This is a genomic window from Vibrio sp. 10N.261.55.F4 (genome assembly GCF_041470465.1).
Lineage (GTDB): Bacteria > Pseudomonadota > Gammaproteobacteria > Enterobacterales > Vibrionaceae > Vibrio > Vibrio crassostreae_C.
Window position 1 is genome coordinate 1 of record NZ_JBFRMM010000002.1, and the last position, 115,343, is coordinate 115,343.

The following is a 115,343-nucleotide window of genomic DNA, read 5'->3' on the forward strand; positions in this document are numbered from 1 at the left end:
CGCCATAGTCGTTTGTTATAACCGTGTTTATTGCTTGGCAGGTTGTTCAATTTGAGGCTCAGCTTTCGAAACATTACTATCACTTGGGTTCAAAAGCATACCGGCGCCTAGACCTAGCAAGAATATAAACAAACGAACTAACGTAGGGCGAATAAACCATTCTCTAAATTTTGTTGGCTTGTTTCTCGCTAAGTGCTCCAAAGCCACAACCGTTGGTTTAAGGTGTGTTGACTGCGAATCATAAATCTCGCCATAGTACTCGATCAAAAACTCAGAAGCTTTCTTATGATCTTGCTTAGTAATATTCGGATTTAATGCCATTTTCAAATGTTCTTTAACACTTTCATTGGTAAATTTTGCCAACAATATTCTCCTTTTTCTTCGAAGGTTATAACAGCTATTAGACCGAAAAATTCTGCATTTAAATACAGAATCATTCTATCTAGTTTCATATGCATATTAATTTACCACGATTAATCACAGCAATTCAGTGACTTAAAACATAGATAGACTCATTGAATGACAAAATGCAGAATATTTCTATATAGTATGAATTTCGCAAAAACCCCGCTCTACTAGATATAAAAACAGTACCTCTGCGCATACCCCAAAACACAAAAAAGCCTGCCATCTATGCGAACATAAATGGCAGGCTTTATACGTTAGTTAAGCTTGTGTGTGGCTAGCTTACGCGGCTTCGAATGCGAGGGCTTTCTTCTCTACCTGACGGAAGATCAGCGTTAGTATGCCGTTTACTGCTAAGTAGAATGCGCCAGCAATGCCGAACACGGTTAGCGTGTCGTAGGTTTGGCCGTTGATACGCTGAGCGTAGCCCATCAAGTCCATGATGGTGATGGTGCTTGCCAGTGACGTACCTTTGAAGACTAGAATCACTTCGTTCGAGTAAGCTGGAACGGCGCGGCGTAGTGCATATGGCAGTAACACTTTAAGCGTTGCTACTTTGTCCATACCTAGTGCACGACACGCTTCCCACTGCCCTGCTGGAATGGCGTTGAATGCGCCTCTGAACAGTAGCGTGCTGTATGCCGCCGTGTTCAAAGCTAATGCTAACATGGCACAGAACCAAGGTTGGCTTAACCAAGTCCACATGAAGCTTTCACGAATCCAATCGAACTGACCCGGGCCGTAATACACCAAGAAGATTTGAACCAACAATGGTGTGCCAGTGAACAGCGTGATGATGCCACGAGTGAACCAGTGAATCGCCGGTATTCTTAGAATTAGCGTTACCGTCATCAGCAGTGACAAGATACAACCAACAAGCAATGAAGCGCCTGTGAGTTGAAGACTGGTCACTAAGCCTTCAAGCATTTGAGAGAGGTATTGTTGATTCATGCCATTGCCCCTTTGTTACCCAAACCTTGAATAGAGAACTTACCATCAATCACTTTTACCAATCTTTGTGTGATTAAAGTGATGACCAAGTAGATTGCTGCTGCTGTCGCGTACCAAGTAAATGCTTCGTGCGTTGCAGCGGATGTTAGTTGTGCTTGTTTCAACAAATCCGTTACGCCAATCAGCGATACTAATGCAGTGTCTTTTAGTAACACTAACCATTGGTTGGTTAACCCTGGTAGTGCGTGTCTTACCGCTTGAGGTAAAACTATACGAAAGAATGAACGTGATTGAGTGATACCAAGCGCGCTTGCTGCTTCTCTCTGCCCTTTGCTTACTGCTTTCAAAGCACCACGCAAGGTTTGCGAAGCGTAAGAAGCAAAGATAAGTGACAGTGCAACAACACCAGATAAGAACGGGCTCACTTCTATGAAGTCGCCAGTGATCATGAACAGAACTTGTGTCGAACCAAAGTAGATAAACAGTACGACCAGAATTTCTGGTAAACCACGAACAATCGTCACAAATGCAGTCGTTGGCCATTTGATTGCAATACGACGAGACATCTCACCACTTGCAAACAAAACTGCTAGAACCAATCCAACCAATAGGCTTACGAATGCAAGCTGAACTGTCATCCAGCTTGCTTCGACGAGCCCTAAAGAGTAACCCGTTAATTCCATAAATTACTTACCGAAGTACTTGTTGAAGATCTTGTCGTATTCGCCGTTCGCTTTTACTGCTGCAAGTGCAACGTTAAGCTGGTCTACAAGTTCTTGGTTGCTCTTGTTTACTGCGATGCCAAAGCCGTTACCGAAGTACTCTTGGTTTGTTACTTGGTCGCCAACGTACGTTAGGTTGTCTTCTTTCTTGAACCATTCTGCTACAACGGCTGTGTCACCGAATACAGAATCGATACGACCGTTTTTCATGTCGATGAATGCATCTTGGTAGCTTGAGTAAGGTACCGCTGTTACGCCAGTCATTTGCTCAAGTAGGAAGCTCTGGTGAGTAGAACCGTTTTGAACGCCAACACGCTTACCTTCTAGTGCTGCTTGGTCTGCTACTTTGCCTTCGAAAGAAATGAATGCTGCAGAGTTATCGTAGTATGCGTTAGAGAAGTTCACTTGTTTAAGACGCGCTTCTGTGATGTCCATTGCCGAGATAGCCGCATCGTAACGTTTGAATTTAAGTGCAGGGATCAAGCTATCGAATGCTTGGTTGTGGAAAGTACACGTTGCTTTCAGCTCTTCACAAAGTAGGTTTGCTAAGTCTACGTCAAAACCCTGAATTTGGTTGTTCTCATCCATGTATTCGAATGGTGCGTACGTTGCTTCCATCGCGAATTTGATTTCTTCTTGAGCTGCTGCGTTAAAAGAAGCAAGGCCGATAAGTGAAGCTAGTAGAATCTTTTTCATTTTGTTACTCCGAATACTGTGTAATAGCGGCCTGTGGCCATTCTTATAATTTGATTGTTTTAATTGATGTTGTGTTTAGCTAGATCTAGTGAGTCAACTTTCTTTTAATAAGTGACTTACTTAATGAGTCAGATACTCGGCAAACTCAGGTGTCTGCGGATTAACGAATGAATCGCTGGTGCCGTGTTCAACGATGTACCCTTTTTCTAGGTACAGAACGTGGCTAGCAATCTTCTTCGCGAAATCGACTTCATGCGTCACGACCACTTGGGTAATGCCCGTTCCGCTCAATTCTTTAATAATGCTCACGACTTGGTTGGTGATCTCAGGATCAAGCGCCGCTGTTGGTTCATCAAACAACAACACATCCGGTTTCATCATCAGCGCACGTGCAATCGCAACACGCTGTTGTTGACCGCCAGACAGTTGAAGTGGCCAAGCGTCTGCTTTGTCGGCAAGTTGAAGTGTCTTTAGGACTTCTTGCGCTTGCTTAATCGCTTCTTGCTTATCCAAACCCGCCACTTTGGTTGGTGCTTCAATCAAGTTTTCCATCACCGTCATGTGTGGCCATAAGTTGTATTGCTGGAACACCATGCCGACTTTACGACGAAGTTTAAGCCCCTGCTTCTCTTGGATTTGGCTTGAAAAATCGAATTGCTCATTCGCAATGTCTAATTCGCCGTTGTCCGCGATTTCAAGCAGGTTCAATACACGCAGTAATGAACTCTTGCCCGCGCCGCTTGGGCCAAGCAATACCAAGGTTTCGCCACTCTCACAGTCGAAACTGATGTCGTGAAGAACTTGGGTATCACCGTATGATTTGTTGATGCTCTTTACTTGAATACTCATGCCACAATACTGCATTAATTGTCATTTGTTGGTTATTCTATTCAATCCGAGTTTTTATGCAAGAAAAATGTATAAAAAACTACTTTGTTGAATTTTTGTAACAAATATTGCACAAAAAACAGTCGCTATAACTGGTCTTACAACCAAAACTTACAAGTCATTGATAAAGCTAATATCGAGATAAATAGCAAACGTTTTGCTATCAATTTATAAATCATCGCACGGTTGCTTGTTTATGTGTGCACTCTCCTATCAACGCTAATTTACTTGCATAAAAATTAGGGTTAAATAGCTTGGTTTCCTATCCAACTGACTGGATCAAAATGCTTAGTTTTCCTTTAAGGTCGTTTCGAATTATTCACTTAGTGTTGATGAAATATTGGAAATTGAGTTTCCTAGGGAGCGTCACAGCGCAATAAATGCTTTAATGGGTTCGATTCTCAACAACAATTACTGCCCAGCGAACAACGCGCAGTACAGGCAATAAGTCATAAAGCAATTAGCCATAAGCAACAAGCAACAAGCAACAAGCCATCTATTTTTAAAGCGACAACACATTAAGGCAGTCATATGCAAAACGATGTCTCTTCTACGCTCGACTCGAACCAGCGACAGACTCAGCGCTCTACTCAAAAAGTGCCAGACCCCAAACCTGAGAAAAAAAGCCTCAGTATTTTGTTTGAGCTGAGTAAATTCATTCAGCCTTATAAAGGTTGTGTTATTGCTGCGTTGATCGCGTTGATCTTCACGGCGAGCTTAACCCTTTCAGTCGGACACGGTATTCGTCTTCTTATCGACCAAGGCTTTAGCCAACAATCACTCTCAGATTTAGGCAGCGCGATTCAGTTCATCATGGTCGTGGTCGTGCTGATCTCGATTGGTACTTTCTTCCGCTTCTATTTGGTTTCTTCTGTTGGGGAGCGCGTGAGTGCGGACATTCGTTTGTCGGTTTTCAATCATGTCGTGACGCTGCATCCGAGTTACTTCGAAACCAATGGCAGTGGCGACATCATGTCGCGAATCACCACGGATACCACTCTGCTTCAAAGCATCATAGGTTCGTCGTTCTCGATGGCGATGCGCAGCGCGTTGATGTGTATTGGTGCAATCATCATGCTGTTTGCGACCAATATTAAGCTGACGTTGATTGTATTGGCCTCGGTGCCATTTATCTTGATTCCGATCCTTGTCTATGGGCGTCGTGTAAGAGCTTTATCTCGCCAAAGCCAAGACTCCATGTCTGATGTGGGTTCTTACGCAGGTGAGGCAATTGAGCACATTAAAACGGTGCAAAGCTACAGCCGAGAAGAGCAAGAGAAAGCATCATTCGCGGTAGAAGTGGAAAAGGCGTATGAGATTGGTCGCCAGCGTGTAAAACAGCGCGCGATTCTTATTTCTGGCGTTATCGTGATTGTATTTAGTGCTATTGCAGGCATGCTTTGGGTTGGCGGCAGTGATGTTATCAACAGCACTATGTCGGCTGGTGACTTAGCGGCGTTTGTGTTCTACGCAATTATGGTTGCTTCATCGTTAGGTACGATTTCTGAAGTGATGGGTGAACTGCAACGCGCGGCAGGTGCGACCGAGCGATTAATCGAGATCCTACAAGTTGAAAGCCATATTGTTGCGCCAGTTGCGAATCCAACTTCGCTTGCTAACGTAACGCCAGAAGTTGCATTTGATGATGTGACCTTCTGTTATCCATCAAGACCGGACCAACCCGCAACAAGCAACCTCACGCTTACTGCCCATGAAGGCAAAGTGTTGGCACTGGTTGGCCCGTCTGGCGCAGGTAAAACTACCCTGTTCGAACTGCTGCAACGTTTCTACGACCCACAAGTGGGTAAGGTCACATTAGGCGGTGTTGAACTGAATCAGTTTGATCCTAACGAGCTAAGAAAGCAGATGGCATTGGTACCGCAACAACCTGCTCTGTTCAGTAACGATGTGTTCCATAACATTCGCTATGGCAACCCGCAGGCAACAGACGAGCAAGTGATCGAAGCGGCGAAGAAAGCGCACGCACACGAGTTCATTCAAAACCTACCTGATGGCTACAACAGCTTTCTTGGTGAACGTGGTGTAAGGCTTTCTGGTGGGCAGAGACAACGTATTGCTATCGCACGTGCCATCTTGAAAGATCCAAATATTCTATTGTTGGATGAAGCAACCAGCGCACTAGACAGTGAAAGTGAGCATCACGTACAACAAGCGTTAGAAGAGTTAATGCGTGGCAGAACGACGATCATTATCGCCCATCGATTATCAACAATTAAACACGCCGACCAAATTGCGGTGCTCGATAAAGGACAACTAGTAGACATCGGCGACCACCAGTCTCTCATCAATAGCTGCGAATTGTACCAACGCTTGGTTGAGCTGCAATTCAAACACCTTAGTGCCTAACTATTGAGTGGATGTGCAACTAAGTCACTGACATTGTGTGGTTTCAAGCTTCAAAAACTTAAATCACGCGTGTTGCAGTTTTGTTAATTTAGCGGTAGGGTTTTTATTCCAATAACAACTTATCCCTACATAACAATAAGAGAGTTCGCATGGAAGCACTATTATCTGACTACCCGGTAGTAACAGAAATCCCTGTCGCTTGGGGAGAAATGGACGCACTCAATCACGTTAACAACGCTGTATATTTTCGCTATTTCGAAACCGCTCGCTTAGATTTTTTCAAGCACGTCGAGCTGATGGAAGAGATGGCGATTACCAAAGTTGGTCCTGTTCTTGGTGACACTTACTGTAAGTATTTCCGCCCAGTCACGTATCCAGATACCTTGATGGTCGGCTCACGTGTTACCGATATTCAAGATGACCGATTCACCATGGAATACGCGATTGTCAGTAAGGCTCAACAGAAACTGACGACCGTTGGCACTGCGACTATCGTGATGTTTGATTTTGCTTCGAACCAGAAAGCCCTGCTCTCGCTGCGCTTAACCAATGAAATCGAAAAGATGAACACGTTGAAAAGCCCATGCTTCAAACAAGAAGCCGTGACAGAATAACGTATTCGTTGGTTGAGAAAGATTCAGAAAGTTTCAGACATTAAAAAGGCCACTCGATTGAGTGGCCTTTTGTTTATTGGTTCAGAGTGCTTATAAGCGGTTGAGCGTTATAAACCTTGAACGCTCTTTGCGTTAGAAGCTATAAGCCTTACAGCCCATAGACATTGAACCCTATAAACCTTGTACGCTATAGACCTTGCACGTACTGAGCATTAGTTCGAACTTCAACCATCTGCTCTAGGTTCTGTTGTGAACCTTCAACGCCGTTCAGTAGCGCTTCGAAATGCTTGATAAGCTCAACTTTGTCTTTCACTTCTTTAGAACCTGCACCGATGTTGGTTAGGTCAATGAAGAACTCGTCGAACAGACCAGAGAAGTCAGTTACTGCGTCGTGGTTCAAGAACTGCTCGTGGTTGTAAATGCTTGGGTAGCCACCCTTCTGTTTATCAACCGCAAAAGAGATGCCTTTCACGTTGGTAATCGTGGTCGCTTTCTCACACTTCAACATACAACCTGCTTCGATGCTTGGCTTGTTACAACCCACGGTTCTTTGGAAGAAACACTGACGGCTGGTCATCATCAAGATTGGGTGGTAAATGCTGTAGAACAGTTTGAAGTTCTCTGGGCGACGAATATGACGAATCTGACCTTTGTTGATCTCGTTCGAAATGAATGCGCCTGCACAGTTCAGCTCTTCTTTCAGAGTAACCAGTGCGTGAGAGTTGGTCGTGTTCATGAACGGGCCTGCAACCCACTCAATACCCATCTCGTAAGCTTTGTAAGCAATACCCGTGTTGTTGGTTACGATGCGAGCTGGCTTGATCTCTTCAAGAATACGAACCGCTTCGTCGTAATCTTTACCGATCAATACCGCTGGGAACCAAGGAATCAAACGTGGGTTTGCAGCCAAGATGTCGATGTACTTGTTACAACGCTTCTTGAAGCTTTCTGGAAGTTTGAAGTAAACATCCGCGTCAGTCACGTCACACAGGTGTAAGTCTTCTACATCGGCGATAAGCATCGACATAGTCGGCTTCTCGTTCACTTTAGGGTGCTGAGGCAGTGCTGGCACTTCAACGTGCTTAATCACTTCCACAGAGCCGTTCAGAATGAAGTCGATCTCGTCTTTTAGGTCTGAAACTTCTTTTAGAGGAATCAACAAGCCTGCATCCACTTCACTGAAGTCGTGGCTTTCTAGCGTGTGAACTGCACTCTTCACGTTTTTGAAGCGCTTCTCAAGTAGCTCTTGAGTAATCGCCTTCTCTTCAACCGCTTTCAATAGCGATTTAGATTGAAGAGTAAAGTTCTCTTTTGGCGTGTTCACAGTCACCGTAAATGGTTGACCCACTTTTGCGCTGAACGACAGTGCTACTGGTGTCTTGCGAATATCAAGGAACTCGATCTTGTCACGCATTTCGTTACCAAGAACGTCTTTCGCTTGGTGAAGTTCGTTGGTCACTTCTTGAATCTGTACAACTGAGATTTCGTTGTTCTGCTCCGTCGCTTTTTCAACAGCGTAGTTCATGCTGTTGTCGCGCGGGTTATCGATGAACATGTCTTTCGTTAGGTTGCCCTTTAGGAAAGAGTTGGTGAAATCACGGTTGAATACTTTGTGTAGGTTCGAATCGTCTTCGATCAACAAACCACTTTCTACAAAGCTATCAATCTGTTTACGCCATGTGTCTACCACAGTGTAAACGTAGTGTGCGCCTTTAATACGGCCTTCTACTTTCAATGAGTCGACTTTCGCATCAACCAATTCAGGTAGGTCGTAGTAAGCTGAGTTATCTTTCAGGTTAAGTGGGAACTTGTTGCCCGCGTTGGTGATTTCGTACTCATCACGACACGCTTGGCTACAACGACCACGGTTACCTGAGTTACCCACACTTACTGAGCTTGAGTAACATTGACCAGAGAATGCGATACACAGAGCGCCGTGTACGAACACTTCGGTTAATACGTCGTGATCGTGTGCCACTTCCGTCAGCATCTTGATTTCAGACAGGTTCAACTCACGAGACAAGTTAACGCGCGTCGCGCCAATCTTAGACAAGAACTTAATCTGACCTTCGTTGTGCGTAGTTAACTGAGTCGACGCGTGAACGTCTAACGATGGGAAATGCTTCTTAACCAGGTTGAATAAACCCAAGTCTTGAACAATGATGCCGTCCACTTTGGTGTTCACAAGCTGGTTCAGCAGTTTGGTGATGCTCTTAGTCTCGTGCTCCAGTAGCACAACGTTAAGAGTCAGGAACACTTCACAGCCGTATTCATGAGCAAGGCGAATCACACCATTCAATTCGTCTAACGACAGGTTAGAGGCTCTGTTACGAGCGTTGAATGTGTCTAAACCACAATAAACTGCATTAGCACCCGCTACGATGGCGGCTTTTATCGCTTCTACATCGCCACCTGGGGCTAATAACTCAATTTTTCTGCTCATTTTTGAAGTCGCTCACTTACTTATAATTTTTAAGCCGCGTATTCTACCCACATCACGATCTCTTTACCACCGTACAACACTTTTCAAACTAAATGACCTCAATAATGCCGAACGAATCCGATCTACCTATCCTTTATTCTTTACGCCGTTGCCCTTATGCAATGCGCGGACGAATGGGCATCGCACTATCACAGCAAAAAGTGTTACTTCGAGAAATCGTTACCAAAGACAAGCCTAGCGAACTATTGGCCAGTTCGCCAAAAGGAACAGTGCCTGTATTGGTGTTACCCAATGGACAAGTCATTGAACAGAGCTTGGATGTGATGAACTGGTCACTTCAACAAAACGATCCTCAAGATCTTCTGCGTTCAAGCAATCCAACGCTTAGCGAACAAGTTCAGCAGCTCATTAAAACCAACGATGAAGAATTTATTGGTCACTTAGAAAGGTATCGTGCATCGGTTCGTTACCGAAACATCGATGTTGAACAACGCCGACAAGCCTGCGAAACCTTCATTAAGCAGTTAGAAGCGCGACTTACCGATCAGCCCTACTTTTTTGGAGAAAGCCCAAGCTTGGCCGATTTTGCGGTGATGCCTTTCGTCAGTCAGTTTGTGCGAGTCGAAAAGAAGTGGTTTGTGAAATCGGAATATCAAAACGTAGGACGTTGGTTAAGAGCGCACCTTGAAAGTAAGCTCTACACCCAAGTCATGAAGCAATACCCTTTGTGGAATGAAACCAAGCAAGATTGTCTTTTTGGTGGATAATGGTAATTCAAAGATAGAGAAAGCGTAGTAATCAAGGTAAGTACGTGACACTGTATCTTCTTTGTAATGAGCAGATATTCAAAGGCTTAACTGGGTTTCCGTTGTCTCTTTACCGGTAACTACTGTCTCTTAACTGGCAAACACAGTCTAAGCTAAGCCTTTTGTTCATTTTAAACCAATCACTTAATCGCAATCGAAATCTCGACTTCAGTTTCACCTTTGTAGAATTCGAAATCTGTTGTGTAAGCTCGAACATGTGGGCAGTCTGCTGCGTTGAAATACGCCCACACTTCACCCCATAGGTCGATCACAGCTTGCGGTAATTCACCCTCAGCAGAAAACGTTAAGTACTTGCCTGCTTCGATATTGGTTTCAACTAGATTATCTAAACTATTATCGGTAAGCGCATTGGTACACGCGATAACATCAAACTCGCCCGTAAAATCTGACTCGTAGTTGGTGTAAACGCCGTATACCTTTGAGTCTGGGGTCAGCTTAGGAAAAGCTTGTTCGAAAAAGCCTTGCCACAATTGCCCAATTTGCGCCTTAGCCGGATCAACCTCATCGGTATTGTTGGTTCTTACCGAGAAACCATATGCTTTTACCGCTTCTAATATTTGTTCTTTCACTCTTCTATTTCCTAAGCCATTTTCTTAAACCAGAAGGTTCAGTACGCGTTGAATCGAATTCTAATCTTGAATCTCTTTGTGTCCACATTTTTCACAGACAAGGTGACGAGAAAACTCATCCATTGACGCGACAAACGGGCCAAGGAACCAACCTTTTATCATGCCTGCCCAAAACTCACTTCGCTTTTGGTTAGGTTTGTCTGCAAACGCACTCGTCTTTCTGACCAACACAACAACATGTTGTGTCTCTTCTCTGCACGCGGTGCAATAGCATTGTTCTATGGTTCTATTCATTTGAAAGCCTATGACGTTTTGAATGAAACATGCTGAAAGTGAGGGTTGTCGACACAGACATCCAATGTCGCTATTTGAGTTAATACGACAAGTTGTTGCTCGCCTTGAGTACTGACTTTAATGCACTCTTCACGGCTGTCATTGCGCTGGGTATCTAACCCGACACATTCAATCTGCTCGCCAGACTTCAGCGTTAACTTGATTGGGTATCGGTGCATACACACAATTTCAATATAATCGTAATCGTTGCAACTAATCATAATACCCCTCCAATTCATCCACCACGCTAATGCGACACGCCATACTATGCAATATGCATATAATCAATAAGTTACTCGTATCACAATCGCATTGCCATAATCAGATTATTGAGTAATTTGTTAAATTTAATCTCGTTCTCACCATTCACATTTCATCTGGGAACGACAATTTAAGGCTTCAAGAATCCTTTCCAATAATGGTACAAACCACCAATGTCTGAAGAACACATTAGCGACATTGCGCCTTTGATTTGTTCTTCGCTCCATTCCCACCATTTCATTTCTAGCAACTGAGCGATTTCAGTCTCATTGAAACGATAACGGATATGGCGTGCTGGGTTTGAACCGACAATCGAGTATGGCGCGACATCTTTAGTCACAACCGCTCGACTTGCGATGATGGCTCCGTCACCAACCTTAACACCACTCATGATCATGGCTTCTGTACCAATCCACACATCGTTACCAATCACGGTATCACCAGAGCGTTCAAAGCCGTCTATCGCACCTTCAAACTTCTCATCGTCTTGATAGAAAAACGGGAAGGTACTCCCCCACTGGTTTTGGTGGCCTTGGTTGCCCGCCATCATAAACACGGCGCCAGAACCAATCGAGCAGTAACTGCCAATGATCAGCTTATCGATGTCGGTTCTATCCGGTAATAGGTAACGCGCACAGTCATCAAAGCTGTGGTTATGGTAGTAACCCGAGTAATAGCTGTGCTCGCCCACGATGATGTTCGGGTTGGTCACTTGTTCTTTGAGTGACTTTCCAACAAACGGGCTTTCAAAATAGTTTTTCATGGTTGTACTCTTAGTTTCGTTCTTTTAGTTAGGTACTTTTGTTGCGTGTTGATGGTTGTAACTTGTTTATATTAGTGTAAAGGCAAACGTGCCCTATCGACCGCCTGCAATATCAATAAACGAGCCGGTGACATACGAAGCTTCGTCTGATAATAACCACGCGATAGAGTTCGCGACTTCTTCTGGTGTGCCACCTCGTTGTAACGGTAACTGCGAAGCTAGTCTGTCTAGGCGATCTGGCTCTCCGCCGTCTGCATGCATCTCAGTATAAATACAACCTGGCCTTACGCCATTCACTCGGATATTGCGTGAAGCTAATTCAAGCGATAAGCCTTTGGTGAGTGAATCCATCGCACCTTTCGATGCTGCGTAATCCACATACTCAAACGGTGCGCCAGTACGAGAAGCGGCAGACGATACATTCACAATCGAACCCGCGCCATCGGCTTGTTTGATAAAGGCTTTACTGCACAGAAAGCAGCTTGATACGTTGGACTTCATCACCTTTTCAAAGCGATCCAATTCAATATCAACCAATGGTGACTGGGTAAACAAGATCCCGGCATTATTAACCAAGTGAGTCACTGGACCTAGCTTGTTACGAGCAATCTCGAATAAGGATTTCACGTCCGATTCAACAGACACATCCGCACGCACACTAATCGCGGTTCCGCCTTGTTCGCGAATCTCATTCACTAGATCTTCAGCTCGCGACTCATTGTGTATGAAGTTAACGCATACAGCATAGCCTTGACTGGCCAACAATTTAGACGTCGCTGCGCCAATACCTCGGCTTCCGCCGGTTACAATCACTACCTTGCTCAATGAAACCTCCTAATGTTTACTTATTCTGTGCAACCTGATTATTCGATACGACCTAGTTGTTCGTGACAAACTGATCGTATCGATACAAACTAATTTTTCGATACGATCTGAACCCACTGCGATCGCCACGCCGGCGCTTCGAATGGGTCTGGCCAAAACTCAGTTTGCTTTTGAATTAAACCGTCAACCACCGTGTGAAAGGTGATCACTCGGCCTTTCAACACACTGTCAGTGACCGAAACGTCCGTGACTACCGTATCACCTTCACAGACAATCGAATTGAGCGTGAATTCCCAAACACCATTGGCTGGGTATTCAGTATTGATTGCAGTGAAGTTGTCGCGCCCTAACGTCAATTCAGACGACTGCGGCCAATAGCCTTCAAAATTTGCGGCTAGCCATTCGCTTGCCTTGGCAAAATCATTACTGCGCATTGCATCCCAAAAACCTAATACCACTTGTTTTGGTGTCATTATTCTTCCTTAAAGTCATTCAGGTGTGGTGATTTTTAAATGTCTGCTTCGTTATGCGTACTTGCTAATGATCGTTAAAAGATCATCGACACTGTTAGCAATGTAATCGGGCTTGGTTTGCCAATTTTCAGGTTTCGATCGGCTATAACCTGCTGCAACGGCAATCACTTTTGCGTTTTTACCCAGCGCGGCTTCAATATTGCGAGCAAACTGTGTGTCCGCTTCATGGTCACCGATGTACATCAAACAAGGCTCGTTAGTCGGATCGGCGCCAAATATGTTCTCGACACATTTCACACCACCAAATGGATGGGGTTTTTGGTTGCCGTTCGAAACATCGTCATAACCCACTACCGATTTAAACAAATCGCCGATGCCATAACTGTCGAGCACACCACGAATATTCAATTGAGAGTTTTGAGAGCAGATCCCATGAGGAAGATGAGCAAACTGATTAACCACGGTTTCCATTCCTTCAAACAAGGCGACGGCTGTTTGGTTTTTCTCTTGATGCTCTGCCCACATTCCACCAGCGATCAACATTTCATCGTGTGATAAGCCGTAATAGTCGATATATAAGGCTTGCCAGTTTTTAGCCCCGTGGTTGGCTTCATGATAAAGCGTTTCGCTCAGCAGATATTTAGGTAAGTTCTCACCTGATAAGTGTGGCGCGACCACAGAGATAATATCTTTAGTAATTGCGATATTCTTTGGAACTGAATTCACTAAGGTTCCATCGTAATCCCACAGGATGGCATCTAACTTCATGGGGTATCTCGTTGTTTAAATTGACGATTTCAATTTATCACTTGAAGGCCTGTTAAGGGAAATCTTATTGTCTTGAGTTTCAAAGTTAGTCTAATTAGAACAAAGCTATAAAACAAATAATTGCTGGCAAACAAAAACCAACAATCTTTGCTCACATCACTGCTTTATCAATTGCAATATATGCGTATAATCCCCGCTCCATTGCGCTATCGCCGTTAAAAATAGCGCCATTCAACATTTTTAATGAGTACCCAATGTCGAAACTATTTTTCAAAGGCCGTATCGAAACAAGACAGAACCACGTTCTTGCTGGCTACAACGTAAACCGCGATGTAAAAGCGGGTACCGAAGAATCTCCAATCGCAGTAATGGTTCAAACTGAAGCGCGCAAAGCAGAAGTTGAAGCACTAGCCGCTGAAAATACTATCTTCGTTACTGTTACAGTCGACGCAGACAAAGAAGAGAACACCATCGAGCTTGATACTCTACTGAACAAGCCAAAAACGATGACGTTTGAAAAGACCCCTAACCGTAACGATCCGTGTTCTTGCGGCAGCGGTAAAAAATACAAGAAGTGTTGTGCATAAGGCTTCTCACTCAAACTGCCAATAGCACGATGAGTTAAGTAATATCTAACGGGAAGATCATTGAGGTCTTCCCGTTTTTATTTGCCTAAGCCAAACTCACAAACTCAGTCGAGGTTGTCTGGTGTATTCAGATATGTTCCACATTGGGTACATTTGTAATCACCTGTCGCGCCCGAACCTGTAACACCAAAAGATAGAAACTCCGATAAAATTCGTTGGAGTAAGCTCGGTTCTTTATCTTCAGCTTGTGGTGCCTTTTGCACTTGGCTACTGAACATCGTGTACCTATGCAGTGTAAGTTCCTTACAGTTACAGCAGAACGCTCTCGTCTTCTCACTTCCATACATAATATCTATAGCCTTAATTCAAAGCACAAATTCAACACATGGCAAATATGCCACATGTTGAGTTAAATCTATATATTTTCATGAAGTTATGAGCAAATTAAAGCGTTTCAAAGAAAGGTAAGCTCTCGACTGTTAAGTGACGTGTTGATGAACAAAGTTATTCAATTCAGTCACGCTTCTGATGATGTAAACCTCTTTCTCTTTAGCGCGCAATTCTAACTGCGCTTTAAAGTCGTCATTCCAAAATTTAGGACACAGTTTTAGTGTCTTATAACTTTGTATCGTGCCTTTTATAACTGAACTTCCATCAGGCCAGCCTTCAGGTTTAACGAATAGACCTTTGAGCATTCGCTTGGTTACAAACCAGTAGCTAATTGAATAAGGAAGGTCGATATAAACCAAGGTATCAGCTGCATCTAAACGTGTGTTGAACGAGCCTAGAGGGCCAAAACCATCGATGATCCAGCTTTCTGACTTAAGTATGCTCTCATGAGCCTGCTCGAATACTTCACGTTCAACAAACTCTCCGTTGGCCTTATAAACAATAGAATCTAACTGGTGAAGCTCTATCCCTGTAGCTAGTGCTAACGCCTTGCTGATTGTGGATTTTCCACTCCCAGGCTTGCCAAAAACCGCGATCTTTTTCATATGACTTCCTCTATTCAGATAAAACCCATAAGACAGCGACAAAAAACCCACCTTACGGGTGGGTTCGATAAACAAAGCGCATCAACAATCCCACCATTCCTATGGAATGATGATAATTCGTTGGTTAGATTGCGCTAAATTCAGTTTCATAAAACTACTTTTATATACTGTTGCTTAGTTGTCAACACAATGACTAATGGGCGATATCATCGTCATATCGCACCCATTAATAGTCTTAATGAGTGCTTATTGATCTTGGTTATTTTGCTTTCTTTTTCGCCACTGTCGCTTCTGATAGCTTGCTTAGTACACCCGATACTTTCTTAACGACCTCGTCACAGCCATTGATCGCGTGACGCTCTACCAAGTAATTAGGATCGTTGTAAGACAACCATACTTTCTTATTAGAATCCTCAGTGACTAACACCTTCTGCGGTAAATCTATCGCGACTTCTTGAGCACATTGCATTAATGGTGTCCCTACTTTCGGGTTACCAAAGATGATGACTTCCGTTGGTCTCAATTCAAGATCGACCTTACTCGCGTTTTTCTGATGGTCGATTCTCGCAAACAAGGTCAAACCTTTGCTCTTGGCGATTTCTTCAAAGCGGTCAGCGGTCTCTTTCACTGAATAATTACTTTGGTATTTAATCAAACCATCAGAAGCCGCAGCTGAAAATGATGCCGAGAGTAAAATGGCGCATAGTGGTAGTAATTTTTTCATCGTCACCTCTGAGATTTAACCTAATCAAACTTACATTCATAGCGCCACTTCCAAATTCAGCGACGTAACCCATGTCAGTATAGACGCGATTCCATTCTCAGTTTGCAGAGAGGATCACTTTTCTAATGCGTCTTATTATCATCAGTTTAGGTGGGGATTTTTTCAAAAGTTAAACACACGATCAGTGCCACGATTTGGTTCCACATTTCTCACATTGGTATTCGTAATCACTGTCTACATAAAAACCGGGAACATTATGGTCACCTCTAAACAATAACGTCACCAGGTACTCCATCAACACGCCTAACTTCCATTGTTTCTTTTCAGATTCAGCGTCCGCTTTAGATTCAGCATCGGAAGCGCTAACAGCAAGGTGCGGGGTAAGTGCGTCGCACTGCTCACAGTGATAAGGGTGTTTAATATACTTATTATCAAGCATTTATATAAGCCAACTGATATTTATAAATTTGATACATACTAACAACTTATCACTCGGTTCTCGAACTTATTGTTGTCCACTAGAGTTTTATTAGAAAGAAATGAGACACAAGGTAAGTGCCATGCATCTTGAATCAGTTACCATCGAGATCTCCCTCATTGAGCCGCTAAAGCTATACTTACGCTAAGGTATGAAATTAGCTTTTACTTTAATAACCCTTTGTCTGCAGCGCCTTCAAGTTGTACTTCTAGTTCTTTCCATAGAGCACGACTGCCTTTAGAAATACGCTCGCCATTGAAGGTCAGTACTTTGTCTTTAGATACGTTGTGCTTCTTCCAGCTGTGACCACCACCATGGATGTTATGAAGCAAAGGCGGCACTCTATCGATCGCCTTACCAAATCTGGCTTCTGGTGACTCACCTGCTTCGAACTCAAGCCATAAATCCAAATACTCGCTTCTTGAATGGCTCGGTAATGATTTCAGCAAGCGCTCAACGCAGTTTCTCTCTTTGAGCTTGTTTTCTGCGGTTTCACTGGCATAAATGATGGTGTCTCCGGCATCGATTTCCCCAAGATCATGAATCAGCAGCATCTTCATTACTCGCGTAATATCGATTTCTTCATTGGCATAGTCTTTCAACATGAGTGCGCTCAAACAGACGTGCCAACTGTGCTCAGCGGAGTTTTCATATCGATCCAATCCAACCGGTTTTGTCTGTCGATGAACATCCTTTAATTGTTCAATCTCGACCATGAATTGCAGAATGCCTTTGATTTCTTCCACGATGAGCTTCCTTAACTTAAGTTGATGATTTAGCGGTGCGGAGGGTTAACCTAACGAAAGAGAAGCGTTACTCCCAATGAACCGACATTTTGTAATACGCAACACCCGATTTTTCAAATTCAGAGCCTTCTACAGCCATCCCAAACTTTTGATAAAAACCTAAAGCCGTTGTGCGCGCATCGCACCAAAAATATTGGATGTTTAAATCTTTGAGGTTAGAGATTGCATGATCAATCACGTTTGAACCGATTCCCTGCCCTTGGAATTCAGGCAGCGTGGCAAACTTTCTCAGCCTCGCTTCATTGCCTTGGATATAGATAGACGCGACACAAACCAACTGCTCACCAATAAACGCGCCGTAATGCGTTGCTTGTTCGTCATCTGGCACCATACAAAACGACATCGGTTTATCAGGCCAAAGCACTTGATGCCTAACCGGAAGTACCTCCATCGCTGACAGCTGTTTTATTTCCATATTATCTCCAATGTTCAGAAACCTACGTAAGTATGCAAGCTTGAAATGAAGCAAATCCTTTTCAACATTAATTTACTATTGAGTAGTCTTGGCATACATTTCACAAACGACTTCGACGTTTAGAAAATTACTTGTGCGCCAAAAAGGCTGGCGTTCAAAACCTCGAGTTGCATTTCTATGTTTGTAGCCATCCGGATTGCGACCAAAATAAGATGTTAACCTTGCCGTCATATCATTTTCGAGCGAAATTCCGCTAATCGAAATATCGTAACCGCCCTGACATGGAGATACCCATACCCTCCCATTAGCCCCACTCAAACTAATATTCTTTGTTGTTATTTGTTGCTGATGTAGAACCAAAGAAACTGGCAAACGTTTATTTAAATCAGACACTATTCTATTCATTAGGGCATAAAGAACTTCAACTTGATTCATTCGGGACCTCTAGTAACGACTAAACATTGAAACAGAATTGGATGACGCTACCATTTGAAATTATCTATTGCACCGTAAACAAAGAACTCAAATTTGATTTTTCAATACTTAGAGCTAAGTTGTAGCTCACATCCTAACTTTAGATATCAGCTATCTGTATTCCATTAAATGATAACGCTCTAATCCCTCTCCTTTTGTGAATGAGATAACAAAACCTTGCGACTGGTAAAAGCCAATAGCATGTTCATTGGCAGTCAAACACTTCAAAGTCAGATCAGTGTAATGTTGTTTGCAGGTATTGAGTAAAGCAGAGCCTACTCCAGAACGTAGCGTTCGCGGGCACACATAGAGGTGATGGATGAAACTCTCAGGTTCCCAAACAGAGGAAAAACCTAAAACCTTGTCGCCAGAAACAGCCACCCATATTTGCTCACCTTCTGTATCTAAATCGAAATCGGATAACTTAAAAGCGTCGGCATCAGCCCAATGAAAGGTGTTCTGTCTTGATTCTAGATAGATCGCCTGTAAAGCGGTTAAATACTTGGGGTGGTACCTTGTGACTTCCATGTCGCTCCTGCCAATCCGTATGACTAGAATTAGGGTTGTTGACTAAGCTTACCTACGTGTTAGCCATAGGGTTTTCAGGGTTTAACTGAAGCAGATCCCACAAGTTACCGTAAAGATCTTCAAACACAGCAACGGTACCGTAGCCTTGCTCTTTAGGCTCTCGGACAAAGTTAATGCCCAAAGACGTCATTCGTTCGTAATCACGCCAGAAATCATCGGTGTTTAAGAATAGGAATACGCGTCCGCCAGCTTGGTTGCCGATGAAGTCAAGTTGCTCTGGCTTGGAAGCTCTAGCAAGCAACAGGCTCACACCGGTTGAATTTGGTGGGGCAACAACAACCCAGCGTTTATCTTCTTCTGGCAGATACGTGTCTTCGATGAGATCAAACTTAAGCTTGTTTACATAGAAATCAAGCGCTTCATCGTAGTCTTTTACCACGAGTGCAATGTGGACAATATTCTGTTTCATAACATACCTTGTTGGGGTTTTAGCTGCGTGGAATGATGCCATGAAGCTGGCAAAGACACTAGGTGTCGCATCATAAATCGTAGTATCTCGTCCTTCAAAATCTAAAAGCTATGTACCACCTATAACTCCCAGAATCCGAGTTCGACGCCACCTTGAATGACAATGGCACACATCCCGTGACGTGGTAACTCCATTGGCGGCACCGCAACTTCGGCGCCTAGTTTCTCGGCTGCAGTTACTGCAGACTGAATATCCTCAACCAACGTGTAATGACGAACAGTTGGTTCTTCAGTTTCACGAAGCGGTGCTCGAATGCCAATTACCCCGCCATTAGATAGCTTTGCAGTGCGCGCCCCACCAAGGTTCACATCTGCACCACTGAATTTCACGTTGTAGAGCTGAGCGTATGTTGCACAAACGACATCGACCTCTGGGGTAACCACTTCAAGATATTGAACCTTCATCAAATTTCCTTCTCGTGTTCTTTAAGACTCTCAACCTGCATACAGCTGTGCAGGTGTTTCTCATCAATAATTTATTACTAAGCAATTCGACCGCGCATGATAAATTGCGGGCCTGCTGCGCCACCTAAATACTGTTGATTGATATCTTCGAAGCCGCCTTTCTTATAACAGTTGAATGCTGCCGGATTTTTGCAATTCACAGTTAAGTAAATCGACTCATACGCTGAGTAATTCGCTTTTAAATACGGAAACAAAGCCTTCACCGTGCCTGTTCCTAAACCTTTACCTTGCTGGTTTTTATCAAGCACAAAAGCTCTCAAGCCAATGCTTCCTTCAGGGCAGAATTCGTAGTGCTCTGCGTAAGCGATATCCAGCTTAAAGAAACCCACAACTTCGTTATCAGACTTAATCACGTGCAAGTGCGTCGTTTCACTGCCGTCTAATAAAAACTCTGCAGCTGTACCAGCGAACTTAACCTGTTCATCGGCGAGTTGGATGGCCTGAACTAACGCCACATGTGAATCTTCAAGCCTTTCGATAGTTATCATTGTTGTTCCTTCTGTATAACACGCACGAAAAACCGACTAGAGCTCATCGCTAGTGTCTCGAGAACCGTAGTTTGGGAAATGCAACCTTAGTACTCAGTTAATACGTTTAGTCCATCCAATAATTTAGAGCAAAGACCAGCATTTGGTATCCAACCAAAAGGTCATGACTTAATGAATATCTTGGCAGAGCCTAAAGAGATAACCGTCAGGAGTTTGAACGATGAACTGCTTCTGAGTCGCGATCGAATCCCCACATTGATAAGACTTTGACTCTAACGCTAAGTAAATAGAATCAGCGGCGCTTTCGTTAACTCTCTGATAAAGTGGTTCGATATCGATAACATCCCATTGGAAGTTAACACCACGCCCTAACGGAAACTCCAGATCACCTGAAAGCCATTTTCGACTTTTGCCCGCAATCCCTTCAAGCATCACATCAACACCGTCAAGCGTTAGATAAACAAACTCTTCATCTGAGCGCTCGTATTTCACTTCAAACCCCAACACATCGACAAAGAAGGATTTGCTCACATTAATATCGAAACAATAAAGCTCTGGAACTACTCGTAATGTCATGATTTACCTATTCACTAAATAGCGAGAGATTAGTAAGAATCTAATCAGGATTTCCACTCTAATATAGAGTTAATTAATCTGTGTACTTTAGCTAGCTTTATAAAGCCTTTCGTTAATCTCCCAAAGCGCGTTTCTGTTTGAGTCATATGTTAGAAGTTCAATAGCTTCTTGGTAGTCGCACCAACGGTAATCTGTGTGTTCACTTGATAGTTCAGGATCTTCTGTGACTTTAACTGAGAAGGAATGCTCAGGAATGACGAATGGATGCTCAGTCCAATTGTAATTCCCTGCATAAAAGACTTTTGGAAGCATGCACATTGAATCAAGCTGCTGCCAGTTATCACCGACTAACTGAGTTTCTTCAGAAAGCTCTCGTTTTGCTGCTTCAAGAATTGATTCATCATTTTCGCCACCACCGGATATTGCCTGCCATACACTATTGTCACTTCTGCGTACGATTAAAAACCGAGGTTTGGTGTCGACTATTTGATAGGGAAAGACTAAAACTTGAAAAGGTGCTCTCATTGATATGCCCTCCAATCGTTCACGTTTACGGCGCTAACTTCCCAAGGATGACCGGGTCGCTCAACAGATTCGTCAGAGGAAGAAACAATGGCTCAGGTAACTCATCTAGCTTAAACCATTTCCATTGCTTACATTTATCAGGCTCTGTCACCTGTGGTTTGCCGCTAGCATCAGAAGCCACAACAAACAGCGTTATATAGTGCTTGTTCTCTTTCTCAAAAATATCATTGGTAAAAGAGAGCTTTTCAAATCCACTAACAACGAGGCCAGTCTCTTCGAGTGTTTCGCGTTTGGCACACTCTTCAATGCTCTCACCCCATTCAAGGTGTCCGCCCGGCGTTGCCCACGTATGAGCTCCGTGAGAACCAATTCGCTCTCCAAGTAACACTCGCCCTTCACGTAGAATAACCGCAGCGATACCTACTCTTACTTCCTGACTCACTTAAAACTCCTTAATTCTTACCAAAAGACAAACGAACAGCTAAGTGACTAACAATGCCGAGATTACGCTCAAACTTACCACTAGCGCTAAGCCGAGTTAAATACCAAATGTAGAGAATGATCTCGTAAAGCTCTATCGATCACACCCAAGGAAACACTTTTACTTGCTGCCATCTAGCCTTATAACCAGCGGTCATTTTGTTGTAGTTCGCTTCTGTCATTGCTCGCTTATTCGGTTTAATCAGCATATCAAACGCGTCCTCTACACCGTATGGTGCAAACAACTTGATATCGCCTGAATCATCCAGAGTAAACCCGATAGCAAGCGCAGAAAGCCAAGACTTGATACCTTGTTCAACACGATCGTATGGTTGAATCAAGCAACCGAACTTCTTAGCGTAACGCTCATGGATGGTCGCTTGGTTCTTTACATCCACGTCGACACGATGACTTAACCGCGAACGAATGCGGTTTTTGAATTCGTCCTCAGTGAGGGCTGATGCATTATTGAAATAGACAATATCTAAGTCTTTAACTTGGTCTAGAAGCGGTTTGTTTTCGATATCATTCCAGATTATTTGAGTGATGGCGCCGCCTGCAATATAGAAGTTTGGCAAACCCACCTCACGACATACGTTGGCTGTTTCGATTAGCTCAGGAACTTGTTGAATGAGGTTCTTTAGTTTTTGTTTATTCATCATTCCCTTTTTATCTAATCACGAATCGTACATTGCCCAACGGAAATAAGGTCTTTGACCATCCATTCGCTCAACCTTTGCACCCAACCTTTTGTAGAAATCATGCGCTTTCTTATTGTGCGGACTTGCCGTCCATGAGATGTGAGAGGCGGATGATGACTTCGCTTGTTAACAGACAAGAATGCCACGCATTACAAATCAACTTGCTGCACCAATTAAGTTTTTTGTTTCGCAGACGTTATTGCTTGGGCTATTTTAGCCCTATGACTCGTTTCCCACTCAGCGAGTGTTAATGAAGCTTCGTCACTTGCTTTCTTTGAAGCCATTAGAAACACTTCATCTTTTCTTGATTTAGGAATAACGACAATACCCTCTACATCAGCAACAATGATATCTCCCGTATACACCTTTGCTCCCCCGCAAGTGATTGGAGCACCCAATTCAGAATAGACCTCTTTCTTTCCCGGTACTGGATGAACACCTTTCGCAAAAACTGGAAAATTCATATCTGAAATTTCATTCAAATCTCGAATGACACCATCAATAATAAAACCTTTGATACCTCGACTCTTAGCGACTGCGCATACATTACCGCCGGCTACTGCATATTCGCTATCAACTCCATCCACTACAATGATGGAACCTTTTGGTGCTTCGTATATGGCTGAATGAAGCATTAAATTATCACCAGACGTTAACTGGACAGTAAACGCTTCTCCAAAAATTGGCGGCATTCCCTGCCAAAGAGGACCAATACTAAAGTCAATAAAGTGCTCGTTACTTAGTATGTTTCCGTAATCGGTTGTCGCTAATTTAGAAAAATCTCGCTTCATATTTACTCTCCACTTTCAAAGTGGGCAAATACCTCTGCACCAGTCATATTATGTGTTTCATTTTTAAATTCGTAGTATTCGGGCTTTTCATCGATGAATATCTGATGAGTTAACTTGTAGCCATCCCCAGACATCAATAAACCGACAGGAAGGTGATACTGATTATTTGGCACTAAAAAGTAAAACAAGTGAGTACCACATTTACCGCAGAACCCTCTCTCAGCCCAATCGGATGACTTATATCTCACTACATTTGATTCACCTGATATTTTGACGGAATCAGAGCAATCAATGACTAACATCGGACCGCCAGACCAATTTCTACACATACTACAATGACAAGCCCCCAATTCATTACTGGCGTACTCTACTTCCAACTCAACCGAGCCACATAGGCACTTTCCTTTACCTTTCATGAATCCTCCAATCTTTGCAATGTGTGTAAATGAATAGCAGATCACGCTTTTTATACCGATGACTTAATTAGAAAGGCTATTTTGTGTTCCCCTTCTCCGACAGATACGCGGCATACTTTTTAGAGATCCATTTATGAATATGAAGCCCTGTTTTACGAACAAGATACCAATCTATCGCAACTAGAATCACCAAACCGATTACAGTTCCCATTACAAAACCCCCATGCTCATTGAAATGCCACTCTACCAAATAGTTAAGAAAGGCACCGTGAAACTAAACTAGATATGGATAGTTACTTTAACTCAGGAAGAATGACGAGGCATAACGCTTAGCTACGCTGTAAGTGGATGTATGCCATGTCTGAGCGAAGCGAGTTCGGCACGCGTTTACGAATCAGATTTAGGCGCCTTGTTATATGTTTTACTTACTAATATGCCAAGCCATTACACCACTAGCAATAAGTAAAAATATACCAATCAATCCGACATTAACTGCAAAACTTACTTTATTCGTTTCGTCTTGAAAGTCATTGGTTCGGGACACAAGTTCACGATGAATCATTAACGATAAAAAGTCTTGATTAGCTGGATTGTTACCATCAAATGTAATGCCAGCCAATACAACAAGTAAAACCCCGGCATATGCAATGTAGTCAACCAAGTCTATTGTGGATAGGTAATCAAAAAAATTGCGAGAAATTAGCAGAGCTACCGAGATCACAACAAGATAAGCTAAAATCCCTTTGAGAAAACCCTTCATTGAAACTCCCTGTACATATAACAGCTATCAAACAGAAAAATTCTGCACTTAACTCCAGAATAATTTTGTCTAGTTTCTAAGATAGATAAGTAATATACAACTAAGCCATTGCATAACAATGACTTATGTCACAGCTAATTTCAGGCGTGTGAAAAGTCGCTTACTTTAATTCATCGGGAATGCGACGATCTTTGTGGTAATACTCTCGGTCGCGTTCGTTGATTTCGCGTACCACTTTGCATGGGTTGCCGACTGCGACGACATTGGCTGGGATGTCTTTGGTGACGATGCTCCCTGCCCCTATTACTGAGTTTTCACCAATAGTGACACCGGGAAGTACGACGGTGTGTGCGCCAAGCCATACGTTGTTGCCAATACGAACGGGGATATTGAACTGCGCTGCTTTTAGCCTGAGTTCTGGGCTGATGGGATGTGTGCCAGTGGCGATGGTCACGTTAGGCGCAATCATCACGTTGTCGCCGATGAATACGTCTGTGTCGTCGACCAGAGTTAAATTGAAGTTCACGTATACGTTGTTGCCTAGGTGCGTGTGACGCCCCCAGTTCGCATGTAGTGGTGGTTCAATGTAGCAGCCCTCACCGACTTCGGCGAACAACTGCTTCATGATCTGTTGTCGTTTATCACCTTCGCTCGGGCGAGTGTGGTTGAAATCGTATAGCACTTCTAAGCATTGAGTTTGCTCAGCAACCAAATCAACGTCGTCACAGTAGTAAACGTCTTGGCTGTGCATTTTAGCCTTTATATCCATGTTTGAACCTATTTGATCATTGCCTTATGTCGGCAGAAATAAAGAAACAGACGGATAATTTGAAGTTTTCACTGGCCTCAATGCAAGTTGGATGCATTAACGCGGCCTGATGTTTTCAGCCACACGCCACAGCACACCACTTGGGTCAGTGATACAAAACTCAAGCATTCCCCAAGGCTGTTCAACAACCTCGGAAACGGTAACTTCAAAATCCGACACTACATTAGAGTTTTGGATGTTTTGATACCAACTTTTTACGTCTTCAACCAGCAAGTGCATCATGTAATTTTGACAGTGCGCAGGTTCATAAAAGTTTTGCAGAAGGAACGCACAACTGCCGTGTCGTAGGTAGGCGATATCGTGAAATTCAGACATCACTTCGAAGCCGATTGACTGGTAAAAACGCTTAGATAAATCGAAGTCTTTCGCGGGCACGAAAGACTTAATTTCTGAGACTTTGAGGTTTTCCATCCTACATCCTTATAGTGCTGATATTCTGGTCCTGACACGCTTAACGCTTTAAGTGGTTACAGCGTTTATTCAGAGTCTTGCTGAAATGAGTCGACTTCGGCTTTAGTTAGATAACGCCACTGGCCTGCTTCAACATCTAAACGAACATCACCAATCTGTTCACGGTGAAGGCCAACAACTCGGTTTCCTACCGCAGCAAACATTCGTTTTACTTGATGAAACTTACCTTCTGTAATGGTCAACAGCACTTCTTTACTGGTAATCACTTCGAGTTCTGCCGGACGCGTCAGATTTTGTTCGCCCTGCAATTTAACGCCCGCTTTGAACTTGTCAGCGACATCATCTTTGATATCTCGTGACAATGTCACGCGATACACCTTCTTACATGACTTGGTTGGCAGAGTGATGTTGAATGACCATCGCCCATCATCGGTAATCAAGACTAAGCCTGTGGTGTCTACATCTAAGCGTCCTGCGATGTGCAGTTCTGATGCTTTGTCTATCTCGATGTAGTTGAACAGTGAAGGATAAACTTCATCGATATTAGAGCAGATAGTATCCGCAGGCTTGTGCATTAGGAGGTATCGAAATTCTCGCAACTTAAGCGGAGTGCCATTTAACAAGATGGTGTTGCTTTCATGAACCTGAGTCGATTCATCGGTGACCGTCTCACTGTTTACGTTCACCTCGCCATTATGGATGCGTTCAATTGCTTCAGGCTTGGTTAGTTCAGTGCTTTTACATAGGTATTTATCAAGGCGCATTAATCGTCAGCACCACATTTTGCGCATGGCTTATAAGTACGTTCGCCTTGAGCAATCACCACATAGTCTCGAACGCAGTTATCACATAGCGCCAATTTTGGGTAAGCGTCTTTCTGTTTCTTTGCGTTGATGTCGCCTTCGGTGGTGTATACGGTTCTCATTTTTATGCCTTGTTTTAATAACTTGCTAGGCGCAAATTGTATCACTGTTTACAGCCTTGTTTGGAGTGGTGGTGCATAGATAAATTGATTTTAAGCACCGCCATTCCAAGATCCCTCCCCGTAACGGCTTAACCATGAACAACAAAGTCAACGTGCCACGGCTATCAGTGGTAAAATGATAAAAGCTCACCAACTTATGAAGTCGATAATGAAAGATTGTAATCAATGCGGAAAATGCTGTATCAAATACGGAGATGGCGACCTTGCCGCGACTCAAGAAGAGATCGATTTGTGGGAGCTGTTCAACCCAGACATCTTTGAATATGTTCGAGGAAGCGAGATATGGTTTGACCCTGAATCTGGCGAACGTTTAACTCGCTGCCCTTTTCTGGAGCTAGTTCCGACGAAAGACACCAAGGCTCAAGCCAAGTACACATGCAGCATCTACTTAGACCGACCAGAAGATTGCAGACACTATCCAAGTCTGATTAATGAGATGGTACGAGATGAGTGTGAAATGATTGAGGTGGTGGATTTACAAAACACGAAGAAAGCTCAAAGGAAACTCGACCTATTGATGAAAGACAGCCGCCCTTCAAGCTATTCGTAAGCGATGATCTTTTGAAGATCAATCTTCAGTATTAGCTAGTAGCCGCTAAAACCTTAAGCCAAATACTGGTTCGCTTCTAACCAATCAAGCGCAACCAGTGCCGCCAATGAGCATACCGCTCTGTCGTTGCCATCCACAAACTTAAGCTCTTCAATTTCGGCATCCGGAGACAGTTCCCCAGTATAATCAGCAAGATAGCAAGTCAATTGCACCGATACGCCTTCCGCTTTGCCATCAGCTTGGCCTGTAAACGTCTCGACGTATTTGATGGAGTCAGGCACTAAATCAACTGAGATCTCTTCTTTGATTTCGCGAACCAGTGCTTGCTCATCACTTTCGCCAGCTTCACGCTTACCACCCGGTAGATAGAACAGTTCTTTGCCTTTTGATCTGACCATCAACAACTCGCCGTCTTTGATGAATATCCAAGCCAGCTTATCAATTACCTTATGCATGTCGTTAGACCTTATTTCTGTTTTAGTTCTCGTTCTTACTGAATCAAGCCACACCATTAGTCGCGACCAAACAAAGCCTGGGTATGTTACACGCTGGAAGGAATATACTCTATTGAATCGAATAGGAAATATCATCGCCAAAACGAAAAATGACAGCGTTCGAGACAATTCTCGTCAACTGTCATCGGCGATGTTTACGAACTGCTCTCTAGCTGCCCGCGAATAGTATCAATCGACTAGCCACTTAAGCGCAGAGTCATGGTCTTCGAATGACTTAATCTCACCGGACACAAACCAACTGCCGACTTTTGATGCCATTTCTTGCCAGCTTTTATCACCATATATCGCGATTTTGTCTATCTTCGAATTGAGCTCTAATCCAAGTTTAAAATCGTCCCAAGCAGCACGTAACTCCCAACCCGTTAAGGTGGAGATGTCGACCAGCATCTTGAGTTCAGATGAATCGAGTTCTTCTAGCGTGGTATTTAGAATTGGAATCATTGCTTGATAGTCATCGTGTGTAAGCTTGCCTTTCGCTTTAAACACAACGATGGTTTCACCGCTAACACGTTCAATTCCAACCGATATTCCGTGACGTTCGATACTCATAGTCTTGCCCTTATAGTGGAAATTAGACTTAGCTTAGAGGATTAGACAGCAAAGAGATGAGAGATTGGCGTCAAAACAGACAAGCATCCGAACGGGTTTTAGTTACTGACATTTTAACGGCGTTTAATCGCAACGACCGAGTATGTGTGCCAATGCTTCACCCTACCCAGCGACGTGAGTGCTTGTTCGTCTCGCTCATGGAATCGTACTATCTCAAAGTCGTTGAATAAGCTGAGTACTTTGGCTTCCGTTAACGGCGTTGTTGGAGTTCGATAGCCATGTGCCCAACTGTCATCGACGCCCATGAAATCACCTGCAAATACGCCACCTACTTCAAGACAGTATTCAATATTGTGCCAAACCCCGTCAAAACGCGTTGGGTCAGCAAAAAACAGACTCGAATTGGCAATCACTACGCCAGATTTTGGGTAATCATAGTGTTCAAATCCACTTTCAGATATCTCGACCAAAGATTTGCGACCAAAACGATCCCGACATATAGCAATCGAATCAGGATTAACGTCGAAGCCATACACTTGATACGCTTGTTGTTCTAAAAAAGCGATGTCACTACCTGTTCCACAACCACAATCAATCGCAACATTTAAGCCTGACTCATTCAGTTTGATTGCGAATTCAGTTCTCTTTAAATGAGGTTTGCTTAGTGCTTTTTGGTAATACTGACGCCAGATCTCTGAATGTTCATCCATGGCGTTTATCCAACAGTTCGCTTAGGGATTGAACTTGTACGATACGTGGATGCTGTGACTTAAGCTCAACTCCTTCCGTGTTCAACCACACCGCGTGCAAACCCGCTTCAAGTGCTGGGTAAATGTCTTTCTCTAGAGTGTCGCCAACCATGGTGATGTCTGGTGGTGCAACACCGAGCTTAGAAATAATGGCAGGATAGAACCCCGACTCGAACTTAGAAAAGCCAATGCTCGCCTTACAAAAGTAACCCAAGATATATTGAGACAGGCCAACGCGCTCAAAGGCACGAACGATGTCGTCTTTACTGGAATCACCAGCATTGGTGGCAACGTAGACTTGATGATTTTTGGAGAGTTCAGCCAGTAATGCACGAGCACCACTCACTTCTTGTACCGTTTCCCAGTCACACATCTTCCCTTGTGCGTCTGGGAAATCGACCATCAGCGTATTGCCCCAGTCGAATAAGACTATTTCTGTTAATTCGATTAGCTTTGTCATCTTGCCTCCTGCATACGATGAATTATCTAATGTTTAAGCGAGCCTATAAAAACTTCTCGATAAGGATCTCGTCAAAGTACTGATCGCCAATCTTACCGTGTTTCTTAGCCGTTCCGACGATTTCAAAACCTTGCTTAAGGTATACCGCTAACGCGCGCTCGTTGTCTGCTCTTACATAGGCGAACAGCTTTTCGTAACCTTTCGCTTTGGCTGCCTTAAATGTGTAATCAAACAACTGTTTTGCAACGCCCTGCCCACGGCTATTTGCATCAACATAAGTGCCAATAATACCAACATGGTCAAAGGCCTTAGTGTAAGTAGCAAATGGTTCGACATTCTGAAAACCAAGTAACTGGTTGGTCGTTTCGTTGACTGCAACGCTAAACACACCACGTTTTGGAAACGACTCAATGAATGCCTTTTCTTCATCAACAGTAAAAGTCTGATCCAAGATCGTATAGCGCGCTTCGATAATGATTGGATTTAATACATCAATAATGCCTTGTGCATCTTCTACCGCGACTTCTCTGATTGTTAAGCTCATACTTCTCTACCTTTTTATTGCTTTGGGCAGATTCTATCGCTATATGCCATCTCTTTGATAGGACAGAATGTTGTCGAAAGCGATATCGAAGTAGAGTTCGTAGCTATTTTGTTCAACATAGCCCAAATGTGGAGTCGCTGTGACGTTTGGTAAGGACAATAGCGGTTCGGTGTCTATTGTTACTGGCTCACAATCGAACACATCAATAGCGGCTGTTTTGGTCGGTACCTCACGTAGTCCATGATACAGAGCCATCGGTTCCACTAACTCAGCACGACTGATGTTCACAAACAGCGAGTTCGGCTTCATCAAGCTGAGGTCGTGTGCCGTAACACATCCTCTGGTGACATCATTCAAACGCAAATGCAAAGAAAGCACATCAACTTCTCGAAAGAAATCTTGTTTGGTTGTTGCTGCTTTGAAGCCATCTGTTTGTGCTCGATCGCGTGAAACTTGGCTCCCCCACACTACGACAGACATCCCAAATGCTTGGGCATATTGTGCAATGCATTTGCCGATCTTGCCGTAGCCCCAAATACCAAGCTTCAAGCCCTTCAAAGTTCGACCTAGCCCTAACGAGCCAGAATCCTGCCACTGGTTTTGTTTAAGGTTTGACGCGTAAGTAGGAATGTTGCGCGATGCAGCCATAATCAGCGCCCAGCATAGCTCGGAAGGCGCAACAGGCGAGCCTCGGCCTTCTAACACAGTAACACCAAATCGTTCGCACATTTGTGGGTCGATATGATTACTCACTTTGCCCGTCTGGCTAATGAGCTTGAGGTTTGGGAGCTGCGATAACAAAGATTCGGTGATCTCGGTTCTTTCACGAATGAGTACAATGGTTTCAAACGAGATCAACTTAGCGACAAGATCTTGCTCTGAATAAGTCTCGGTAAATACAGTGACATCGTGTTGTTCGAGTTTGTTGAAGCAATCGAGGTCTTTAACGACGTTCTGATAGTCATCCAATATCGCTATTTTCACATCACTCTCCTTGTGATTGTTAGTTATCTTGTATTGGTCAAATGAAGATCAAAGTGCCATGCCTTGAGATTCAACACGGCACTCACTGGGGCTTCACTGTTGATAAACCACTTTGAAACGCTCCAACATAAGTAACATGTCTTCACTTGGTGAGATCTTGAGTTCTTCACATTCACGTGAGAAGAAGTTCCAGTGAGCTTTTCTCCACCATTCTAGTGTTTTGTCACCCTCGCCTTCTGCAGCAGCAAACTCCGCACTCACTTCGTTGTATTTGCACGACGACACCGACGTGATCTCAACAATACAGACGGGCTCACCATCCCAATCGGTGACGACTTGCAAGTGACCAACTATGGGTCTCGTCTCGCCTTCATGGGTATACCAGTGTTCAAGGCCGCAGGACGCCTGTTTTTCACCTTTTAAAATCAACTGCGCGCAGAGGTTGGCGTTGTATTCATCAGCACAGTAATAATCAGCACTAAAGGAGGTATATTGCGAAGCAACGTCTACTGGCAATGTGTTGAGGTAGCTATCGAGATAAGCTTTGCTTCTTTCTTCCATGATCTTTCCAAATTCAATATTAGGTTGAGCCGATAAATACTTATAGATTAAGCATCTGGCTGCATTGGGAGTAACCTATCAAGTCAGGTTATTGCTGTAAACCGAGTGAATATCAAAATGTGGGCTGAGAAAGAAGAGTATGAGTAGGATTTCGAGGCCAGTACAAGAAGAGCCAAAAAGTAAAAAGAGCTAAAAGCGCCTTTAGGCTGTGCTTTTAGCTCTTCGTATCTCGTTACTAGTACCTCGTAACTGAGAAGGAAATTAACGTTTTAAGAAGTCGACCGCTTTGTCCGGGAAGTCGGTAAACACACCATCGACTTTTACTTGATTGTAAAAGACATCCAACATGCCATCAAAATTATCGGCATAAGCTGGGATTCTTCCTGGATCAGCACGGAACGTGTACGGGTGAACGTCTAAGCCAGCGTATTTTGCTGACTTCATCAATGGTTTAATAATGATGTTATCTTTGGTCGATGCATCGTCCACCAGCATAGGTTTCCATGGGCCAATACCATCAGCATAGCTAGCGACTTTTGCCATTCCGCCCTTCTCAAACATCCAGTCATAACTGTACGGCGTTGCTTTGTCACCTTGGTACGTCATGGTTTCATTCCAATCTGTATAAGCCATCAACTGAACGAGCTTAAGATCCATTTCCATCGCTGGCATAAGTTCATCATTGATGCGTTGAAGTTCATTGGCGTCGAAGCACTGCAAATACACTTTGTCGTCTTTCGATAAATACCCATATTGTTGCAAGGTCGCAAGCACAGCTTTAGAGATGTCTTTGCCTTCGTGACGATGGAACCAAGGTGCTTTAATCTCTGGATAGATACCCACGTCATAACCTAAGGTCTTATTTAAGCCTTGGATCAGCTCAATCTCTTCTGCAAAGGTAGCGACACGGAAATCAGACTGCCACATTGGGAAGCGTGCTGGGAACCCAGCCACTCGATTACCTTGGTCATCTAGGTTAAAGCCTTCAGTCACTTTTAATGATTTGATCTCGGCAAGCGTAAAATCAATCGCGTAATAGCGGCCATCTGCGCGAGCGCGTGTTGGAAAGCGATCCGCGACATCGGTGACGCGGTCTAGATAATGATCATGCAAAACCACTAATTGGTCGTCTTTGGTCATCACGACATCTTGTTCGATGTAGTCGGGTTTCATTGCGTAAGCGAGCGCTTTAGCCGGTAATGTATGCTCGGGTAAATAACCAGAAGCGCCGCGATGCGCAATCACTAAAGGATCTGCTAATGCATTTGCAGATAAGCTTAGTGCTAATAAGGTCAGAGACAGTGACGTTGTTTTCATTATTGTTTCCCTTGATAAAACAGAAGCAGGATATACCTGCCTCTGTTGTTATTTATAGATGTGATTCAGTAAATACACTACTGAGCTAGCGCTTCTCTCTCTCGTTCGAGATCTTTTTGTTTATGGTGCGCACGCTCACCTAAGAAGGCGTAAAGCAGACAGATGATTGAAGCCACACAAGCGCCGACCAAAATAATGAAGCCGCCATCCCAGCCGTAATGGTCAACCATAAAGCCGAGTATTGCGTTCGCAGCAACCGCGCCACCTAAGTAACCAAACAAACCTGTTAGACCAGCCGCTGTACCTGCAGCTTTCTTAGGTGCAAGTTCCAGTGCATACAAACCGATCAGCATTACAGGACCATAGATAAGGAAACCAATCGCAACCAGTGCCAACATATCAACCGTTGGGTTACCCGCAGGGTTCAGCCAATATACCAACACAGCGACTGTCACTAGAACCATGAACAAGATACCTGCAGGTGCTCGTCGACCTTTGAATAGCTTATCTGAAATCCAACCACACAATAAGGTGCCAGGGATACCTGCCCACTCATACAGGAAGTAAGCCCAAGATGATTTATCGACAGAGAAGTCTTTTGCTTCTTTTAAGTAAACCGGAGCCCAGTCGAGTACGCCATAACGGATAAGGTAAACAAACGCGTTAGCAATCGCGATTGACCACAACAGTTTGTTAGAGAAAACGTACTTAAAGAAGATCTCTTTCGCCGTCATTTCTTTCTCATGAGACGTATCGTAGTCGTCTGGGTAATCGTCTTTATGTTCTTCAATCGGTGGTAAGCCGCAAGATTGAGGTGTATCTCTTACAGTAAACCAAACAAAGACAGCAACGAGAGTGGCAAAAAATGCAGGAACATAAAAAGCGGTTCGCCAATCGTCGTTAAAAGCCCACAGCCCCAACAAGAACATTGGGCCAATCAAACCGCCACCCACGTTGTGAGCAACGTTCCATACTGACACTATCTCACCACGTTCTTTTCGTGACCACCAGTGGACCATGGTTCGTCCACAAGCTGGCCAACCCATACCTTGGAACCAACCATTCAAGAACAGCAGGATAAACATCGCAGTGATGCTGCCTGTTGCCCAAGGCATAAAGCCAAAGCAGAACATCACCAGTGCCGACATTAACAAGCCACCGCTGAGGAAGTAACGAGGGTTAGAACGGTCAGAAACACTGCCCATTAAGAACTTAGATAAGCCGTAAGCGATAGATACCGCCGCTAATGCAACCCCTAGTTCTCCACGGCTAAAACCTTGTTCAATGAGATAAGGCATCGCCAAACTAAAGTTTTTACGGACTAAGTAGTACCCCGCATAGCCAACGAAGATGCCAAGAAACAGCTGCCATCGTAGTCGTGTGTAGGTGCTATCGATCTTATCTGATGACAAGCGATCGATATGCGCCATAGGTTTGAATATTCCAAACATAGGAACCTCATAATTATTGGGCGAAGGAAGAATTTAAATGCTCGAACGAAAAAATTTAGCGCTCATTCGAAATCAAGGGAATTGTATGTGCTTCAGGATTAATTTCTGTGATAGAGGTAGTTATTAACAAAAAATAACTTTAAATACAGCATATTAGTTTCATTTAATTAGACTGCGCTTCATATTTTTGTTTGTATCTGTTTAATTAAACATCAGAACTTTCGAGTACGAATAAATCCAAAAAGAGCGAGCGAACATAAATCAACCAACAACAACTTTGTTATTACTGCGAATGCATAGTGAATAACAACAATTTTGGTTGAATCTGTGGAGTTATGAAGGTGGTTTGGGCTATTGGTTAAAGAAGTTCGCTAAAATCAATGCAAACAAAAAGGGTCTAGATTTCTCTAGACCCTTTTAGGTAATAACGCTTGGTGGCTTGATGTTGGCTAATTAAGCAAACATTAGCTAATTACTCGAAGTATTAGCTAGCCACACGACGTGACTATGCGTCGATGTAAAAAGCTTCTACAGTGCCTTTTAGAGTAATAAGCATTGGCTGACCAAAACGATCTAGCGCTTTTGGAGAAGGGATCTTAACCCAACCTTCGCTGATGCAGTATTCTTCAACATCAGTACGCTCTTTACCATTTAGACGAATGCCGATTGGGTATTCGAAACACTCAGCAACGTGGTGTGGGCTGCGTGGGTTGCCTGCAAGATGATCTGGTAAAGCTGGTCTTGAATTAGTATCGCTCATGTTCATTACCTGTATGTACGTAAATAAAAAAAGTGCGTCATTCTAGTCAATATAGGCTTTGTGCTCAACAACTGCTGCAATAAATCGTCTTGATCGTTTTAATCAACAGCTAGTTGTTTGATTTAAAGGCGATATCGGCATGAGTTTCAACGAAAATTTAACAGGTTTATGCATTATGGATGAAAGGGAGAAATTCATTACTCGAACGGCAGATAAACTAATATCAGGCTTTTATTCCGAGCTTATCGATTAAGCTCAATACTCATCACTTTATGGTTCGGTTCTGATTCGATATTTACGATTGACCAACCTAGCCCTTGGTAGAGACCCATGATATTGGTGTACGCGTAGAGTTGAGTTTGCACTGCAGAAGAAACCTGTCTGACACCACGATTAATCAGTTCACTGGCAATGCCTTGACCGCGCCATTGAGGGTCGACAAACACAGCGTTGATCCACACTACATCACGAACTTGGTGAGGTTCTTGAAAATAGGAATACGCCAAGCCACCAATGACCACATTATCGCGAAGTACTGTTATTACTGGAGGGAGTTGTACGTTTTCTTTATATGTATCTTTAAACTTGAAATCAGACCATTCACTTTGAAATAAGCCCTCTAACTCATGCCAATAAGGTGAGTTTTCATCGCAATTTCTAAAGATTACTTTCTGCATTTTTCCGTCCTTTTAAAGAGAGTAATTCGGCTATCCTAGCCTTGTTTAATCTAAGTGTAGGTAAAGCTACTCTTCTTCGTCGTAATCGTCTGCTGGGTCTTGATTAATTTCTTCGCCGCATCCTAGGCATTCACCTTGCAGATCCGTAGGCATCACAATAATCAAACCACAATGAGGGCAAAGATCGCCTTGTTGAAACATCCTGTATTCCTTCTACTTCATGGTTATTGATTGGGATGGCTATTGCTTAGGATATTTTTGCTTACTCGCTTCTAGCCAGTCGTGAATTACTTGGCGAGCGGATTCCGACGGAGGTGCATTTCGTTTTCCGCAGATTTGGTCTATTTCAAAAGGAAATGCTTTGCTCGGGACGCGGCGTAAACCTATGGTTAAACGCTGAGGCTTGAGCATGCGGAACACCACATAACGATCGCTCATGATTCGGTTGTGATACACGCCAATACAGTGCTTCTGCTCGATGCCTTCGTGTTCAAGGTCGTAATAATCCGTGAGCGGATGAATGTTGTCATTGCCAAGTAAAGGAACGGGATAAGGGATGTCTTTATCCATTGGGCAGTTACCCTCCAAGCGTCGTAATTGGCGTTGCTCCGTCCAGCGGTCATGCAGTTGCTCAAACATCGCAAAAGAGTTCTGACTGGTAATCGCACGCAGTGGATCATCCATCTCCAAATCTTGCCCTAACAATATCGCATCTTGGAACATCGCCATCTTCGACGGTGCATTAAGTCTACCCTCTTCCACCATTGCAATCCCTAGCCTGCTACCAGTTAGAAATGGATGAACTTGGTCCAAACGCAGGGCTGTGTATCCAACTTTTGAGTAATGCTTAAACTTAAGAACTCGTCTTTGCAGTGGCTCGAGAATGCGAACAATGTGGTCGAGTTCATCACCAACATTGTAATGAAGCTCTAGCTTGTCGATGAATTTGAGTGTCGCCTTGCTGCCGTCTAAGCCCAACTTGGTAAGGATCTTCTTCTGCCCTAAGCGACTTAGTGCCAGTGCTTTCTTGTTGTCGACACTGTATTTCATGCAGATCAAAGCCAAAATAACAGGCCTTAATTCAAGCAATTGCGCGGCTTCATAAGTATTCGCAGCAAGCCACAACATCTGGTATTGGTATTCTGGAAAGTCGTCGGTGATTTCACGATAACGCGCAGGTAATGAATTTAGCCAACGACCATTCACGTCAAACTGTTCAACAAGGTTGAGGCTCAGCCCAATGCCTCCATCAAGCGGTCGTCTACCATCTTCAAACACATGAAAGCCGACGAGCTTTTGAGACCAGTCTCGGATCTCAATATCGTAGTCGAAACCTAATGTTCGAGTGGGAATGGTTAGTAGTGCTGTCATTGATGCCTCTTCGTTATTGGCGCATTGAACTATCAAGCCTATCTAACAGCATAAGCTAGCGCTTCAACCACTATATCAACCTTTTGTAAATTTCTTATCAATCAAAGCGATATAAATACGATAGTGCTTAGAAGAACATTGAATGATGATTTTACGGAATATGAGATCTCTTCGATATCATTTGCGTCAACAGAAACTATGCTTGTTACATAACTCACAACAAGAGGCTTTAATTATGGATTACCGACATATTCTGGTCGCACTTGAACTGTCTGACGACACCAAGATTCTCATTGATAGAGCGACCTTCTTCGCTGATAAACTGGAGGCTGGCATTTCATTTGTTTATATCGATGGTACGCATGGAGAAATTTATCCAGAGCTCGTTGATATTCAGGGAAATGACGGTGATTTACCCATCAATGAAGATGCCGTTAAGCATTTGAAAGAGTTTGAAGCCTACGCCAAGCACCCAATCAAGCACATTTTCGTGGGAACGGGTGATTTGAACGATAAGCTCAAAAATGCCATCGAAGCCAACGGCGTTGACCTATTGCTATGCGGCCATCACCATGATTTTTGGCATAAGCTCATCTCCCATTCTAAACAGATCATCGATACTTCCCCTATCGATATTCTCGTTGTTCCAATGGAATAGAAGCTCCAGTTCGACACTCAAAAATAACCGGCATTGCCAACCTCTATCGGTATTATTGGTTGGCTTGATATCCTCTTCAACACACTCATCCTGATCGAAATCTCCTATTTCCCACTTAGAGTAGTCATTTGTGATCTTGTCAGCCTATCAACTCGTAAGCGTCTAATAATTAACAAATCACGTCATTTCGATTTGAATCAACGTACTGAAATGTACGACCCAGACCATGCCTTCATCAATCAATGGACAGGCGGTAACGCAGTCACAACAAGCCTCACAAACCAGGACGCATTATGAAATTTAAAACGGTACGACTTGTATTAGGTGACCAACTCAACATTGAGCATTCATGGTTTAGACAGGTTAACGATGACGTTATTTACATCATTGCTGAGCTAAAACAAGAAACAGATTATGTTGCCTCTCACGTTCAAAAAGTGGCCGCGTTTTTCTGTGCGATGGGTTACTTCGCTAACGAACTCAAAGAACAAGGTCATCAAGTACTCCACCTTACTCTTGACGACACAACGCAATTTGAAAACCTAGACACACTTTTAAAGCACTATGTACACGAATTCGGCGCAGAGAAATTCGAATATCAAAGGCCAGATGAATATCGCCTCTTAGAGCAGATGAACAAGCTCAAGCTGACCAATGCGACCAAAGGTTGTTGTGATACAGAACACTTCCTCTTTCCATTCGAGGAGATAGAACAACAGTTTCCAAAAGACAAACACATCATGATGGAACACTTCTATCGCCGAATGAGAAAACGTTTCGACATTTTGCTAGAAGACGGAAAGCCCGTTGGCGGAAAATGGAATTACGACGCGAACAATCGAAATAAGCTCAAGAAACAAGACATCGAAAACCTACCTCAGCCGCTGATGTTTACCAATGATATAACCGACATTTTGCAACGTATCGAACGTCACCAAGTACAAACCATTGGTCAAGTCGGTAACCAGTTACTATGGCCGGTGAACCGCGCACAAAGCTTGTCTCTACTCGCTCATTTCTGCCAAGTCTGCTTGCCGTTATTTGGGCAGTTTCAAGATGCGATGACGACAGAGCACGACTCTAAATGGAGCTTGTATCATAGCCGTATATCGTTCTCGCTGAACAGTAAACTGCTGAGCCCTAAAGAAGTGATTGATGCAGCACTGTCGGCCTACCAAGCATCCTGTCTTCGAGACAGCTCACCAGATAAGCCAAGCATCGATATTGCACAGGTCGAAGGATTTGTACGCCAAATACTGGGGTGGCGAGAGTACATACGCGCCGTCTATTGGGCAAACATACCTGCTTACGCCAACAAAAACCATTACTCAGCACATAATAACCTGCCCCATTACTTTTGGGACGGACAAACCAAGATGAACTGCATGAAGCATGCGATTGACCAGTCTCTTGAGTTTGCTTACGCGCACCACATCCAAAGGTTAATGATCACTGGCAACTTCTGTTTAATCACGGGTATAGACCCTGACCAAGTCGATAGTTGGTACCTCGGTATTTACGTCGATGCGATTGAGTGGGTCGAAATGCCAAATACGCGAGGTATGGCACTGTTTGCTGATGGCGGGATCGTCGGAACCAAACCATACTCTGCCAGCGGTTCTTACATCAACCGTATGAGTGACTACTGCAAAGGTTGTCACTACAAGATAAAAGAACGCAGCGGAGAGCAATCATGCCCTTTCAATAGCTTGTACTGGCGCTTTATGAACCAGCACCGCGATGCGTTAAACCGTAACCCACGCATGGGCATGTTATATCGCTCTTGGGACAATATGGATGAACAAGACCAACAAGCGATACTCGAGACCGCAGAACAACGAATCACAAACTTGGAGAATTTATAATGGTTGAGCAACTCAGATTACACATACTAGTTGTCGGTGGGAGTGGCGGTATTGGTTTCGCTGTGGTTAAACACCTATTATCTGAGCTGTCTCGGTTTGATTTTCTCGATGTCCATGTCGACGCGACTTACCACTCTCAACAGCCAGAACTAGAAAACAGTCGTTTGAACTGGCACAAAGTCGACGCCACCGACGAGGCTGATATCAAGCGCTTGAGTTCTGAGTTTGAACAACTTGATTGGTTGATCAACTGCGTGGGTATGCTCCACACTCCAGATCTTGGACCGGAGAAAAACTTGTCGTCCATCGACCCTGAGTTTTTCCTGAAAAACATTTCGGTGAATACCCTACCCAGCTTATTACTGGCAAAGCACTTCACACCGGTTCTTAGAACGAGCGACAATCCAAAGTTTGCTGTAGTTTCCGCAAAGGTAGGTAGCATTTCAGACAACCGATTAGGAGGTTGGTATAGCTATCGGTCATCGAAAGCGGCACTCAACATGTTCATCAAAACCATGTCGATTGAATGGCAACGCACCATAAAGAAAGGCACCGTGTTGGCTCTGCACCCGGGCACGACAGACACAGCTCTGTCGAAGCCTTTTCAGACCAATGTCCCTGAAGGTAAGTTGTTTGAGTCGAGCTATGTCGCCCATCAATTGGTGGACATCATTCGCACTGCTATACCGGATAACAGTGGGCACTTCTACGCTTACGATGGTGAGCAGTTAAGTTGGTAATTAATACCAGTGGCCGTCTTCCATGAGTGCTAAAAAAGAAAACCCAACAGAGTTGAGGCTCCATTGGGTTATTTTTTGAAAGAACGTCTTAGTTTTTTAAGGCGTTATGACTGACATTTAACGAAAGATCAAAAACGATGATCACGACTACTCAGCCCAATTGAACTTGCTGTCGTCCACACCTTCTTTTTCTTCTTTAACACGCTCGCGTCGGTGTTGTTCTTCAATTCGCGCAGCGTCTATCTCTTGCATAATAGCTTCGATATCAGCCAAATCGTCAGTTTCCGTAAACTCGCCCGTCAGTTTGCTGTCTGGCTTTAAGTCGCCTTTCTCGTACAGCGCCCACATTTCCTTGGCATACTCGGTTTTTGCCAGTTCAGGAGCAAACTGAGCGTAATAATCACGGATGTTATTGATGTCACGAGCCAACATCCACTCAGCGTTGTTATTAGCCGAAGCGTCGACAGCTTGTGGTAGATCGATAATCACCGGGCCGTATTCATCAACCAATACGTTAAACTCAGACAAGTCACCATGGATCAAACCAACGCAAAGCATTTTAACCACGTAAGTCATCATCACCGCATGATCTTCAATCGCTTGTTCTGGCGGCATTACAACATCGTTCAATCTTGGAGCAACATAACCGTCATCATCAGTGACTAGCTCCATAAGCAGCACGCCATCAAAACAGCCATAAGGCACAGGCACACGTACGCCCGCTTCTGCCAGTTTATACAAGGCATCCACTTCAGCGCTTTGCCACACTTTTTCTTGCTGTTCTCGACCAAAACCAGAGCCTTTTTCCATCGCTCTGGCACGGCGACTATTACGTACTTTTCGGCCTTCACGATACGCCGTTGCTTTTTTAAAGCTGCGCTGGCTTATTTCCTTATATACCTTGGCACAACGGATCGTATCGCCGCAGCGTACTATGTACACTGATGCTTCTTTGCCACTCATTAATTGGCTTGTCACCTCGTCGACTAAACCATCGTCAACTAAGGGCTGTATTCTTTTAGGTATCTTCATGCCGCCTTTATACATTAGTTGTCTTACAGATAGAAATATTAACTTAAGAAATGAATGACGAAACTATTAACGTGTTCTAAAAACGAACAGAAATTACGCCAAAGTTGTCTTATGACGACGGCAACGTTCAGAACAGTAAATCACGTCATCCCAACAACGTTGCCACTTTTTACGCCATGAGAAAGACTTTTGGCAAATAGGACATGTCTTAGTTGGTAAATGGGGCTTCTTGTGCATGGCCGTTTCCTTTTTGATGAGTCCACTTCCTGCGTTTGCCAGAGAATCCTTATTACGCTCGATTCTCGTTTCAGGGAATGACGAAGGTAAGACGACCAAGCCCAGATTCCCTATTACGCTCGTGCCTCGCTTTAGGGAATGACGGCTGCCTTTTATTCGATCCTGACATTAAGGGATGACGGCGAAGTGATTAATGACAACTTCCGACTCCGTCATCCTCGAGAAGGAGGAACGACTGAGTCGGGGATCTGCTTCATCTAGCTCGATTTCTATTTCTATTTCTATTTCTATTTCTGCACTGATGAATAATATGACAAGAAGCTAAGCGACAACCTTGTACTGCTTTTCCATCTCACTCACACCTAAGCCAGAGTGTTTTGTTACTTTAAGCTGAACTGGAACGCGCTCTTTCAATGCTTCGACGTGACTAATGACGCCAATCATCTTGCCTGACGCGTTCAAGTTATCGAGCGCGTTTAGGGCAATGTCCAATGTGTCACTATCGAGCGTGCCGAAACCTTCATCTAAGAACAGAGAATCAATACTGGTTTTGTAGCTCACAAGATCAGAAAGCGCTAATGCCAACGCCAAGCTCACCAAGAAGCTTTCGCCACCTGATAACGTCTTGGTATCACGCATCACATCGCCCTGCCATGTGTCGAGCACTTGCAGTTCTAAACCATCGTCGGCTTTGCGTTTAAGCTCGTAACGACCATGCAAACGCTGTAGCTGCTTGTTCGCAAGGTACACCAAGTTTTCCAACGTTAAACCTTGGGCAAACTTACGGAATTTATCGCCGTTCTTAGAGCCGATAAGTGAGTTCAGACGTGAAATATCATCAAACTCGACTTGTTGCTCGTCGATCTGCTTAAACAGATCTTGCTGATTGCTGCGGTTCTGGCTATCCGTTTCAAGATTGGCAGAAATTGCGCCGATCTTGGTTGCATGGCTTTGTTGTGCGTTTTGACACTCAGTCGTCGCTTCTTCAACTTGCTGTTGGTTTTGCTCTTGCCATGCTTTCGCATTTTCGTGATTTAGTAGCTCCACTTTCGTCGTTTTGGCGGTGTTCAACCTTGCTTGCGCACTGACAATCGATTCGTCTAAAGACTTCTTCAGGCTTTGAAGTTGAGTTCTAACCTCTTCATCCAACAACGCCGCTTCAAAATTCACCTCATCTTCGAATGGGCTAGCTTTCAGTGCATCTAACCAAGCATTCAACGCTTGTGTGTGACTGAACTGCTTGCTGACTAGCTCGTCCGAGAAACCAGTGTGTTTGGTTTGCTCGGTTCGATGTTCAAGTTCGCTGCGGTTAAGCACTAACTGCGCGGCATCAAATGCATTTACTGCTTCAGTGACTCTTTGCTTCATCGCATTGCTGGTGGCTTGAATGTCTTTGTCACCAAACAACTCTGTTCTTTCAGCCGTTACACGAGTGAGTTCTGACACTAAAGACTCACTCTCTTGCGTCAGTGTCGCGAGCTCTTTCTCAACACTGCTTAGCTTGTCGTCTAACGTTTTCAATTCGGCATTTTGAGTAATCAGTTGCTTCTCAATATCGGCCTGTTGCTGTTTGGTTTGCTGCCATGTGCTTGATGCTTGCGATTTCGCAGTAAACCAATCATCGATATGCTCAAGTTCAGGTGCTTCGATAGAAGTTTGAACAATGCTCTCTTTCAAAGCGTTCCATTGCTGGCCTTTCGCTTGAGCTATTTGAGTCACTTGCTCGTTTGCGACTTGGTTTTGCTTATTCAAATCAGCTAAGCGTTGCTCGGCCAACTCGAGATTAGACTGCGCCTTGTCAGCCATAACACTTACAGACAGGCGTTGTTTCTCAGCTTCAGCGTAATGCGCTTTAGCATCACCCAACGCTTTGAGTTGCTGCGCGCTCTGACTTAGTTGAAGTTCACACTGCTGAGCAAAGGTCGCGACTGTAGCTTCATTGCCTAAATCGTTAATCGTTAGCAGTGCCAGTTCAGGAGCCGTGCCAACGAAATCCGATAAGCTCTGTTGAAGCTTGCCGACAACGCCTTGCCAATTCAGCTGAGCTTGTTGAATATCCGCTTGCGCACGTTGAATGTCATCGTTAAGCGCCACAATCACAAGGGTAAGAGAATCTAACTGCTGACGATGCTCTTGGCCTTCTTTTTTGATAGCCGCTAGCTCTAGGTTTTCCCTATCTTTTTGAGCAACCAAATTTGCAATATCTTGCGACTGCTCAATCGAATGGTCTGTTGAACCACACAGTGGGCACTCAGATCCAGATTCCAGAGCTGCACGGTATTTTGCTAATTCGCCCTCTTGATCAATCAAACGCGTTAATCGCTCAAGCGAAGTCTCTTTCTCTTTATATCGCTCCACCAGCACTTCACGTTCTTTCGAAAGCTTGTCGACCAACTGAATGTTAGTTTGATGTGCCTGTGTTTTTGCATGCAGCTGTTGCTGGGCATTTAGGAAACCACGGTTGATCTCAAGTAATGAGTGCGTATTGCGATTCCAGTACTCCAACAGATCTTTTTGCGCATTCAATACTTGTTCGCTGATGTTGCCTTGCAATGCTTCCCACTGTTGCTTTGCACTACTCTCTAGCACAACCAATTCACTTAAAGTTTTGTCTTGCGTTGCTTTAGCTTCTTGCGCAGATTTGATGATCGTTTGCTGTGCATCAACCGCACACAAAGCTTGCTTCGCTGAGTTTAGTTGTTCTGCATGTTGACGCTCTAAAGTACGAACTTGCTCAACTTTGGCTTGCCATTGACCTAGGTATTTTTCCAGATGTTGGTCAGCTTGATGTGTATTTAAATACTCAGTGCTGAGTTGATCTTGTTGCTTCAGTGCATCTGTTTTTTGGACTAAAACGACTTGTTGATTACGCTGCTGCGTATGTTGCTCGTTTAGCGTATTTGCTGCATTAACGGCCGCAGTTTGCTTATCTTTGAGTACGGCAATTTGGTTATCTAGCGGACGGACAAGATCGATGATCTTCTCTTGTTCTTGTTGCTCGGTTTTAACCTGTTCGACAATTGCACTGCTTTGAGTCAGTTTAGTTTGCGCGTCTTTCTTCTCTGCATCACGAACAGCAAGTAACTTGGTGCTGTTATCTAAGTGAGCTTGAGTGGTGTTCACCTCTTGTTCGCAACGCTTTAAATCTTTGTGCATTGGGCGCAGCTTTTCAGCTGGTGCACTGTTTGCCAAACGCTCTAGTGCAGGTTGGTTTCGGTCTAGTTCATCTTGAGCTGTTTTAAGATCGTGATCACTGGCCGCAATAGTTTGCTCAGCTTTGGTCACGTCTTTCCACCAGCTTAGATGCGCTTGCCACTCTTTTAATTGCTCGGCTAAACGCTTCTGCTCGGCTTCTAGCGTTTCACGCTCTGCGGTCAGCGCTTGGATTTGCTCTTCAGACAGTAAGCTCACACCTTCTGCTTTCGCTTTAAGGTGATTAAGCGACTCTTCACTCGACTTGAAATGATCGTAGATGCGCTCAGAGATCAGGCTATAGACTTCTGTGCCCGTCAGCTCTTCAAGTAGCTCGGCACGGTCGTTTGCATTGGCATTTAAGAACGCTGCAAATTCACCCTGAGACAACATGATGGATTTAGTGAAGCGTGAGAAATCGAGCCCTGTAACCTGCTCCACCAGCTTGGTCTTCTTGGTCAACATGGTCTCTAAGACTTTGTCGGTGTCCGCATCGGCAAACTCGCACGTTGGCGTTTGCAATGCGCCATCGTGTTTTCCACGCGCTCGCTTTTGGTGGAAATTAGATCGGTACGTTTTACCTTGAACTTCAAATTCCAGTTCAGCAAAACACTCGCCCGTACCACGAGTCATTAATTCATTATTACCTTTAGCAATGCTTTTCAAACGCGGTGTGCGATGGAAAAGTGCCAAGCAAATCGCATCAAGAATGGTGGTTTTACCCGCCCCAGTTGGACCAGTAATTGCGAACAGACCGTTTTCTGCAAACGGCGATTGGGTAAAATCGAGCTTCCAGCGCCCTTTCAAAGAGTTCAGGTTTTCAAATTCTAGGCTTAAAATCTTCATACGATTACTCTTCTACTTTATTGGGCGCTTGAGCGCTTTCAGACACTTCGACCATCACTTGTTTGAACTTCACCGTCATGCGCTCTAAACGCGCTTTTTCAGAATCGGTTTCAAACTCTTCTAAGGCAATACGCTTCGTAAACACGTCCATCGGGCTCAGTTCAGATAAGGTCTCTGCCGACTCTTGCTCTAATGCTTGATTACGACGCTCTCTTGCTCGGCGCAGTTGAAGTACTTCCACATTCAATCCTTCGGTCAGTGCGCGCATACGTTCTTGTAGATCCGACAAGTAATCTTGCGCTTGCACTTCTATCGATAACCATACGCTTTGGTCGCTATCTAAACCTATGTATTGGTTAAGCTGAGATTCGATCTCGCTCAAGTCGCCTTTGATTTCAGCTAGAGGTTGGAATGTGGGAACAGGCAGTTGAGAAATGGTGCGCTCACCTTCAACAAACTCAACCACACACACTTGTTTTTGAGACTTAAGTTCATCAAAACTTAGTGGGATTGGAGAGCCTGAATAACGAATGTATTCACGCTTTGCCACCACTTGTGGACGGTGGATATGACCAAGTGCAATATAGTCTGCGTCTGGGAAGCCATCAGCGGCAAAACCATCAAGGTTGCCGACATAGATGTCGCGTACCGAATCCGATTGTTGAACACCCATCGCCGTTAAATGACCCGTAGCGATAATCGGCATGTGCTCGCTGTTTTCAAACTCCGCACGTTTTTCTACAGCGGCATCATAAACACTTTGGTAGTGCTGTTTGATTGCATCTCCGAGTTGCTTCTGACGCTCAACGCCTGTGACGCCCGCCTGGCTGGTCAACACATCGCGAGGGCGAATAAAAGGAATAGCACAAACCAGCGCTTCTACATCGCCGTTCTTGCCTTTTAGTTCGACAACCTGAGTCGCATGATCTTCATTGGTATTAGGAATCACGTCTGCGCCCATGTATTTGAGCAGCTGTTGTGTCTCTTTTAGCACAGACACCGAATCGTGATTTCCACCTAACAACACCAGTTGACAGTCGATCTTGTTCGAGTCGACCACGAACTTGTTATACATCTCACGAGCGTAACTCGGCGGTGTGCTGGTATCGAAAATATCGCCAGCAACAATGATCGCGTCGATGTCGTGCTCTGTAACTTGCTCAAGTAACCATTGTAAGAACCGTTCATGTTCATTCTTACGGCTTTTATTGTAGAAGTTTTGGCCAAGGTGCCAATCGGACGTGTGAAGAATCTTCATTGCTGCTCACTGGAAGTCTGTAATACCTTTAATCTACCAAAATAGTCGAGATAATTCCCTTTTATAAGCTTGTGAAAACCAACTAATTTCAGGCTTTGGACCAACTCCGCCCATAGCGTGACCAATCGTTATTTTTGACATAAAAAAACCGCTCAACGTTAGAGCGGTTATAGGTGTCCATGACATTAGCTGTAAGTTATTTCACAGAGGTCATTAAAAATTGTATGAAGCACCCAGTGTTACTGTGCTAAATGCGACATCTTTGCTGCTTAGACGAACTTTATTGCCATTGATATAAGCGTAGTTTTCTATGTTCACAGCATCTGCTTGCGAGATCAGGCGAAGTGTTAAGTTCTCCACTGGGTTGTATTCCACACCAACACCAAAATGGAAACCAGCACCAGAATCGTCACCGTAAAAAGCACTGTTGCTAGAGTTCAAATCTACGTAGCTCAGACCTGCGGTTACAAACGGACGAATTGAATTATCAAATGTGTAACCTACGTTTGCTGCAACAGAAAGAGAAGTTGGTGAAAGCAGCTTAGTACCAAACTTTTCGTAGTCAGCGTAATCCTTGTAACCAAGTTCAATACCAACAATGCGGTTAAATTGGTAACCACCGTAAAGGCTGTACCCCATGCTTTCAGCATCTAAATCGCCGCCGCCATCAGTGTCTGAATCTTGATACACACCAAGGCCGGCGCCAATGTATGGACCGCCCTCGATACCAGCAGCAAATGTAGGAAGTGAAACTAAGCCAACTAGGCCCAATAGAAATGATGATTTAAGCATGAAAATACCCTTTTTTTGTCTGTCCTACAGCAACGTTGACCAACAGCCAATAGTTTCCGACACTATTCCGCCTGTTGCGTTACTGTTTAAAATAAATTAAATAACCAGCTCCTAATGAATAATAAAACACTGTTCATTTACGGAGCGAATGAGAAAGTACCACAAGATTTTTAGGTCATCAAACGAAAAATCATAGATATTTAGTTAAGTCTTATTTATGAGATAGATGTATTTCCTGAGAAGTAACGAGTACTAAAATACGTATAAACCTGATAGTAAACCTGAGCATTATCAATATTAAGTTCATTATAATCATGCCGTTACCGTACTAACTAAATTGTTACTCGTTCTCAAAAACAACCTGAATCTTCACGCCTAAACATAAAAGCCCATCCTACTCCTCTCTTTTTCCAATAAAAGATATAAAGAGAAGAATGAGTTTAATTTTGGGAGGGTATTTATTTAGAACAGCCTGCTATTAAAATATATTTCAATTTAATTCATATTATTAACGAGCTTCAGCGAGACTAGCCAAATAGTTATTCGTTAAATAAAAGCCGCTGAACTTCTCAATAAAGTCCGCAGGAACGGTTTTATCGGTCAAGCCAGATTCAATCAGCGCCACTTGCCACTTCTGTACTTTCGGGAAGCCTTCAAGCATATCAAAACCAGAGCCCTCTTTAATTACTGACGCTCGGTGCAACAGTGGTAGCCAAGCGATGTCGACGTTAGAGATGTAATCGCCTTTGAAGAAGTCGCTGTCACCCAGCTTGTTCTCGGCCTTTTGGAAGGATTTTTGAAGATTCGCTAAACGTGTCTCAAAGGTTTCTTTGTCTTTACTGCCCATCGTTCCACATTGCGGCATGTAATGTTTGCTTGCCTGATAAGACCAAGCGCGATCTAGTGCTTTTTGCTCTGCAGACACCTCTTCTATCGGCGAATATTTATCGTCTAAGTATTCAACAATTGCATCTGACTCAAACAGAACTGTGTCATTTTCTGTAATCAATACTGGCACTTGTCCGTTTGGCGAAATATCTAGGAACCATTGAGGTTTATTATTTAGCTCAATGTATTCAATTTCAAATGGGACATTTTTCATTACTAAAGCACCCATTACACGTTGAACAAATGGGCAGTTTTTAAAGCTAACAAGTTTAATCATGGTTGACTCCGAATTAGGTCATTAATTTGTATTTGTACCCCTAAGACGAACGCCAAAACCGAAAGACGAAAAATAATTCTATTTTTTTGGAAATAATTAAATGCGGAGATAATTAAAGGCAGTCACTTTAAGTCGTCACTTTCGGTAGGAACTTTAGATAATATGTTTGAATGCCTAATTACGAGCGGCTAAACGATCAAAGATATTGCAATAGACGCCATGATCATGCCTACGACAAATTCCAACACCTTCCACGCTCTCGGGTTCTTAAACATTGGAGCCAAGAAGCGTGCGCCATATCCAAGTGAAAAGAAGAACACAAACGACGCCGATACTGCACCAGCGCCAAACAACATTTGATTAGGTTGATATTGCGTTGAGATAGAACCCAGCAATACCACAGTATCCAAATACACATGCGGATTAAGCCAAGTAAACGCCAAACACATCGCAATCGCTTTGGTTAACGAGTCTTTGGTTTCAGCAGTGGCTTCTAAGGCGTGTGTTTCAGTAAATGCTGAACGGAAGCTTAAGAATGAGTAGACACCCAAAAAGATAGCGCCGCCATAACGAGCGAGCTGCTCAATTTGTGGGAACTGTTTAACGATTGCGCCAAAGCCTGTAACGCCGAAGCTAATTAGTAAGGCATCAGAAATGGCACATACAGCACAAACTGCCAATACGTGTTGATTCTTAAGCCCTTGCTTTAAAACAAACGCATTTTGAGAGCCAATCGCAAGAATCAGCGAAAGGCCAAGGGAGAAACCTGCAAAGTAAGTCGACATCTAAGGCTAGTCTCTTAACGCAACTCAATACTCATAAACTGGCTGTGCGGGTCTAACACATAATCAGCAAAGGGTTCACAGTATCCGAAGCCAAACTTTTCATACAGGTTACGCGCAGCCTTAAAGTAGTCTTCTGAGCCGGTCTCTAAACTGATTGTTTGATACTGGCGGGCGGTTGCTGTATCCAATACGTGCTGTAAAAGTTGGCTCGCAACACCTGACTTTCGAGCAAACTGTGAGGTTCTCATCGATTTGAGTTCAGCGTGTTGGGTATTTAGCTCTTTAATGGCAACACACCCAAGTAGTTGGCTGTCTTTCCAAGCACTGAAAAAAGTAATCTCTGGTGACTTGAGCCCATCTAGATCCAGTGCATGAACGCTTTCGGCTGGCGAAGTGGCGTACATATCAGCGAGGTGCTCTTCAAGTAATTCAATGACTTCCCCACCCGACAAGTCATCCACCTTAATTTCTATTGAAGCACTGCTTTCCAATGCTGTTCTATTTTCCATTGAACCCTGTGCATTTATTGCTGATGTCATTGTTTCAACTCTCCTTGTTTAGTTCGCTTATTTAGCTTGAGTGATTTGGTTTTTATCAACAGCCCACTTTCCTGAATTGTTTCCTTTTCAAGAACTCGGTTTGAATCAGTAAAATTACTGATTAATCATAAAATTATAAATGTCACACTGGGTTTACCTAGATACCATATTTTTCCTATCTCGTCTCGTGATAAAAGCGTTCCGCAAAGCCCGTATGGTCGCTGCATTGAGGGAGCAACACCTGTTTTAGTTAACGAATAAGTAGTCAGGGCAAAGTGAATAGCGATGACACGCGTACTGATGTTGTTGGCAGCTTAAACATCCCTTTAAACGGTCTCATTTAAAACGACCATAAGTTAGAAAATAAAACGCTTTCATTGATCGAATATTTGATTGCGATTTTCCAATTTCGGTATATGATGCGCCACCCTAATTTTTCAGCTTATGCTGCAGGCAAATATGTCCGCCAACGCACTCTATACCGACCTATCCGGTTACTATGATTTAATGTGTGTAGATATTGACTACCAAGCGCAAAGTAACTGCGTACGTAGACTCCATCAAATCTTTGGAAATGAAGGAAAAACACACCTCGACTTAGCTTGTGGCACTGGCCCACACGTTCGTCATTTTATTGATTTCGGTTACCAAAGCGGTGGCCTAGATCTTAACAAGCCGATGTTAGATATCGCAGAAGTTCGCTGCCCGGAAGCCAAGTTCTCAGTACAAAACATGAGTAACTTTGAGGTCACGGAACCACTCGATCTTATCACTTGCTTCCTGTATTCCATCCATTACAACGATGGCCTTGAGAAGCTTAAAGAGTGTATTGAAAGTGTGCATCGTGCGTTAAAGCCAGAAGGTATTTTCTGTTTTAACGTGGTTGATAAAGACAAGATCAGCAACGACCTGTTTGTTAGACACACAACAAACCAAGACAAAGACGATTTCACGTTCCGTTCTGGTTGGTATTACTCTGGTCAGGGTGATAAGCAAGCGCTAAAGCTTAGCATCGAAAAGACGACTGCTGGTGAAACTCAAGTGTGGAATGATGAACACCCAATGGTGGCATTCTCGTTTAAAGAGTTAATCGAGATATTGAAGCCCTACTTCGAGGTTAATATCTTCGAGCACGATTACGACAAGCTGATTCCTTGGGATACTCAGTCCGGTAATGCGCTGATCACATGTGTCAAAATCTAGATTAATAGATAAACGGCAAATTAAACCAAATCTATAGATCAAAAAAGAACCCACACTCGCCATTCTCCTTTTAGAGCATCAGCCAGTGTGGGTTCTTTTGTATCAAGCTATCAGTTACTGAACTCTAAATTAGAAGTCCGCTGTCATACCTACGTAGTAAGTACGTGGCTCTTCAACATAGCCCATGCTCTCTAGCTCTTGTGATACAGCTTCGTCAGTTAAGTTCGTGATACCTGCACGTAGTCGTACTGAAGCATTCACGTTGTAGACAGCACCTAGGTTCAGCGTTGTGTAAGCGTCTTGAGTTAGATCGCTTTCGATCTGACGTTCACCACGGTAACGCGCACTCACGAAAGTACTTAGATCGTAAGTTGGGCTCCAGTTCAGTTTAACTAAACCCGAATGCTTGTAACGCTCAAGTAATTCGTCACCAGTAGACTTATCTTCAGTGTCTAAGAATGTGTAATTACCAGACACACCCCATTCATCAGTAATTTGGAATTGGCCTGTAAGCTCAGCACCTTGAACTACAGCCTCTGATACGTTTGTATAAGTACGCTTACCATTCACATAGCCAGTTGAGCTTGAACTATCAGCGCAACCTTTACCCGATTCAAACACTCCGCCGTTCTCACAATAGGTTTCATCACGATCAATTAGGTCGTTGATTTCATTTCGGAATAAGGCACCTTCAACATTCCAACGAGGTTGGCTATAAATCGCAGCGATCTCATAGTTCAAGCTGGTTTCGGGCTTAAGATCTTCATTACCATGTAAATCACATACGCCTTTACAGCTATTAACTGTGTAGTTTGTCTGATTTTGAGTCAATGTTGGTGCTTTAAATGCTTTACCCACACCACCCTTGATGATCAGGTCATTCGTTGTTTGATGAACCAAGTACACACGTGGGCTGAACTCTTCACCGTACAGTTCATGCTTATCTAAACGACCACCAATGGTTGCCGTTAGTTGATCCGTCATTAACCATTGGTCTTGAACAAATAACGCACCTTGATAAGCTTCAGATGTACCATTGACTAAGTTTTCTTTGTTGGTTAATTCACTCAACTGGTAGTCCATACCAAACGTTACGGTGTGACTATCACCAAGATACGTGGTCGCCGAAGCTTCAACAATTTGAGTCAGCTCTTCGATGTCACTGCTATAGTTAGTATCTGAGTCCGCAGCATCATTATCTGTCACATTTTCACGTGAATAACGTACTTGCGTGTCACCCCAGCTCCAAAAACCACTATGTGTGATCGCTTGGCTCTGACGTACAACACGTGTGTCAGACTCAATCACAGATGATACGTTTTCCGCAGATGACTCACGTTCGTCGTCACTGTAACCAAAATCGAAATCAATGGTTTGGTTGTCTGTCGCATTCCATGTCAGGCTCGCGAGTAAGCTTAATGTCTCTCTTTCTTCTAACGCAGTAATGTCTGAACGATCGTAACCAGAGCTATGCGTACCAGAATAGGGTTGCCAAGCATCACGGCTAGTTTGGTTAACAGATAGGCGAGCAAACAACTCGTCTTCAATCAACGCACCAGATGTCGTGAAGCCCATCGAATACTCTTCCCCTCCATCACCATCAAGTGGAGATGAAGTGTCCATGCTCAGTGTAGAGCTCCAATCGTTTTCTGGAGCCTTAGTGATGATGTTGATTGTACCGCCCATACCATCTGAACCGTAAAGTGCAGACATTGGGCCACGGATTATTTCAACACGTTCGATCGAATCAGCAGGAATCGTTGATAGGTCAAAGTCGTTACCACGGATGATGGCACTTGCAGAGCTTAAACGACGACCGTTCACCATGATAAGAGTGTAATCTGAATCCATACCACGAATAGAGATCATCTGACGGCCAGCACGTGTGCTATCAAAATCAGACTCTACACTCGTTGATTCTGCAACGATGTCCGCCAAGGTAATATCAGGGCTGTCTTCAATGTCTTGCGCGGTGATAACCGACATTGAAGCTGGCGCTTGTTTTAGTGCCATCTCGGTACGAGTTGCCGTAACAACCATTTGCTCATCTGTTGCTTGCGCTTCTTCTTGCGCCAACACGTTAGCTGAAAGTGAGGTACAAATAACAGCGACTGCGATCGAAAGGGGTTTACGAACCAAAAGAGGTTTGCGAATCAAAAGAGATCTCTCAGACATGATATTCATTCTTATATGTGATTGGTAATGATAATGGTTTGCATTAAACAACCAACTACCACTCTTATCAACGAAAGTTTCATACCAAAAATCGATTCTCGTTATTCACCATTCAAATAATGAAAGAGATCTATATCCAACTTGATAGGTATTCGTAATTTTCATTCACCCTGCAGATGGATTATGTATAAAGCTCTTTGAATATATTGCGAACCCAGCGACACATCGGGTCGTTATGAAAGCGCTTATGCCAGTATAAGTAGACGTCTTCTGATGGGTGGCGCAACGCTTTAGGCACGCGTTTACAAACAAGATCTCTTTGCGTAGCGGCTTGTTGAGCAAAAGGTGTCGGTAAATGAAAGATGATGTCGGTTGCTTCTGCCATATCCGGCGCAACGTTAAAATTGGAAAGCTGAATTGGAATGGACAGCTGGCGCTGCTTATCAATCAAGCCAAGATCTTTAAATCGACTTTCGATCGAGAGCTTCTTATCCCCTTGCAGTGAGATTTGACCAAGTTGGCTATTCAACAAGTCATCAACCGTGATCTCTTTGTCCGCCAAAGGATGTTTTTTACTCATCAGCAAACGGTAATCGCGGCTAATCACGAACATTCGATACAAATTTTGCTCTGAACTTAACGGCTCGTGGGTCGACAACACAAAGTGCGCATCACCGGATAACAGAGGCTCAAAGTGTCGTTTAGGAATCGAGTCGATATCAACAGTCATGTTTGGCGCTTGTTGACGTATCTCCGCAACTACCTTGGGCAGCAAGTGCGCGACATTAGGCACTAAACCAAAGAAGCGAACCGTACTGTCACTGCTTTGCGGTTCGAATACATCGCCATGTACCAGCTTTTCTAAACGTGTCAGTACCGAATTGAGATCTTGCTTAATGGCTTCTGCTTTTGGCGTTAACTCATAGCCATAAGCCGCTCGCACCAATAGATCATCATTGAAAACGGTACGCAGTTTTTGCAGAGATCGGCTCACCGTAGGTTGGCTCATATCCAGCGCCAATGCCGTGTTGGAAACGTGCTTCTCTTCAAGAAGGTGTTTAAGAATAACGAGTAGATTGAGGTCGACTTGAGCAAGATTCATTATGCAAATATTAACAATATATAAAATTCAATGTGCGCATAGTGCTATTTCTTAACATGTAATACAATTGATAATCACTCCTATTTTGATCTAGAGCAATATGCAGAGCAGAGTTTAAGGTTAAGTGGGTTTTAAAGCTCTAAGTCAGAACTGTTTAAACATAAAAAAGAGAGGCACAATGGCCTCTCTTTGATCGTCTACTTTATATTGCTAGCGTTGAGCTATCAGACTACAGCTTTGTCCAAGCATCTTGCCAGTATTGGCTATCTGCTGGAGCGTAAGACGCGCTTGCACACCATGCCGTGTATGGCCAAGGCTTACATTCGTACAAGCCATTATCGCTGCCGACCACAATGTCACCCGCTGCGTAGTTTGTGCCCGCTTCATATGGAGGGTAATCACCTGGAGGAGGTGTTGTTCCGCCACCGTCTTTAACAGCGAACGAATCGTTTACCATCACCATTTCACCGTCAGATGCTTTACCGACTACTTCAAGTGCATATTGCCCTTCCGCTACATCGTATAAGTCGATGGTAATAGCACGGCTGTCCGTTACGTTAACCTTAGTTTGCTCAACCACAGTACCTGCACTGTTGATCACCATAGCGGTAACATCTAATGCTTCATTTGATGTCAGTGTCAGATCTAAACGCACGTTGCCGTTATCTGGCGCATATTGTGATTGAAGTCCTGAAACCGAAAGCTCTAAGTCATCGCCCGGATCTGGGTTACCACCACATGAAGAGTCTGAAACTTTTCTCCAAACGCCCCACTCACCTGTTGTTCCTGGCTCTTCGCCGCGAGTGTACCAACCTGCTCCCCACGTTGAACCGTCATGAGATACTTGGTCACCTTCAACATAAACGGTGTCGGCATCCCATGCAGCAGCACAGTTAGAACCATCAGTTACAGACACTTTACGGTCAACGGTTACGGTTTGGTTCGCGCTGTCTGTCACGCTATACACAAGTGTGTAGTTGCCGATTTCATTTACATCGACACTGCCAGTGTGTGTAATAGTGCTTGTCAGGTCGCCATCTTCAGCATCATTCGCCGTCACGCCTGCCATAGCATCAAATGCAGTACCCAACACAACTGTTGTGTCAGATACGCCATTAAATACTGGCTTCTGGCTGTAAACCTCTACCGTTCTCGCTTTAGTGGTTTCGTTGTTATCGCTGTCTTTCACTCGGTAAGTCAAAACGTAAGTGCCAATAACACTGGTTTCAACGTAACCTTCAACATCGATTGATGACGTTAGATCGCCGTCTTCTTTGTCTGTTGCCGTCACGCCATCCATAGGATCAAACGTTGTGCCGTGAAGAACACGCGTATTTTCGACACCTTTAAGAACGGGCTCGCCCTCGACTGGTGGTGGCGTTACCTGACCGTGTACAAACGGGCCGTAGTCTTTAATGAACTGCTCGTTGTATTGTTGGCCGTTTTTGTTGGTGCCCATGTCCCAGTTGATAGACCAAGTCATCACACCACGTAGCGGTTGACCTTGCGCCGTTAGGCTATCAAATGCGTCGTATAAATCTTGTGGCTCTTGTACAAAACCGGTTGCTGCAGCATCGATGCTTGAAGGAATACCAAACACGAGCTTGTCATGTGGGATCTTGTGGAAACCACGCGTTCCGTTGATAAGAGAATCAGAAATGTAGTAGATGAACTCTTCTTTTAACGCATCGTTGTTTTGAGCAATCCAACCCACGCCTTCAACCCAGATACCATCGCCACCTTGGTTGTAGAATTGTGGGTTAATCCAGTCGTAATAGCCTTCTAGATTATCGATATAAGGAACGTACTTACCGCCTGTCGTGAGATACGGGAACTCAGGCGCCATAGTAATAAGGAAGTTTTTACCTTCAGCACGGTAGTGGTCTTTTACCAACTTAAGAGCATCAGGAATCACGGTTTGATTGTTTGCTGCGGTTACGGCTGCTTGTTCAAGGTCGATATCTAGGCCATCGAAACCGTAACGCTCAGTTAGACGGATAATCTCATCAGCAAAGGCTCTTTCATCACCGGTTTCTAGCTCTACGTGTGCATCCGCACCACCTAAAGCCAACAGCACAGAGCGACCTTGCTTGTTGAGTTCCGAGATTTGGTCAATAAATTGTTCTTCTGAAAGCCCAATGGTTGGGTCCAGTTTAAAAGTTGGGATTCGACCATCAGCCACATCGTAGACCTTCATGAATGACACATTCACGATGTTGTACATTGGGTTCACTTCATCCAGCGTCACACATGGCGCATTACCACCTTGGTAGCCGCCACCGTCACACCAGTTATGCCAATAGCCAACCACCACGCCAGAGTCTGGATTCGTCATATCTGAACCATTCGCATAAACAGCGCCAGACATTGCCGCCATGCCGAGCGATACTGCTAATTGTAGAGCTTTACGTTTCAACATTAGTCCCACTTCCTTACTTAACAGCTGTGCCAATCACAACCGAACCAATTCATTGTAATCATGAATATTTATAGAGAAGTAATGGAATTTTTAGGAAAAGATGACCTTTGATTTAACTTGTGATTTTAAGTCACAGATTGAATATCAGAATCAATATGACTTTGACTTTTTATTCAAATTGAAATGCTAAAAACTGTTATTTTCGGTCGAATACATTGACCATGAAAATACTTAATCAATCTTAATTCACTAAGATAATTAACCAAAAATATAAAAAATCACCGATAGGAAAAAATAAACTTTAAATCGGCAAAAATCACCCCAAATACGCCGTAATTACTGACCTAAGACCAGATACCATTGCGAGTGATATCACTAAAACAGCCTGGATATAGCCATCATACATGTGCTAGCAATACACACGTATAACGGAATATAGGAGCAAGAATTTGTAGGATTTTGAATGTATACGTCGGGAGTTTTTCAGTTAACCGTCAGTGCCAGATGAATAATATGCATCCAATAGTGAAATAAAATTCACCTTATCAAGTTCATTAAGTTGATTAATTCCAGCCGCTGCTTTTCTTCCTCCGCCAGTCGCAAAACTTGAGCAAATTTCGTCTGCACCCGTTCTATTTGATAATGGCGCACGTAAGCTCACCGTGTAAGACTCGCCGTCTTGGTTTTTCGTTAATACTGCTTGCGCTCGGTTTGGATCTTGATTAACGATTTCATTACCAAATACGCCACTGATGCGCCTTGCCCAAGTCTCGCCTGGTAGTTCAAACACACGTGCGACTTCACTTTCATAAACAGGAGCAAGGTTTGATAACTGCTGGCAATCATTTTGATAAGCAGCTCGCAGTCGATAAAACACCGAGTCTTTATCATCCAAAAGATCAAACGGGTTCGGGTATTGATAAAGGGTTTCGTAGAGCTCAGCTGGCGTGAAATGCAAATCACTGAGTGACGAACCGTAACCGTTGTAGTTAATCAAGGTACCTAGCTCTTCTAGAAACTCTTTTTGAGATTGAGCGAATCCATTTTCATCCGCTAGCCGCGCCGCCACCGTTTTTAGATTGTCGCCAAAGGCAGCTGCGATTGCCCAAGCCACATACGCACCATTCAGCTTCTGGTTAATCAGCAAGCTCGTGCAGCTCTCTGGCGCGGTATCAATCAGAGTATCTAAATGACTAGAAGTTGGGACATCCCCTGTTCGGTGGTGATCGCAATAAAATACATTGATGTTTGCGTCTAGCAGTGAGTGCAGTGCAGGCAGGTTTTTCTCCATCGATACATCTAAAACGGTAACGGAAGAAACATCACCTTGCTTACCCGGCTCCATAGTTTGAGTAACAACTTGAGAGACCAACTTAATATCACGCTTAACACCAGTAATGAGCACGCTCTCTCTTGGCTCACTTAATCGCAGCTGTAACAACGCGATTATGCCATCTGCGTCTCCGTTGAATACGTCGTAGTGCATGTTGTTCCTTTTACTCTCAATCAGATTAGGCTTGAAGTTTATATCTGTATTTTTACAAGCACCGTTGTTTATTATCAATATCAACTTGTTAGGTGATATAACTCTATTGAACATAGCGGTTATTCACGGCTTGTGCTATTGATCAAAAACTCAAGATTATACGAAATACGCTTAATCTCACTTCAAAACTATGAGCGCGTTCCTTGTATGGCTTTTGAAAGTTTAATATCGAAGTTGATAACCTTTTGTTCATGTACATAAAAGTGACCACAACGAACCGTTACGCTTTGATACAATTAGAGTTGGATTAGTTAGGTTTTTACTCGAATTGACATTTATAAGCGTTTAAAATGACTTTCGAGTTAGCGAAAACTTTCAATTCAAACCACAGATCCAAAGGTACACTGCATTTCCATGATCAACTTCGAACCCAAACGCCCTTATCAAACCCTCGGTCTTATCTTGAGAAAAGAACTATCTGATGGTCTTTACCCGATTGGAAGTCGTTTACCGCCCGAGCGAGATATTGCTGAGCGTCTATCCGTGAGCAGAGCTGTGGTTAGAGAAGCAATCATCATGCTGGAACTTGAGGGACTCGTTGAAGTAAAGAAAGGCTCGGGAGTGTACATCGTTAACTTACCGACTACATCAACAGTGGCACAAAATGAAGATGTAGGTCCTTTTGAAATGCTTCAAGCAAGACAGTTATTGGAAAGCAGTATTGCTGAGTTTGCTGCAACACAAGCAACCCCTGCTGATATCGAAAAAATGCGTGAAGCTCTAGAAATTGAGCGCCGCGAAATTGAAAACAATGTCCAAAATCCGGTTGGTGACAGAATGTTCCATCAGTGTATTGCCGAAGCGACACAGAATTCTGTGCTGGTCGATATTCTAAAGGAATCGTGGGAACGTCGTGAGTCTAGCCCTATGTGGAAGATACTGCATACACATATCGAGATCCAAGACTATAGGAAAGAGTGGCTAGATGATCATGCTGCTATTTTGCTAGCAATGAGACGCAAGAACCCAATCGAAGCCAAGCAAGCGATGTGGCAACATCTAGAACATGTGAAGATTAGGCTTTTAGAGCTTTCTGATTTTACCGACCCTAATTTTGATGGTTATCTGTTTAACTCCATTCCCGCTATCGCGACATCAAAAGACAATCTTTAGAAAATTGGTGACATAAAATACTTATGTCACCTGATTTTTACGGAGTGATCTCCTCACCAGTTTCTACATTGAGCTTAAAAGACTGGCCCGCATGGGCAAGTATCAAAGTATTTTCGTCAGTTAACACGTAATCTATTGGTTGTTTTAAGCAACTCATAACCACTTGATGTTGCTGCTGTTCTTCTATGAACCATTCTAGATGTTTAATATCTTTCTGAGCGTCAGATTCAACATTCCCTTTGAAACCATCACCGTCATCAATTTCACTTGTTAACTTAACTACACAAGAAGGATCACTCATCATTCCAAGATAATAAGTTTCTTGTTCATGGTACAAATCAACACTCCCCCCCTTAATAACAACTTCGAGCGGGGTATGGGCTCGCCATTGCATCGATTTGGGTTCAGATAGCCTAATGTTGTCGACAATAACGACCCCGTTATCTGCAATTTGTATTATTGTTCGCACAAACGACTCACAACTCTCATAAGCATTCGCGAGATCTAGAACGACACATTGAAACTCATTGCTATCAATTCGAGTGATTACTGTTGCTTGAGCTGTTGCGCAATCTATCTTCTGACCTTCAGTCGCGTTGGTAACGCTATCGTCTAAATTGACACCACCAAATAAGGGTAAATTATGCGCCTGCGTAGTTCGAGTCCATAAACTATGATGTTTGCTACCAAACCTATAGCCATAACTGCCACTCGGAGTAAGAACATTAACGCCATCATCGACTAGTGCAACATTCCCTTGATCAGCATGGCGATGAGAACTATTACCAAACTTACTTGCTCGGTAGTACACCGACATTTTACTATGGGCAGTTTTACCTAACCCTGCGTATGAATAGTAAATGTTGTTCGACGCAGGGCTCACACACAGAGCAGTCTCGTCAGAAACAAACGCCTCATTTGAAGTCATTAACGTATTAGAAACGGTTGAATGTTGACCCGATTTTTCAAATTGTAACTGCGGATACGTCGGTACTATATCTAATAAATGGAGCTTGTAAGTCTCAATATTGGACTCTAACTTCTTGGACTCTAATATCGACTTCGTACAACCATACCGTGGTGCATATATTCTGAGTGGATTTTGCGCAAAGAAACCAGGCCACTCTTTACCTTCTCTCTTGCACCAGAAGCCATCACCAAAGGGATGAATTCGATCGTTATTCGCCACAAAGTCCAAAGCAAACTTAACGTAATTCTTATAAAACGGGTGATTATAGAAAGAAAAGCCACTTAAACGCTCAACCGACAAGAAAAACGGATGGTGCCACTTGGTATAGGAAGAAGAATAAAAAGGCCCCTCAACCCAACTGCCATCTTTTCCGCCATAGAAAGGCAACACACCTCGGTAAATCATTAAGGCGTAATTAAGCCAACGTTCACAAGTTTTAAGTTCAAACTCTTTGTGTAACACAAGGGCAGCAACGCCTAAGTAAGCAGGCAAACGCGATGTATGTGAATGTCCCGGGTACTGTTTAAACTTATCTTGCTCTAAGCGCTCTTCCATTTGATAGGCATATCGAATTAAGAGCGGCCTGACGAATGAACACTCGTCGGTCGTCAGCAATGGAGACAACCAATGATAGGCAAGATACAAATTTCGCGTCATTGACAGGCCAATTTCATCTCCCCACGTACAAGGCCTTAACAGTGACGCCGGGCCTTCAGGGCTCCACTCGGATAAGCGCAATAAAATTTGGCATGCCTTATGTCCTGCCACCTCATCACCCCACACCTTATATAGTAATGTTAGTGCGATAAGATCGCGATCAATCCAACGTCTTACGTTAGCGATAGCTGTACGCTTCCCTTCTTCATTACCACGGCGATAATGATTAGAATATAAAATGTCATCTATATCAGTTAGTTCAACACTATTGCGTAACTTGTCTCTTGCACTTAATGAAGCATTGCTGACTGCGTCAATATCTTCATCGAGATACATCATAAACTGGTCTTTATTAGTACACAGTGAGAATAGTGACATAGCGTCCGGTGCCAAGTAGTTTTCTGACTCCGTCGTGATTTCAAAAACAATCCAATCAGATTTTGCTAGAGTATTGAGGCAAGTCACTCTCCAGCGATAGCTACCTTGAGGTAACTGAAATGTCGGTTGTAAAGGAGACTGCACCGATTTCCAATCCCATTTTTGCTCACCGTCTTTGTCTTCAAGTTCGATGTTATATGCAGAACCATACTCTCCTTGAGGCCAATTGAAACTTGGGGGATTGACTGAGGAAATTTCGTTACAAGGCGACAAAAAAATTTGGAAATCATGCGTTCTTTCTAGTTGTAGCATGTGTTACTCCTCTATTTCGACCAATGATATTGCCCTGTCTCTGCATCAATATGACCAATTTGCTTCGCTGGGGTCCCTGCAAAAATCGAATATGGGGGCACATCGGATGTCACTACCGAATTAGCACAAATCAATGAACATTTACCGATGCTCACTCCTGGAGTGACAACAACACCAGATGTCAACCAAACACCCTTTGCGATTGTGACCTTTCCGCTTTCCAAATCACTACGACCACTAAAGCTCTCTGAAGTCGGGTCAAATAAATGATTAGACGCAACGACAGAAACATGTGGCCCTACCAAAACGTCTTCACCAACCTCCACATCACCATTAATGTAGCTGTATAGGCCTATATAACTTCGTGTTCCGATTTGGTTTTCACCAATGCGAACGATAGCTCCTGGAGCAACTCGAACATTATTGTTGGTGAAGCCTAAGATTTGAGCTCTCGACTCGTCATCATGTTTATTATTACTTTGTGTTGTATATAGGGTGAATTTTCTAAATTCCTCATCCGAAAGTTCACCGCCAAATTTTTGTTGAACCGACATATCATCACCTATAAATAAAGGGAAGTAACAGTAACGACTTCCCTTATTGATTATCAATATTTTCACTGACACTAAATAAGCTAATCCGATAATATCCCTGGGTTAGCTTAATTTAAAAACCCAATATCGAATTGAAAACACATTAATTAAAATGAGACCGAGTCAATGCATACTCGACACCACGAATCTCAGCTAAGCCTTTTAAACGGCCTATGCAAGAATACCCTGGGTTTGTTTTTTTATTTAAGTCGTCAATAATTTGGTGACCATGATCAGGCCGCATTGGAATTAAATCACTTTGTCCATTATTAGTACGACGATTTTCTTCTTTAAGAAGTGCAAATATCACTTCATACATATCAACATCACCATTGAGATGAGCTGCTTCATGGAAGTTGCCGGGTTCTTCTTCGCGCTTTGTTGAACGCAGATGCGTGAAATAAATTCGATCACCAAAAGTTTCAATCATCTTCACAAGATCGTTATCGTCTCGCACGCCATAAGACCCGGTACACATAGTAATACCGTTCATTTTGCTCGGTACACGATGCGTCAAGAATTCGATATCTTCAATCGTAGATACCACTCGCGGTAAACCAAGAATTGGGCGTGGTGGATCATCAGGGTGAATGGCCAACTTCACGCCGTACTCTTCACACACTGGGGTAATTTCGTTTAGGAAGTAAACTAAATTTTCACGTAACTTATTGCCGTCAATGTGTTGGTACTGATCCAGTTGCTCTCTAAACTGCTGAAGAGTATAGCCTTCTTCCGCACCTGGTAGACCAGCGATGATATTCGATGTTAGCTGTGCAATTTTGTCATCAGGCATGTTAGAAAAACGAGTTCGAGCAAGTGCAATGTCTTCTTTTGAATACTCTTCATGTGCACCTTCTCGTTCTAGTATGCATAGCTCAAAAACAGCAAAGTCAATATGGTCAAACCTTAATGCTTTTGAGCCATCTGGGAGTACATACTCTAAATCTGTTCTCGTCCAATCAAGAACTGGCATAAAGTTATAGCAAACTGTATCAACTCCGCATTCAGATAAATTGATAATAGATTGCTTATAGTGCTCTATCCATTGAATGAAATTTCCAGTTTGAGTCTTGATCTCTTCATGAACAGGGATACTTTCGACAACTTCCCATGTAAGTGAATTTTCTTCTATTAACTTTTTACGTTTTAGTATTTCTTCTTTAGACCATATTTCACCATTCTTAATATGATGTAATGCCGTTACGATTCCTGTTGCCCCAGCCTGACGAATATCATTAAGCGTTACAATATCATTTGGACCATACCATCGCCAAGTTTGCTTCATAAGTTATTACCTATTATTAATTTTTTTGATGAAGCCTTATTAAGGCTTCATCTGATATTTTATTTAATTAGACAGTGTAAGCTTTTAGTTTTACATCATTTAACTTACCAGCTCGTAGTAATAGCCAAGATATAAACCCGACAATCGCTGCCATTAATACAAATAACATTCTTCCCCACATAGGGTTTGGTATCAGCGTTAATAGGAGAAGCGCTGCACTTGTCGCCAATAACACTCGACCAAGTAAAATGTACTGTTGTCTATCAGCTTCGAAGCTTTGAGGCGAATCTTCTACAATTACTGGAGTTTCTGCATTACTAAAGAACTCTGCGATTTCTTCAGCACGCTTACCTGTTGGCTCTTTATAGAAAAGTTGAGTCAGCAAGAAGAAACCACCTGTGATAATAATGTGCCCTGTTACGCCCATGGTTATCGATTTCATTTCAGCGAATTCACGACTAGACAATGGTTCAGATAAATTAAACAGGCTTTCGATCATTGGTGCATTTGTTGAAGCAATAACGGCTGAAACACAAGCGCCTACGGCAATGGTTGCCCAACATGACCAATCTGGAGTCTTCTTGATAAAGAAACAAAGCAGTGACGGAATAAGCACAGGGAACGCGACAAGCGTACTCACCATCATAAGTGCATCAAATAGACCAAAATCTTGCAGTTTGCTCATGAACAAGCCACAAACAATAATCAACAAGCCGAATACCACGGTAGAAACTTTACTTGCAAACAAGATCGATTTATCTGATTTGTCTTTTGCCATGTAAGGTTCATAAACGTTTTTAATGAATATGCCGGCATTTCTATTTAATGCAGAGTCCATTGACGACATGGTTGCAGCAAACATAGCTGACATCATCAAGCCAACCATCCCAACGGGCATCTCGTTACGAACGAAGACAAAATAGGTGGCATTAGAAATATCTTTGCCTAGAACATCGAGGCCCCATGTAGACATATCTGGGTAATTTCCGCTTACATACCAAGCAGGAAGGAACCAAATGAAAGGTCCAAACGCCATTAGACAACACGCTAGGATTGCAGCTTTACGTGCATTATTAGTATCTTTTGCTGCAATATAGCGGTAAGAATCAATCATATTGTTTGTACTGAAGAACTGTTTGATGAAAATACAGATAAACCAGCCAACAAATAAGTAGGTATAGCTATACCCTTCTCCAACAAACCCTTGATCAGGCAAACCCGCTTCTAGGATTGGTGCTACACCACCAGATTTGTATATCGCTACGATTGTCGCTATGAAGGTAACAACAGTAATGATGATCATCTGTATAAAGTCTGATGCAACTACAGCCCAGCTTCCGCCGACCAGAGACATAAGAAGTACAACCATACCCGCAGCAACTATCGTTGTTTCAATTGGGATATTAAATACCGCACTTGCAAAGATCGCTAATGCATTCAGCCATAGCGCAGCCTGAAGTACACTCGACGGTACCGTCGCCCACGTTACAACTTGCTCGCTAACAGGACCAAAACGTTTGCGAATGCCTTGGATTGGACTGATAACTCGCATCTGTCGAGCTCTTGCAGCAAAGAATAAGTAGTTACAAAAGTAACCAAGAGCATTCGCAAAAAAGATAACAGAGATGGATAAGCCAACATCAAGAGCTTTTCCCATTACGCCAGTAAACGTCATAGCACTCAGTGCTTGAAGAAATGCTGTGGACCCAACCATCCACCACAACATTTTGCCTCCCCCCCTAAAGTAATCACTTGTCGATGACGTTGCTGATCGAAACATCCAACCTACTCCGAGGAGGAAAACGAAGTAGCCTATAACTATAAGTATATCGATATTCATAATGATCCCTAACCGTGATATTTAAAAACTAAACACCTTTCGCTTTCTTTTATATCGCCCCTAGATATTGGCTGTCAAAATTGGTCTACCAATTGGTTGACACTTCTCACAAAAAAATAAATCTCTGATGATATGCCGTTTAAATAATACAAATGAATGTTACTCTCTAATGGTAATTTTTATAGCCGTCTGATTTTAAAAATTGGAGTGAGAGTGCGGAAGTATGAATAAAAATGTTTTAAATCAATACTTAAAAGAAGAACAGAGAATTGTTCACATTGGCTTAGGGGCTTTTCATCGAGCTCATCAAGCTTTATATACAAGCGAATTGTTAGACAATAAAAAGTCTAACTGGACGATCTGTTCCATTAACTTATTTGGTTCACAATCGCTTATTCAGCAGTTAAGAGAGCAAGGTCATTGCTACACTGTTTTGGAGAGAGGTGCGACAAGCGAACAAATAAAAATATCAAAGGCAATCACTCAATCCTTACATCCAGATCTAGACGGTCAGTCGACTATCATCGAAAAAATTGCGAATCCAAACGTTCGTATAGTCTCAATGACTATCACAGAAAAAGGCTATTGCATTGAACCAAGTACTGGCTCTCTTGATGTTAACAATCGTCTCATCCAGCTCGATCTCGACTCACCTTCTCGTCCAGTGTCCGCCATCGGTTATATCGTTGAAGGTTTAAGACTCAGAAAAGAAAGGAATATTAACGCGTTCACCGTATTGTCTTGCGACAATATTCAAAACAATGGAGAAGTAGCGAAGTCGGCTATTCTTAGTTTTGCAAAATTGGTCGACTTGGAGTTGTATTCTTGGATAGAGGCTAATGTCACATTCCCAAACACTATGGTAGACCGTATTGTTCCAGCGGCGAGTAAAGAAAGCTTATCTTATATAGAAACAGCTATCGGCTACTCGGATCCATGTGCCATCGCTTGTGAACCTTTTCGACAATGGGTAATAGAAGATAAGTTTGCAATTGGTCGACCAAATTGGGATGAAGTGGGCGCGCAATTTGTCGATGATGTCATACCTTTTGAAGAGATGAAGCTACGCATGCTAAATGGTAGTCACTCACTTCTTGCGTACTTGGGATACTTGAGTGGTTATAAGTATGTGTCAGAAGCGATTTCAGACCCATATTTTAAGAAGGTGATTCTAGACTTCATGATGAATGAGCAAACGCCTTCATTGTCGTTACCAAAGGAAACTGACATTGCAGCTTACGCAGATTCGCTGATTGAACGTTTCTCTAACCCAAATTTAAAACACCTTACCTCTCAGATAGCAATGGACGGAAGTCAGAAATTACCACCACGATTTTGTGAATCTCTCAAATATAACCGTGAAAATGCTGTTCAAACAACTTGGTTAGAGTTGGGCATTGCAGGGTGGATGGCTTATGTGATTGGCATGGATGACAACGGCGATGCTATCGAGGTTCATGATCCAATGGCTGGCGTGTTCAAGCAAATCAAACAAGAAAGTAAAACGCCTCGTGAAGCTGTCATTTCTTTATTAAGCATTGATGGTATTTTTGAATCTAGCCTTCTTGCAGATGCCGAATTCGTAAATAAGATAGTCGACCTTTTCGAATGTATTCAAGAGGTTGGTGCAATGCAAACTTTACATAACTTAACAAAAACACTGAACTTAAAGGGCTAGGCATGGAATACAAAAATAAGTTGATTCGATTTGGTCAGAACCGCGTTTGGCGCTCTTACAGTGGTGGTAAGGTTTTAGACCAAATTAATAACGAAAGCGTTCCGGTCGACTCTCATTTTCCTGAAGACTGGATTGCATCGGTCACTAAAGCCGTTAACCCAGGTCGAGAAACAATCAGTGAAGGTCAATCAACTGCGATTATCGGCGATCACTCACTCGATTTCGCCGAATTATTAGATCTAGATCCTGAGTATTTTTTAGGTAAAGAGCACTTCAGTAGATTCGGTCCTAACCCTATGGTTTTGATTAAGTTTCTAGACTCTTCAATTCGCTTACATTTCCAAGCACACCCAACCAGAGAGTTTGCCCAAAAGCACCTAGATTCAAATTCAGGCAAGGCTGAAGCCTACTATATTTTACAAGTTCGTGAGGAGATTGATGATCCTTATATTTATCTCGGATTTCAGACGCCTCCGACTAAAGAAACGTTGAAAGAGATCATTGTTGAACAAGACATTAACCGACTGAAAACTTGCTTCGAAAAAATCAAAGTATCTCCTGGTGAGTGTTACTTTATTCCAGGAGGAATGCCTCACGCGATTGGCGAAGGCATTCTAATGATTGAGATAATGGAACCATCGGACTGGGCTGTTCGATTTGAGTTTGAACGAGCTGGTTATACACTTCCTGAAGAAGCTCGCTACATGAAGCGAGATTTGGACTTTTGCCTTGATGTTTTTGACTATTCAGAGAAGTCGGTTGAAGCTGTGGCAACTCAGAACAAAAAGACACCTCAACTATTAACAGCTTATGCTGACGGATCGGTAAAAGAGTCTCTCATTGATGACAAAACAACCGACAGATATCGAGTTTGTCGCACAAAAGTCATTAGCAGCATCACCAAATCTGAGAACGACTTTTATGTCGGTGTTATTGCTGCTGGCAGTTGTACGATTAAATTAGACGAAGAAATTTTAGTACTCAATAAGTACGATAAATTTTTCTGCCCGGCTGGCATTGAAAATATCACGATAGAAACAGACGATGGCGTCGAGATTATTGAATGCTACCCACCATTAACGAATTAATCCTGAGTTAACGTATTGAAATGGAACCAATAAAACTTTATTACGACGCCTTTATCTTTGATATGGATGGAACATTAGTAAACTCCGAGCCGCTCAAAGGCCAAGCATTAGCGCTGACCTGTAAAGACTATGGTTCCATCGTTGACCACCGTATTTATCAAAATGTAATGGGTATGAAATGGGAAAATGTCGTTCAGTATTTTTTCAAAGTTGGAGAAATCGAACCAGAGAGACAAGAGTTTAACGATAAATTTAAGGAACATTATCAATTACTCCTTTCACAAAGATTATCTATCAATAAAGGTGTCGTTGGCCTCCTACAGCAACTAAAATCTTCTGGGAAGCGATGTGCGGTTGTAACTTCTGCGCAACAGTGGATGGCTAACCAAATACTGGAAGCTTGTAAACTTGAGCACTTGTTTGATCTTGTCATCGCTAAAGAGCATGTTTCAATGCACAAGCCAGATCCGGAAGCTTATTTGTTGGCGCTATCTAGATTAAATGTAACCGCAAGTAAAACCATTATCTTTGAAGACTCGGCTCCAGGACTTCAGGCTGGTTTAGCTAGTGGTTGTGAAGTCATTGCATTTCAACATTCTTTCAACATAAACAATGATTTTTCAGGTGCGTTAAAAATCATTGATGATTTCTCACTTGTCAGTTAAGACCAAAATGCTCACCCTAAGTTTATTTGACTTATTGTATGACATATATCACAGCAACTTGTACCCAAATGATATTAAAATAGAAATCCCCCACTCAAAGATAAAGAGACGAATGAACACTACCACCACTCTTGTTTATGACACTTTGAAAAGCCTTGCTGCTCACGCTCCTGAGCAACATGCCGAGATTCGCCAGCGTTTATATGAGCAGTTGAGCCTGCCATTTAACAAGCAGCTCTCGTTATACGCTAATGTGCTTGGTCCTATCAGCTCAGGTAAGTTAGCGGGATGCGACAATATTGATAAAGCGGTTGAACTGGCACTGGATGTGCTGGAAGGCCGAAATAAGTAGTCCCCCCTTTAATACGTAATATAACGGCCCAGATCTTCCCCCAGATCGGGCCGTTTTTTTATTCTCGTCATTTATCTATTTGAATTTCAGGCACAAAAAAGGCGTAGATGATCCACGCCTTTTGTTTTAGTAAGTTCTATGTTGTTTATGAAGTCTTGAACTGCGCGACCGCTTGGTCCATATCGTTCGCTTGCTCTGCTACCTTGTCCACTTCAACTAAGCAATGCTGCGCCGAAGCGTTATTGTCGTTCGAGATAGTGTTCAGCTCAGTAATTGAGTCACTCACTTGCGCCATTACTGCGCCCTGCTCTTCAATCGCTGAAGCAATACGTTCTGAATTACCTTGGATGCTTTCCATGTCGCTCAAGATAAGTTGCAAGCTCGCATCCAGCTCTTCCGAATCTTTCAGCGTTAGTTGACCTTGTTGATTACACTCGCCAATCTCTGCCATCGACGCCTGCATCTGGCTTTGAATTGCACTCACCACTGAAGTTATCTCTGTGGTCGATTGATGCGTTCTGCTTGCTAGTGCGCGTACTTCATCGGCAACTACCGCAAAGCCACGACCTTGTTCACCCGCACGTGCTGCTTCAATTGCTGCGTTCAATGCCAATAGGTTAGTTTGTTCTGCAATGCCTTGGATGATGTTTACTGCATCGCCGATCTGGTCAACATGATGGTTCAGTGAACTGATCGAATCTTGGCTGCTTGAAAGACGTTCAGACAACTGGGTGATGTTGCTGATGGTTTCAACCACCACTTCACGGCCTTTATCGGCATTCACTTTCGCTTGATGTACACCTTCAGCGGCAACCGATGTGCTTTCAGAGATCTCGCCAATGGTGAGTACCATCTCTTGAACTGACGTTGTCATTGTAGATGTGTGATTTGCTTGAACTTCAAACTGTTTGATTACTGACTCTAGCTCATCATGCATGTTCGATGTGCTTTGTGTCAGTTGCAGTGACTTAGATTGAGAGGCAGCGATAAGCCCTTCCAGTTGATCCAACAGTTGGTTGAAGTATTGGCCTAAAGTGCTGAGTTCGTCTTTGCCATCTAGGTGCGAACGAATAGACACGTCGTTAGAATCAACGATGTTACGAATCACCGAAAGCAGTGACTCAATTTTACCAATGATAGAACGGACGATTAACCAGCTGAACAGAATGATCGACACGAGTAGCGTGACGCAAAGGATGTTGTTGATCAGCGATAGCTTGTCCATCTCTTGCTGCGTTTGTTGGTCTAGCACCGCGGAGAACTCTTTAAATTGAGTTTCGATAGCATGAGAACCCGAGCGAGCTTGCCCAAGCAGACCTTCGTTGTGCTTCAAGCCAATCACTCGCTTTTGCTCAACCACTTGGCGAGCAGCGTCAATCAAAGCAGCTGAGCTACTCATATTTGAAGTTATAGAAAGAACACTCGGGTCAAACTCCCCCTTCTCAATTAAGTCATTGAACAGGTAAAGCTCGATTTTTTGTTCCGCACTGGCTGTCGCGCTGATGTTATCGAGCAAAACATGAAACTCGCCTAGCATACCTTTGTCACGTGATAGCCCATAGACTTCGCTCGCTTTAACTAAGTTAACAAAGCTGGTGTGGTAGGTTTCGATGTCTTCACGTAGGTGTGTGCTGTTGGCTAAACCTAAATCACTGAGCACTGTATCTAGCTCAGATTCAGACGCTAAGAATTTTTTGTAGTTTACGTCGAACTTGTCGAGGTATTTCATATCGCTACGCAGTAAAAAATCTTTCTCGTTACGGCGAAGGTTGAGCAAACGCACTTCAAGCTCTTTGGTAATTTGTTTGGCTTCGCTCATTTGAGCGGTGGTGTCTGCAAATTGTGATGTGGTAAACAGCAGTGAAATCATGCCGAAGATGGAGAACATCCCCAACGAATAGAGCTTTTTCTTTATGTTCATATACGTGGCTCGTCTTTACTAAATTAACTATGAATATCTAAATAAATCGCATCAAAGAATGGATAACCAACTTGCGCGACCTGGTTATTGTTATATTTTTTGTATCAGTAATGAGCACTAAATCTAGCGACTGTTCAGCCCACCAGCAGTGACATTCTCAATGGTATTCAAACAGAGAATGAATCTTTTCACTAAAGATAAAAGCATCAATAACACAAATTGAATACATGTACATTAGTTGAATGATAAAAGTGAGAGACAGCTATTTGACGGAACATAAATGGCTTGAATTTCATGGTATACAAGGCATTGAATTAAAAGACTTTGACGCACATTTGGATGCATTATTTATGATGACATTTTTTTGGCTCTCCAGAAGAGCACGAGCGAAGCGCAATATTGGAGGTTTTGACTTGGTTTTTAAACGGTGAATCCATCGATTGGTGATTGTACAGTCAAGTGTATACGGCGAAAAAAATGGACCTACTCAATTAGAATCAGGTCCATTTTTGGATTTCTTAATCAATCGCTTTGCAGTTAATAAGTTAGGGTGCGAACTTAAGGCTGACTAAAACGCTTTTACCATCTTGGTTAGGCACTTCAATAACACCGCTTTCTCGTCTTCTTCGATATCTTGCGTCAGCTCATTAACCAAATTCAAGTGAAGCTGGTTATGGTGAACGTGGATCTTCTTACCCTCATCAGTTAATGCCACCACAATTGCACGACGATCCGTTGGGTGTTCATGGCGTTCAATCAATTCGGCTTTAACCAACTTTTCGATTTGAACGGTAAGTGTACCCGTGGTGATACCCAACTTTTCAGCGAGCTCTTTCATTCTTAACGCGCCATGCATACCAAGTACTTCAATGGTGTGTACTTGAGCCAGGGAGTAACCCGTCTCTTTGACAACAGACAGCTCCCACGAAGACATTTTATCGTAGAACTCAGTCAGTATTTGGTTAAGCTGTTCTATATTTCGCATGGTCGTTTGAATGCACTTCAAGAGTAAGATGATTAATCTTATCAAACTTGGCGAGCATTTGTTTATATTCAGAGACGGTTTTATCACTGTTTGATTCAAGAGTAATCGCTGCTGAATAGTGATGTCCACTCACCTTCCACATATGGAAATCAGTGACCGATGCATATGGCGTTAAGGTTTCGGTCACTGAGTCACGATAATCTTGGTCGATATTCTCATCCAGCAGGATTGGGCTGGTTTGTTTCATAAGGTTCATCGTCCACTTAGCAATCACGAATGCGCCAACCATTCCCATTGCTGCATCTAACCAGTTCCAACCGTAAAACTTACCAAATAGCAGCGCAACAATCGCAAGCAGCGAAGTTAGAGTATCCGCCAACACATGCATGTAGGCTGCGCGTAGGTTGTGATCATGATGGTGTCCGTGATGCTCGCCATGTTTATGACCATGGTCGCTGTCGTGCTCATGGCTATGTGAATGACCGTGATTCTTACTATGATTGTGGCCATGCTCGTGTCCGTGATCATGATGATGATCGCCGAGTAAAAACATACTTACCACATTTACGGTTAAACCAATACAAGCAACGATGATCGCTTCATTGAACTGAATCGCTTGTGGGTTAAACAAACGATGTACTGACTCCACCAGCATCAACAATGCCACAATCCCCAATACAATCGCGCTGGTGTAGCCCCCTAACACGCTGACTTTGCCAGTACCGAAAGAGAAACGTTCGCTCTCGGCATGTTTCTTCGCATAACGGTATGCAAATAAGGTGATACCAAACGCTGCGGCGTGCGTCCCCATGTGCCAACCATCGGCAAGCAATGCCATCGAGCCGTAAATAGTACCTGCAACAATTTCGACAACCATGGTAACGACGGTCAATAACAGGACATAGAACGTGCGTTTCTCACCTTGACTGTTATGTGAAGAAAAGTTGTGTTGGTGACGTGTTGGAAAACTCAAAATGGCGTCCTTAGCTTGTGTTTGTGGTTAGATGATCGTTGCAAATAAAAGCCCTTTGATTGACAAGTAATTTGACAATCAAAGTAATAATTTGAAATTTAGTTTGATTATCAAACTTTGTCAACGATGAATTTTGAAACTCTGATTTGCGGGACGAATAGTTGATGGTGAGCGCTAGTTTGTTCCAAAGATTATTGATTCAGTAAAAACGAGGCTTTCCAGGGACAAAAAAGCCCACTCGAGGTGGGCTGATTGAGTCAAACTCAATGATTGTATTTATTTGTTTTGCAATGAAATAATCTCATCATTCACCCAACCTAACAGCTGCTTGGTTGCTTTCGACAAGACTTGGTTCTGCCGAACAATATAACCAAGACTGGTGCTCGAGAAGTTGGTCAATGGTGTCACTTTCGAATGCAGGTGCTGCTTGGTTGATACCGCAAACTCCGGGACAATAGCCACACCAAATCCCGCTTCTGCCCAGTCGATTTGAGCATCGACACTCCCTACTTCCATCACCCTATAATTAGGTAGATTAAGGCTTGGTAAACCTTCATCAATAAAGTCACGCGTTCTCGTATCATGACCTAGTAGAATCAAAGTGAGCTCTGCATCAGAGTCTCGGATATCAAACCCATCGCCAAGCGCACACCAAGAAAGCTCTTGCAGCTTAGTGAAATACAAAGACTCGTTGTGCTGCTCTTTGGCGATAACAAAACCAATATCCGCTTGAGCATTTTTAACTAAATTCGATGCCTGAGATGACGTGGTATTCAAGAGCGTAAGGTCAATACCGGGATACTGCGCTTTGAACTTCTGGAACGGACGAATTAGCAAAAATCGAGAAATGATGTCACTTACGGCAATGGTTAACGTCCCTATTTTAAGGTCGTTAATGGCATTGAGATCGGCCTGACAAATCTGCAGTTCGAGTAGCGTTCTTTGGCTTGTTTCCAATAGCCGTTCACCCGCTTGAGTCAATTGAAAAGGGCTTCTCTCTATCAACTTTATGCGTGTTTGTTGTTCCAGTTGTTTTAGGTGCAAACTCACATTGGGTTGTGTCATGTGCAGTGCATTGGCCGCTTTCCCAAAATGCTTGTACTCCGCAAGCGTCACAAACGTCTTCAACAAATTAATATCGAGCATCATGTCCTCTCTCTCGTGTCACTAATATCATTCCCTAAAAGTAAAGAATGCCCCATCGTCATTCCCTACAGTGAGGAACGAACGTGATAGGGAATCTCGTTTGTAGCTTAAGACTTTAAGGATATATGAAATCCTTATCAAGATAATAAAGATAATTAATTTCTCTTATCCACCTTGTAGGCCTAACATGATTCCTCAATCAGTTAGGAGAAAAATTATGCCATCTATCGTTGTTGTGGGCGCAAACTGGGGTGATGAAGGCAAAGGCCGCATCGTCGATTTTTTAGCAGACCAAGCTTCTGCTAGCATTCGTTTCCAAGGCGGAAACAATGCAGGTCATACTGTGGTAAATGACTTCGGTACATTCAAACTGCACCAACTACCTAGTGGTATTTTTAATCCTAATTGTACGGCGGTTCTTGGCCCTGGCATGGTGATCAGCCCTGCTGCGCTAACTGAAGAGATTGCAGAAGTTCAAGAGGCTGGCATCAAAGTGAAAATGGCGATCTCAGATCGTGCGACACTGTGTCTCCCTTTACATGCTCTTGAAGATACGCTTGAAGAAGAGCGTTTGGGCGATGGCGCTTACGGCTCTACACGTCAAGGCATTGCACCAGCGTACGGCGATCGTGTAATGAAGAAAGGCATTCTTGTCGGTTGGCTGAATCAACCTGAAATTTTAGAGCAGCGTATTCAATTCCTACTTGATTGGAAGATGCCTCAGCTTAAAGCGCTCTACCCTCAATGTGACTTCTCCCAGACTGCTTCTGAAATGACAGAATGGCTACTTGAAGTAACTAAAGCGTGGCGCCCGTTCATCTGCAACGTAACTGAGCCGCTTAAAGCGCTGCAATCACAAGACGCAAACCTACTGTTTGAAGCTCAGTTAGGCGCAGGTCGCGACCTTGTCTACGGTGAATACCCTTGGACAACATCTTCGAATGTAACCGCAGCTTATGCTGGCATTGGTAGCGGTTTACCTGCACTTCGTCCTGAACGTGTTATCGCTGTTGCTAAATCATTCAGCTCGTCTGTTGGTACTGGCACGCTAGTAACTGCAATGGAAGAACAAGACAGCTTCCGCGAAAGCTCTAACGAATACGGCGCAACTACGGGTCGACCACGTGATATGGGTTACTTTGATGCAGTGGCAACTCGCAACGGTGTTGACCTGCAAGCTGCAACGGAAATCGCACTGACTAAGATTGATTGCCTGTCTGGTTTGTCTGAGCTTAAGATCTGTACTGCTTACTCAGGAGAGCACACAGAGAACCCGATTTGGCCACAAACGGCTGAGCTAAAGCCCGTATATGAAGATATGGCTGGCTGGGATGAAGACATCACGGGTTGCCGCACGTTTGAGAGCCTTCCTCAAGCAGCACAAGATTACGTTACTCGTATCGAAGAGCTGATGGGTGTGCCAATCGTGATGGTATCGGTAGGTCCAGAGCGCGAGCAAATGATCATTCGCGCTTAGTTTAGAAGACGACAAGATCTACATCAAAGCCCACATTCAGTGGACTTTTTTGATTGTTCATAAAGAACGAGATAACACAAGGAATTACAGACAAAAAAAAAGCCCACGCTAGGTGGGCTTTTTTGTTTGTTCATGAAGAACGAATTTGGTGCCGCTACTGGACTCGACTATCAATCCTATCTTTTTGATTAATATAAAGATTATGAAAATCTAGCTTTATGATGTTACTTCTGGTGTTACTTCAGCACAAACTGATTTCAAAGGAACTGTACTAGCAGAAAGAAGCAGATTTTTTCATCCTGCTATATCCTGATGGTTGCTAGAAACCGACTATAATTTTACCAGAGCTAAATCGCATAAAATATGGAGCATCACATGGACGACATCGAACTAGACAAAAAATTAAAATCCGTTGGCAAGGCCGCTTTTGTATCCAACTATGAACTTTTCCAAAATTTCACTGCTGGAAGGATTTCACGTGCAGATACCATTGAAACCCTTGTAAGAAAAAAAGTCAGCAATGAAGCTGGTGCCGCCATTCGAGTCGGGAACGCAAAGTTAATCTTTGAAAACGGCAGAGAGCTCGATGCACTTGATTTAGTACTCCAGTCTAATCGAGTAAATAACGATATACGTGATTTAGCTCGAAAGCTCAGGTAGCAACATTTCAATATCCAGTAATTCACATTCATCATTCGTAAGATCATAAGGGATTACCCTTACCGACAGGTTCTCATCAAATCTAAATGGCGGTAAAGATTCATTAAAGTGCTCATAAGCTGGGTAGATAAGATAGATCACGCCTGAACCACCTAAATAATTTTGACCATAGGCGAACATTTGATACATGTCAGACTGGCTAATCCCATACTTATGCTTAGCCGTTGCTAGTTTCTCGTTAATTCGCTTCCACTTAGTATCTGCCACATAGAACGGCTCATGCGAATTTTTCTCGCTAACAACAATATCAGGCTTGAGCTTAAACCACTCTTGAGGTTTTCCTGAACGGGGCGTATGAGTGACTAACGAGCAACTACTCGCTTGAGTTTTCAATTTGAGAGAATGCGACAGTGACTTCCCTAGTTTAATCGCTACATAACGCTCAAAGAGACTCTCCATAGGGAAAAGCATCGAAATTCCATTATGTTGCCCAGAAAGGGATACTGGTGATTGGTAACTTAAAATCAACTCGCACCAAAGCTTCACAGTTCGATAATGAATTAAAGATCGTTCATTGGACCATTGGCGAAAATCTAATGCATGGTTTTCTGAGTGCGGAATATCATCAAGAGCGAATTGTAATTCACTTCCTAAGCGTAAGTTGTCACTATTTTTTGACCACTTCATCACCTGGCTCAGTGCTGAGCGCATCAATCTATTTTCTGCTCTGTCTGAAGAAAATTCATCGTAAACAATGTGAAAGCTATTTAAGCAACCCGGTCGTTGGTTTATTTGCTTTGATGTTTGTAACTGACCTTTTAAGTAAGGTTTACGATCTTGAACTCTTGTGTACTGGCTTCGAATCCCTTTCTTAATGACATCCGAAACATCTTTCAAGAAATAACCAATCAATATTTCAAACAATGGTCTGTTTAACGCTTGTAGCGAAGAGTTTTCAAACCTATGTATGTTAAGTTTATGGACCGTTGAAAGCATCTTGAGAAGCACTTTCGTGGCTGTTTGGTTATCTTCCTTCTCTGATATTTTAGGAAGAATTTCAATCCGAGTGCCGCAGGGTGTTTCTAATACCCCAACATAATTGATAACTTGCAGAGCAATTGAACGACCTTGCTTTTTGACCTTTATGAGATCAACTAACTCTTGATTATTACTTTGCCCATTGACCAACAACCACTCAAACGCTTTACTCGGTATTGACTGGCAATCAATACTCGACTTATCACCACCATTGAGTAACAAGCCGAACTCACGGACAGCAATCACAGAGTCATGATTCCGACTAAACATTAAGAATAGATACCAATATATGCAGCGGCAGCGTTAAAGGCGTGATCGTTTCTAACATAAGGCTGTATGCCCGTTTGATCCCAATCATCGCCCATTAACTGAGCGACTTCGTTCGCGTCAAATTGCTCAACAACAAAGCGCAAACTCTCATCGGCTTTAAGGTGATCACCCAGAACCATTGCTACTCGTTCCCAGTCTTCAAAGAAATACTCTTCCAGCAATGGAAGGATCTGTAATTCAAAAATTTCAGCCAGATGTTCAATCGACAGGGTATCTTTTAGTGATAAAAAGAAGCTGTGACCTATCGTGTGCTCACGGTCGTACAGTAGCTCTATTCGCTTATTAATGACTCGAACCATCTGCTCAATATCAATACCATCTATTAGTGGAATCTCTGCAAGCAGTTCATAGTTAGTCATCATTTCTTCAAACTGGAAACGGCGACGCAGCGCAATGTCTAGCTGAGCCAACGACTTATCGGCCGTGTTCATCGTGCCAATGATGTGTAAGTTGTCAGGAACTGAAAAAGCCTCTTTTGAATATGGCAACTTAACCGATAGCGCTTCTTTACCACCCGCCCTCTTGCTTGGCTCAATCAAAGTGATTAACTCACCGAATATGTTGGAAATGTTACCTCGGTTGATTTCATCAATGATCAGTACCCTATGGTCTGAAGAAGCTTGATTTGATAAGGATATTCCCTTGCTAACAATCCCTTCCACTAAAGGTCCGAGAACATTAGGGTAGCCATTTACTAAGAACTTCTCCATCAAGGTGTCTACTTTATCAAACACCCTTTTATGTTTAATATCATCAACAGAAACATCACCAGAACGAACCAAATCACAAAGCTCGTCAACAATCGATTTAGGCATTGGAAGCTCAGAACCATTAGGCTTTCTAATAGTAATCAGCTCATCAGAAATTGATTCAATCTGATACTTACCTACCGTGCGGCCAGGTGCAACGTTATCTGAATCACCACTACCTTGTAATATAGCTCGAAGTTTTTCTGTATCAATGGTCGTGTCATACAATCGATACAAAGTCATTTGAGACAGGTTTTTCTTGAATAATTCATCAACTGGTAATGACGGTTCGTATACCCTATGCCATGTTACTTTCCTTGCTTGAGAATAACTAACATCATCAACCGAAGAGTTATCAAAGTAGTAATCGCTGGTAATTTCTGCAATAGCACGAAACTTACGGTTTCCGTCCGAGACGACAATCAAATCACCAATGCTCATCTCATTCTTAAACTTGTTGACCGATGTTACTTGATAGTCATAGCTCTCGTTCTCAATTTCTACCCCATTACTGCGATAGGTTTGAGCGACTTGTTTACGGTCATTAGCATCGGAGAAGTCGATATCATAGCCATAACCCAACAGAACACAGCTACTATCGATACATTGCTGATAGATAAAAGCATCATCACCAGCGATATCACCTAACGACATCTTCCAGATGTTACGGCCACTAATATCAACATGGTCTTGATCTGCTTTTATCGTCGGTTTCGCACGAGCAGATTCACATAAGCGCTTGAAGATACCGTCTTCAATTTCGTAGTTAACCTGATTATTTTCAGTCGTCGCTTTCAAACCTTCTACAAAATCTTCATAACTAAAGCTCTGATGAAAGGTAACAAAGCCAATGCGATTACTGTTTAATAGCTCATCGAATCGCTTCTTGATAGCAGCTCTATCATCGTTATTTTGATGGTAAAACTCAGGGTCAACAATCTCTAAAGCTTTATTGACCGTGTTATAGGTTTTACCTGTGCCTGGAGGCCCGTACAGAATTGTATTTAGCGTTTGGTTTACGTCGTTGATCTTCACTTCATACCCCTGTCCAGGTTCTTTTATCTCATTAGGCTCTTCAGAGCTTTCTTGACCCCACCTTAAGCTTAATGGCTCAACGTAATAATCTAGCTCTTTTGTCCCGTACTCTTTCTCAAACTGAGTTCGTATCTCTAACAATCGATTATCGACATCAAGAGGTGACATTTTTTTATACTGAGATGGCGTAATATTCAAAAACGTCTCAAGCAATGACTGCCTATGTCCGCCACCGAAAATTCGCTCCTGCTCTTCAGGGTAAAATAGATATAAAATCATGTGACGGAATTGTCGTTTGTCATTCCCAGGAATGTCATTTAACCAGCTTGAAAATTCTGTACGACTCGCTAGCAAAGTTGCTCTTTCATCTTTGCTCAACTTAAATAGCTTTTCTAGCAAGCGAATAAAGTAAACTAGCTCTCGCCATCGGCCTGTTTGATATGCAGCTCCAGTTTTTCCTATTCCTGTCAATGCTTTGTAAGATAAGTATTTGTCTCTTACCCCATCCTTAAACTCAAAACCGCTCCAGGAAAAAACACGTTCAATGCTGGCGCGTTTAGAAGCCGGTCCTGTACTACTAGGACATAAAAACATAAGCCATAGCATTTCTGCTGCTAATACTTTTGCTTCAGGTGAGGCGCTATCTAACTGAGTTTCTAGTTTAGCTAAGAAGTCGCCCTCACCTTCCTCTAGATTTTCAACAAAAAACTCAATGAGTTCACGGCACGCCGCTGAATTCCAGACGGCGAGTTCCGTAAAAAGTGATTGGCCTTGAATAAGACAAATCTCTTTAAATTCAGCCGCATTTTCGAGTAAACAACAAGAATTGTTATCACCACAATATATAGCCATTTAAATGCGCCTCCATGCATATACTTGATTAATTGTTTCGATAAACGAAGAAATATCACCATCCGGTTTATTCGATATGGCCTCAAAACAAAGGGATTTGAAGTAAGCATCTCTTTCAATTTTTTGATCGAGATTACAACGCCTCACTTCATCATTTAAAACAGTACGTGCATTTGCAACGTCATTAACCCCATTTAATAAAGGGCCTAGCCAAGATCTGTTAAACTTTTTAAGTCTGTGGTTAATCCTAGGCAACACTGCAAATGTCCGATTCCACGTATCTGCTTTCTCTGCAAGCTGGTCAGCGGTGCCTTCGATATCAACAACCATAGCAAACGTTCCATTGATACTTTCGTAAGTAGCCTCTAAAGAAACCGGAACATGGTCTGTGTATGGATTAAAAGCTAACGACCTAACTCCATCACAATGCAACACGTCAAGCTCACCCTTAGCTTTCTCATTACACTTCTGACAACAAGGAACTAAGTTATTAAAATCTACAGCTAAAAATGGATAGTGCTTTTTGGGTAAATAGTGGTCATACGATGCTCGCCACTGTTTTTCATCTTCGCTGATAGCCCCTTCTTCAGGCTCTACATTACGCTCTTCCATCATCTCTTCAGTACCACAAAAACAGCAGACATCACCGTTATCGTGCTTAAACCGCTCAAAATGTGAACACATGTCATCAGCGGGGTTTATAGTTATATTCTTGAAGCATGCAAGATCCAAAGTTGTAGAATATAAATACCCCCCAAGCTTTTTAGCTAGCTCCCAAATATCAGCTATATTTTCAGTAGGAAAAAGGACTTGCGGAGCTGTATTACCAAGAAATTGTATGCAGCGCACTTGGTTATCAAACACGTCTTCAAACTCTTGCTTAGGGTCAGAGTCTAATTCTTGGTATGCGGAAAATACCGCTTGGAATCGATCTTTTGTTTTGGTGCTTCCACTAAGGACATTGATAAAGTTTTCAGGAAAGCAGTCATTAAAACTATTTGCTGCAAACATCTGACGATAGAAGCCCTTATGAATATCGTCCAAACAATAAAGAGAGAACTGTGGAGGGAGTAATACAGGCCAAAGCATTAGTCTTCACCTCGATCATTGCTAGCGATCTTGTGTTTAATCTGATTACGTCTATAGTTCACTTCAAATGAATCACCATATGACTCAAGCCACTTTAGCGTTTCCAGCTCGTCCATTAACCCTTCATCATAGGCTCGTAAACCAGATCTAAGCTCAGACAGCGGTTTCTTAGAAATCAACACATCCAAATCAAATACAGACGCTAACAAAGAGTCAAAGGAAGCCCCGTAAGTTTCGACATTCCCCAGGGATTGAATCGCTACACATCCCTCAGGATTTTTCTGAAAGTGCAGCACGCGCTCAGATTTACATGCTGAAAGGACAAAAGGCGAATGTGTTGAGATGATTAGCTCTAACTTTGATAAGCCAACGTACTTGTTAATGATATCGACAAACTCGATACGCCACTCAGGATTGAAATGACTTTCTGGCTCATCAAGGATAAACAAGGATTGTTGGTCACCGAATAGTATTAAGGAACCGATAATTTGAATGAGCTGATGCTCGCCATCACTGAGACGATCATAGAGGGTAACTGCATTTGGATTAATTAACCTAACCTTTGTATTAACGAATCGAATAGGCGCTAAGCCACCAGCTATGTTAGGTACATTTCGCTCATAACAACTCGTTTTCAACGTTCGTTTTTCGTCTCTGCTCCACCGCTTAGCCACCATTTGGCTAATGAACATCAAATTGTCTAGGAACATAGAACGCTCTAGATACAAGCTTTCTATTTTTTCAAAAAAGTCCTGGTTGACTTCAAACTTCAGGACACCGTTGAGAGTATCCTCATTGAACTTCGAACTATCACAGCTAAGTTGCTGCAGTCGTATAGCTTCAGCTTTAATGAAATCTAAATCTCGGTACTCCGACAGTCGCAAATCAATCTCAAATGACTTCAATGTTTCGATATTTGTGTAATCGTTTAGGAATCGCTTAAATTCTTCACTTTCATTGACCATTAGCGAAATGAAGAACAACTGATTGGCGGTATGATCTGTAAATGTACCGATAGGGCTTTCTGCTTTGATTGATGGTAGAGGTACATCAATATCGATTTCGTCATCAAAAACTAATGGTGGTTCAAACAGCGATTTGTTGCGCTCATAACTCGTTTCAATATAGTCACGCAGCTCAATCACTTGATTTTCATCAAACCCATCTTCTCGAGTAATTAAATTGTCGAAACGCTTGGCATATTCTCTATGAAATACGCCCTGTTTCCGAACAACGTTGTAAAAGCTAAGCTGGGCTTTCGCGAAGACTGAACTCAAGCCTTGATTATTCCCTGATGAGTAAGCAATAACATTGATGGGGAGCATTTCGTGAAAGCCGACCGTGACTTCATTGAAAACCTGCAACAGTTCGAGCATCTCATCGACTTGATTATCCTCAAGGCCATTTGCACCATAACTAAGTGGTCTTTCACCCTCAAGATAAAGCATCTTTAAGTTCGAACTAGTACATTTGAGCAGCACCGTCCTTAAAACTGAACCACCGGTAATCTGATACTCGATTTCAAAATCATAAGTGAGGTCTTCTGAACATTCGTACTGCGGGTTGAAGTACCTATCGGCGTAACCAAAGATATCAGCGATCAGTTCAATGAAGTTTGATTTACCGGAACCGTTTAAGCCAACCAAGCATATAGGTGAATAGCCATCACTGTTGGGCTTAAAGGTATAGGTGAAAGGATGTTCTTCTGTTCCAACAATCGATTTGTATTGACCGATTAATTTAAGCCTATTTAGTCTCATCTTTGTTCTTATTTTTAATTATGAAAATGTACTTTATTTGATTGGCTTACCCAGCATTCGCCCTAACACTTCTTTCATTGAATCTTGAAAATCAGTCATCGACCTCATATCGGTAATTTGAGCCAAGTCTACCTGGCCTTCGTCTACGAGCTCATTGAGTTTTTCACGAGTCGCTGACTCACCCAAATGTTCTTCCAGCTCAGCTTTTAAAGAGCGAGGTGAATTATCGTTGCCCGAACGTTCCTCTAAAGCCTCACAATATTGATAGCCGTTTTTCAATGCACAGAGTAGCCAAGCTTCTGATTTAGGTTGAGCAACAAACGGCACCCCATTTTCAAAGCCTTGAGCTTCAAAGCCATGTTCCATTGAAAGGCGCTTTGTATTGTAATCAGGCCATTTATTGCTGTCTGAGTCGTGAAAAAGAACAGCTAAACTAGGTTGAATTTCCGTATTTTGTGCTACATGGGCTAATGCTCGTGCAGCACTGTAAAATTCGCGGGTTTCGTGTTGAGTCTTCTTACCGCGTCTTGAAAGCGGTTTGATTATGGCTCTATCGCGCGAGATCTCGGTAATGCGAGTTTCATGAACCACTTCAAGCAGATCCGCATCGAGAAGTGAGAAGCCTGAATAGGGTTCAATGAACTTATCTATTAACTTGCTCAGAGGCCCGATTGCATCATTGCTTTTACCGATGTCGGTTTCACCTTCACCGCTGACAACTAAATACATGCGTTCTGCCCTCTTTAGTTGCTAATCAGTTGAACTGTCGCGGCTTCTGGCGCAAGATTTTCAAGAATCGTGTCTTCATAGGCCTCACCTGGCCCCATGAACTTTAGCTTGCGCTGCATAGAAGGGATATCAAACAAGCGAATAGCTTGTGTCGCACCTTGAGCATTTTTATAAAGGTAAACCACACCTGCTCTAGCTACATCATCTTCCATGTAGTTAAGAATCATAGGGCTGTGAGTGGTGACAATCACTTGGGTATTAGCCTCAACTAAGCTGTCCACCAGCTTTTCGATAAGCTCTGGGTTCACACCGTTTTCGATCTCATCAAGCAATAACGCACTTTGCTTTTTGGTTAGCTGGGCAAAAATTGCCATAAAGCGAAGCAAACCATCGTTAATGTGCCTAGCTTCGGTTTTGATGGCCTTCTCGCCAAACTGTTCTTCTATCTCAAGCCTTACTGTGCCTGCCGATTTTTGAACCGTAGCATCCACTTTGACTAAACTTGGATAGAGGCCTTTCAAAGTGGATACTAAGTTCGCTTTCTCGTGTTTGGTCATGTTGCTGATAAAGCTCGATAGCATCTTACCGCCAGCGCCTAGAGTCTTACCGCTGATGTGTTGATCACGCAACATATCTGGGGAAAGCATGTCTAGTGCATTTAGCTCTTTGAAGAAGTTTTTAAACTCTTCTAATTCAAACGGTAGCTGATTTTTTCTTAGTTGAGACAGAATCGAACCTTGATAATCAAAGGTAATAGGCGCTTGAAGACCTTCTGTTGGTAGCGAGAACTTACCATCCGCAACATTGAGCAGAGTTTTGCTACCCCAAACAATTTTCTCAGAAGTACAATACAGCTCAGTTCTGTTAAAACTGCCGTCCCAAATGACTGATTTGCCGGAGCAAGAAAGCTCTACTGTAAAAGTAATATTGGATTGCTTAGTAAGCGTCGAATTGAGATCTTTGGCACTCCATTGTCGGCTGTCCAACCACTCATCAATGTCACCACTCACCTGCTGTGAGAGAAAATCAATAAACTGTAGTACCGTTGATTTACCCGAGCCGTTTAAGCCTACTAAGCAGTTAAATTTGCTAAACGGCAGCGAAAAGTCCACCAACGACTTAAAGTTATTGGCTTTGATATTGACTAATGAGAGTGATTGATTCATTGCTTGTATTATCCTTTCTCTGCCGTTTTTGCTTTGGTGGTGCGCTTACGAGTCGCCTTTTTAGGCTTGGCTTGTTCACGTTCAGCGAGAATACGTTCTAATAATTTTTCTGCTGACTCATCAGATGGATCTTGTGGTACCAACTCACCTCGGAAGGCTTTGGCAAGGATCGATTGAGTTAGACGATCCAAGCGAGCTTTAGCGTCTAGGTATTGTTTTTCGACTTTGTCAGCACTCGCAACCAAAGTAATAATTCGACTTATAATTTGTGTTTGTTCTTCAAGTGAAGGCATTAATAAGCCCAGAGTCTTGAAGTTTTTTAAGTTAACTTTTTGCTGGGCAACACCTGCTGTAATTGCTCTCATCTGAAGCTGAAAGTGCTCCGATTGCATGTAGAAGAAAACATACTGCTTACTGGCTAACTCTTCGTTTACATCAAGCTTTATACAATCTGACGTAATAACAGCTTCTGGCAGGTCATCAGAATACATAGCAACATCCCCAGGAGGATCACCCATCTTAGTAATTAGAATATTACCCGGCTTTGCTCTATGGGCTACCAATTCTGAAAATTTATTATGGTCAACGAATTTAGTACCTGCTCCACCAAATTGCCTTGCCCTTATTTCTCGAACAAAGACCAACGGGTGACCTTCATCTCTATAGTCAGCAACTTTTAAATTACTACCAAAAGGACCGATGCCCAGTGAATATTTTTCTTTCTTCGCAATTTGTTCTACCGTAAAACAATTTGCTTCCCATTCAAGTCCCATTTCTCCACGCCACTCTTTCGTCAACTCCCCAGACGTAGCTGCAGCCAATACCGATTGACGAAAACGTTTTAAGATTGCAGGAATTTTGTCTAAACGAGCTTGTGCTTTATCGACCTTGGCAAGGATAGAATCTAACTTGTTGGCAATTCGGATTTGTTCGTTTAGTGGTGCTAGGCGAAACGGAACAGTTAAGAACCTAGCTTGAGTCAAATTAAGACCACTTTCGCTCATCCCTGTCTTTCGAGCATCAATTTCAGCTCGAACCTTTTCACTTCGCAGACATGCTTCAATGAACCTCGGGTAAATGTAATTCTGATTAAACCTCATTCTATACATCTTTCCAGAAAGCATTAATTTAGGGCGCACATCTTGAACTAAAGTGGTTATTCCACATCTTGCTCTTGGCCCTGCATTAGTCATCAATAGATCACCAGCGTTAACCTCAATTCTTTCACGAGGTTGCTTATCTTCCGGCAATTTTTTGTTGTGCTCTTCTAGAAAAAAACCATCTTGAATGGCTGTTGTCTTTAAAACTCCCCAATCATCAGAATCAGCAGCCTCTGTATGACATTTTGGGCTCCAACCTTGATGAAGTAATTTTCCATCAGATTGAGGCTGTAAAACATCACCTATCGTTATTTCAATCCACCCTTTAGGTAACTGACTCACGAAGCCACCTCATCACTTTCCGCTGAATCTAAATCCACTAAAATCGCTTTTAGTTCTTCCATTGCCCCTGCCATTTCAAGCAACGCTTCGTTAATTAACACATCTGGCGCAGGTAGCTTTGAAGCGTCTTCATTGTTGTCATCACGAATCCAACTTAGATCAAGTGATTCATCTTTATTTTTTATCTCATCACGGCTAAAGCAACGCAGGCGACAACCATCCGCGTCGTCTTTATGGCTACTGATAAACGCTTTGCGAGCTTTCTCATCCACTTGGGTCAAGTCACTGCCTACCGCTTGGTAAAATTCTTCAAAGTGCTTTTTAGTCAGTACGGTGCGTTTGCCAAATTTCGGCATGTTTGAACGTAGGTCATATACCCATACGTTTTTAGTTTGGCCTTTGTCTTGTTTTACATCCTCTGGTTTCGAGAAGAACAGCACATTGGTTTTTACCCCTGCGGCGTAGAAGATACCCGTAGGCAAGCGTAAAATGGTGTGCAGATTACACTTCTCCATTAGGTCTTTACGGATAGTTTGGCCAGTTGAGCCTTCAAACAACACGTTATCTGGAAGCACAACCGCTGCTCGACCACCCGGTTTAAGCATTTTGTGGTACATCAGATGCAAGAAGGCAAGCTGCTTATTACTGGTGTAATGCACCAAATCATCACGGGTTGGTACGCCACCACCTTGTTTAGTACCAAATGGCGGGTTAGCTAAAATGAGGTTAGCATCGGGAAGCTGTTTACCTTCATTCGACAAGGTATCGCCAAACAAGATACCTGAATTTTCATCATCAACAGCTAAGTCATGTAACATTAGGTTCATCATCGCTAGGCGACGAGTGTCTGGTACCAATTCCATACCGAAGAAAGTGTCGTGTTGATATTTGTCATATGGCAGAGTATCTAACCCGTCAATATCATTGTTCTCTTTTAGGTAGTTGTGCGCGCTGATCAAGAAACCACCTGTACCGGCGGTTGGGTCAACAATCACATCATCAAGGTTTGGCTTCATTAGCTCAACCATCACATCGATAAGCACTCGTGGTGTAAAGTATTGTCCTGCGCCCGATTTTTTCTCGCCTGCGTTAATTTCTAGCAAGCCTTCGTACATGTCGCCTAACCCTTCGGTTTTGGCGCTGTACCAATCGAGCTTATCAATTTCAACAACCAGCTTATTTAGCGTGGCTGGTTTGCGAATAACGGTGCTGGCATCGGTGAAGATGGCTTTAGTGATCAATGAACCATTTGAACCCAAATGAAGCAATAATTGCTTGTACTGTTCAAGACGAGTTGCAGCGTTATACGCCTCTAAGTTTTCCCAACGATAACCTTCTGGTAGCAGTTCGTCTTGGCCTGTTTCATCGACCATTTTTAAGAAAACCAGATAGGTTAACTCATTAAGGTATTCGTGATAGGTCACGCCGTCGTCACGCAGTAAGTTACATAAATTCCAAAGTTTGGCGACGAGATCTTGAGTGCTCATTAATACAATACCTTTCTGGGTTTAACAGCACTACGCTGTTTTTTCTTGTTGCGACTGTGCCGATTGAGGGGCTAGCCACAGAGCTTTGTTAAATTGAAGTAGAACATCCTCTATAGGCTGTTCAAAAAGTTTGTTGGCGCGTTTAATGCCACCTTGTTGCTGTTTAAAAATACCTTGGTCTAGCGCAGGTAAATCAACTATGGTGGTGGCCTTCATTTGCTTTGCAATAAGTTCTAACCACTGCTTTTGTGGCGTCTTCCATTGCTGGCTAGCTAGCATGGTTGCTAATGCTTTATCGACACGCTGGTCAAATGGAATGAGAGCTTCGCCCAATGCGGCTTGACGAATAAAGCCAATGATTCTGGCGGCAATTTCTTCGTTTTTCACTTCGTTCCACGCAACTTGCAGATCTTGTTCTCTAAAGCGGTTCTTTTCAAGCTCTAACGCCAATTCTTTCAGGCTTTTTCTTGTTAATTCCCAAGGTTTTTGCACGACTGTTTGAATAGCAATCAATCGGTTGCTGTTGGCTTTAACAAAGTCGCTAAACGCTTGCAGATAATCGGCAGGTTTTTGGCCATCACCGTAACCAGTAGTAACGCCCGTCACTTCATCATCATGCTCTGAAATAATGATTGGTGGACGGTTTCCTCCTCCTGTGACTTTGGCATCAAGTAATTCACCTAAACCTGGGTGATTGGTAAACCATTCGGCTACTTCATTTAACGGTCGTTTTTTTAGATCTTGGATGAAGTCTTCTGGTGATTGACCAACAATAGTTTCAAAGTTGTCACGCTGGCTATCCGTTAAGTGACGGCGTTTCACTTGCAGCTTGGCGATGAACTGGTTCTTAGCGAGTGTTTGAAGTTCATCTTCATCGACTTGCTTCATCTCGTTTTCTAGTTCGGTAAAGGTCACGTTCACGTTCGTAACGACAGGCTTCATGCTGTTGACGTCTTCTAACTGCGTATAGATATCTACGGCATCGTAGATTTTAAATGGCCCTTTACCAATTTCGTCACACAAGCGGGTTGCACGGCCAAGCATCTGTTCAAATAGGATTCGGCTATTCACTCGGCGAAGGAAGACCAGATTGCAAATTCTTGGTACATCAACACCTGTGGTTAACAGATCAACGGTGACGGCAATGTTAGGTAAGCGGTCATTCTTAAACAGGCGGATTTTTTCTAGCGGTTTATCACTGGCTCCAGTGATCTTTTGAATGGCATCGTCTTCCACTTCACCATGATATTGTTCACACGCTTCTTTTAGAGCCTCAACCACCTGATCGGCATGTTTATCGGTAACACAAAAGATTAAGGTTTTTGCTTCTGAATAAGGGCTAATGGCATCACTTTCAATCAACCACTTAGTCACTTGTTTGGTAAAACTTGGGCTAATGACCTTACGGTTAAACTGAGACACGTCGAAATCGAGCTCATCCGGCGTGTTGTACTTCTCTACCGTGTTGTCTTCAACATTGTAAGCTTGAACTTCGTCATTCACTTCGTAATGAATGCCCTGTTCTGCTAGCTTAGTATGAATACGAACAGGCGGTAGGTGATCGTTCAAATAGCCATCTAGTACAGCTTCGGTATAACTGTAACTGAAAATAGGCTCGCCAAAAATATCTACTGTGTGCAGCGCTGGTGTCGCGGTTAAGCCTATTTTGAAAGCGTCAAAGTATTCTAAAACAGCGCGGTACTTAGATTGATAATCTTTTTGATCACGAAACTCTAATTCGGTGTCACTTAATATTCGATCAAGCAGGTAACCGCGGTGACATTCATCAACCACAATGCAGTCGTATTGACCAACACCCGGCTTAGTATCGCCATCGCTTGGGTACAAAATACGTTTAACTAAGCCTTGTACGGTCGCAACATGCACCTTGGTATCGTCCTCGGGTTTGGCTATGGGCGATTTGTCTGCTTCCATGCCAATCACATCAAAGGTATCAGCAAAGGTATTGAGGTTTTCTAAACGTACTTCACCAAAGTCTGTAGTGGCTTGTACACCAAGAGCTGAGCGGTCTACCAAAAACAAAATACGACGGAAACGTTCAGCCTTTAATAAACGGTAGGCCAAGGCAATACAGGTTTTGGTTTTACCTGTTCCCGTTGCCATTGCTACCAGTGCATTGGTTTTCCCTTGCTTAATGGCTTCTTCAACAGATTTAATCGCTTCTACCTGATAGTCACGTAGCTTCAAATCATAATCAAAACCCATTTGATCAAGCTCTTGTTCAGCCTGTTGTGGCGTTTGTCTTAAGTACGTTTTGATTTCTTGCGGTGTGTACCAACCTTTTAGAGCACGACGTCGGTTGGTGCTATCACGCACATCTAAAAACCATATACCGCTCTCTTGCTCTAACTGTTCTAAATAAGGGCGACCATTAGTAGCAAAAACAATCGGGACTTGAAACTCTCCGTAAGTCGTTTCAATGGTGATCCCACCTTTCTCTGTTAGCCCTTTTGCATAACGCTTAGCTTGATCAATTGCGCCATAGACATTTTTAGCGCTCTTTTTGGCTTCCACTACGGCAACAGGCGTTAGACCTGAGAACAACACATAGTCCGCAGGCCCAGATGAAGTTGGCCATTCAGCAATAGCACGGTTTTCGTTAGCTACAGGCCTTGCCCCTTTTGAATATCTTAAGTTAACCGTATCTGTTGTCCATTGTGCATCATTAAGTTGTTCATCAATAAGCACTCGCGTCTCTTGTTCATTTAATTCAAGACGCGACTTTTCAACAAGCTCAATAACTTTGGCTTGAGCTTGTTTGTCTTGTTGATTGAATTCAGCCAGATAAATGAGGTTGGCCTCGTCCATCTTCTTACGATACTGAGTTAACGTATCCTCATGCTCAGTCGCCACTTCCTCCCAAAGCTGGCTTTCTGCCTGCATTTGCTCGGCTCTGCTTTTCAAGGCTGCGGATTTTTCTGCTTCAACTTGTTTGAGCTGTTCAGCAACTTTCAGACGCTCTGAGGTTCGCTGCTGGGTAACTTCTAACGCTTGCAGTTTTTCTTCTAGCTTGCGCACATGCTCAGATGGGTCTTCAGGTTTTATAAAGGGTTGTGGTTTAAAATTTTTGGCATGAGCCCCGCCAAATAGGGTGTGATACCAGGCGCTAAGGGCATGGCCCAACACTAATGCTTTAAGTGCATCACGGTGGCTCGACGAAGTGAAGTCATGATTGGCGGTGTTACCAAGCTTTCTAATAGTATGGAAAGAGTCATTGATACGCTGGTCTAAGGTCAGCTTATACTCAAGATTACGTAAGAGGTCGACTTGTCTGATATCCCGCCCATTTTCATCTTTGCCGTATTGGACACCTACGCGCGCAGCGACGTTTTGCGCTAATGCTTCACCCAGTTGGCGTATCTTAACCAGCGTGGTATTTGGATCAGGAACAAAACATTGCTCTGCACGGTTTGCTAACCGAAACAGTAATTCGTCATGATGCTTTAAAAACTCAAAATTACTTTTTTCCACTCAAAAGTTCCTTTCTCGCCAATGCTGGTCAATCTTAAATGCAACTAAGTTAGCATCTTACTACTTTTGAGACTGTTAGTTAATTCATAGAGTTAGCTAACAGTCATTAATCTGGCTTGTCATTACCAACGGCGTGAATCATTTTACTCTGACTCTTGTGAGTATTTCTCAACATGTAAATTCAAGAAGTGCATTCCAGCTGAACTTAGAACGTAATGTTTATCGCCACAAGGATAGAGGAAGTTGCGATCCGCAAGATAGTTTAGCGCTTTATCCCAGGTTTCGATTCCAAGCGCCTGACGAATATCGTCATAGATGGTTTGCTCTGTAATCTCCAATAGTGCCGTGCGCCCGAGCCCAATCACTGGCGTGGTTAGATCGTCTAGGTCAAAACCTTTATCCACCCAGTAACGGGCAATAATTAATAACATAGCCTGAATTTTGGTGGCATTGGTGTCTGCGTCTTCTTCTGCTTCACTACGACTGATATAGAAAAACTCCCCTTCTACATTGAAATTGAGCGTGAAACCAATGTGCAGGTAAAGCTGTGTAAAGTGCTCTAGGTTATTATAAAGTTCGGTATAAAGCGGACTCTCAATAAAACGTTGCTGGTAGAGGTCATAAACTTGCTTAGTGATAACCTTACCATTGACGAATGTCGTGTATATCTGCTGGCTTTTCACCATGTTTATTTGAGAAAATGGCGTCATGGATTAGTTACTCGCTCTGTTCGAATTTTACGGTATAGATAAATAGTGTCGCTTTGGGCAATGCGTTGGCGGAAATTAGTCATTTTAAGTATGTGTCCATCAAGCATCGCTTCACTGCGTAATAGGAAGTTAAGCCCTTCCAATAGGTCAACAAAATGATAGTCAACCAGATGTTCTTTGAGGCGCCTATGAAGTGAGAGCGTGAGATCTTGATATTCGGCCATTTTCATCTGTTTCACCAATTCAAAAATCTGCTCTGCGCGAGCGAGCCTTCGTTCGGTTGAATCATCTTTAGTGCTGACTAACTCAACATAACGCCCCTGCTCTAGCAGGCCTTTATCCGCAACTCGCGCATCTATATCACTCACTACATTGTTGAGGTAGGCTTCTGAACTACTGATACGAAGCACTTTGGGTCTTGCTTGCTGCATTAACCCCATAAATGTACCGTTATCACGAGCAAATTGCCCATCTATCTGGCTGCGTTTTAGGTTGTGCTTTGTTGCATCTAACTCTTTGACTAAATCATCAAATGCCGTTTCAATGGCATTAAACTGTTGAAGACGCTTTTTGGAACGGGCCAAAAACTGGTCTACTGAATGCGATACTTTGCTGATCTGTTTGTGAAAACTGTTAAAGCTCACCTCATACCTCAACATTGCGTTCGCCCGTGGGTGGTCTTGATGGCGATCAAACTGACTGCGTAAATTTTGCAGACATTCAAACAAGTTCGGCCCATCTTTCAACCGACTTTTCTCATCCAAAAATTGTCGCGTGGGCAGTATGTGCCTCGATAGCAATAGCGATATTTTTTCTATCGACTCTTGCTGGAGGAGCGAGAACACTTGTGGGTTATCCGATTTGGCGGCAAGTTCACTCGCATCACTGAGCTCCTGATTGATCGTTTGCATTTTTACCAAGTTCAAACGAATACTGTTTAGAAGCTCACTTAATTGATGAAACAACTCGTCAATGAGCTCCTTAAAATCTAAGTTGTCATCGCTATACAGCATTGAGCCCGACTGAAGCTTTTCTAGAAGTAAGCGTATGCCTCCTAACTGGACTTTGAGCGCGACGTCTGTCAAATCTTGAAACAAGCTACGATCAAAGAGACGAAATACCCCGATCACGGCTCGATCAAAGATTAGGCGACTTTCACCACCGAACTCATCTTTGTCGACTAAAATATGGGTCGCTAACAAGTTATCGGCAGAAAAGGCAGTACGTAATTGTTTCTGTTTATCTTTGCTTTGCCCTTGTATGTATCGGTGCAATCTAGAGATGAAGGTCGCTTCTCTTACATAAGGCTCACCACTCTCATCCATTGTCCTGATCACATCCCTCATTACGGTGTGATGTTCAAGCATAATGGCAAACGTGGGGATGGTCAGAAGTCTTTTATCACTCATCTGCCTCTCCAAACATATCGAGTTGCTCTCTATCCAGCGCACTTCCTTTTCTCACAAAGCTTTCTGGTATGCCTGTGTAAGCAATGCTCCGAGCTTCATCGTAGGGTTTTGAAGTGCGCATCGAATCCAAACGAAAATGTTGACCAAACTTAAAGATAATCTCACTGGATGCCGAGTTAGTAGAAGCACTTAAAACTCGAAAGCCTGCTTTTTTCATATTTGGCAACAGCCAATCAAATTGTGAACTATCCACCGAAGCACCTTCATCTATCACTAGTGGAAATTGGGTCGCACAAGCACTATTTCTTAATCGGCTCAACAAAATTTCCACCAGCTTGATGTTGATCAGCATGATAGTAGAGGTGGACTGTGACTTGCTCTCCCAACCATTTTGAGCACGCTTTTTAACTCTATAGCTAATGCCAGAGACGATCTGCTCCATGGTCAGTAGCGCGGCTTTGCCTTCTGGGAAAAACTTTTTACTAAAAGCTTTGAGGCGTTCAATAAACTGCTCCGAGGCTTTTTGATCTGAGTGCGTATCAAAAAACTCGATTTCCCTCACTAGGTCGTCAAATCGCGCCTCAATCTTGATTTTGGCTTCAACCTGTGACAAGTCATTGATCTCTAGTCCTTCAAACGCACGGTTAATACTCTGTTCAAACTGGAAAACCAATTCTCGATTATTTTTTAGCTCATTAATGATGGAGTGAACAGTGTGCTTATGTTCAATAAAGTTTTTGCGCAGAATATCAAACTCATTATCTAGGCCTTGATAGCGAGTTTGGAGTTGGTTAAATGCGTGTTCTAGAAGATCATCATCTAGGTGAGAGAGCATCAGCTTATCGTCATTTTCTAGCACTTGTTCTCTGACAAAACCTTGGATTTTTTCGGTAATCTCGGTCTTTGCTTGACGCTTTTTGTGCAGAGCCTCTATTCGAGCTCGTAGTGTTTCTTCCGAAAGGTCGATTGTTTGATCGGGTAAGACTGAAAAATCGCTTACTGGTAGATGATGCGCCTGAAGTGCCGCTTTGACCCTAACGCTGAATCCGGTTAATTTTTCTAACTGCTCTTTTTTCTCGGTTAGTTGGTTAGTTTGTGCGTCAAACGAGTGCTTCGTTTGAGCCCATAGGTCATATTGTGCATCGAACTGTTTTTCTAACGAATCACGAGTTTGTTCAGCCTCCGCTAGTTCTTTACTAGTCTCTTGAAGCTGCTCTGCATTGTTTGTGTATGCTTTTAGCAAATGGATTTCATTTTCAGTACGTTTGATTTCAGTTTTAAGCGCCGTAATTTCTTTAATTCGCTCAATGCGGGATTGATTACCCATTGCACTGAGTTCTGCGACTCGCTTGCTTTTTTGCTCTAAGGCCTCTTGTACTTTAGATAACCGCGTTTGGTCAGACTCTCGATTAATGCTTGGAATGGACTCTAACGTTAAGTCCCAAAGTGCGTAGTGCTGCTGTTTTTCTTCTAATAAATCGGTAAATGACTCAATTGCCTGCCTCTCAGATGAGGATAACACTCTTGCTGGATTAGACTCCGCTAACTCCTCATTAACCGCTGCTAACTTCATCCAGACACTTTCAGGTAACTGGTTAAACAGCTTGAATTGTTGAGCATTGACCGATGCTTGATAGCGAGCTTCAGTCTCGCTAAGGTTGGAAATTTCTTGCTTGAGGGTTTCTAATTCAGTTTGTAGAGCCTCTGCATCTTCCTTTAATCTTAACGCTTCCTTTCTATCATCCAGGTGTTCACGGTGGCCTGATATAATGTCGTCTATCGTCTCACTTTTATCGTAGATGTTAAGGATAAGCTCAGTCTCTTGCACAATCTCATCGAGCTTCTTCTGCTGGCGAACGAGTACTTTAACCCCACCTTTCAGTGTCTTTTGTTTATCGACAGTGTCATCACACGCTTTTTTGGCCGACCGTACTTTTCCTTGCTGTAACGTTAACTGTATCTCTTCTTGTTCAAGAGTTTGGTTTTCCTGGTTGATTCGGCTGTCAAGCATCATAGCGTACTGCATCAACGCATCTTCAGCATTTTTATTGCTCACTAATTGTTGATGACTGACGGCAAGCTTTTCGTATTCAGGTCTTAAGCTTTCAATCTTTTTGAGTATTAGCTCGCGACTTGACAACATGTCGTTATAATTAATAAAGGCATCAATATCAAAATTGAGCTCGTCTTTGCGCTCCTTCTTTCTCGATTCAATGATATTGGCCACAGCCAAACGAACCGTGTCCGACCCCGTTTTCATATCAAATAGCAAGCGGACGAGTGCGCGAAAAGCATCGACATCCGCATCCTTAGTTGAGCTGAGGGGAAATAAACAAAAGCGCATCGCATCAATATCGAGTAGTTGATTCGCATAGATCACTTCCTTAATCGCGGAAGAGCGTACTAATGATTTAAAGTGCTTATCCTCACGCTTTAGAAAAGCCTGCACTTTGCTGGGTGATAAATCATCCACTCGGCCACCAATACCATCATCCCCAACGTTGTCATCCCAAAAAAGATGCCGTATTTGCGCATACCGAAGGGATGTGAACATACGGCGATAATCGAGCTTATCAGAGTTACCACGATAGAGTATCTGACAATGGGGCATTGGCCCGCCGAGGTAGTTGTCACATTCCAAAATCAGGAAGCTAGTGCTGCTAGGGAAGTAATGCTCAAAACACTCATCATTGGAGTAAAAGTTGCCTTCTTTATCTGAAAAGCCAAACTTATTTTTTGAATCTTTAAAGTTCTCTTCTGGCAGCAAAAATAGTCGAATGGCGTTCAGAATGGAAGTTTTACCAATGTTCCCGCCACCGATAAGAATCCCGCCTTCACGCAGGTCAATTTCTGCAATTGCAACGCCAGCACAATCTACTGCAACCAAGCGCGATATACTGATTAGAAGGTTATCTATTGGATTGTTAAACATCGGTGGAATCCTGTCGTATTTCGGGTAATAGAGCCTCTTGCTCTAGGAATAAGCGAGTTTTGTTCATAAGATCGGCTTCAGAGTTTAAGCCAAAATTTCGAGCCAGCTCTATCGCCTTAGCTAAGTGAGCTGCACTTTTGGGTTTGAGTTTGAATTTGTTTTGAAATAAGCCCCAATCTACTGGAGCAAGCCATTCACATTGAGGAAGCGACTTTTTAAGAGTTCCGTACACAGTCAGCCCCCCCAATTCAACGTCTTGAGCACAATAGATTTCATCATAAGTAGATAAAAATGGCCGGTTCAGATAGTGGCATATCTGGTTGCCTGCGCCAAAAATGATGTCTGAACTTTCAGCTAATGATGGATGACCAATTAGCTCTAGGAACTCTCGGTATCGATAGAAATTCTCAATATTCTCTATAAGAACTGCTCGATTACCCATGAGCCTGCCGTGGGTTTTGAAACCATCAATATCGGATACAATAACAAACGGAACCTGTGACTTAGTTGTGCTGTTCAAAACCAAAACGTGAGCAAAATTACTAGGGAAATCATGTGAGCGCCCCAAGTTAGATGCTGCAACTCTATCGCATACTTCTGGCTCATACAGTGCGAGATGCCGTTCTTCATCGAGTATCTCCAATTGATGTCCACTCTTAAGACGAGTTGCACGATAAATTTTCCGCCATTCATTGATGTCTGAGAATGGCAAAGACTTGAGGAAGTGCTCTAAGTTGATCGCATCTCCCTGTGAGATTTTATAGAGGTATCGGTTAAGTTTCATTTCAGTATGTCCAAATCCTTTCATTGACTTAACTACAGCAGATTCAATAATATGACGCCATTAACGACAGGTAAATACTGATTACATACACACGTCGCATAAATAGACAGGAGTTAGATGATGAGCAAATGGCCAATTCGATGGGATCTACTATTCCGCTACAGAATGATAGAAGTCATCGCGCTGTGGGAGGGACGGTTAACAACCAATCACCTGATTAAGAGCTTTGGTATTGGCAGGCAGCAAGCATCTAAAGACATCAACACCTACCTAACCGATGTAGCGCCAGGCAACCTTGTCTACGATAAGCAGTTGAAAGGATACAAGCCCAGTGATTGCTTTGCTCAACGCCTAACAAGCGGTCATGCTGATGAATACTTACACATCTTATCTCGAAGTGAAGATATGACTGTGACTTTCAATGAGCTTGATATGGGCTTTGAAAATACGACGATGGTTCGCCCAGTGACGCGCAACATTACACCCGAAATTTTACGTCCATTAGTCCAAGCAATCAGAGAGAAAAAACGTGTCGATTTAAGCTACACATCACTGACAAATGGTGAAGAAGTAGAACGGATCATCTCTCCACATACACTCGTTTGCACACCATTACGCTGGCATGTCCGTGCTTATTGCGAGCACTCAGAAGACTATCGAGATTTCGTGCTGAGCCGAATTCGAGGGACTCCAACTCTTGAGACAAAAAAAATAAAAGGAAAGGAACAAGATGAGCTTTGGAATACTCATCTCTCTATTAAGTTAATCCCCGACTCAAGATTGACCGAAGCCCAGGCCAAAGTGATTGCACACGACTACGGTATGGAAAAAGGCACCCTGACAATACCGACGAACGCAGCTCTGGTTCGCTATGTTCTTGATGCTTATAACATCGATATTAATGTGTTGAATTCGAACCCTAAAGGACAACAGATCATCTTAGGGAATTTTGAGGAGCTGAGGCCGTATTTGGTTTTTTAGGTGCGCGTGAATACTTTAAAAAGCATACAACGCACCTTTGTAGTCCAGCATAAAACTAAATCGACTCATCTGCACTCTTGATTTGTTGCTGAGAAATTCTCCGATAATCACTGTACCATTCCACGAAAGCTGTAACGCCTTCGTGGAATGGTACTTGTGGCCTAAAACCAATCTCATCAAAAATCTCTTTTACATCAGAGTATGTTGTATTCACTTCCCCTACCTGCATTGGCTTCAATTGCCTTATCGCAGATACTCCCAGTTGACATTCCAACAAATCAATCATTTTTGTGAGTTTAACTGGAGCCCCGCTACCAACATTAAAAATCTGATATGGCGCCGAGCTTTGCGCAATAGTCTCGTGAGCTTTTAACCATTCATGGTTTTTCTTGGGAATATTCTTTGTTACTCGAACTACTGCTTCTACAACGTCATCGATGTAAGTAAAGTCCCGATAAAGTTCCCCGTTATTGAAAACATCGATCGGCCTTTTTTCAATCATTGCCTCTGTAAACTTATAGAACGCCATATCAGGTCGACTCCAGGGACCGTAAACGCTGAAAAAACGCAGTCCTGTCGTTGGTAACCCATACATTTGAGAGTAGCTATGAGCCATTAACTCATTTGCCTTTTTAGTTGCAGCATAAAGAGAAACTGGGTGATCCACATTGTCATTCGCTGAAAATGGAATTTTATCGTTCAATCCATACACTGAGCTCGATGACGCATACACCAGGTGTTTAATTTTAAAACCTCGACACGCCTCTAGGACTGAAAGAAAACCCATTAAGTTGCTCTGTCCATAGACCATAGGATCTTCCGAAGAGTAACGTACGCCAGCCTGCCCAGCTAAGTGAATCACGCACTCAAATTGCTCTTCATCAAATAAACGAGTTAATTCATCTGAGTTTTCGACACTCATACAGTGAAATTCGAACCCTACATCTCCAATCCATTCCAACCTCGCTTTTTTAAGGCCAACATCGTAATAGTCATTGAGGTTATCAACGCCGACCACATCGTATCCATCAGCACAAAGCCTGCGACAAATATGACTACCGATAAAACCGGCGGCACCCGTTACAAGTGTTTTCATAGCCTTCCTGTAATTGAAAAAAACGCATAGATAATGCAAATGTTGATCAAATGCTCATAAATGTCAGTCAGTTACATCACATACTCATCAATTTGCTTATTATAATCAAGTCAATCATCAATCAAAGTCTCAATAATGAATAATGTCATTGTGCTGATCGCTACAACGCCCAGGCTTTCACTACTTTCAGAGCATGCGCTTCCTTCAGTCATCAATCAAACATGCCAACCTAAAGCCGTTGTGCTCGTATCAGATACACGCTCACTAGATCGGAATGAAGTAGAGAACCTGCGTTCTGAACTCAAAAGTATTCCGCTGCGTGTATTAGTCAATTCACGTGCATCCGGCGCCGCTGGCAGTTGGAATACCGGTATCAACTATATCTCTGATAACTTTCCAAATAGCTATATCGCTATCATCGATGATGATGATGTTTGGCAGCCTGAGCATCTATCTTCTTGCCTGCTTAGCAGCGATGACGGAAAAGCAGATATCGTTCTGTCTGGTATCAATGTGAAGATTGATCACAAAACAGTCGCTACCAATATTCCCATAGATCTTGAGGTTAAAGACTTTCTAGTTGGTAACCCAGGATGGCAAGGCTCAAATACCTTTATTAAGACCGAACTTGCTACCAAAGTTGGTGGTTTCACTGACGGCTTAACTAGTGGAAATGATAAAGATTTTGCAATTCGAATTTTGGAGTCCGGATTGGTCACCATTCGCTATACCAATATGGCGACCGTAGATTGGATTTGCAATCAAACACCCGATGCCCTTTCTGCCCCTGGCTCAAAACAGAAACTGCGCGGGTGCGCGCAGTTTCTAAAACTTCACGGAGAGAAAATGTCACAAAGTGAAATGGGTATCTATTTCGAACGCGCCGCTGCACTGTTTGCACTTTCCAAGAACGATATATTAGACGAAATAAAACTTCTGGAGAGTGTCAATGGCTAACTTTCACCCACGCGCTCCCATTAAATACACTAAGATCTTGTGCGACCGAAACTTACGAGTTGCGCACACTTCGGCACCAGAATTTGACACTGCTGAAGTGGTAGTCGCGATTACCCACAAAAACCAACCGCAAGGCCTCATCCGCGCTCTTGACAGCGCACTTAAACAGTCTCTTGCTCAAAAGCAGATTGCACGCATCGTTGTACTGGATGATAGCTCTGACATAAGTTGGTCAGCGGAAGCAAGTGCTTTACTTCACCACCCAGCTGTTACCCTCTTGCAAGCCGAGTGCGGTTCGCCAGCTAGGGCACGCAACCTTCTCTTGGACTGGGCAGATACACAGCCATGTATACAATGGGTTGCAAGATTAGATGCTGACGATGAACTGTTTGCTAAAGATAGCCTGCATGGGCTTTGGAAGGCTGTTCGCGATACAGATAAAGTAGCGGCTCTGGGAAGCAACAAGCTGAGAAAAGGAGGGGTGATCCTCCAAAATGACAATATCGCAAATCCAAACGAGCTCTGTAATCATCTAAGTTTAGCGGGATTTATCGATAATTTTGCTTCTGCCAAGCAACAACGAGAGCTTCCTTCATGCAACCTATTACTGAAGAATAATCTAGGTATCAGGTACCCAAACATCAGAAGCGCAGAAGACCACTGGTTGGTCACTAAACTATTAATGCTAAATCCTTCCAAGGTAGCCGTTTGTTCTTATCCTATTTATGCCATCTACTCTCTTGATGGAGAAGATACAAAGACAAATAAGTCTAACGAAATTTGGCAAGATCAGAGAAATAGGCTTGCCTATGTTGCAAGAACATGGAGCACTCTATTGTCTACCAATCGCCATCTGTTAGGTGTTGGTATGGAAGGGGCGGTTTGGCTACAGCATAATCAAGTGGTTAAGGAGTTCTACCCTTGGGCTATTTCAGATACCGAAGTCCGAAGCCTGCGAACCTTACTCGCCGAAAAAGACCTTCCTATTTCTACGGTAACTTGGAGAAAGTGTGATGGTCTTTGGCAGTACAGCACCTCCTTCCAAAATAATGCATTAACTAATGAGAAGCTTTCCGAAAAATCCATTGTAGATTACCTCAAAAAACTCTATCACGCTGGAGTTTGCACTCTCAACATCAAGCGGGATAACTTAATTGTCACTCCACAAGGAGACCTGGAATACATTGATGTCGGAAAGGACCTACAGCCTCTCACGTCCTCACGCTTTCGGGATATGTGTGCCCGCCTTTATTCTATCGGAATATTGGCGAATACTGACGAAGAAGTCGTACGTAGGCTAAGCTGGCGAAGACAAGATGATGCGTTGATGAGCCTTCCTGGATTCGAGCAGTTCTACCGTAAGTTAATCACTGAGCTTCATCCACAATGCGTCGAACCTTGCCGTAACCTAACACCGACGGTCTCGTGTAAGAGTGAATCTGTAACTCTAATGATCAAAGCCTGTGCGCAAGATGCTAAAGTACTTAGTGACCAAGTACTGCATATCGTTACGCAGCTTCGCTACCCAATTGATTTCGCACAAACAGTTCTTCTGATTGATCCTCATGAGGGGCAATTTTTACGCCAGTATTCGAATCCAAACCTAGCCTCCGTTATTGAACAAGCCGAGAGGCTGAGAGACAATGGACTAGTTGACTCCGTGCTAGTTTCCCCTTCAAGCGCAACAACCATAAATACAACGTATGAAAAATGGTTTGCACAGTCTAAGTGCGGAGAAACACATACCTGTCAAAATGCTCCCTTGTTCCCTCAGATCTGGGGATTTGACCAAGTTACGACTCGATATGTACTGCAGTGCGATTTAGACGTGCTTATTGGTCGCCGCAATTGGCACCATGATTATATCGCCGACATGATTTACGCTTGTGAGCCTAAGGATGTACTTGCTGTTGGCTTTAATATTCCCAAAAGCAGCTCTAATTTTAATCCTTATAAAGGAGCTCCGGGTGAATTTGCTCCTGAGGTCCGTTTCGGACTCTTGGATCTCGGTAGGATTCGCCTTCAACTGCCAATTGATAATCCCTTGGACAGAGGCAGATTCACTTTAACCTGGCATCGTGCACTACAACAAGCAATGAAATGTAAAGGGCTTCGCGCTGTACGTGGTGGGGATCCACAAAGTTACTACGTCCATCCTCGAAATGAACACAAACACCTTCCTGAACTTTCATTGGCAAGGGACTTGATCTCTCAGGGAATCGAACCGACGAAGCAGCATGAGGAATTTGATTGGGTACCCGGCAATCATTGGCAATATGAACAAAGGCATGAAGCAATCGTTTTTTTATTAAAAGGTAGGTATACCGACCACGCTCTACTAAAACGTTGCCTAGACTCATTGCGTAACCAGACAAATCAAAGCTTTGGTATTATCGTGATTGACGACGCAAGTGGCTCCGCTCATAACTGGTGTTATCCAATGTTGTTGGATGAGCTTCAGGCTAAAACCACACTGGTAAGGCGCAGTTCTAACACTGGGAGAATGCCAAACTTCATATTGGCAATAAAAGAGATCTGCCAAGATCCTAACTCTTTGGTTGTAGTGTTAGACCAAGATGACTGCTTAATGCAACCCAGCGTTGTTGATGCTTTGTATGCAGCCAGAAAACAGGGTGCGGACTTAGTTCAGATGCCTATGTTTCGTCCTAATAAACCACTGCATTTATACCAGCCTGATTACCGCAATCCTCGACTTGCTGCCGGTGCAAATGTATGGAGCCACCTAAGGGGATTCACCAAAGCGTTGTTTGAACAAGTCCCCGAGGAATATTACAAACATAAAGACAGCTCTGAGTGGTTCGATTTGGCTACAGATTATTTAACCATGTTACCTATGGCGGAACTCGCAAAAGCTCCTATTTACCTAGACACAGGCTACACCTATTGGCACATGCGTAAAAAGCTAGGCCGAGATGAAAAAGAGCACAATAACCAAATGGTTCAAGAAATTATGTCTATGCCTTCACTTTCTCGGAGAGAAGTAGAGCTTGTTGAGCCAAAGCCAGATTTTTTTGAAGACGGTTTACCTCACTAGACAATTCGTTGTCGTAGAGCCACCAGTTTGGGGAGATAATACACCTCCCCCTTAAAACAAAAAATAGTGATTCTAAGGTCTTTAAGATCGAAGAATCAATGTGCTCCAACCATGCCATAGGCTTAACCTGGGATAGCCCTTTCAATAATTGAGTCGCTTCTTCTTTTGGTAAACTTCGCAACGACTGAAGCTTGGAGCAATGTCGAGTGATTGTTATGTCATCTACTTTGTCATGACGCGCTAGCTTCACTTCATAGCCAGGCCAATTTAATTTATCCATCCAACCAGAGGCGAGACGACGTTCTCCCAGCCAGTTGTGATATGCAGCTGGCAGCGCTTTCCGTTGATTACAATCTAGAGGCCTCTCAAGTGAAGGCAGCAAATTCATCCTACTAACATTTATTGTGACGCCAAGTTCAAGCATTGTTTTGAGAGTGAGCAGACCAATTGAAGGTTTACATCCCAATAGGTCCTCCAATTCCTTCCCATATACTTCTAGCTTTTCACAAAACAGTTTGCTCGGTACTTCGCCTTGAACAAGAACGCCTGCCGTGATGCCTGCCAACTTACTATTAGTCACCACCAAATCAGCGCTTGAAGCAGTGGTCAATGGTTGATTAAATCGGATAACTTTCTCATGTTTTTTGATGACTAAGTCCCCTGGACCATTGCCAACAATATGCCATTCATCCACTTTCTATACCTTTTGCAATCAAGCCAGAACTAACGCTTTTTGTTGATTTCCCACTCTTGATAAATCTTCTTCCATGTTGCTGAAGTACGCTGCTCAAATATTCTAGGGCGTAGTTTTGGTGGAACATAATGTCCATCTCGAAATCGTCCACATAAGCCACAATTACGCCTCATTAGATCACGCATTTCATCATCACTGAATGGTAAACGCTGCCGCCCACCTTTTATATTTAATACTCGGTCAATACCACCAGCAACCGCACAAGGGTAATAACCCTGAGGCGTAAGACCTAAACCGCAAGTCTTTGCGATATCACAGCCGTTCGAGAAATCACTAAACTTGTGGTACCAACTATCAACAGGAGCTAAGTTAAATGGGCCAAAGTCTGGTTGAACAGAATCCGTTTTCGCTGAGTTTTCAATACACAACCATTCTGGAAGCATTGATATCACTTTATTGACGCGACGACCATAGCCGTTAGTCACAAGCTGAATAGTCAGAGCAGGATAAGCTAGCTTTAGGCGATACAACTCCGAAAGGATCTCGCTGAATTGAGGATGTAGCGTTGGCTCTCCACCTAACACTCTTATTTTCCGCCAGTGCCTATTCTTACTTAGGCTATCGTCAACAAACTGGGTTATTTCATCGAGTCCAATATGTGTTTTCGATGGGGCTTGGGCTGAAGAGCGATTACAGTTATTGCACTTCAAGTTACACTGGTAGGTGATATCTATTTCAATCAAGTCATCAGCAACCTGATATTGGTAACCCATCAATCTAGTGACTGGCTTCTGCACGCGGAACCATCGCCAAAAAGCTTTTAGCTTGAATCCAAACCTGACAATATGAAACCATTTCTTTGGATATTCATATGAGTACTTAAATGGTTCTTCGTTACGACTCTTTGTCACAGCATCTCCTTGTCAAAAAAGATCCAGACCTTGTTATTAGCCAAAGAATAAGATTACTCGGATGATATACAGCACCTTTGCATATTACGAGTACTCGATGAGTCAATGTAAACAAGTGTGATATACAACTAGATAAATATCACTAGTTTTCCATTCTCGGAGAGCAGCTCAGACAATACAGCGATCGACTCTTTTCGAACCGCCGAATTTAGATGCATCCATACCGCTGAAATTAAAATCAAATCGTAATGACTACACAGCTCTCTAGCTTTGCTTAAAGCAGGCAGAGCATCGTCTAACCACTGAACTTGAGTCGAGGAGTTTAAGCTCCCTAACTGGCGAAGTTCGTTTGCTGGTTCAACGGCGACCACTGAGCAGCCTTGTTCAACAAACCACCTCGTATCTCGGCCTGAGCCAGCACCAATATCAAGTACCCTTATAGCACCACAAGGCCAATACATGCGCCACGCACGGTGGACATTTTCAAATTCCAAAGAATCATATTGGTTTGAAAGCTGAACCGCGTTTTCGTTGTAATAAGAAGTATTTCCCGACATAAACCGACCTATATATCAATCTGACTCGATAATATATAGGTCGTTTGAATATGACGATTAAGTCTTTGATAAGTGTTAATAACTGTGATTAAGATCTCGGAGAATAAAGCCAGTTCAAAGCACCTCCCTAGCCATATCCCCCGCTTTCCCCATCTGTTCAAAATCTCCGACCTTATGCGCACGCCTTACTTCAACAAACTTACTTGATCTCAACGTATCAACTTGTTGCCATAAATGACGGTTAGCTACTGGCTTCTTATCAGATTTTCGCCACCCCTTTGCTTTCCAGTTATCTAACCATTCATTGAACCCTTTCACACAATATTCACTACTCGAATACAGGCAGTCTCCATCTCTGGCATAAGCTATAGCTTCTATCAATGCGATAAGCTCTAACTCAGCACTATCGGCAATCTCACCGACTAATAGATTATTTTCGTCAACTAACTGCCCATCGTAGTTATAAACACTGATACCAATCCCACCTTGTAGGTTTGATGTATTGTCTTTCGAAGTCGCGATAGCAATGTAGATTGCACAGTTTTCTTCATTCATAATTTTGTTCCTCTTTTTAAGTTTTGGCCTACCATTTTGGTAATGCCTTAATTGGTGCAGTGGCGTTAATTCAGTCTTAATGGCTTGGTCTTTCAGCCAAGCGCATTTCCATCCAGTTATTCACCTCTTCTTCTACCCAAGCGACCGCCCTATCTCCCAAGCTTACCGATACAGGAAAATTACCTTCGTCCATTTTTCTGTATATCGCCGAGCGGCTTAATGCAGTTTTCTCAATCACTTCTTTTAGCTTTAAAAATCTCATGGGACGTTCTCCTATGCCTGTGGTCCTCATGGGATAAGGAGATAGTGTTAAAAAAAATGAGGCTGGCTCGGCTTACTCTGATTCAAACCTTTTTGAGGTATATGTCATTAAAGTGAATGACCTAAAGCCTGATTAAAGGAGAACCAAAATGAGAACACTTTCACCACCACTACTCTCACAGCAAGAGCATGAACATCGCGTTCTAGAAAAGGCAGCAGAGATATTAGAAGATCGTTATGTACGAGGAGATGTATTTACCAATCCACAAGCTACCCGAGACTATTTGCGATTTAAGATAGGCGGCAGTGAACGCGAAGTGTTCGCCGTCATGTTGCTAGATAACCAACACCGATTAATTGAGTTTGAGGAGTTGTTTCAAGGGACGATTGATGCGGCAAGCGTCTATCCAAGGGAGGTTGTAAAGACTGCTCTGAAGGCTAATGCAGCGGCGGTTATCTTTGCTCATAACCATCCATCAGGCGATCCTGAGCCGTCCCAAGCAGACAAGCGCATCACGACGAGATTGCAAGATGCTTTAGCGCTCATTGATGTTCGAGTTCTGGATCATATTGTTGTCGGGGAACAATGCACATCGTTTGCAGAGAGGGGCTGGTTATGATTGAGAAACACTATGGTGACATCACCCTCAATAGCAAACTCCACCAGCAGTTAGAGCAAACTATCGCTCGCTACTCGATCCCTAAAGACACGACACGCATTGCACTCAACTGCCGAAACACAAGCTACTACAAAACAAAGGAAGGGGTTGCCCCTGTAGAGATTCAGTTAAAGCGGGAGAATTCACGCTCTGATTGGAATTTGGTTTTCGTGGCCAATTTTACTTATCAGGACAAAGCCACCGACTCGCTCGATGTGTATCTTTATTTCCACCTACTGAATCACTGGTGCTATCAACCAGATGCAGGGGCAGCGAGCCTGAGCCACCCTGTCACAACAAAAGTGTTTCAAGCCTGGATGTGCGCTTTCCATGAGCATTTAACTCAGCATGTCTTCGATGACATACAGCTCACTCAAGTCCGCTAAGGCTAATCCATCACCCGACTCGTTCACCTAAATTCAAGGAGGCATCATTATGTCTACTCTGCTCTTTCATCCATCAAGCTTACCTGTGTCAGACAAACTTCACGCACTGTTAAACAACCATTTTCAACAACAATTAACCCAGAGTGAGTCAATAGCCCAAAGTACTTACCTGACGTTCAACTTTCGAGATAGTTCATACAGCTCAGAAGCTGGTGGGTTTCACCCTGTTGAAATCGCGATGACACAGATCTCCAGTGGTCTATGGAATGTCGAATACATCACTGATTTCGCTTACGTTGGGAATGTGTATCCAGAATTGGCGCGATGTCTAGACTTTGATTTTCGAGACCAAGCGTTCTTTACAGAATTCGGGGGATGGAGCCCAATCAAGGGCAACTATTCCGCTGTAGAGATGTTCGAGCTTTGGCAGGATAACTTCTTAAACTACATCGATATGGAAGCGTTTGACTCTATATCTATCACTTCGTAATGAGAGAACAACCCGTCCGGGTCTATGTCACGATACAAAGGCACCGGACCACTACAGCCATCAAAAGTCGTGCTTCGGAGAGAGCTAACCCTATATGTAGCAAGGCCTGAATGACTTTTCATCATTGACTCCCACCCCACGACTTATCACTACATTACCGATAAGTGATACCAATCATGCCCAATATCTCCCCATTAAAAGAGCAGCTCACAAAAGCGCTCATCAGAGTCGCTCTCGCGAGTTGTCATTACCTTAATGAACAGTATCAGCACTTTAAAAAGGAGGTAGAGCAAAGCTCAGATCACGAACTGTTTGAATTCGTTCAACGCCTTTCTTCGGCTCACCTAAAACGGCTCTTAGCCACTATTGAGTTGATGAACAGAGGTTACCTACTAAGTGAAATTCTAGAAGCAGCAAAGGATAAATAATGGCCTTTCCCGAGGTCATTTAAATTCAAATATACAGCCCATTTCACATAATCATTATCCGCCATTTGAGTGAGACGTTATTTGTCTCACCCATCCTTATTCTAATGCCATCAGTGATGGTTCATAGACACCCAACTAAGGATTCACAATGACTACAAGTAATGTACTGCATCATACCAATGATGAAGAGCTCATCGCTTTAATCCAACGAAAAGAGTCGTTCACCTTAACTCGGGTAAAAAACTTCTCTCAGACGGTGAAAAAGATTGAACGGCTTATAGAGGCTCAAAATCTATCTTGTCGAATATACACAGCAGGCCGCTCTACAACGATGGCTGCCACCTTGGCTTCCGGCCCTGCTGTCATTTTTGGCCTAGCTTCAGCAGCCGCAATATCGGCGCATAATTTAGCCACAAGAAACCCAGACTATGAAATAGCTAAATACCCTTTCGCAGACAAACTCGTCATTAACTACAAGAAGTAATCGTATCAGGCTGTGTGGCCACCAGCCGATCCCTAATCAACTTGATTCTTAAACTCATCACTCAAAAGTGTTGAGGCGATTGATCACGTTTCAATTTTGGTGGTCCCATGCCCTCTAAACCCAACAAGCAACGCATCGAACATATTGAGTTGGTATTTGAAGTTTACTCTCTCATCCCTACTCAACGAAAGATCACGGCGAACGAAGTTCATCAACGACTAACAAATACAGGCATTGAACGCTCGAAACGCACTGTACAACGCTGCTTGAACATCTTGACGACTTATCTAGATGTGGAAAAAGACGATAGAAGCCTCCCTTATAGCTACCATCGACGAGCTCATTCTCAATATGCTATTGGCCCTAGCGAGTCTCTACTTATTGAACTCGCTTTTGAGAGCTTAAGATCGATGCTTCCTGAAAGTTATCGTTCAAGTGTTAAGGACTGTTTTGCCCCCTTACTATCAGCGAATCATCGCCAAACCTCACGTACTCATGTTCGGCATAAACGGCTTGGTAACAAAGATGATTATAACGAGGCTCTTTTTGACAAACTTTGTCTATCCATCTATCACCAACGCGAAGCTCGGCTCCATCTACGTAACGAACAAGTGCTTCAATACGTTTGTCCACTTGGGTTGGTATTAGAGAATGATTGCCTTCAATTGATCTACCAATTCAAAAAGCGTATTTGCTCAGCCCCACTCAACCAAATTCAAGACATCTACGTCAGTACGTTCGAGTTCACCTACCCTGAAGGATTTTTACTATCTGAGGCCATTACCTCTAAATAAAACTCAACATTCAAGAACAAGACCAACATGTTCAACTAACCACACAAGGAAGGATTATGAAAAATACTATGTTATTGAAGACAACTCTTGTCAGCTCTATCGCTTTCGCTCTGACAGCGTGCGGAGGGGGTGGCGGTACTAATCCAGGTACTCCGTCTGCTCAAATCGCAGGTGTGGCTATCGATGGCTATGTCGAGGGTGCTACTGCGTTCCTAGATTACAACTTCAATGGTGTACAAGACGATAATGAACCTAGCTCTACCACAGATCAGAACGGTCGTTTCGATTTTGCTATTGAAGAAGATGACTTAATTTGTAAAGAGTACTCACCAATTATCGTCAATGTGCCTACTGGTGCATACGATAGCGATTATGGGTTAGTTAATAAACCTTATAGCTTAACCTTTCCGCCCTCATTCTCATCTGACAACGTAGGCGAAGATGTATTTGCTACTACTCCATTCACTACAGTGATTTGGTCAGCTGTTGAAACAGACCTATTACAAAGTGGCGTAAGCAACTGTAAAGAGTTGGCTGCGAATACTGAAGCGCAAAACAAAGTTGTACGTCTAGTCGCCGAGAAGGAATACGAGTTGGGTAACCGCTACAACATTCCTGCTAACGAGCTATACGCAGACTTCATCGCTTCTGGTAACACCGAGCAGCATCAACTAGCCCAGCTTCTAACCAGCGGTCTAGCAAAAGGCTATGCTGAAACTTCAGCTCTAGTCGATGCGAACCCTAACGCTTGGAAAGCTACAGTTGAGTACTACGTTGAGAAAGACGACGCAGGGAATTTCACTAAGTGGTATCGTGAAGAACGCGTGTTTGATGCCGACACACATTCTCTACGTGCATTTGAAGTTTCTGTTGACTTAGAAACTGTAGGCCGCCTCATCGTTTACCGTAACAAAATCAAAGCCGAAGAAGGCGCAGTGCAAAAATACACTGATGACCTAATCGACTACCTACCAGAAATCAGCAAATACGGTTGTGGTTTAACTAATGATTACGTACAGAACTCAAAAGACTACGGCAACGACACTGTTACATTCTCTGTATCCGCTTCTGTTCTAGTTGACGACCATACTGCATGTGCAGATACACTCGTGTACTCTTCTAGCGTACCTTACGCTAACGTCATTCGTGAATTGAAAGACGGCAATGTGTTACTACAAGCTGGTATGTGGGGTTTTGACTTTGGTGACGATGCTGTTATCAATGACCTAATCAACGATGGTTTGTACTCTAACATCACAGACCCAACAGTGCTGGACCAGTTCTCAACTTGGAACTACTCACTGGACTCAACTGAATCTTACGATGCATCACGTTGGACACGTACATCAGTTGTAAGTACAGCTGAGAAAAATGTCATCACAGACGTGAATAGCAAAGGTATCTGGATTGTACGTACCACTTACCCTAACGGCACTCACCAAACGCAGTGTGGTGACTCTCTAGATACTTTAGTGGACGTGGCTCATATGGGGGGGTGTGAAGAACTGCCCATAGTGCCTGCTAACTAATCATAACGAGTCGAGAGGGGATGTATCCCCTCTCTTTTTTTATTTTATTGAGCAACCAAAATTTCTGTTTCCAGTACCAAATTGCTTGGTGCGTACTTTGGCAAAGTAACTGAGACGACGAAATAGCTCGTCAAGAACAGAAGAAGACCTAAGGCTATTTACATCGATGTGGTATACACAATTGTCAGGAAAGTGCACTAAACGACCACCATCATCAAGATCAGTATCTAATGCCCGACACCATGCCGTTTTAATTTTGTGAGATAGGTTGTTTCGGTTAGAGAATGACCCCAGGCTGTTATATACATCCTTGTTAAACAGCAGAACAAGGTGATAGTGATGATGTAACGCTTTATCTTTTTCCTTCACCCATACATATCTTAATCGACATTTCCGTTTCGGTTTCCCTGCTCTTTCTTTCCTTCTTAAATCAGCCTGTATTTGCGCATCCAACGAAGCAATGAAGTTTTTCATCAAATTTGATTCTTCCATCACCATTAAAAGCGGTAATCGCAAATCAACTCTTACCGCCATCGTTCTAGGATGATCATCCAAAGCTAAATCCAGCGTGTCATAAATCCTTTGTAGATAATCAACTAACAGGCCTTCTTTCTGTTTCAAAACAGGTAGGCCATTGAACTCATCATTATGAGTGACTTTCTTTTTTAGTGTTTTCATTTTCTATACCTCTGGTTAATTCGGTATAGAAAGGTGGATGATTGTTAAAAATAATTTCACCCCACCATGGAGGTATATTAACCATAACCGCAATCCCCAATCTCAACTTTGGATAAGGAAAGACTTGTTCCTTACCCACCTCAAAGCTAGACCTGGCAAAACATTTCAGATGAGCGTAGTGGTGTAAGTTACCGGCCAATCAGTGCAAAACTGATAACTCTGAAGTTATCTAACTCCCCCTCAAGAGGCTACGTCGTGCATAAACCTAGGTACAGTCGTGAATGAAACACTTTGAACTAGCTCTATATACAATCAAAAAACACTGTAAAACAATCAGAAAATAGCTTATAAATCACCCAGCAATCACACAAAAATACTACTAAGTAATCACTATGCCAAGATTTGATAATCCGCCAGAAAAAGTAATGTGCTTTGAGTTCCTTGAACAATATGACATATATCAACTTGCGGGAATTTCCCAACATCTAAATCACAAGCAAAGCGTTGACTTTAATTTCCAATCGAGCCCAAAATTAACTTCGGAAAGGTATAAATCAGAAATAGTGGGGTACTTCAAGAATGCATCGGACATGCTAGGCGGGTTACACAATACACCAGAGTCAAAAGTCAGAACGATCTCCTATGATGTACTTTCATTGAGCGATATGCGGTTTTCAACCACAAAAGACACTCGACTTATAATCTACATATTTACAAAAATTGTGACAAATAACCTCATTCAACATTTACCAGAAACACCGCCAAACACTATCACCGACATTAATTCGATGCTGAATTACCTCATCAATGCATTTATCTCATCACAAATACAAATCGAGAAAAAAAGAGAGTTAATCAATAGTATAATTGACGAGTACTACAGCTCATCAGAAGTGTTTAAATTTAGCTGGCTTGATGATAAAAATAATGACCAGGTGGCGTGGGTAGTTGACTATTTTCCCAAAATATCCTCAGTAAAGAGCATCGTTGCTAAATTGCCAAACGTAATGAACATCAATGAAAGTCACACTAAAGTCGTTCCGGCTATTTTTCATTCACTAGATATTAGCAACGCTGAAAAAAAACTGATCATGATGAACTTCAAAAGAGCATGGTCGCAGAAGAAATATAGGGAAAAAACCACAAGGGAAAACAAAAAAACCTTAAATATCGTTGTTGACGAAACGGTATCAATCCAGCTTCATCAGCTTTCCAAACAATTTGACATGCCCATCAACCAGGTAATCACTTTGATGACCAATCAGTTTGCTAGTAAATCTGAAGAATTAATGAGAAGCATTGAAGAAGATAAAAAAAATAAAGCCACACAATTCTCTAAGCTTCTATAGCATGCTTGGAGAGCTATAAAGCTCTCCAATATTTAATTTTACCTGTTTAGCACTCTTTGGCGGACCCAGTCTTGAACCTCACTTTCTACCCATGCGACGGCCCTATCTCCAATTGGCACCTGTGATGGAAACTGCTGTTTTTCTATAGAGCGATACATTCCCGACCTTGATAAGCCAGTCATTACTAGTACTTCATTGAGACGAATTAATCGAGTGGTTACGTTTGGCATATTGACACCTTACAAGTGAGTGGATTTCACTTAAATGACATATGTCTGAAATTATTTAGGTTATATGCACCATAGAAAACCGTACTCTACGCCAAGCCAATGCCTTTCAACTTATTGAAGGTTTAAGGTTACACTGTAACCCTCATTTACTAGACATCAAATTACAATATCTATTAACCCACAACCTTCAAGCTCTTTTTACCACTCATCGACAAGCTACCTGAAGCAGCTTCTTCGATATGATCACTCCACCACGCCATGAGAACTTTACGACGTTCAAGGTAGTCTGTGCGGTTGTATGCGCTTCTTACCTTATCTCTATCCACATGAGAAAGTGCGGCTTCTATAATATCTGGATCGAAGTTTTGCTCATTTAAGGTGGTACTGGCTAATGCGCGCAAACCGTGGGAAGTTTGCCTACCCTTCATGCCCATTCGTACCAATGCTTTATTTGCTGTCTCTTTGTTGATGTGATTTTTGTTACTTTTGTCAGCAGGGAAAATGTATTCACTATCACCCGTGATGAAATCAATGGTTTCCAATAGATCTAGAGTTTGTTTTGTTAAAGGGACAGTATGCACTCTTCCCTTTTTCATTCTTTCAGCAGGAATGACCCAAAGCATCTTTTCTCTGTCAATTTCATCCCAACGTGCACCAGCAGTTTCAGCTGGCCTTGTCATGGTGTGAAGTTGCCATTCTAGCAAGCAGCGAGTAATGGGTTTAATGGATGCGTAGTTGATTGTTTTGAGGAGCTCTGGAAGCTCATCTGGGGCTAACGAAGCTTGGTTGGTTACCCTGGCGGTTTCAAAAGCTTTACCAATGCCTGCTAGCTTGTTGTGCTCAATCACACCCGTATTTACTGCAAAGGTCATTATCTCATTGAGGTTACGACACAAGCGCCCTACTGTTTCTAATTTACCTTGGTTCGCAATAGGTTTAATTGTTTTGATCGCTTGTGGTGCCGTAATATTACCAAGAGGAAACTTACCGAGGTCGGGCAAGAGGTACTTCTCAATTCGTTGCTTTAGCTTCTTAGCCGTTTGCTCTTTGACGCTTGTTTTCTTGACTTCGATCCAGTCATCAAATACTGACTGTAACGTATTCGACAATTCTAACTGTTTTTCTTTGAGAGTAGTGTCACGGTGCTCTTTAGGGTCAATACCATCAGCAAGTAGTTCTCTCGCTTCAATAGCTTTGGTTCGAGCTTTGGCTAGTGAGACGTCAGGGTACTTACCTAAGGCTA

116 protein-coding genes and 2 pseudogenes (1 of these 118 running past the window's edge) are annotated in these 115,343 nt (G+C 43.0%); 26 read left to right on the plus strand and 92 right to left on the minus strand.

Annotation, left to right across the window (positions count from 1 at the left end; genetic code table 11):
- Positions 1-27 precede the first annotated feature (27 nt).
- The 5 genes from AB4249_RS00710 to artP form a co-directional block, all read right to left on the minus strand.
- Positions 28-363: a hypothetical protein gene (locus AB4249_RS00710; RefSeq protein ID WP_349965480.1), complete on the minus strand. Its 336-nt coding sequence runs from the start codon at positions 361-363 to the stop codon at positions 28-30.
- A 324-nt stretch (positions 364-687) separates the two neighbouring features.
- Positions 688-1,356 (minus strand): arginine ABC transporter permease ArtM, encoded by a 669-nt coding sequence (artM, locus tag AB4249_RS00715; RefSeq protein ID WP_048615841.1) that lies wholly within the window; start codon positions 1,354-1,356, stop codon positions 688-690.
- Positions 1,353-2,039: an arginine ABC transporter permease ArtQ gene (gene artQ, locus AB4249_RS00720; protein WP_372102158.1), complete on the minus strand. Its 687-nt coding sequence runs from the start codon at positions 2,037-2,039 to the stop codon at positions 1,353-1,355. Before artQ ends, artM begins: the two co-directional genes overlap by 4 nt.
- 3 nt (positions 2,040-2,042) lie before the next feature.
- On the minus strand, positions 2,043-2,774 hold the full coding sequence (locus AB4249_RS00725) for a lysine/arginine/ornithine ABC transporter substrate-binding protein (protein WP_372102159.1): 732 nt from the start codon (positions 2,772-2,774) through the stop codon (positions 2,043-2,045).
- A 120-nt stretch (positions 2,775-2,894) separates the two neighbouring features.
- Complete coding sequence (gene artP / locus AB4249_RS00730) at positions 2,895-3,623, minus strand: arginine ABC transporter ATP-binding protein ArtP (RefSeq protein ID WP_032545343.1); 729 nt, start codon at positions 3,621-3,623, stop codon at positions 2,895-2,897.
- Positions 3,624-4,193: 570 nt separating this feature from the next.
- Here artP and AB4249_RS00735 point away from each other — a divergent pair.
- Both AB4249_RS00735 and AB4249_RS00740 read left to right on the plus strand, forming a co-directional pair.
- Positions 4,194-6,029, plus strand: coding sequence for an ABC transporter ATP-binding protein/permease (locus AB4249_RS00735; RefSeq protein WP_372102160.1), 1,836 nt, complete (start codon positions 4,194-4,196; stop codon positions 6,027-6,029).
- 149 nt (positions 6,030-6,178) lie between these two features.
- The gene (locus AB4249_RS00740; protein ID WP_017061819.1) at positions 6,179-6,643 is read left to right on the plus strand and encodes a thioesterase family protein; all 465 of its coding nucleotides are present in this window, start codon (positions 6,179-6,181) and stop codon (positions 6,641-6,643) included.
- Positions 6,644-6,830: 187 nt separating this feature from the next.
- Here the strand turns inward: AB4249_RS00740 and AB4249_RS00745 are convergent, their stop codons facing one another.
- Positions 6,831-9,086: a peptidase U32 family protein gene (locus AB4249_RS00745; protein ID WP_372102161.1), complete on the minus strand. Its 2,256-nt coding sequence runs from the start codon at positions 9,084-9,086 to the stop codon at positions 6,831-6,833.
- Between the two features lie 173 nt (positions 9,087-9,259).
- Here AB4249_RS00745 and AB4249_RS00750 point away from each other — a divergent pair, with 173 nt between their 5' ends.
- Positions 9,260-9,853 (plus strand): glutathione S-transferase, encoded by a 594-nt coding sequence (locus AB4249_RS00750; RefSeq protein WP_372102309.1) that lies wholly within the window; start codon positions 9,260-9,262, stop codon positions 9,851-9,853.
- A 179-nt stretch (positions 9,854-10,032) separates the two neighbouring features.
- Here AB4249_RS00750 and AB4249_RS00755 read toward each other — a convergent pair whose 3' ends face one another.
- The 7 genes from AB4249_RS00755 to AB4249_RS00785 all read right to left on the minus strand — a co-directional run bounded on the left by AB4249_RS00755 (position 10,033) and on the right by AB4249_RS00785 (position 13,905).
- On the minus strand, positions 10,033-10,482 hold the full coding sequence (locus tag AB4249_RS00755; RefSeq protein WP_048664986.1) for a GyrI-like domain-containing protein: 450 nt from the start codon (positions 10,480-10,482) through the stop codon (positions 10,033-10,035).
- Between the two features lie 60 nt (positions 10,483-10,542).
- Positions 10,543-10,776, minus strand: a complete 234-nt coding sequence (locus tag AB4249_RS00760; protein WP_017068340.1) for a hypothetical protein — start codon at positions 10,774-10,776, stop codon at positions 10,543-10,545.
- A gap of 8 nt (positions 10,777-10,784) precedes the next feature.
- Entirely contained in the window at positions 10,785-11,036 is a 252-nt protein-coding gene (locus AB4249_RS00765) for a Rho-binding antiterminator (protein ID WP_017068339.1), read from the minus strand.
- 170 nt (positions 11,037-11,206) lie between these two features.
- Positions 11,207-11,839 (minus strand): type B chloramphenicol O-acetyltransferase, encoded by a 633-nt coding sequence (gene catB, locus AB4249_RS00770; protein WP_372102162.1) that lies wholly within the window; start codon positions 11,837-11,839, stop codon positions 11,207-11,209.
- Between the two features lie 93 nt (positions 11,840-11,932).
- A complete protein-coding gene (locus AB4249_RS00775; RefSeq protein ID WP_372102163.1) occupies positions 11,933-12,664 on the minus strand; it encodes a glucose 1-dehydrogenase in 732 nt (243 codons plus the stop codon).
- Positions 12,665-12,753: 89 nt separating this feature from the next.
- Positions 12,754-13,137 (minus strand): nuclear transport factor 2 family protein, encoded by a 384-nt coding sequence (locus tag AB4249_RS00780; protein ID WP_372102164.1) that lies wholly within the window; start codon positions 13,135-13,137, stop codon positions 12,754-12,756.
- Between the two features lie 51 nt (positions 13,138-13,188).
- Entirely contained in the window at positions 13,189-13,905 is a 717-nt protein-coding gene (locus AB4249_RS00785) for an HAD family hydrolase (protein WP_372102165.1), read from the minus strand.
- Positions 13,906-14,159: 254 nt separating this feature from the next.
- Here AB4249_RS00785 and AB4249_RS00790 point away from each other — a divergent pair, with 254 nt between their 5' ends.
- The gene (locus AB4249_RS00790; protein WP_017068336.1) at positions 14,160-14,492 is read left to right on the plus strand and encodes a PBPRA1643 family SWIM/SEC-C metal-binding motif protein; all 333 of its coding nucleotides are present in this window, start codon (positions 14,160-14,162) and stop codon (positions 14,490-14,492) included.
- A 104-nt stretch (positions 14,493-14,596) separates the two neighbouring features.
- Here the strand turns inward: AB4249_RS00790 and AB4249_RS00795 are convergent, their stop codons facing one another.
- The 24 genes and pseudogenes from AB4249_RS00795 to AB4249_RS00910 form a co-directional block, all read right to left on the minus strand.
- Positions 14,597-14,839: a hypothetical protein gene (locus tag AB4249_RS00795; RefSeq protein WP_029235167.1), complete on the minus strand. Its 243-nt coding sequence runs from the start codon at positions 14,837-14,839 to the stop codon at positions 14,597-14,599.
- A gap of 132 nt (positions 14,840-14,971) precedes the next feature.
- A complete protein-coding gene (locus tag AB4249_RS00800) occupies positions 14,972-15,487 on the minus strand; it encodes an adenylate kinase (RefSeq protein ID WP_065583646.1) in 516 nt (171 codons plus the stop codon).
- A 259-nt stretch (positions 15,488-15,746) separates the two neighbouring features.
- Complete coding sequence (locus AB4249_RS00805) at positions 15,747-16,211, minus strand: DUF302 domain-containing protein (protein ID WP_017066540.1); 465 nt, start codon at positions 16,209-16,211, stop codon at positions 15,747-15,749.
- A 181-nt stretch (positions 16,212-16,392) separates the two neighbouring features.
- A complete protein-coding gene (locus AB4249_RS00810) occupies positions 16,393-16,650 on the minus strand; it encodes a hypothetical protein (protein ID WP_017066541.1) in 258 nt (85 codons plus the stop codon).
- A 203-nt stretch (positions 16,651-16,853) separates the two neighbouring features.
- Positions 16,854-17,435, minus strand: a complete 582-nt coding sequence (locus tag AB4249_RS00815; protein ID WP_065583643.1) for an HD domain-containing protein — start codon at positions 17,433-17,435, stop codon at positions 16,854-16,856.
- Between the two features lie 67 nt (positions 17,436-17,502).
- Positions 17,503-17,910, minus strand: coding sequence for a GNAT family N-acetyltransferase (locus AB4249_RS00820; protein ID WP_371705576.1), 408 nt, complete (start codon positions 17,908-17,910; stop codon positions 17,503-17,505).
- A gap of 75 nt (positions 17,911-17,985) precedes the next feature.
- Complete coding sequence (locus AB4249_RS00825) at positions 17,986-18,345, minus strand: histidine kinase (protein ID WP_372058390.1); 360 nt, start codon at positions 18,343-18,345, stop codon at positions 17,986-17,988.
- Between the two features lie 150 nt (positions 18,346-18,495).
- Complete coding sequence (locus AB4249_RS00830; RefSeq protein WP_372102166.1) at positions 18,496-18,912, minus strand: GNAT family N-acetyltransferase; 417 nt, start codon at positions 18,910-18,912, stop codon at positions 18,496-18,498.
- 52 nt (positions 18,913-18,964) lie between these two features.
- Complete coding sequence (locus AB4249_RS00835) at positions 18,965-19,381, minus strand: VOC family protein (RefSeq protein ID WP_372102167.1); 417 nt, start codon at positions 19,379-19,381, stop codon at positions 18,965-18,967.
- 119 nt (positions 19,382-19,500) lie between these two features.
- A complete protein-coding gene (locus AB4249_RS00840; protein WP_017063932.1) occupies positions 19,501-19,845 on the minus strand; it encodes a VOC family protein in 345 nt (114 codons plus the stop codon).
- Positions 19,846-19,922: 77 nt separating this feature from the next.
- Positions 19,923-20,393 carry a GNAT family N-acetyltransferase gene (locus tag AB4249_RS00845; RefSeq protein ID WP_017070703.1) on the minus strand — a complete coding sequence of 157 codons (471 nt, stop codon included), beginning with the start codon at positions 20,391-20,393 and terminating at the stop codon, positions 19,923-19,925.
- A gap of 168 nt (positions 20,394-20,561) precedes the next feature.
- Positions 20,562-20,969 (minus strand): VOC family protein, encoded by a 408-nt coding sequence (locus AB4249_RS00850; RefSeq protein ID WP_102333299.1) that lies wholly within the window; start codon positions 20,967-20,969, stop codon positions 20,562-20,564.
- An 87-nt stretch (positions 20,970-21,056) separates the two neighbouring features.
- Positions 21,057-21,494: an NUDIX pyrophosphatase gene (locus AB4249_RS00855; RefSeq protein ID WP_102333298.1), complete on the minus strand. Its 438-nt coding sequence runs from the start codon at positions 21,492-21,494 to the stop codon at positions 21,057-21,059.
- Positions 21,495-21,519: 25 nt separating this feature from the next.
- Complete coding sequence (locus AB4249_RS00860) at positions 21,520-21,936, minus strand: NUDIX hydrolase (RefSeq protein WP_102333297.1); 417 nt, start codon at positions 21,934-21,936, stop codon at positions 21,520-21,522.
- A 139-nt stretch (positions 21,937-22,075) separates the two neighbouring features.
- Entirely contained in the window at positions 22,076-22,633 is a 558-nt protein-coding gene (locus AB4249_RS00865) for a nucleotidyltransferase family protein (RefSeq protein ID WP_102333296.1), read from the minus strand.
- A gap of 18 nt (positions 22,634-22,651) precedes the next feature.
- Positions 22,652-22,801: pseudogene (locus AB4249_RS00870) on the minus strand (GNAT family N-acetyltransferase); the annotation flags it as partial.
- A 47-nt stretch (positions 22,802-22,848) separates the two neighbouring features.
- Entirely contained in the window at positions 22,849-23,466 is a 618-nt protein-coding gene (locus AB4249_RS00875) for an RraA family protein (protein ID WP_102333295.1), read from the minus strand.
- A 2-nt stretch (positions 23,467-23,468) separates the two neighbouring features.
- Positions 23,469-23,882 (minus strand): GFA family protein, encoded by a 414-nt coding sequence (locus AB4249_RS00880; protein WP_372102168.1) that lies wholly within the window; start codon positions 23,880-23,882, stop codon positions 23,469-23,471.
- Positions 23,883-23,958: 76 nt separating this feature from the next.
- Positions 23,959-24,093 (minus strand): hypothetical protein, encoded by a 135-nt coding sequence (locus tag AB4249_RS00885; RefSeq protein ID WP_017091388.1) that lies wholly within the window; start codon positions 24,091-24,093, stop codon positions 23,959-23,961.
- 210 nt (positions 24,094-24,303) lie between these two features.
- Complete coding sequence (locus tag AB4249_RS00890; RefSeq protein WP_017090233.1) at positions 24,304-24,642, minus strand: hypothetical protein; 339 nt, start codon at positions 24,640-24,642, stop codon at positions 24,304-24,306.
- Positions 24,643-24,802: 160 nt separating this feature from the next.
- Positions 24,803-25,411 (minus strand): sugar O-acetyltransferase, encoded by a 609-nt coding sequence (locus AB4249_RS00895; RefSeq protein ID WP_032555728.1) that lies wholly within the window; start codon positions 25,409-25,411, stop codon positions 24,803-24,805.
- 96 nt (positions 25,412-25,507) lie between these two features.
- Positions 25,508-25,882 carry a VOC family protein gene (locus tag AB4249_RS00900; RefSeq protein ID WP_372102169.1) on the minus strand — a complete coding sequence of 125 codons (375 nt, stop codon included), beginning with the start codon at positions 25,880-25,882 and terminating at the stop codon, positions 25,508-25,510.
- A 65-nt stretch (positions 25,883-25,947) separates the two neighbouring features.
- The gene (locus AB4249_RS00905; protein ID WP_372102170.1) at positions 25,948-26,646 is read right to left on the minus strand and encodes a pseudouridine synthase; all 699 of its coding nucleotides are present in this window, start codon (positions 26,644-26,646) and stop codon (positions 25,948-25,950) included.
- Positions 26,646-26,807 (minus strand): hypothetical protein, encoded by a 162-nt coding sequence (locus tag AB4249_RS00910; protein WP_012604036.1) that lies wholly within the window; start codon positions 26,805-26,807, stop codon positions 26,646-26,648. Before AB4249_RS00910 ends, AB4249_RS00905 begins: the two co-directional genes overlap by 1 nt.
- A gap of 208 nt (positions 26,808-27,015) precedes the next feature.
- On the opposite strand from AB4249_RS00910, the gene AB4249_RS00915 reads away from it, so the two are divergent.
- Positions 27,016-27,417, plus strand: coding sequence for a YkgJ family cysteine cluster protein (locus AB4249_RS00915; protein ID WP_102428720.1), 402 nt, complete (start codon positions 27,016-27,018; stop codon positions 27,415-27,417).
- 53 nt (positions 27,418-27,470) lie between these two features.
- On the opposite strand, the gene AB4249_RS00920 is transcribed toward AB4249_RS00915, so the two are convergent.
- From AB4249_RS00920 to AB4249_RS00980, 13 genes are all read right to left on the minus strand, one after another.
- Entirely contained in the window at positions 27,471-27,872 is a 402-nt protein-coding gene (locus AB4249_RS00920; protein ID WP_372102171.1) for an NUDIX domain-containing protein, read from the minus strand.
- A 228-nt stretch (positions 27,873-28,100) separates the two neighbouring features.
- On the minus strand, positions 28,101-28,481 hold the full coding sequence (locus AB4249_RS00925; protein ID WP_372102172.1) for an STAS/SEC14 domain-containing protein: 381 nt from the start codon (positions 28,479-28,481) through the stop codon (positions 28,101-28,103).
- Between the two features lie 113 nt (positions 28,482-28,594).
- Positions 28,595-29,191 carry a class I SAM-dependent methyltransferase gene (locus tag AB4249_RS00930; RefSeq protein WP_372102173.1) on the minus strand — a complete coding sequence of 199 codons (597 nt, stop codon included), beginning with the start codon at positions 29,189-29,191 and terminating at the stop codon, positions 28,595-28,597.
- Positions 29,184-29,690 carry an HAD family hydrolase gene (locus tag AB4249_RS00935; protein ID WP_372102174.1) on the minus strand — a complete coding sequence of 169 codons (507 nt, stop codon included), beginning with the start codon at positions 29,688-29,690 and terminating at the stop codon, positions 29,184-29,186. Before AB4249_RS00935 ends, AB4249_RS00930 begins: the two co-directional genes overlap by 8 nt.
- Before the next feature lie 43 nt (positions 29,691-29,733).
- On the minus strand, positions 29,734-30,234 hold the full coding sequence (locus AB4249_RS00940; protein WP_017063961.1) for a GNAT family N-acetyltransferase: 501 nt from the start codon (positions 30,232-30,234) through the stop codon (positions 29,734-29,736).
- A 39-nt stretch (positions 30,235-30,273) separates the two neighbouring features.
- A complete protein-coding gene (locus AB4249_RS00945; protein ID WP_372102175.1) occupies positions 30,274-31,218 on the minus strand; it encodes a D-2-hydroxyacid dehydrogenase family protein in 945 nt (314 codons plus the stop codon).
- 93 nt (positions 31,219-31,311) lie between these two features.
- Complete coding sequence (locus AB4249_RS00950; RefSeq protein ID WP_108093496.1) at positions 31,312-31,779, minus strand: ASCH domain-containing protein; 468 nt, start codon at positions 31,777-31,779, stop codon at positions 31,312-31,314.
- Between the two features lie 261 nt (positions 31,780-32,040).
- Positions 32,041-33,096 carry a glycerophosphodiester phosphodiesterase gene (gene glpQ, locus AB4249_RS00955; protein WP_372102176.1) on the minus strand — a complete coding sequence of 352 codons (1,056 nt, stop codon included), beginning with the start codon at positions 33,094-33,096 and terminating at the stop codon, positions 32,041-32,043.
- A 77-nt stretch (positions 33,097-33,173) separates the two neighbouring features.
- Entirely contained in the window at positions 33,174-34,547 is a 1,374-nt protein-coding gene (gene glpT, locus AB4249_RS00960) for a glycerol-3-phosphate transporter (RefSeq protein ID WP_029235174.1), read from the minus strand.
- A gap of 505 nt (positions 34,548-35,052) precedes the next feature.
- Entirely contained in the window at positions 35,053-35,307 is a 255-nt protein-coding gene (locus AB4249_RS00965) for a DUF3297 family protein (RefSeq protein WP_017059204.1), read from the minus strand.
- A gap of 242 nt (positions 35,308-35,549) precedes the next feature.
- Positions 35,550-35,984, minus strand: a complete 435-nt coding sequence (locus AB4249_RS00970; RefSeq protein ID WP_017059203.1) for a GNAT family N-acetyltransferase — start codon at positions 35,982-35,984, stop codon at positions 35,550-35,552.
- 66 nt (positions 35,985-36,050) lie between these two features.
- Positions 36,051-36,185, minus strand: coding sequence for a hypothetical protein (locus AB4249_RS00975; protein ID WP_017059202.1), 135 nt, complete (start codon positions 36,183-36,185; stop codon positions 36,051-36,053).
- A gap of 39 nt (positions 36,186-36,224) precedes the next feature.
- Positions 36,225-37,355 (minus strand): PcfJ domain-containing protein, encoded by a 1,131-nt coding sequence (locus AB4249_RS00980; protein ID WP_017059201.1) that lies wholly within the window; start codon positions 37,353-37,355, stop codon positions 36,225-36,227.
- A 235-nt stretch (positions 37,356-37,590) separates the two neighbouring features.
- On the opposite strand from AB4249_RS00980, the gene AB4249_RS00985 reads away from it, so the two are divergent.
- The 3 genes from AB4249_RS00985 to AB4249_RS00995 all read left to right on the plus strand — a co-directional run bounded on the left by AB4249_RS00985 (position 37,591) and on the right by AB4249_RS00995 (position 40,618).
- Positions 37,591-38,013: a universal stress protein gene (locus AB4249_RS00985; protein WP_017063967.1), complete on the plus strand. Its 423-nt coding sequence runs from the start codon at positions 37,591-37,593 to the stop codon at positions 38,011-38,013.
- 293 nt (positions 38,014-38,306) lie between these two features.
- A complete protein-coding gene (locus AB4249_RS00990) occupies positions 38,307-39,878 on the plus strand; it encodes a cryptochrome/photolyase family protein (protein ID WP_372102177.1) in 1,572 nt (523 codons plus the stop codon).
- A complete protein-coding gene (locus tag AB4249_RS00995) occupies positions 39,878-40,618 on the plus strand; it encodes an SDR family oxidoreductase (RefSeq protein ID WP_372102178.1) in 741 nt (246 codons plus the stop codon). The genes AB4249_RS00990 and AB4249_RS00995 overlap by 1 nt, the downstream gene beginning before the upstream one ends.
- A 147-nt stretch (positions 40,619-40,765) precedes the next feature.
- Here AB4249_RS00995 and AB4249_RS01000 read toward each other — a convergent pair whose 3' ends face one another.
- The 8 genes from AB4249_RS01000 to AB4249_RS01035 all read right to left on the minus strand — a co-directional run bounded on the left by AB4249_RS01000 (position 40,766) and on the right by AB4249_RS01035 (position 50,464).
- The gene (locus AB4249_RS01000; protein ID WP_029221996.1) at positions 40,766-41,650 is read right to left on the minus strand and encodes a PA4780 family RIO1-like protein kinase; all 885 of its coding nucleotides are present in this window, start codon (positions 41,648-41,650) and stop codon (positions 40,766-40,768) included.
- A 93-nt stretch (positions 41,651-41,743) separates the two neighbouring features.
- Positions 41,744-41,887, minus strand: coding sequence for a DUF2256 domain-containing protein (locus AB4249_RS01005; RefSeq protein WP_004733920.1), 144 nt, complete (start codon positions 41,885-41,887; stop codon positions 41,744-41,746).
- A gap of 321 nt (positions 41,888-42,208) precedes the next feature.
- Positions 42,209-45,925 (minus strand): AAA family ATPase, encoded by a 3,717-nt coding sequence (locus AB4249_RS01010; protein ID WP_372102179.1) that lies wholly within the window; start codon positions 45,923-45,925, stop codon positions 42,209-42,211.
- A gap of 4 nt (positions 45,926-45,929) precedes the next feature.
- Positions 45,930-47,183 (minus strand): exonuclease subunit SbcD, encoded by a 1,254-nt coding sequence (gene sbcD / locus AB4249_RS01015; RefSeq protein WP_065583627.1) that lies wholly within the window; start codon positions 47,181-47,183, stop codon positions 45,930-45,932.
- Positions 47,184-47,396: 213 nt separating this feature from the next.
- A complete protein-coding gene (locus AB4249_RS01020) occupies positions 47,397-47,975 on the minus strand; it encodes a porin family protein (RefSeq protein ID WP_372102180.1) in 579 nt (192 codons plus the stop codon).
- Positions 47,976-48,483: 508 nt separating this feature from the next.
- On the minus strand, positions 48,484-49,140 hold the full coding sequence (locus AB4249_RS01025; RefSeq protein WP_065681884.1) for a glutathione S-transferase family protein: 657 nt from the start codon (positions 49,138-49,140) through the stop codon (positions 48,484-48,486).
- Positions 49,141-49,328: 188 nt separating this feature from the next.
- A complete protein-coding gene (locus AB4249_RS01030; protein WP_102333280.1) occupies positions 49,329-49,925 on the minus strand; it encodes a LysE/ArgO family amino acid transporter in 597 nt (198 codons plus the stop codon).
- A gap of 14 nt (positions 49,926-49,939) precedes the next feature.
- Positions 49,940-50,464: a GNAT family N-acetyltransferase gene (locus tag AB4249_RS01035; RefSeq protein WP_017059192.1), complete on the minus strand. Its 525-nt coding sequence runs from the start codon at positions 50,462-50,464 to the stop codon at positions 49,940-49,942.
- Between the two features lie 459 nt (positions 50,465-50,923).
- On the opposite strand from AB4249_RS01035, the gene AB4249_RS01040 reads away from it, so the two are divergent.
- Positions 50,924-51,667 carry a class I SAM-dependent methyltransferase gene (locus AB4249_RS01040; RefSeq protein WP_029235856.1) on the plus strand — a complete coding sequence of 248 codons (744 nt, stop codon included), beginning with the start codon at positions 50,924-50,926 and terminating at the stop codon, positions 51,665-51,667.
- Between the two features lie 129 nt (positions 51,668-51,796).
- Here AB4249_RS01040 and AB4249_RS01045 read toward each other — a convergent pair whose 3' ends face one another.
- The 4 genes from AB4249_RS01045 to AB4249_RS01060 all read right to left on the minus strand — a co-directional run bounded on the left by AB4249_RS01045 (position 51,797) and on the right by AB4249_RS01060 (position 58,849).
- Entirely contained in the window at positions 51,797-53,842 is a 2,046-nt protein-coding gene (locus AB4249_RS01045; protein ID WP_372102181.1) for a TonB-dependent receptor domain-containing protein, read from the minus strand.
- A 181-nt stretch (positions 53,843-54,023) separates the two neighbouring features.
- A complete protein-coding gene (locus AB4249_RS01050) occupies positions 54,024-54,944 on the minus strand; it encodes a LysR family transcriptional regulator (RefSeq protein ID WP_017059189.1) in 921 nt (306 codons plus the stop codon).
- 229 nt (positions 54,945-55,173) lie between these two features.
- Entirely contained in the window at positions 55,174-57,363 is a 2,190-nt protein-coding gene (locus AB4249_RS01055) for an immunoglobulin-like domain-containing protein (protein WP_372102182.1), read from the minus strand.
- Positions 57,364-57,850: 487 nt separating this feature from the next.
- The gene (locus AB4249_RS01060) at positions 57,851-58,849 is read right to left on the minus strand and encodes an acetyltransferase (protein ID WP_065583623.1); all 999 of its coding nucleotides are present in this window, start codon (positions 58,847-58,849) and stop codon (positions 57,851-57,853) included.
- A 414-nt stretch (positions 58,850-59,263) separates the two neighbouring features.
- On the opposite strand from AB4249_RS01060, the gene AB4249_RS01065 reads away from it, so the two are divergent.
- Positions 59,264-60,022, plus strand: coding sequence for an FCD domain-containing protein (locus AB4249_RS01065; protein ID WP_083190198.1), 759 nt, complete (start codon positions 59,264-59,266; stop codon positions 60,020-60,022).
- A 37-nt stretch (positions 60,023-60,059) separates the two neighbouring features.
- On the opposite strand, the gene AB4249_RS01070 is transcribed toward AB4249_RS01065, so the two are convergent.
- The 4 genes from AB4249_RS01070 to AB4249_RS01085 form a co-directional block, all read right to left on the minus strand.
- Positions 60,060-62,339: a heparinase II/III family protein gene (locus tag AB4249_RS01070; protein ID WP_372102183.1), complete on the minus strand. Its 2,280-nt coding sequence runs from the start codon at positions 62,337-62,339 to the stop codon at positions 60,060-60,062.
- 11 nt (positions 62,340-62,350) lie between these two features.
- Positions 62,351-62,893 (minus strand): acyltransferase, encoded by a 543-nt coding sequence (locus AB4249_RS01075; protein ID WP_065101257.1) that lies wholly within the window; start codon positions 62,891-62,893, stop codon positions 62,351-62,353.
- A 142-nt stretch (positions 62,894-63,035) separates the two neighbouring features.
- Positions 63,036-64,217, minus strand: coding sequence for a mannonate dehydratase (gene uxuA / locus AB4249_RS01080; protein ID WP_065583620.1), 1,182 nt, complete (start codon positions 64,215-64,217; stop codon positions 63,036-63,038).
- A gap of 67 nt (positions 64,218-64,284) precedes the next feature.
- Positions 64,285-66,057, minus strand: coding sequence for a sodium:solute symporter family transporter (locus tag AB4249_RS01085; RefSeq protein ID WP_065583619.1), 1,773 nt, complete (start codon positions 66,055-66,057; stop codon positions 64,285-64,287).
- A 223-nt stretch (positions 66,058-66,280) separates the two neighbouring features.
- Here AB4249_RS01085 and AB4249_RS01090 point away from each other — a divergent pair, with 223 nt between their 5' ends.
- From AB4249_RS01090 to AB4249_RS01105, 4 genes are all read left to right on the plus strand, one after another.
- On the plus strand, positions 66,281-67,735 hold the full coding sequence (locus AB4249_RS01090; RefSeq protein WP_102333272.1) for a mannitol dehydrogenase family protein: 1,455 nt from the start codon (positions 66,281-66,283) through the stop codon (positions 67,733-67,735).
- 2 nt (positions 67,736-67,737) lie between these two features.
- Complete coding sequence (locus AB4249_RS01095; protein ID WP_065583617.1) at positions 67,738-68,823, plus strand: class I mannose-6-phosphate isomerase; 1,086 nt, start codon at positions 67,738-67,740, stop codon at positions 68,821-68,823.
- A 20-nt stretch (positions 68,824-68,843) separates the two neighbouring features.
- On the plus strand, positions 68,844-69,488 hold the full coding sequence (locus tag AB4249_RS01100; protein ID WP_065583616.1) for an HAD family phosphatase: 645 nt from the start codon (positions 68,844-68,846) through the stop codon (positions 69,486-69,488).
- A 112-nt stretch (positions 69,489-69,600) separates the two neighbouring features.
- Positions 69,601-69,840, plus strand: coding sequence for a PAS factor family protein (locus AB4249_RS01105; protein WP_004733935.1), 240 nt, complete (start codon positions 69,601-69,603; stop codon positions 69,838-69,840).
- Between the two features lie 145 nt (positions 69,841-69,985).
- Here AB4249_RS01105 and AB4249_RS01110 read toward each other — a convergent pair whose 3' ends face one another.
- From AB4249_RS01110 to AB4249_RS01125, 4 genes are all read right to left on the minus strand, one after another.
- Entirely contained in the window at positions 69,986-71,710 is a 1,725-nt protein-coding gene (locus tag AB4249_RS01110) for a methyl-accepting chemotaxis protein (RefSeq protein ID WP_372102310.1), read from the minus strand.
- Positions 71,711-72,329: 619 nt separating this feature from the next.
- Positions 72,330-72,746 carry a MarR family winged helix-turn-helix transcriptional regulator gene (locus tag AB4249_RS01115; RefSeq protein WP_372102184.1) on the minus strand — a complete coding sequence of 139 codons (417 nt, stop codon included), beginning with the start codon at positions 72,744-72,746 and terminating at the stop codon, positions 72,330-72,332.
- Positions 72,724-73,719 (minus strand): CDF family Co(II)/Ni(II) efflux transporter DmeF, encoded by a 996-nt coding sequence (gene dmeF, locus AB4249_RS01120; RefSeq protein WP_017063982.1) that lies wholly within the window; start codon positions 73,717-73,719, stop codon positions 72,724-72,726. The genes AB4249_RS01115 and dmeF overlap by 23 nt, the downstream gene beginning before the upstream one ends.
- A 276-nt stretch (positions 73,720-73,995) precedes the next feature.
- Positions 73,996-74,868, minus strand: coding sequence for a LysR family transcriptional regulator (locus AB4249_RS01125; protein WP_017059183.1), 873 nt, complete (start codon positions 74,866-74,868; stop codon positions 73,996-73,998).
- A gap of 214 nt (positions 74,869-75,082) precedes the next feature.
- Here AB4249_RS01125 and AB4249_RS01130 point away from each other — a divergent pair, with 214 nt between their 5' ends.
- Together AB4249_RS01130 and AB4249_RS01135 are read left to right on the plus strand one after the other, a co-directional pair.
- A complete protein-coding gene (locus AB4249_RS01130; protein ID WP_017059182.1) occupies positions 75,083-76,342 on the plus strand; it encodes an adenylosuccinate synthase in 1,260 nt (419 codons plus the stop codon).
- 375 nt (positions 76,343-76,717) lie between these two features.
- A complete protein-coding gene (locus AB4249_RS01135) occupies positions 76,718-77,002 on the plus strand; it encodes a hypothetical protein (RefSeq protein ID WP_372102185.1) in 285 nt (94 codons plus the stop codon).
- On the opposite strand, the gene AB4249_RS01140 is transcribed toward AB4249_RS01135, so the two are convergent.
- From AB4249_RS01140 to AB4249_RS01200, 13 genes are all read right to left on the minus strand, one after another.
- Positions 76,982-78,286, minus strand: coding sequence for an McrC family protein (locus tag AB4249_RS01140; RefSeq protein WP_372102186.1), 1,305 nt, complete (start codon positions 78,284-78,286; stop codon positions 76,982-76,984). The genes AB4249_RS01135 and AB4249_RS01140 overlap by 21 nt on opposite strands.
- Positions 78,287-78,309: 23 nt before the next feature.
- Positions 78,310-81,006, minus strand: a complete 2,697-nt coding sequence (locus AB4249_RS01145) for an AAA family ATPase (protein ID WP_372102187.1) — start codon at positions 81,004-81,006, stop codon at positions 78,310-78,312.
- Positions 81,007-82,095 (minus strand): hypothetical protein, encoded by a 1,089-nt coding sequence (locus AB4249_RS01150; RefSeq protein ID WP_372102188.1) that lies wholly within the window; start codon positions 82,093-82,095, stop codon positions 81,007-81,009.
- Entirely contained in the window at positions 82,095-83,855 is a 1,761-nt protein-coding gene (locus tag AB4249_RS01155) for an AAA family ATPase (RefSeq protein WP_372102189.1), read from the minus strand. Before AB4249_RS01155 ends, AB4249_RS01150 begins: the two co-directional genes overlap by 1 nt.
- A gap of 33 nt (positions 83,856-83,888) precedes the next feature.
- The gene (locus AB4249_RS01160) at positions 83,889-84,584 is read right to left on the minus strand and encodes a hypothetical protein (protein ID WP_372102190.1); all 696 of its coding nucleotides are present in this window, start codon (positions 84,582-84,584) and stop codon (positions 83,889-83,891) included.
- 14 nt (positions 84,585-84,598) lie between these two features.
- Entirely contained in the window at positions 84,599-85,750 is a 1,152-nt protein-coding gene (locus AB4249_RS01165; protein ID WP_372102191.1) for an AAA family ATPase, read from the minus strand.
- 8 nt (positions 85,751-85,758) lie between these two features.
- Positions 85,759-87,192: a restriction endonuclease subunit S gene (locus AB4249_RS01170; protein ID WP_372102192.1), complete on the minus strand. Its 1,434-nt coding sequence runs from the start codon at positions 87,190-87,192 to the stop codon at positions 85,759-85,761.
- The gene (locus AB4249_RS01175; protein ID WP_372102193.1) at positions 87,189-88,679 is read right to left on the minus strand and encodes an N-6 DNA methylase; all 1,491 of its coding nucleotides are present in this window, start codon (positions 88,677-88,679) and stop codon (positions 87,189-87,191) included. The genes AB4249_RS01170 and AB4249_RS01175 overlap by 4 nt, the downstream gene beginning before the upstream one ends.
- 30 nt (positions 88,680-88,709) lie before the next feature.
- The gene (gene hsdR, locus AB4249_RS01180) at positions 88,710-92,171 is read right to left on the minus strand and encodes a type I restriction-modification system endonuclease (RefSeq protein ID WP_372102194.1); all 3,462 of its coding nucleotides are present in this window, start codon (positions 92,169-92,171) and stop codon (positions 88,710-88,712) included.
- Positions 92,172-92,314: 143 nt separating this feature from the next.
- On the minus strand, positions 92,315-92,881 hold the full coding sequence (locus AB4249_RS01185) for a condensin complex protein MksE (RefSeq protein ID WP_372102195.1): 567 nt from the start codon (positions 92,879-92,881) through the stop codon (positions 92,315-92,317).
- Positions 92,878-94,290, minus strand: a complete 1,413-nt coding sequence (locus AB4249_RS01190) for a hypothetical protein (protein WP_372102196.1) — start codon at positions 94,288-94,290, stop codon at positions 92,878-92,880. Before AB4249_RS01190 ends, AB4249_RS01185 begins: the two co-directional genes overlap by 4 nt.
- Complete coding sequence (locus tag AB4249_RS01195; RefSeq protein ID WP_372102197.1) at positions 94,283-97,222, minus strand: hypothetical protein; 2,940 nt, start codon at positions 97,220-97,222, stop codon at positions 94,283-94,285. Before AB4249_RS01195 ends, AB4249_RS01190 begins: the two co-directional genes overlap by 8 nt.
- Positions 97,215-98,030 (minus strand): hypothetical protein, encoded by an 816-nt coding sequence (locus AB4249_RS01200; protein ID WP_372102198.1) that lies wholly within the window; start codon positions 98,028-98,030, stop codon positions 97,215-97,217. Before AB4249_RS01200 ends, AB4249_RS01195 begins: the two co-directional genes overlap by 8 nt.
- A 96-nt stretch (positions 98,031-98,126) precedes the next feature.
- On the opposite strand from AB4249_RS01200, the gene AB4249_RS01205 reads away from it, so the two are divergent.
- On the plus strand, positions 98,127-98,987 hold the full coding sequence (locus AB4249_RS01205) for a WYL domain-containing protein (RefSeq protein WP_372102311.1): 861 nt from the start codon (positions 98,127-98,129) through the stop codon (positions 98,985-98,987).
- 55 nt (positions 98,988-99,042) lie between these two features.
- On the opposite strand, the gene AB4249_RS01210 is transcribed toward AB4249_RS01205, so the two are convergent.
- Positions 99,043-100,083, minus strand: a complete 1,041-nt coding sequence (locus tag AB4249_RS01210) for an NAD-dependent epimerase/dehydratase family protein (protein WP_372102199.1) — start codon at positions 100,081-100,083, stop codon at positions 99,043-99,045.
- 135 nt (positions 100,084-100,218) lie between these two features.
- Between AB4249_RS01210 and AB4249_RS01215 the strand changes: the two genes are divergently transcribed.
- Both AB4249_RS01215 and AB4249_RS01220 read left to right on the plus strand, forming a co-directional pair.
- A complete protein-coding gene (locus AB4249_RS01215) occupies positions 100,219-101,040 on the plus strand; it encodes a glycosyltransferase (RefSeq protein ID WP_102534761.1) in 822 nt (273 codons plus the stop codon).
- Complete coding sequence (locus tag AB4249_RS01220) at positions 101,033-104,095, plus strand: glycosyltransferase family 2 protein (protein ID WP_372102200.1); 3,063 nt, start codon at positions 101,033-101,035, stop codon at positions 104,093-104,095. Before AB4249_RS01215 ends, AB4249_RS01220 begins: the two co-directional genes overlap by 8 nt.
- Here the strand turns inward: AB4249_RS01220 and AB4249_RS01225 are convergent.
- The 5 genes and pseudogenes from AB4249_RS01225 to AB4249_RS01245 all read right to left on the minus strand — a co-directional run bounded on the left by AB4249_RS01225 (position 104,016) and on the right by AB4249_RS01245 (position 107,074).
- Positions 104,016-104,789, minus strand: a complete 774-nt coding sequence (locus AB4249_RS01225; RefSeq protein WP_371971208.1) for a hypothetical protein — start codon at positions 104,787-104,789, stop codon at positions 104,016-104,018. The genes AB4249_RS01220 and AB4249_RS01225 overlap by 80 nt on opposite strands.
- Before the next feature lie 29 nt (positions 104,790-104,818).
- Positions 104,819-105,700 (minus strand): radical SAM protein, encoded by an 882-nt coding sequence (locus AB4249_RS01230; RefSeq protein ID WP_372102201.1) that lies wholly within the window; start codon positions 105,698-105,700, stop codon positions 104,819-104,821.
- A gap of 137 nt (positions 105,701-105,837) precedes the next feature.
- A pseudogene (locus AB4249_RS01235) lies at positions 105,838-106,257 on the minus strand (class I SAM-dependent methyltransferase); the annotation flags it as partial.
- 114 nt (positions 106,258-106,371) lie between these two features.
- A complete protein-coding gene (locus AB4249_RS01240) occupies positions 106,372-106,812 on the minus strand; it encodes an RNase H family protein (protein WP_372102202.1) in 441 nt (146 codons plus the stop codon).
- Between the two features lie 76 nt (positions 106,813-106,888).
- On the minus strand, positions 106,889-107,074 hold the full coding sequence (locus AB4249_RS01245; RefSeq protein ID WP_017065568.1) for an AlpA family transcriptional regulator: 186 nt from the start codon (positions 107,072-107,074) through the stop codon (positions 106,889-106,891).
- Between the two features lie 148 nt (positions 107,075-107,222).
- On the opposite strand from AB4249_RS01245, the gene radC reads away from it, so the two are divergent.
- The 6 genes from radC to AB4249_RS01275 all read left to right on the plus strand — a co-directional run bounded on the left by radC (position 107,223) and on the right by AB4249_RS01275 (position 111,843).
- The gene (gene radC / locus AB4249_RS01250) at positions 107,223-107,693 is read left to right on the plus strand and encodes a DNA repair protein RadC (RefSeq protein WP_009846898.1); all 471 of its coding nucleotides are present in this window, start codon (positions 107,223-107,225) and stop codon (positions 107,691-107,693) included.
- On the plus strand, positions 107,690-108,118 hold the full coding sequence (locus AB4249_RS01255; RefSeq protein ID WP_065678384.1) for a DUF2787 domain-containing protein: 429 nt from the start codon (positions 107,690-107,692) through the stop codon (positions 108,116-108,118). Before radC ends, AB4249_RS01255 begins: the two co-directional genes overlap by 4 nt.
- A gap of 49 nt (positions 108,119-108,167) precedes the next feature.
- Complete coding sequence (locus AB4249_RS01260; protein WP_065678385.1) at positions 108,168-108,608, plus strand: DUF2787 domain-containing protein; 441 nt, start codon at positions 108,168-108,170, stop codon at positions 108,606-108,608.
- Between the two features lie 576 nt (positions 108,609-109,184).
- Positions 109,185-109,520 (plus strand): hypothetical protein, encoded by a 336-nt coding sequence (locus tag AB4249_RS01265; RefSeq protein WP_004734952.1) that lies wholly within the window; start codon positions 109,185-109,187, stop codon positions 109,518-109,520.
- Between the two features lie 107 nt (positions 109,521-109,627).
- Complete coding sequence (locus tag AB4249_RS01270) at positions 109,628-110,314, plus strand: hypothetical protein (RefSeq protein WP_004734951.1); 687 nt, start codon at positions 109,628-109,630, stop codon at positions 110,312-110,314.
- A 56-nt stretch (positions 110,315-110,370) separates the two neighbouring features.
- Positions 110,371-111,843, plus strand: coding sequence for a hypothetical protein (locus AB4249_RS01275; protein WP_372102203.1), 1,473 nt, complete (start codon positions 110,371-110,373; stop codon positions 111,841-111,843).
- Positions 111,844-111,882: 39 nt separating this feature from the next.
- Here AB4249_RS01275 and AB4249_RS01280 read toward each other — a convergent pair whose 3' ends face one another.
- The gene (locus tag AB4249_RS01280; protein ID WP_017104407.1) at positions 111,883-112,521 is read right to left on the minus strand and encodes an inovirus Gp2 family protein; all 639 of its coding nucleotides are present in this window, start codon (positions 112,519-112,521) and stop codon (positions 111,883-111,885) included.
- A 392-nt stretch (positions 112,522-112,913) separates the two neighbouring features.
- Between AB4249_RS01280 and AB4249_RS01285 the strand changes: the two genes are divergently transcribed.
- Positions 112,914-113,870 carry a hypothetical protein gene (locus tag AB4249_RS01285; RefSeq protein WP_372102204.1) on the plus strand — a complete coding sequence of 319 codons (957 nt, stop codon included), beginning with the start codon at positions 112,914-112,916 and terminating at the stop codon, positions 113,868-113,870.
- Positions 113,871-113,908: 38 nt separating this feature from the next.
- On the opposite strand, the gene AB4249_RS01290 is transcribed toward AB4249_RS01285, so the two are convergent.
- Positions 113,909-114,100: an AlpA family transcriptional regulator gene (locus tag AB4249_RS01290; RefSeq protein ID WP_012604100.1), complete on the minus strand. Its 192-nt coding sequence runs from the start codon at positions 114,098-114,100 to the stop codon at positions 113,909-113,911.
- Between the two features lie 173 nt (positions 114,101-114,273).
- On the minus strand, positions 114,274-115,343 hold the 3' portion of the coding sequence (locus AB4249_RS01295) for an integrase domain-containing protein (protein ID WP_372102205.1). The gene runs 172 nt beyond the window's last position; 1,070 of the gene's 1,242 nt are visible here — the last part of the coding sequence; the start codon falls outside the window, past its right edge; its stop codon occupies positions 114,274-114,276.

What these genes read in the sequence shown, in the direction of transcription:
- artM (WP_048615841.1), bottom strand. Translation starts at nt 1,356, where the DNA reads ATGAATCAACAATACCTCTCTCAAATGCTTGAAGGCTTAGTGACCAGT.
- artQ (WP_372102158.1), bottom strand. Translation starts at nt 2,039, where the DNA reads ATGGAATTAACGGGTTACTCTTTAGGGCTCGTCGAAGCAAGCTGGATG.
- AB4249_RS00725 (WP_372102159.1), bottom strand. Translation starts at nt 2,774, where the DNA reads ATGAAAAAGATTCTACTAGCTTCACTTATCGGCCTTGCTTCTTTTAAC.
- artP (WP_032545343.1), bottom strand. Translation starts at nt 3,623, where the DNA reads ATGAGTATTCAAGTAAAGAGCATCAACAAATCATACGGTGATACCCAA.
- AB4249_RS00735 (WP_372102160.1), top strand. Translation starts at nt 4,194, where the DNA reads ATGCAAAACGATGTCTCTTCTACGCTCGACTCGAACCAGCGACAGACT.
- AB4249_RS00740 (WP_017061819.1), top strand. Translation starts at nt 6,179, where the DNA reads ATGGAAGCACTATTATCTGACTACCCGGTAGTAACAGAAATCCCTGTC.
- AB4249_RS00745 (WP_372102161.1), bottom strand. Translation starts at nt 9,086, where the DNA reads ATGAGCAGAAAAATTGAGTTATTAGCCCCAGGTGGCGATGTAGAAGCG.
- AB4249_RS00750 (WP_372102309.1), top strand. Translation starts at nt 9,260, where the DNA reads ATGGGCATCGCACTATCACAGCAAAAAGTGTTACTTCGAGAAATCGTT.
- AB4249_RS00760 (WP_017068340.1), bottom strand. Translation starts at nt 10,776, where the DNA reads ATGAATAGAACCATAGAACAATGCTATTGCACCGCGTGCAGAGAAGAG.
- AB4249_RS00765 (WP_017068339.1), bottom strand. Translation starts at nt 11,036, where the DNA reads ATGATTAGTTGCAACGATTACGATTATATTGAAATTGTGTGTATGCAC.
- catB (WP_372102162.1), bottom strand. Translation starts at nt 11,839, where the DNA reads ATGAAAAACTATTTTGAAAGCCCGTTTGTTGGAAAGTCACTCAAAGAA.
- AB4249_RS00780 (WP_372102164.1), bottom strand. Translation starts at nt 13,137, where the DNA reads ATGACACCAAAACAAGTGGTATTAGGTTTTTGGGATGCAATGCGCAGT.
- AB4249_RS00785 (WP_372102165.1), bottom strand. Translation starts at nt 13,905, where the DNA reads ATGAAGTTAGATGCCATCCTGTGGGATTACGATGGAACCTTAGTGAAT.
- AB4249_RS00790 (WP_017068336.1), top strand. Translation starts at nt 14,160, where the DNA reads ATGTCGAAACTATTTTTCAAAGGCCGTATCGAAACAAGACAGAACCAC.
- AB4249_RS00795 (WP_029235167.1), bottom strand. Translation starts at nt 14,839, where the DNA reads ATGTATGGAAGTGAGAAGACGAGAGCGTTCTGCTGTAACTGTAAGGAA.
- AB4249_RS00800 (WP_065583646.1), bottom strand. Translation starts at nt 15,487, where the DNA reads ATGAAAAAGATCGCGGTTTTTGGCAAGCCTGGGAGTGGAAAATCCACA.
- AB4249_RS00805 (WP_017066540.1), bottom strand. Translation starts at nt 16,211, where the DNA reads ATGAAAAAATTACTACCACTATGCGCCATTTTACTCTCGGCATCATTT.
- AB4249_RS00810 (WP_017066541.1), bottom strand. Translation starts at nt 16,650, where the DNA reads ATGCTTGATAATAAGTATATTAAACACCCTTATCACTGTGAGCAGTGC.
- AB4249_RS00820 (WP_371705576.1), bottom strand. Translation starts at nt 17,910, where the DNA reads ATGGAAATAAAACAGCTGTCAGCGATGGAGGTACTTCCGGTTAGGCAT.
- AB4249_RS00825 (WP_372058390.1), bottom strand. Translation starts at nt 18,345, where the DNA reads ATGAATCAAGTTGAAGTTCTTTATGCCCTAATGAATAGAATAGTGTCT.
- AB4249_RS00830 (WP_372102166.1), bottom strand. Translation starts at nt 18,912, where the DNA reads ATGGAAGTCACAAGGTACCACCCCAAGTATTTAACCGCTTTACAGGCG.
- AB4249_RS00835 (WP_372102167.1), bottom strand. Translation starts at nt 19,381, where the DNA reads ATGAAACAGAATATTGTCCACATTGCACTCGTGGTAAAAGACTACGAT.
- AB4249_RS00840 (WP_017063932.1), bottom strand. Translation starts at nt 19,845, where the DNA reads ATGAAGGTTCAATATCTTGAAGTGGTTACCCCAGAGGTCGATGTCGTT.
- AB4249_RS00845 (WP_017070703.1), bottom strand. Translation starts at nt 20,393, where the DNA reads ATGATAACTATCGAAAGGCTTGAAGATTCACATGTGGCGTTAGTTCAG.
- AB4249_RS00850 (WP_102333299.1), bottom strand. Translation starts at nt 20,969, where the DNA reads ATGACATTACGAGTAGTTCCAGAGCTTTATTGTTTCGATATTAATGTG.
- AB4249_RS00855 (WP_102333298.1), bottom strand. Translation starts at nt 21,494, where the DNA reads ATGAGAGCACCTTTTCAAGTTTTAGTCTTTCCCTATCAAATAGTCGAC.
- AB4249_RS00865 (WP_102333296.1), bottom strand. Translation starts at nt 22,633, where the DNA reads ATGAATAAACAAAAACTAAAGAACCTCATTCAACAAGTTCCTGAGCTA.
- AB4249_RS00875 (WP_102333295.1), bottom strand. Translation starts at nt 23,466, where the DNA reads ATGAAGCGAGATTTTTCTAAATTAGCGACAACCGATTACGGAAACATA.
- AB4249_RS00880 (WP_372102168.1), bottom strand. Translation starts at nt 23,882, where the DNA reads ATGAAAGGTAAAGGAAAGTGCCTATGTGGCTCGGTTGAGTTGGAAGTA.
- AB4249_RS00885 (WP_017091388.1), bottom strand. Translation starts at nt 24,093, where the DNA reads ATGGGAACTGTAATCGGTTTGGTGATTCTAGTTGCGATAGATTGGTAT.
- AB4249_RS00890 (WP_017090233.1), bottom strand. Translation starts at nt 24,642, where the DNA reads ATGAAGGGTTTTCTCAAAGGGATTTTAGCTTATCTTGTTGTGATCTCG.
- AB4249_RS00895 (WP_032555728.1), bottom strand. Translation starts at nt 25,411, where the DNA reads ATGGATATAAAGGCTAAAATGCACAGCCAAGACGTTTACTACTGTGAC.
- AB4249_RS00900 (WP_372102169.1), bottom strand. Translation starts at nt 25,882, where the DNA reads ATGGAAAACCTCAAAGTCTCAGAAATTAAGTCTTTCGTGCCCGCGAAA.
- AB4249_RS00905 (WP_372102170.1), bottom strand. Translation starts at nt 26,646, where the DNA reads ATGCGCCTTGATAAATACCTATGTAAAAGCACTGAACTAACCAAGCCT.
- AB4249_RS00910 (WP_012604036.1), bottom strand. Translation starts at nt 26,807, where the DNA reads ATGAGAACCGTATACACCACCGAAGGCGACATCAACGCAAAGAAACAG.
- AB4249_RS00915 (WP_102428720.1), top strand. Translation starts at nt 27,016, where the DNA reads ATGAAAGATTGTAATCAATGCGGAAAATGCTGTATCAAATACGGAGAT.
- AB4249_RS00920 (WP_372102171.1), bottom strand. Translation starts at nt 27,872, where the DNA reads ATGCATAAGGTAATTGATAAGCTGGCTTGGATATTCATCAAAGACGGC.
- AB4249_RS00925 (WP_372102172.1), bottom strand. Translation starts at nt 28,481, where the DNA reads ATGAGTATCGAACGTCACGGAATATCGGTTGGAATTGAACGTGTTAGC.
- AB4249_RS00930 (WP_372102173.1), bottom strand. Translation starts at nt 29,191, where the DNA reads ATGGATGAACATTCAGAGATCTGGCGTCAGTATTACCAAAAAGCACTA.
- AB4249_RS00935 (WP_372102174.1), bottom strand. Translation starts at nt 29,690, where the DNA reads ATGACAAAGCTAATCGAATTAACAGAAATAGTCTTATTCGACTGGGGC.
- AB4249_RS00940 (WP_017063961.1), bottom strand. Translation starts at nt 30,234, where the DNA reads ATGAGCTTAACAATCAGAGAAGTCGCGGTAGAAGATGCACAAGGCATT.
- AB4249_RS00950 (WP_108093496.1), bottom strand. Translation starts at nt 31,779, where the DNA reads ATGGAAGAAAGAAGCAAAGCTTATCTCGATAGCTACCTCAACACATTG.
- glpQ (WP_372102176.1), bottom strand. Translation starts at nt 33,096, where the DNA reads ATGAAAACAACGTCACTGTCTCTGACCTTATTAGCACTAAGCTTATCT.
- glpT (WP_029235174.1), bottom strand. Translation starts at nt 34,547, where the DNA reads ATGTTTGGAATATTCAAACCTATGGCGCATATCGATCGCTTGTCATCA.
- AB4249_RS00965 (WP_017059204.1), bottom strand. Translation starts at nt 35,307, where the DNA reads ATGAGCGATACTAATTCAAGACCAGCTTTACCAGATCATCTTGCAGGC.
- AB4249_RS00970 (WP_017059203.1), bottom strand. Translation starts at nt 35,984, where the DNA reads ATGCAGAAAGTAATCTTTAGAAATTGCGATGAAAACTCACCTTATTGG.
- AB4249_RS00975 (WP_017059202.1), bottom strand. Translation starts at nt 36,185, where the DNA reads ATGTTTCAACAAGGCGATCTTTGCCCTCATTGTGGTTTGATTATTGTG.
- AB4249_RS00980 (WP_017059201.1), bottom strand. Translation starts at nt 37,355, where the DNA reads ATGACAGCACTACTAACCATTCCCACTCGAACATTAGGTTTCGACTAC.
- AB4249_RS00985 (WP_017063967.1), top strand. Translation starts at nt 37,591, where the DNA reads ATGGATTACCGACATATTCTGGTCGCACTTGAACTGTCTGACGACACC.
- AB4249_RS00990 (WP_372102177.1), top strand. Translation starts at nt 38,307, where the DNA reads ATGAAATTTAAAACGGTACGACTTGTATTAGGTGACCAACTCAACATT.
- AB4249_RS00995 (WP_372102178.1), top strand. Translation starts at nt 39,878, where the DNA reads ATGGTTGAGCAACTCAGATTACACATACTAGTTGTCGGTGGGAGTGGC.
- AB4249_RS01000 (WP_029221996.1), bottom strand. Translation starts at nt 41,650, where the DNA reads ATGAAGATACCTAAAAGAATACAGCCCTTAGTTGACGATGGTTTAGTC.
- AB4249_RS01005 (WP_004733920.1), bottom strand. Translation starts at nt 41,887, where the DNA reads ATGCACAAGAAGCCCCATTTACCAACTAAGACATGTCCTATTTGCCAA.
- AB4249_RS01010 (WP_372102179.1), bottom strand. Translation starts at nt 45,925, where the DNA reads ATGAAGATTTTAAGCCTAGAATTTGAAAACCTGAACTCTTTGAAAGGG.
- sbcD (WP_065583627.1), bottom strand. Translation starts at nt 47,183, where the DNA reads ATGAAGATTCTTCACACGTCCGATTGGCACCTTGGCCAAAACTTCTAC.
- AB4249_RS01020 (WP_372102180.1), bottom strand. Translation starts at nt 47,975, where the DNA reads ATGCTTAAATCATCATTTCTATTGGGCCTAGTTGGCTTAGTTTCACTT.
- AB4249_RS01025 (WP_065681884.1), bottom strand. Translation starts at nt 49,140, where the DNA reads ATGATTAAACTTGTTAGCTTTAAAAACTGCCCATTTGTTCAACGTGTA.
- AB4249_RS01030 (WP_102333280.1), bottom strand. Translation starts at nt 49,925, where the DNA reads ATGTCGACTTACTTTGCAGGTTTCTCCCTTGGCCTTTCGCTGATTCTT.
- AB4249_RS01035 (WP_017059192.1), bottom strand. Translation starts at nt 50,464, where the DNA reads ATGACATCAGCAATAAATGCACAGGGTTCAATGGAAAATAGAACAGCA.
- AB4249_RS01040 (WP_029235856.1), top strand. Translation starts at nt 50,924, where the DNA reads ATGTCCGCCAACGCACTCTATACCGACCTATCCGGTTACTATGATTTA.
- AB4249_RS01045 (WP_372102181.1), bottom strand. Translation starts at nt 53,842, where the DNA reads ATGTCTGAGAGATCTCTTTTGATTCGCAAACCTCTTTTGGTTCGTAAA.
- AB4249_RS01050 (WP_017059189.1), bottom strand. Translation starts at nt 54,944, where the DNA reads ATGAATCTTGCTCAAGTCGACCTCAATCTACTCGTTATTCTTAAACAC.
- AB4249_RS01055 (WP_372102182.1), bottom strand. Translation starts at nt 57,363, where the DNA reads ATGTTGAAACGTAAAGCTCTACAATTAGCAGTATCGCTCGGCATGGCG.
- AB4249_RS01060 (WP_065583623.1), bottom strand. Translation starts at nt 58,849, where the DNA reads ATGCACTACGACGTATTCAACGGAGACGCAGATGGCATAATCGCGTTG.
- AB4249_RS01065 (WP_083190198.1), top strand. Translation starts at nt 59,264, where the DNA reads ATGATCAACTTCGAACCCAAACGCCCTTATCAAACCCTCGGTCTTATC.
- AB4249_RS01070 (WP_372102183.1), bottom strand. Translation starts at nt 62,339, where the DNA reads ATGCTACAACTAGAAAGAACGCATGATTTCCAAATTTTTTTGTCGCCT.
- AB4249_RS01075 (WP_065101257.1), bottom strand. Translation starts at nt 62,893, where the DNA reads ATGTCGGTTCAACAAAAATTTGGCGGTGAACTTTCGGATGAGGAATTT.
- uxuA (WP_065583620.1), bottom strand. Translation starts at nt 64,217, where the DNA reads ATGAAGCAAACTTGGCGATGGTATGGTCCAAATGATATTGTAACGCTT.
- AB4249_RS01085 (WP_065583619.1), bottom strand. Translation starts at nt 66,057, where the DNA reads ATGAATATCGATATACTTATAGTTATAGGCTACTTCGTTTTCCTCCTC.
- AB4249_RS01090 (WP_102333272.1), top strand. Translation starts at nt 66,281, where the DNA reads ATGAATAAAAATGTTTTAAATCAATACTTAAAAGAAGAACAGAGAATT.
- AB4249_RS01095 (WP_065583617.1), top strand. Translation starts at nt 67,738, where the DNA reads ATGGAATACAAAAATAAGTTGATTCGATTTGGTCAGAACCGCGTTTGG.
- AB4249_RS01100 (WP_065583616.1), top strand. Translation starts at nt 68,844, where the DNA reads ATGGAACCAATAAAACTTTATTACGACGCCTTTATCTTTGATATGGAT.
- AB4249_RS01105 (WP_004733935.1), top strand. Translation starts at nt 69,601, where the DNA reads ATGAACACTACCACCACTCTTGTTTATGACACTTTGAAAAGCCTTGCT.
- AB4249_RS01110 (WP_372102310.1), bottom strand. Translation starts at nt 71,710, where the DNA reads ATGATTTCACTGCTGTTTACCACATCACAATTTGCAGACACCACCGCT.
- AB4249_RS01115 (WP_372102184.1), bottom strand. Translation starts at nt 72,746, where the DNA reads ATGCGAAATATAGAACAGCTTAACCAAATACTGACTGAGTTCTACGAT.
- AB4249_RS01125 (WP_017059183.1), bottom strand. Translation starts at nt 74,868, where the DNA reads ATGATGCTCGATATTAATTTGTTGAAGACGTTTGTGACGCTTGCGGAG.
- AB4249_RS01130 (WP_017059182.1), top strand. Translation starts at nt 75,083, where the DNA reads ATGCCATCTATCGTTGTTGTGGGCGCAAACTGGGGTGATGAAGGCAAA.
- AB4249_RS01135 (WP_372102185.1), top strand. Translation starts at nt 76,718, where the DNA reads ATGGACGACATCGAACTAGACAAAAAATTAAAATCCGTTGGCAAGGCC.
- AB4249_RS01145 (WP_372102187.1), bottom strand. Translation starts at nt 81,006, where the DNA reads ATGGCTATATATTGTGGTGATAACAATTCTTGTTGTTTACTCGAAAAT.
- AB4249_RS01150 (WP_372102188.1), bottom strand. Translation starts at nt 82,095, where the DNA reads ATGCTTTGGCCTGTATTACTCCCTCCACAGTTCTCTCTTTATTGTTTG.
- AB4249_RS01155 (WP_372102189.1), bottom strand. Translation starts at nt 83,855, where the DNA reads ATGAGACTAAATAGGCTTAAATTAATCGGTCAATACAAATCGATTGTT.
- AB4249_RS01160 (WP_372102190.1), bottom strand. Translation starts at nt 84,584, where the DNA reads ATGTATTTAGTTGTCAGCGGTGAAGGTGAAACCGACATCGGTAAAAGC.
- AB4249_RS01165 (WP_372102191.1), bottom strand. Translation starts at nt 85,750, where the DNA reads ATGAATCAATCACTCTCATTAGTCAATATCAAAGCCAATAACTTTAAG.
- AB4249_RS01175 (WP_372102193.1), bottom strand. Translation starts at nt 88,679, where the DNA reads ATGAGCACTCAAGATCTCGTCGCCAAACTTTGGAATTTATGTAACTTA.
- AB4249_RS01185 (WP_372102195.1), bottom strand. Translation starts at nt 92,881, where the DNA reads ATGACGCCATTTTCTCAAATAAACATGGTGAAAAGCCAGCAGATATAC.
- AB4249_RS01190 (WP_372102196.1), bottom strand. Translation starts at nt 94,290, where the DNA reads ATGAGTGATAAAAGACTTCTGACCATCCCCACGTTTGCCATTATGCTT.
- AB4249_RS01195 (WP_372102197.1), bottom strand. Translation starts at nt 97,222, where the DNA reads ATGTTTAACAATCCAATAGATAACCTTCTAATCAGTATATCGCGCTTG.
- AB4249_RS01200 (WP_372102198.1), bottom strand. Translation starts at nt 98,030, where the DNA reads ATGAAAGGATTTGGACATACTGAAATGAAACTTAACCGATACCTCTAT.
- AB4249_RS01205 (WP_372102311.1), top strand. Translation starts at nt 98,127, where the DNA reads ATGAGCAAATGGCCAATTCGATGGGATCTACTATTCCGCTACAGAATG.
- AB4249_RS01210 (WP_372102199.1), bottom strand. Translation starts at nt 100,083, where the DNA reads ATGAAAACACTTGTAACGGGTGCCGCCGGTTTTATCGGTAGTCATATT.
- AB4249_RS01215 (WP_102534761.1), top strand. Translation starts at nt 100,219, where the DNA reads ATGAATAATGTCATTGTGCTGATCGCTACAACGCCCAGGCTTTCACTA.
- AB4249_RS01220 (WP_372102200.1), top strand. Translation starts at nt 101,033, where the DNA reads ATGGCTAACTTTCACCCACGCGCTCCCATTAAATACACTAAGATCTTG.
- AB4249_RS01240 (WP_372102202.1), bottom strand. Translation starts at nt 106,812, where the DNA reads ATGAATGAAGAAAACTGTGCAATCTACATTGCTATCGCGACTTCGAAA.
- AB4249_RS01245 (WP_017065568.1), bottom strand. Translation starts at nt 107,074, where the DNA reads ATGAGATTTTTAAAGCTAAAAGAAGTGATTGAGAAAACTGCATTAAGC.
- radC (WP_009846898.1), top strand. Translation starts at nt 107,223, where the DNA reads ATGAGAACACTTTCACCACCACTACTCTCACAGCAAGAGCATGAACAT.
- AB4249_RS01255 (WP_065678384.1), top strand. Translation starts at nt 107,690, where the DNA reads ATGATTGAGAAACACTATGGTGACATCACCCTCAATAGCAAACTCCAC.
- AB4249_RS01260 (WP_065678385.1), top strand. Translation starts at nt 108,168, where the DNA reads ATGTCTACTCTGCTCTTTCATCCATCAAGCTTACCTGTGTCAGACAAA.
- AB4249_RS01265 (WP_004734952.1), top strand. Translation starts at nt 109,185, where the DNA reads ATGACTACAAGTAATGTACTGCATCATACCAATGATGAAGAGCTCATC.
- AB4249_RS01270 (WP_004734951.1), top strand. Translation starts at nt 109,628, where the DNA reads ATGCCCTCTAAACCCAACAAGCAACGCATCGAACATATTGAGTTGGTA.
- AB4249_RS01275 (WP_372102203.1), top strand. Translation starts at nt 110,371, where the DNA reads ATGAAAAATACTATGTTATTGAAGACAACTCTTGTCAGCTCTATCGCT.
- AB4249_RS01280 (WP_017104407.1), bottom strand. Translation starts at nt 112,521, where the DNA reads ATGAAAACACTAAAAAAGAAAGTCACTCATAATGATGAGTTCAATGGC.
- AB4249_RS01285 (WP_372102204.1), top strand. Translation starts at nt 112,914, where the DNA reads ATGCCAAGATTTGATAATCCGCCAGAAAAAGTAATGTGCTTTGAGTTC.
- AB4249_RS01290 (WP_012604100.1), bottom strand. Translation starts at nt 114,100, where the DNA reads ATGCCAAACGTAACCACTCGATTAATTCGTCTCAATGAAGTACTAGTA.